This window comes from Pseudoxanthomonas sp. LjRoot125 (genome assembly GCF_964252705.1).
GTDB lineage: Bacteria > Pseudomonadota > Gammaproteobacteria > Xanthomonadales > Xanthomonadaceae > Pseudoxanthomonas_A.
Map to the genome: position 1 here is coordinate 280,132 of NZ_CAXUOY020000001.1, position 113,350 is coordinate 393,481.

General features: G+C 67.6%; 105 protein-coding genes, 1 pseudogene and 2 riboswitches (1 of these 108 cut by a window edge). Of the genes and pseudogenes, 55 read left to right on the top strand and 51 right to left on the bottom strand.

All coding sequences use genetic code 11. The features are described 5' to 3' along the window. The 3 genes in view from ACSION_RS01320 to ompR are tightly spaced (at most 26 nt apart) and all read right to left on the bottom strand, a layout consistent with a single transcriptional unit that may run on beyond the window. Positions 1-618 carry the 5' portion of an alpha/beta hydrolase gene (locus tag ACSION_RS01320; RefSeq protein WP_435304512.1) on the bottom strand. It extends 288 nt beyond the left edge of the window, so only the first 618 of its 906 coding nucleotides appear in the window; its start codon is at positions 616-618; its stop codon lies beyond the left edge, outside the window. Between the two features lie 26 nt (positions 619-644). After that, positions 645-1,910: an ATP-binding protein gene (locus ACSION_RS01325; protein WP_435304513.1), complete on the bottom strand. Its 1,266-nt coding sequence runs from the start codon at positions 1,908-1,910 to the stop codon at positions 645-647. After that, complete coding sequence (gene ompR / locus ACSION_RS01330) at positions 1,907-2,626, bottom strand: osmolarity response regulator transcription factor OmpR (RefSeq protein ID WP_435304514.1); 720 nt, start codon at positions 2,624-2,626, stop codon at positions 1,907-1,909. The genes ACSION_RS01325 and ompR overlap by 4 nt, the downstream gene beginning before the upstream one ends. A 193-nt stretch (positions 2,627-2,819) precedes the next feature. Between ompR and ACSION_RS01335 the strand changes: the two genes are divergently transcribed. The 7 genes from ACSION_RS01335 (at position 2,820) to ACSION_RS01365 (ending at position 10,684) form a co-directional block, all read left to right on the top strand. Continuing rightward, positions 2,820-3,344 carry a hypothetical protein gene (locus ACSION_RS01335; protein WP_435304515.1) on the top strand — a complete coding sequence of 175 codons (525 nt, stop codon included), beginning with the start codon at positions 2,820-2,822 and terminating at the stop codon, positions 3,342-3,344. A gap of 108 nt (positions 3,345-3,452) precedes the next feature. Then, positions 3,453-3,746, top strand: a complete 294-nt coding sequence (locus ACSION_RS01340) for a hypothetical protein (RefSeq protein ID WP_435304516.1) — start codon at positions 3,453-3,455, stop codon at positions 3,744-3,746. Between the two features lie 18 nt (positions 3,747-3,764). Beyond that, positions 3,765-4,607 (top strand): sterol desaturase family protein, encoded by an 843-nt coding sequence (locus ACSION_RS01345; RefSeq protein WP_435304517.1) that lies wholly within the window; start codon positions 3,765-3,767, stop codon positions 4,605-4,607. 74 nt (positions 4,608-4,681) lie between these two features. Further along, positions 4,682-6,046: a 2-oxoadipate dioxygenase/decarboxylase HglS gene (gene hglS / locus ACSION_RS01350; RefSeq protein ID WP_435304518.1), complete on the top strand. Its 1,365-nt coding sequence runs from the start codon at positions 4,682-4,684 to the stop codon at positions 6,044-6,046. An 85-nt stretch (positions 6,047-6,131) separates the two neighbouring features. Then, a riboswitch (cobalamin riboswitch) is annotated at positions 6,132-6,350 on the top strand. A gap of 275 nt (positions 6,351-6,625) precedes the next feature. Then, positions 6,626-8,962, top strand: a complete 2,337-nt coding sequence (locus ACSION_RS01355) for a ribonucleoside-diphosphate reductase subunit alpha (protein ID WP_435306637.1) — start codon at positions 6,626-6,628, stop codon at positions 8,960-8,962. Between the two features lie 120 nt (positions 8,963-9,082). Further along, the gene (locus tag ACSION_RS01360) at positions 9,083-10,102 is read left to right on the top strand and encodes a ribonucleotide-diphosphate reductase subunit beta (RefSeq protein WP_093489665.1); all 1,020 of its coding nucleotides are present in this window, start codon (positions 9,083-9,085) and stop codon (positions 10,100-10,102) included. A 171-nt stretch (positions 10,103-10,273) separates the two neighbouring features. Continuing rightward, positions 10,274-10,684: an acyl-CoA thioesterase gene (locus ACSION_RS01365; RefSeq protein WP_435304519.1), complete on the top strand. Its 411-nt coding sequence runs from the start codon at positions 10,274-10,276 to the stop codon at positions 10,682-10,684. Between the two features lie 33 nt (positions 10,685-10,717). Here the strand turns inward: ACSION_RS01365 and metE are convergent, their stop codons facing one another. Further along, positions 10,718-13,009 (bottom strand): 5-methyltetrahydropteroyltriglutamate--homocysteine S-methyltransferase, encoded by a 2,292-nt coding sequence (metE, locus tag ACSION_RS01370; protein WP_435304520.1) that lies wholly within the window; start codon positions 13,007-13,009, stop codon positions 10,718-10,720. Between the two features lie 199 nt (positions 13,010-13,208). After that, positions 13,209-13,442: riboswitch (cobalamin riboswitch) on the bottom strand. A gap of 62 nt (positions 13,443-13,504) precedes the next feature. Here metE and ACSION_RS01375 point away from each other — a divergent pair. Beyond that, the gene (locus tag ACSION_RS01375; RefSeq protein WP_435304521.1) at positions 13,505-14,014 is read left to right on the top strand and encodes a hypothetical protein; all 510 of its coding nucleotides are present in this window, start codon (positions 13,505-13,507) and stop codon (positions 14,012-14,014) included. Between the two features lie 161 nt (positions 14,015-14,175). After that, on the top strand, positions 14,176-15,363 hold the full coding sequence (locus ACSION_RS01380) for a serine hydrolase domain-containing protein (protein WP_435304522.1): 1,188 nt from the start codon (positions 14,176-14,178) through the stop codon (positions 15,361-15,363). On the opposite strand, the gene ACSION_RS01385 is transcribed toward ACSION_RS01380, so the two are convergent. Then, positions 15,358-16,416 carry a linear amide C-N hydrolase gene (locus ACSION_RS01385; RefSeq protein WP_435304523.1) on the bottom strand — a complete coding sequence of 353 codons (1,059 nt, stop codon included), beginning with the start codon at positions 16,414-16,416 and terminating at the stop codon, positions 15,358-15,360. The genes ACSION_RS01380 and ACSION_RS01385 overlap by 6 nt on opposite strands. A 120-nt stretch (positions 16,417-16,536) precedes the next feature. Between ACSION_RS01385 and ACSION_RS01390 the strand changes: the two genes are divergently transcribed. After that, positions 16,537-16,842: a hypothetical protein gene (locus ACSION_RS01390; protein WP_435306638.1), complete on the top strand. Its 306-nt coding sequence runs from the start codon at positions 16,537-16,539 to the stop codon at positions 16,840-16,842. 19 nt (positions 16,843-16,861) lie between these two features. Continuing rightward, on the top strand, positions 16,862-17,713 hold the full coding sequence (gene purU, locus ACSION_RS01395; RefSeq protein ID WP_435304524.1) for a formyltetrahydrofolate deformylase: 852 nt from the start codon (positions 16,862-16,864) through the stop codon (positions 17,711-17,713). 123 nt (positions 17,714-17,836) lie between these two features. Here the strand turns inward: purU and ACSION_RS01400 are convergent, their stop codons facing one another. Further along, the gene (locus ACSION_RS01400) at positions 17,837-19,174 is read right to left on the bottom strand and encodes an APC family permease (RefSeq protein WP_435304525.1); all 1,338 of its coding nucleotides are present in this window, start codon (positions 19,172-19,174) and stop codon (positions 17,837-17,839) included. Positions 19,175-19,324: 150 nt separating this feature from the next. Between ACSION_RS01400 and ACSION_RS01405 the strand changes: the two genes are divergently transcribed. Then, a complete protein-coding gene (locus ACSION_RS01405; protein ID WP_435304526.1) occupies positions 19,325-20,635 on the top strand; it encodes an amidohydrolase in 1,311 nt (436 codons plus the stop codon). 93 nt (positions 20,636-20,728) lie between these two features. On the opposite strand, the gene ACSION_RS01410 is transcribed toward ACSION_RS01405, so the two are convergent. Next, on the bottom strand, positions 20,729-21,517 hold the full coding sequence (locus tag ACSION_RS01410) for a TSUP family transporter (protein ID WP_435304527.1): 789 nt from the start codon (positions 21,515-21,517) through the stop codon (positions 20,729-20,731). 134 nt (positions 21,518-21,651) lie between these two features. On the opposite strand from ACSION_RS01410, the gene ACSION_RS01415 reads away from it, so the two are divergent. After that, positions 21,652-22,983, top strand: a complete 1,332-nt coding sequence (locus ACSION_RS01415; RefSeq protein ID WP_435304528.1) for a M20 family metallopeptidase — start codon at positions 21,652-21,654, stop codon at positions 22,981-22,983. A 24-nt stretch (positions 22,984-23,007) separates the two neighbouring features. On the opposite strand, the gene ACSION_RS01420 is transcribed toward ACSION_RS01415, so the two are convergent. After that, a complete protein-coding gene (locus ACSION_RS01420; protein WP_435304529.1) occupies positions 23,008-23,391 on the bottom strand; it encodes a YchJ family protein in 384 nt (127 codons plus the stop codon). A 20-nt stretch (positions 23,392-23,411) separates the two neighbouring features. Further along, complete coding sequence (folE, locus tag ACSION_RS01425; protein WP_093488975.1) at positions 23,412-24,017, bottom strand: GTP cyclohydrolase I FolE; 606 nt, start codon at positions 24,015-24,017, stop codon at positions 23,412-23,414. 189 nt (positions 24,018-24,206) lie between these two features. On the opposite strand from folE, the gene ACSION_RS01430 reads away from it, so the two are divergent. The 4 genes from ACSION_RS01430 to ACSION_RS01445 all read left to right on the top strand — a co-directional run bounded on the left by ACSION_RS01430 (position 24,207) and on the right by ACSION_RS01445 (position 26,532). Next, on the top strand, positions 24,207-24,767 hold the full coding sequence (locus ACSION_RS01430; protein ID WP_435304530.1) for a hypothetical protein: 561 nt from the start codon (positions 24,207-24,209) through the stop codon (positions 24,765-24,767). Beyond that, positions 24,736-25,212, top strand: a complete 477-nt coding sequence (locus tag ACSION_RS01435; protein ID WP_435304531.1) for a S41 family peptidase — start codon at positions 24,736-24,738, stop codon at positions 25,210-25,212. The genes ACSION_RS01430 and ACSION_RS01435 overlap by 32 nt, the downstream gene beginning before the upstream one ends. An 83-nt stretch (positions 25,213-25,295) precedes the next feature. Next, a complete protein-coding gene (locus ACSION_RS01440; RefSeq protein WP_435304532.1) occupies positions 25,296-25,724 on the top strand; it encodes a hypothetical protein in 429 nt (142 codons plus the stop codon). A 112-nt stretch (positions 25,725-25,836) separates the two neighbouring features. Further along, positions 25,837-26,532, top strand: coding sequence for a hypothetical protein (locus ACSION_RS01445; RefSeq protein ID WP_435304533.1), 696 nt, complete (start codon positions 25,837-25,839; stop codon positions 26,530-26,532). A 25-nt stretch (positions 26,533-26,557) separates the two neighbouring features. Here the strand turns inward: ACSION_RS01445 and ACSION_RS01450 are convergent. The 7 genes and pseudogenes from ACSION_RS01450 to recC all read right to left on the bottom strand — a co-directional run. Then, a pseudogene (locus ACSION_RS01450) lies at positions 26,558-26,824 on the bottom strand (PDZ domain-containing protein); the annotation flags it as partial. Between the two features lie 122 nt (positions 26,825-26,946). After that, positions 26,947-27,750: a restriction endonuclease gene (locus ACSION_RS01455; protein ID WP_435304534.1), complete on the bottom strand. Its 804-nt coding sequence runs from the start codon at positions 27,748-27,750 to the stop codon at positions 26,947-26,949. A 115-nt stretch (positions 27,751-27,865) separates the two neighbouring features. Further along, entirely contained in the window at positions 27,866-28,207 is a 342-nt protein-coding gene (locus ACSION_RS01460) for a hypothetical protein (RefSeq protein ID WP_093488989.1), read from the bottom strand. Beyond that, on the bottom strand, positions 28,204-28,488 hold the full coding sequence (locus tag ACSION_RS01465) for a hypothetical protein (RefSeq protein ID WP_139227402.1): 285 nt from the start codon (positions 28,486-28,488) through the stop codon (positions 28,204-28,206). Before ACSION_RS01465 ends, ACSION_RS01460 begins: the two co-directional genes overlap by 4 nt. Positions 28,489-28,671: 183 nt before the next feature. After that, positions 28,672-30,522 (bottom strand): exodeoxyribonuclease V subunit alpha, encoded by a 1,851-nt coding sequence (gene recD, locus ACSION_RS01470; RefSeq protein WP_435304535.1) that lies wholly within the window; start codon positions 30,520-30,522, stop codon positions 28,672-28,674. Beyond that, positions 30,519-34,160, bottom strand: a complete 3,642-nt coding sequence (locus tag ACSION_RS01475) for a UvrD-helicase domain-containing protein (protein WP_435304536.1) — start codon at positions 34,158-34,160, stop codon at positions 30,519-30,521. The genes recD and ACSION_RS01475 overlap by 4 nt, the downstream gene beginning before the upstream one ends. Then, positions 34,157-37,777, bottom strand: coding sequence for an exodeoxyribonuclease V subunit gamma (gene recC / locus ACSION_RS01480; RefSeq protein ID WP_435304537.1), 3,621 nt, complete (start codon positions 37,775-37,777; stop codon positions 34,157-34,159). Before recC ends, ACSION_RS01475 begins: the two co-directional genes overlap by 4 nt. A 204-nt stretch (positions 37,778-37,981) precedes the next feature. Here recC and ACSION_RS01485 point away from each other — a divergent pair, with 204 nt between their 5' ends. The 6 genes from ACSION_RS01485 to ACSION_RS01510 are packed head-to-tail and all read left to right on the top strand — an operon-like array spanning position 37,982 to position 42,078. Further along, complete coding sequence (locus tag ACSION_RS01485) at positions 37,982-38,770, top strand: ABC transporter ATP-binding protein (RefSeq protein ID WP_435304538.1); 789 nt, start codon at positions 37,982-37,984, stop codon at positions 38,768-38,770. Beyond that, the gene (locus ACSION_RS01490) at positions 38,770-39,522 is read left to right on the top strand and encodes an MlaE family lipid ABC transporter permease subunit (protein ID WP_056879990.1); all 753 of its coding nucleotides are present in this window, start codon (positions 38,770-38,772) and stop codon (positions 39,520-39,522) included. The genes ACSION_RS01485 and ACSION_RS01490 overlap by 1 nt, the downstream gene beginning before the upstream one ends. A 4-nt stretch (positions 39,523-39,526) precedes the next feature. Continuing rightward, positions 39,527-40,066 carry an outer membrane lipid asymmetry maintenance protein MlaD gene (gene mlaD, locus ACSION_RS01495; protein ID WP_093488999.1) on the top strand — a complete coding sequence of 180 codons (540 nt, stop codon included), beginning with the start codon at positions 39,527-39,529 and terminating at the stop codon, positions 40,064-40,066. 8 nt (positions 40,067-40,074) lie between these two features. Further along, on the top strand, positions 40,075-40,737 hold the full coding sequence (locus ACSION_RS01500; RefSeq protein WP_175502087.1) for an MlaC/ttg2D family ABC transporter substrate-binding protein: 663 nt from the start codon (positions 40,075-40,077) through the stop codon (positions 40,735-40,737). After that, the gene (locus ACSION_RS01505) at positions 40,721-41,023 is read left to right on the top strand and encodes an STAS domain-containing protein (protein ID WP_435304539.1); all 303 of its coding nucleotides are present in this window, start codon (positions 40,721-40,723) and stop codon (positions 41,021-41,023) included. Before ACSION_RS01500 ends, ACSION_RS01505 begins: the two co-directional genes overlap by 17 nt. A 32-nt stretch (positions 41,024-41,055) precedes the next feature. Continuing rightward, entirely contained in the window at positions 41,056-42,078 is a 1,023-nt protein-coding gene (locus tag ACSION_RS01510; RefSeq protein ID WP_435304540.1) for an MlaA family lipoprotein, read from the top strand. 71 nt (positions 42,079-42,149) lie between these two features. On the opposite strand, the gene ACSION_RS01515 is transcribed toward ACSION_RS01510, so the two are convergent. Next, entirely contained in the window at positions 42,150-43,496 is a 1,347-nt protein-coding gene (locus ACSION_RS01515) for a DNA recombination protein RmuC (RefSeq protein ID WP_435304541.1), read from the bottom strand. 164 nt (positions 43,497-43,660) lie between these two features. Between ACSION_RS01515 and ACSION_RS01520 the strand changes: the two genes are divergently transcribed. From ACSION_RS01520 to fabV, 3 genes are all read left to right on the top strand, one after another. Further along, positions 43,661-44,311: a suppressor of fused domain protein gene (locus ACSION_RS01520; RefSeq protein WP_435304542.1), complete on the top strand. Its 651-nt coding sequence runs from the start codon at positions 43,661-43,663 to the stop codon at positions 44,309-44,311. Between the two features lie 172 nt (positions 44,312-44,483). After that, complete coding sequence (locus ACSION_RS01525) at positions 44,484-45,920, top strand: amino acid permease (RefSeq protein ID WP_435304543.1); 1,437 nt, start codon at positions 44,484-44,486, stop codon at positions 45,918-45,920. 170 nt (positions 45,921-46,090) lie between these two features. Further along, a complete protein-coding gene (gene fabV, locus ACSION_RS01530; RefSeq protein ID WP_435304544.1) occupies positions 46,091-47,308 on the top strand; it encodes an enoyl-ACP reductase FabV in 1,218 nt (405 codons plus the stop codon). Positions 47,309-47,383: 75 nt separating this feature from the next. Here fabV and ACSION_RS01535 read toward each other — a convergent pair whose 3' ends face one another. Beyond that, positions 47,384-48,553: a class I SAM-dependent rRNA methyltransferase gene (locus ACSION_RS01535; RefSeq protein ID WP_435304545.1), complete on the bottom strand. Its 1,170-nt coding sequence runs from the start codon at positions 48,551-48,553 to the stop codon at positions 47,384-47,386. Positions 48,554-48,798: 245 nt separating this feature from the next. Between ACSION_RS01535 and ACSION_RS01540 the strand changes: the two genes are divergently transcribed. Then, positions 48,799-49,758, top strand: a complete 960-nt coding sequence (locus ACSION_RS01540; protein WP_435304546.1) for a TerC family protein — start codon at positions 48,799-48,801, stop codon at positions 49,756-49,758. A 91-nt stretch (positions 49,759-49,849) separates the two neighbouring features. After that, positions 49,850-50,659, top strand: coding sequence for a rhomboid family intramembrane serine protease (locus tag ACSION_RS01545; RefSeq protein WP_435304547.1), 810 nt, complete (start codon positions 49,850-49,852; stop codon positions 50,657-50,659). Between the two features lie 158 nt (positions 50,660-50,817). Here the strand turns inward: ACSION_RS01545 and ACSION_RS01550 are convergent, their stop codons facing one another. After that, a complete protein-coding gene (locus ACSION_RS01550; protein ID WP_435304548.1) occupies positions 50,818-53,112 on the bottom strand; it encodes a TonB-dependent receptor in 2,295 nt (764 codons plus the stop codon). Between the two features lie 262 nt (positions 53,113-53,374). On the opposite strand from ACSION_RS01550, the gene ACSION_RS01555 reads away from it, so the two are divergent. Next, complete coding sequence (locus ACSION_RS01555; RefSeq protein WP_435304549.1) at positions 53,375-54,394, top strand: TIGR00266 family protein; 1,020 nt, start codon at positions 53,375-53,377, stop codon at positions 54,392-54,394. A gap of 40 nt (positions 54,395-54,434) precedes the next feature. Here the strand turns inward: ACSION_RS01555 and ACSION_RS01560 are convergent, their stop codons facing one another. Genes ACSION_RS01560 through bufA2 form a run of 4 tightly spaced genes read right to left on the bottom strand, consistent with a single transcriptional unit; the run spans position 54,435 to position 56,860 of the window. After that, complete coding sequence (locus ACSION_RS01560; RefSeq protein ID WP_435304550.1) at positions 54,435-54,896, bottom strand: DoxX family protein; 462 nt, start codon at positions 54,894-54,896, stop codon at positions 54,435-54,437. Positions 54,897-54,916: 20 nt separating this feature from the next. Continuing rightward, positions 54,917-55,690 (bottom strand): HvfC/BufC N-terminal domain-containing protein, encoded by a 774-nt coding sequence (locus tag ACSION_RS01565; protein WP_435304551.1) that lies wholly within the window; start codon positions 55,688-55,690, stop codon positions 54,917-54,919. Beyond that, on the bottom strand, positions 55,687-56,538 hold the full coding sequence (gene bufB / locus ACSION_RS01570; RefSeq protein ID WP_435304552.1) for an MNIO family bufferin maturase: 852 nt from the start codon (positions 56,536-56,538) through the stop codon (positions 55,687-55,689). The genes ACSION_RS01565 and bufB overlap by 4 nt, the downstream gene beginning before the upstream one ends. 19 nt (positions 56,539-56,557) lie before the next feature. After that, positions 56,558-56,860, bottom strand: a complete 303-nt coding sequence (gene bufA2 / locus ACSION_RS01575) for a BufA2 family periplasmic bufferin-type metallophore (RefSeq protein WP_435304553.1) — start codon at positions 56,858-56,860, stop codon at positions 56,558-56,560. A 170-nt stretch (positions 56,861-57,030) separates the two neighbouring features. Here bufA2 and ACSION_RS01580 point away from each other — a divergent pair, with 170 nt between their 5' ends. Together ACSION_RS01580 and ACSION_RS01585 are read left to right on the top strand one after the other, a co-directional pair. Next, complete coding sequence (locus ACSION_RS01580; RefSeq protein ID WP_435304554.1) at positions 57,031-57,987, top strand: AraC family transcriptional regulator; 957 nt, start codon at positions 57,031-57,033, stop codon at positions 57,985-57,987. A gap of 73 nt (positions 57,988-58,060) precedes the next feature. Further along, a complete protein-coding gene (locus tag ACSION_RS01585; protein ID WP_435304555.1) occupies positions 58,061-59,095 on the top strand; it encodes a patatin-like phospholipase family protein in 1,035 nt (344 codons plus the stop codon). Between the two features lie 7 nt (positions 59,096-59,102). Here the strand turns inward: ACSION_RS01585 and ACSION_RS01590 are convergent, their stop codons facing one another. From ACSION_RS01590 to ACSION_RS01600, 3 genes are all read right to left on the bottom strand, one after another. Beyond that, complete coding sequence (locus ACSION_RS01590) at positions 59,103-59,714, bottom strand: HD domain-containing protein (RefSeq protein ID WP_435304556.1); 612 nt, start codon at positions 59,712-59,714, stop codon at positions 59,103-59,105. Between the two features lie 170 nt (positions 59,715-59,884). Beyond that, the gene (locus ACSION_RS01595; protein ID WP_435304557.1) at positions 59,885-60,187 is read right to left on the bottom strand and encodes a putative quinol monooxygenase; all 303 of its coding nucleotides are present in this window, start codon (positions 60,185-60,187) and stop codon (positions 59,885-59,887) included. Positions 60,188-60,248: 61 nt separating this feature from the next. Further along, positions 60,249-60,731: an Lrp/AsnC family transcriptional regulator gene (locus ACSION_RS01600; protein WP_435304558.1), complete on the bottom strand. Its 483-nt coding sequence runs from the start codon at positions 60,729-60,731 to the stop codon at positions 60,249-60,251. Positions 60,732-60,860: 129 nt separating this feature from the next. Between ACSION_RS01600 and phhA the strand changes: the two genes are divergently transcribed. From phhA to ACSION_RS01635, 7 genes are all read left to right on the top strand, one after another. Further along, positions 60,861-61,745: a phenylalanine 4-monooxygenase gene (gene phhA, locus ACSION_RS01605; RefSeq protein WP_435304559.1), complete on the top strand. Its 885-nt coding sequence runs from the start codon at positions 60,861-60,863 to the stop codon at positions 61,743-61,745. Positions 61,746-61,791: 46 nt separating this feature from the next. Next, the gene (gene azu, locus ACSION_RS01610; RefSeq protein WP_435304560.1) at positions 61,792-62,247 is read left to right on the top strand and encodes an azurin; all 456 of its coding nucleotides are present in this window, start codon (positions 61,792-61,794) and stop codon (positions 62,245-62,247) included. Between the two features lie 151 nt (positions 62,248-62,398). Next, positions 62,399-65,014, top strand: coding sequence for a Fe/S-dependent 2-methylisocitrate dehydratase AcnD (acnD, locus tag ACSION_RS01615; RefSeq protein ID WP_435304561.1), 2,616 nt, complete (start codon positions 62,399-62,401; stop codon positions 65,012-65,014). 43 nt (positions 65,015-65,057) lie between these two features. Continuing rightward, entirely contained in the window at positions 65,058-65,522 is a 465-nt protein-coding gene (locus tag ACSION_RS01620) for an SRPBCC family protein (RefSeq protein ID WP_435304562.1), read from the top strand. Between the two features lie 27 nt (positions 65,523-65,549). Continuing rightward, entirely contained in the window at positions 65,550-66,743 is a 1,194-nt protein-coding gene (gene prpF, locus ACSION_RS01625; RefSeq protein WP_435304563.1) for a 2-methylaconitate cis-trans isomerase PrpF, read from the top strand. 67 nt (positions 66,744-66,810) lie between these two features. Continuing rightward, on the top strand, positions 66,811-67,917 hold the full coding sequence (locus ACSION_RS01630; RefSeq protein WP_435304564.1) for a sensor histidine kinase: 1,107 nt from the start codon (positions 66,811-66,813) through the stop codon (positions 67,915-67,917). Then, positions 67,914-68,543, top strand: a complete 630-nt coding sequence (locus tag ACSION_RS01635) for a response regulator (RefSeq protein WP_435304565.1) — start codon at positions 67,914-67,916, stop codon at positions 68,541-68,543. Before ACSION_RS01630 ends, ACSION_RS01635 begins: the two co-directional genes overlap by 4 nt. 9 nt (positions 68,544-68,552) lie before the next feature. Here the strand turns inward: ACSION_RS01635 and ACSION_RS01640 are convergent, their stop codons facing one another. After that, complete coding sequence (locus ACSION_RS01640) at positions 68,553-69,788, bottom strand: MgtC/SapB family protein (RefSeq protein WP_435304566.1); 1,236 nt, start codon at positions 69,786-69,788, stop codon at positions 68,553-68,555. A gap of 98 nt (positions 69,789-69,886) precedes the next feature. Between ACSION_RS01640 and ACSION_RS01645 the strand changes: the two genes are divergently transcribed. The 3 genes from ACSION_RS01645 (at position 69,887) to ACSION_RS01655 (ending at position 72,228) form a co-directional block, all read left to right on the top strand. Further along, positions 69,887-70,918: a class 1 fructose-bisphosphatase gene (locus tag ACSION_RS01645; RefSeq protein ID WP_435304567.1), complete on the top strand. Its 1,032-nt coding sequence runs from the start codon at positions 69,887-69,889 to the stop codon at positions 70,916-70,918. A 61-nt stretch (positions 70,919-70,979) separates the two neighbouring features. Then, on the top strand, positions 70,980-71,513 hold the full coding sequence (locus tag ACSION_RS01650; RefSeq protein WP_435304568.1) for a hypothetical protein: 534 nt from the start codon (positions 70,980-70,982) through the stop codon (positions 71,511-71,513). A 16-nt stretch (positions 71,514-71,529) separates the two neighbouring features. Next, entirely contained in the window at positions 71,530-72,228 is a 699-nt protein-coding gene (locus ACSION_RS01655) for a 2OG-Fe(II) oxygenase (RefSeq protein WP_435304569.1), read from the top strand. Between the two features lie 13 nt (positions 72,229-72,241). Here the strand turns inward: ACSION_RS01655 and ACSION_RS01660 are convergent, their stop codons facing one another. Further along, complete coding sequence (locus tag ACSION_RS01660; RefSeq protein WP_435304570.1) at positions 72,242-72,814, bottom strand: nucleoside 2-deoxyribosyltransferase; 573 nt, start codon at positions 72,812-72,814, stop codon at positions 72,242-72,244. A gap of 53 nt (positions 72,815-72,867) precedes the next feature. Next, positions 72,868-73,956 (bottom strand): PA0069 family radical SAM protein, encoded by a 1,089-nt coding sequence (locus ACSION_RS01665; protein ID WP_435304571.1) that lies wholly within the window; start codon positions 73,954-73,956, stop codon positions 72,868-72,870. A 60-nt stretch (positions 73,957-74,016) separates the two neighbouring features. Here ACSION_RS01665 and cls point away from each other — a divergent pair, with 60 nt between their 5' ends. The 3 genes from cls (at position 74,017) to ACSION_RS01680 (ending at position 76,602) form a co-directional block, all read left to right on the top strand. Then, positions 74,017-75,471, top strand: a complete 1,455-nt coding sequence (gene cls / locus ACSION_RS01670; RefSeq protein WP_435304572.1) for a cardiolipin synthase — start codon at positions 74,017-74,019, stop codon at positions 75,469-75,471. Between the two features lie 65 nt (positions 75,472-75,536). After that, on the top strand, positions 75,537-75,803 hold the full coding sequence (locus ACSION_RS01675; RefSeq protein WP_435304573.1) for a hypothetical protein: 267 nt from the start codon (positions 75,537-75,539) through the stop codon (positions 75,801-75,803). A 22-nt stretch (positions 75,804-75,825) separates the two neighbouring features. Further along, entirely contained in the window at positions 75,826-76,602 is a 777-nt protein-coding gene (locus tag ACSION_RS01680; protein WP_435304574.1) for a pyridoxine 5'-phosphate synthase, read from the top strand. Between the two features lie 15 nt (positions 76,603-76,617). Here the strand turns inward: ACSION_RS01680 and ACSION_RS01685 are convergent, their stop codons facing one another. The 12 genes from ACSION_RS01685 to dnaA form a co-directional block, all read right to left on the bottom strand. Next, positions 76,618-77,016 carry an ExbD/TolR family protein gene (locus tag ACSION_RS01685; protein ID WP_435304575.1) on the bottom strand — a complete coding sequence of 133 codons (399 nt, stop codon included), beginning with the start codon at positions 77,014-77,016 and terminating at the stop codon, positions 76,618-76,620. A 156-nt stretch (positions 77,017-77,172) separates the two neighbouring features. Continuing rightward, positions 77,173-77,583: an ExbD/TolR family protein gene (locus ACSION_RS01690; RefSeq protein WP_093489061.1), complete on the bottom strand. Its 411-nt coding sequence runs from the start codon at positions 77,581-77,583 to the stop codon at positions 77,173-77,175. A 3-nt stretch (positions 77,584-77,586) separates the two neighbouring features. Then, positions 77,587-78,012: an ExbD/TolR family protein gene (locus ACSION_RS01695; protein WP_093489063.1), complete on the bottom strand. Its 426-nt coding sequence runs from the start codon at positions 78,010-78,012 to the stop codon at positions 77,587-77,589. Between the two features lie 46 nt (positions 78,013-78,058). Continuing rightward, positions 78,059-78,808, bottom strand: a complete 750-nt coding sequence (gene exbB / locus ACSION_RS01700) for a TonB-system energizer ExbB (RefSeq protein WP_056879953.1) — start codon at positions 78,806-78,808, stop codon at positions 78,059-78,061. Between the two features lie 79 nt (positions 78,809-78,887). Then, positions 78,888-79,562 carry an energy transducer TonB gene (locus ACSION_RS01705; RefSeq protein WP_093489065.1) on the bottom strand — a complete coding sequence of 225 codons (675 nt, stop codon included), beginning with the start codon at positions 79,560-79,562 and terminating at the stop codon, positions 78,888-78,890. Between the two features lie 160 nt (positions 79,563-79,722). Further along, complete coding sequence (locus ACSION_RS01710; RefSeq protein ID WP_435304576.1) at positions 79,723-80,931, bottom strand: tetratricopeptide repeat protein; 1,209 nt, start codon at positions 80,929-80,931, stop codon at positions 79,723-79,725. Positions 80,932-81,063: 132 nt separating this feature from the next. After that, positions 81,064-81,870 carry a M48 family metallopeptidase gene (locus tag ACSION_RS01715; protein ID WP_435304577.1) on the bottom strand — a complete coding sequence of 269 codons (807 nt, stop codon included), beginning with the start codon at positions 81,868-81,870 and terminating at the stop codon, positions 81,064-81,066. Between the two features lie 69 nt (positions 81,871-81,939). Then, positions 81,940-82,761: a CPBP family intramembrane glutamic endopeptidase gene (locus ACSION_RS01720; RefSeq protein ID WP_435304578.1), complete on the bottom strand. Its 822-nt coding sequence runs from the start codon at positions 82,759-82,761 to the stop codon at positions 81,940-81,942. A gap of 10 nt (positions 82,762-82,771) precedes the next feature. Beyond that, positions 82,772-85,237 (bottom strand): DNA topoisomerase (ATP-hydrolyzing) subunit B, encoded by a 2,466-nt coding sequence (gene gyrB, locus ACSION_RS01725; RefSeq protein ID WP_435304579.1) that lies wholly within the window; start codon positions 85,235-85,237, stop codon positions 82,772-82,774. Positions 85,238-85,349: 112 nt separating this feature from the next. After that, positions 85,350-86,456 carry a DNA replication/repair protein RecF gene (recF, locus tag ACSION_RS01730; RefSeq protein ID WP_435304580.1) on the bottom strand — a complete coding sequence of 369 codons (1,107 nt, stop codon included), beginning with the start codon at positions 86,454-86,456 and terminating at the stop codon, positions 85,350-85,352. Positions 86,457-86,658: 202 nt separating this feature from the next. After that, a complete protein-coding gene (gene dnaN / locus ACSION_RS01735; protein WP_435304581.1) occupies positions 86,659-87,759 on the bottom strand; it encodes a DNA polymerase III subunit beta in 1,101 nt (366 codons plus the stop codon). 315 nt (positions 87,760-88,074) lie between these two features. Then, positions 88,075-89,406: a chromosomal replication initiator protein DnaA gene (dnaA, locus tag ACSION_RS01740; protein ID WP_435306639.1), complete on the bottom strand. Its 1,332-nt coding sequence runs from the start codon at positions 89,404-89,406 to the stop codon at positions 88,075-88,077. A gap of 279 nt (positions 89,407-89,685) precedes the next feature. Between dnaA and rpmH the strand changes: the two genes are divergently transcribed. The 5 genes from rpmH (at position 89,686) to ACSION_RS01765 (ending at position 94,756) form a co-directional block, all read left to right on the top strand. Next, the gene (gene rpmH, locus ACSION_RS01745) at positions 89,686-89,826 is read left to right on the top strand and encodes a 50S ribosomal protein L34 (protein WP_027083663.1); all 141 of its coding nucleotides are present in this window, start codon (positions 89,686-89,688) and stop codon (positions 89,824-89,826) included. Between the two features lie 91 nt (positions 89,827-89,917). Then, positions 89,918-90,358, top strand: coding sequence for a ribonuclease P protein component (gene rnpA, locus ACSION_RS01750; protein ID WP_435304582.1), 441 nt, complete (start codon positions 89,918-89,920; stop codon positions 90,356-90,358). Between the two features lie 13 nt (positions 90,359-90,371). Then, a complete protein-coding gene (yidC, locus tag ACSION_RS01755) occupies positions 90,372-92,090 on the top strand; it encodes a membrane protein insertase YidC (RefSeq protein ID WP_435304583.1) in 1,719 nt (572 codons plus the stop codon). Between the two features lie 88 nt (positions 92,091-92,178). After that, on the top strand, positions 92,179-93,519 hold the full coding sequence (gene mnmE, locus ACSION_RS01760) for a tRNA uridine-5-carboxymethylaminomethyl(34) synthesis GTPase MnmE (RefSeq protein WP_435304584.1): 1,341 nt from the start codon (positions 92,179-92,181) through the stop codon (positions 93,517-93,519). Positions 93,520-93,760: 241 nt separating this feature from the next. Then, positions 93,761-94,756: an energy transducer TonB gene (locus ACSION_RS01765; protein WP_435304585.1), complete on the top strand. Its 996-nt coding sequence runs from the start codon at positions 93,761-93,763 to the stop codon at positions 94,754-94,756. A gap of 110 nt (positions 94,757-94,866) precedes the next feature. Here the strand turns inward: ACSION_RS01765 and ACSION_RS01770 are convergent, their stop codons facing one another. The 8 genes from ACSION_RS01770 to ACSION_RS01805 all read right to left on the bottom strand — a co-directional run bounded on the left by ACSION_RS01770 (position 94,867) and on the right by ACSION_RS01805 (position 105,011). After that, a complete protein-coding gene (locus tag ACSION_RS01770; RefSeq protein ID WP_435304586.1) occupies positions 94,867-96,048 on the bottom strand; it encodes an ABC transporter permease in 1,182 nt (393 codons plus the stop codon). Next, positions 96,045-96,791, bottom strand: coding sequence for an ABC transporter ATP-binding protein (locus tag ACSION_RS01775; protein ID WP_093489086.1), 747 nt, complete (start codon positions 96,789-96,791; stop codon positions 96,045-96,047). The genes ACSION_RS01770 and ACSION_RS01775 overlap by 4 nt, the downstream gene beginning before the upstream one ends. A gap of 42 nt (positions 96,792-96,833) precedes the next feature. Then, complete coding sequence (locus ACSION_RS01780) at positions 96,834-98,342, bottom strand: alpha/beta hydrolase (protein WP_435304587.1); 1,509 nt, start codon at positions 98,340-98,342, stop codon at positions 96,834-96,836. Positions 98,343-98,651: 309 nt separating this feature from the next. Continuing rightward, complete coding sequence (locus ACSION_RS01785; protein ID WP_435304588.1) at positions 98,652-99,878, bottom strand: IS256 family transposase; 1,227 nt, start codon at positions 99,876-99,878, stop codon at positions 98,652-98,654. A 53-nt stretch (positions 99,879-99,931) separates the two neighbouring features. Then, entirely contained in the window at positions 99,932-100,396 is a 465-nt protein-coding gene (locus tag ACSION_RS01790; protein ID WP_435304589.1) for an NADAR family protein, read from the bottom strand. After that, positions 100,368-100,550: a hypothetical protein gene (locus tag ACSION_RS01795; RefSeq protein WP_435304590.1), complete on the bottom strand. Its 183-nt coding sequence runs from the start codon at positions 100,548-100,550 to the stop codon at positions 100,368-100,370. The genes ACSION_RS01790 and ACSION_RS01795 overlap by 29 nt, the downstream gene beginning before the upstream one ends. A gap of 1,505 nt (positions 100,551-102,055) precedes the next feature. After that, positions 102,056-103,282, bottom strand: a complete 1,227-nt coding sequence (locus ACSION_RS01800) for an IS256 family transposase (protein WP_435304588.1) — start codon at positions 103,280-103,282, stop codon at positions 102,056-102,058. Between the two features lie 964 nt (positions 103,283-104,246). After that, positions 104,247-105,011 (bottom strand): ferredoxin--NADP reductase, encoded by a 765-nt coding sequence (locus tag ACSION_RS01805; protein WP_435304591.1) that lies wholly within the window; start codon positions 105,009-105,011, stop codon positions 104,247-104,249. 100 nt (positions 105,012-105,111) lie between these two features. Here ACSION_RS01805 and ACSION_RS01810 point away from each other — a divergent pair, with 100 nt between their 5' ends. Genes ACSION_RS01810 through ACSION_RS01825 form a run of 4 tightly spaced genes read left to right on the top strand, consistent with a single transcriptional unit; the run spans position 105,112 to position 108,675 of the window. Continuing rightward, entirely contained in the window at positions 105,112-106,080 is a 969-nt protein-coding gene (locus ACSION_RS01810; protein ID WP_435304592.1) for an ABC transporter ATP-binding protein, read from the top strand. After that, a complete protein-coding gene (locus tag ACSION_RS01815; RefSeq protein ID WP_435304593.1) occupies positions 106,077-106,847 on the top strand; it encodes an ABC transporter permease in 771 nt (256 codons plus the stop codon). The genes ACSION_RS01810 and ACSION_RS01815 overlap by 4 nt, the downstream gene beginning before the upstream one ends. Next, entirely contained in the window at positions 106,847-107,776 is a 930-nt protein-coding gene (gene panE, locus ACSION_RS01820; protein ID WP_435304594.1) for a 2-dehydropantoate 2-reductase, read from the top strand. The genes ACSION_RS01815 and panE overlap by 1 nt, the downstream gene beginning before the upstream one ends. Further along, on the top strand, positions 107,773-108,675 hold the full coding sequence (locus tag ACSION_RS01825; RefSeq protein ID WP_435304595.1) for an epimerase: 903 nt from the start codon (positions 107,773-107,775) through the stop codon (positions 108,673-108,675). The genes panE and ACSION_RS01825 overlap by 4 nt, the downstream gene beginning before the upstream one ends. Before the next feature lie 21 nt (positions 108,676-108,696). On the opposite strand, the gene ACSION_RS01830 is transcribed toward ACSION_RS01825, so the two are convergent. Next, positions 108,697-110,628, bottom strand: a complete 1,932-nt coding sequence (locus ACSION_RS01830) for a winged helix-turn-helix domain-containing tetratricopeptide repeat protein (protein ID WP_435304596.1) — start codon at positions 110,626-110,628, stop codon at positions 108,697-108,699. Between the two features lie 182 nt (positions 110,629-110,810). On the opposite strand from ACSION_RS01830, the gene ACSION_RS01835 reads away from it, so the two are divergent. Next, complete coding sequence (locus ACSION_RS01835; protein ID WP_435304597.1) at positions 110,811-111,137, top strand: hypothetical protein; 327 nt, start codon at positions 110,811-110,813, stop codon at positions 111,135-111,137. A 100-nt stretch (positions 111,138-111,237) separates the two neighbouring features. Then, positions 111,238-112,491, top strand: a complete 1,254-nt coding sequence (locus ACSION_RS01840; protein WP_435304598.1) for a hypothetical protein — start codon at positions 111,238-111,240, stop codon at positions 112,489-112,491. Positions 112,492-112,530: 39 nt separating this feature from the next. Here the strand turns inward: ACSION_RS01840 and ACSION_RS01845 are convergent, their stop codons facing one another. Beyond that, positions 112,531-113,328, bottom strand: coding sequence for a TatD family hydrolase (locus ACSION_RS01845; protein WP_435304599.1), 798 nt, complete (start codon positions 113,326-113,328; stop codon positions 112,531-112,533). Positions 113,329-113,350: the final 22 nt, after the last annotated feature.

Genomic DNA, 113,350 nt, shown 5'->3' on the forward strand with positions numbered 1-113,350 from the left:
CAGCGGCGGTTTCTGCATCGTCTGCGGAACGTCGAGCGCGCCGCTGTCGAGCGAGACCACGCCACGCGGTCGGGCGGCACCTGCTTCCCGCCACATCGTGGACGACGCCCCCACCAGCGCGGCGAGGTGCGCCCCGGCCGAGTGGCCCATCAGCATCACGTTTGCCGCATCGGCGTTCCATGACGGCGCGCGCTTCTGCACGTCGGCCAGCGCGCGCGCCACATCGCGGGCTTGGTCGATCGGCGCGGTGTCGGGGCGCATGCGGTAGTTGATCGAGACCAGCACATAGCCTTTCGGCAACCAGTACGCCGCCTTGTTCTCGACCACGCCCGGGTTGTCCTTGTTGCCGTTGGCCCACCCGCCGCCATGCACGAACAGGATCACCGGCGCGCGGTGCGGTTGCGCGGGAAGATAGACATCGTAGCGTTGGCGTGGATCGATGCCGTAGGACACATCGCGAACGGTGCGCGCACCGGCCGGCAGCGTCGGCGCACGCGCCGCAGGTTGGCGCGACGCATCGCGCATCTCCTGCAGGCGCTCGCGGAAGGTCTGCGCGGCCAGCGGCAGCACGGCGAACAAGGCGCAGGCCAGCAGGCCGGCACGGAACAGCGTCTTCATCGCATCTCCTCGTCGGGACGTACGGTTCAACCCGCGCGCAGCACCAGCTGCGCACGCAGGCCGTGGGGCGTGTTCGGCAACAGGCGCAGTTCGCCGCCGTGCTGGCGCGCCACGCGGTCGACGATCGGCAGGCCCAGCCCGCTGCCGCCGCCCGTCTGGTCGTGGACGAAAGGCTGGCGCGCGCGCTCGGCCGCTTCGGCGGAAAGGCCGGGGCCACCGTCGGCCACCTCGACCACCCATGCCGGTCCTTCTGCCCACAGCTGCAGCGACAACGGCAACGCGCCATGCCGCTCAGCGTTGACCAGCAGGTTCTCGACCGCGCGCAGCAGCGCCATCGGCTTGCCCGGCAGCAGCGCGTGCTCCGGCATCGCCACGCGCCAGCCCTTGGAGGCGGCGGCGACCGCGTGGCGGCAGATCGCGGCGAGGTCGACGGTCTCGCTGCCCTCGTCGCGGCCATCACGCGCGAACGCGATGAACTGGCCGAGGATGGCGTCCATCTCGGCGATGTCGCGATGCATGCTGCGAGTCAGTTCCGGATCGGTGTCCGGCACCATCTCCAGGGCGAACTGCAGGCGCGTCAGCGGCGTGCGCAGGTCATGCGAGATGCCGGCCAGCAGCAGCGCGCGTTCTTCCGCGGCGGCGCGCACGTCGCGACTGGCTTCGCCCAGCGCCTGCGCGAGGTCCCGCACTTCACGCGGGCCGCGCGCATGCACCGGCGGCGGCGCATCGCCCCGCACGATGGCCGGCGCGGCGGCGGCGAGCTGGCGTAGCGGTTGCACGAGCCGACGGGCGAAATACGCCGCGGCCAGCCAGACCAGCACCACGCAGCCCACCAGCATAAGCACCGAGAAGCGGCGCATGCCGGTGCCGGGGCGGTCATAGGCGAACGACACCCACAGCGCTTCCCGGGTGGCGGGCTTCAGCCAGATCACCCGCAAGCCGCGGCCCGCCTCCATCCGCAGTTCGCGACCAGCACCCAGGGTCCCTGTGGCCTGCTCGCGGAGTTCACGCAGCAACGGCGCGAAGCGCGGTCGCGCGGCGGTGGGGGGCGTGCTGCGGACCTCCAGCCCGGCCTCACGCAACTGCGCGACCGTGCGCGCATGCGGCTGGTGTTGATCGAGTGCTTCGACCACCTCGGCGAAGCCCTGCATCGCCCGCAGCAACTGGTCGGCGGCAGGCCGCGTGGCGAGCTCGCGGCCGAGCAGGAGCGCCAGCACGCCGGCACCGGCGAGCACGAGCGCGATCACCAGCACGAGCTGGCCGAACACGCTGCGCGGCAGCGGCGACCTCATGGCGTGGCCTCCGGCGGCACGAACACATAGCCCACGCCCCACACGGTCTGGATCAGGCGCGGCTGGCGCGGATCGTCTTCCAGCAGGCGGCGCAGGCGCGCGATGGTCACGTCCATGCTGCGCTCGAAAGCCTCGTGCTCGCGGCCGCGCGCCAGGCTCATCAGGCGGTCGCGGCTGAGCGGCTGGCGCGGATGCCGCAGCAGCACCGACAACACCGCGAACTCGCCGCTGGTCAGCCGCAGCAGCGCACCGTCGCGGGTGAGTTCGCGCCGGCCCAGGTCGAGCGTGAAAGTCCCGAACACCACCTCGCCGCCGTCGGCCTGCGGCGCGCCGGGCACCGGACGCGTACGTCGCAGCACCGAACGGATGCGCGCCAGCAGCTCGCGCGGGTTCACCGGCTTGGGCACGTAGTCGTCGGCGCCGATTTCGAGCCCGATGATGCGATCGATCTCATCGCCCTTCGCCGTCAGCATCACGATCGGCGTCGCGTCGCCCTGGCCGCGCAGGCGGCGGCACAGCTCCAGACCGTTCTCGCCGGGCAGCATCAGGTCGAGCACGATCAGGTCGAAGTGACCGCGGTCCAGCGCCTGCCGCATCTGCGCGCCGTCGCCGGCGCCGCGCACGTCGAAGCCCTGCGATTGCAGGTAGCGCTGCAGCAGCTCGCGCAAGCGCACGTCGTCGTCGACCAGCAGCACACGGGGCAGGGCGTCTTCCATGGAGCCACTATCGCCCGCCGCCGCGACGCCCGGCAAACCCCGCCGACGGCCTGTTTGTAAGCAGATGTTTCGAACGCGGCCGGCAGACACATCTGCTGTCAACCGCGACACACCTGCCCGCGTTGCCCGCCCTACCGTGGCCCTGCCGCTGCTTCCCCGTGCGGCCATCCCGCACCCCAATGAGGATTCCGCCATGAGCAAGACCCCGCTCCTGATCGCCGCCACCTTCGCCCTGTGCGCCACCACCCTGTTCGCCGATCCTGCCGAAGCCCGCGAGCGCAGCCGCGCCGTGCAGCGCACCGCCCAGGGCGGCAGCGTCGCCACCGAACGCAGCAACGCGCGCTTCGACAGCCAGCGCCAGCGAACCTGGCAGGCCGACGGCCAGGGCAATGCGAGCGCCACGCGCAGCGGCAGCATCAGCGGTGCCAACGGCGGCAATGCTGGTTACGAAGGCAGCGCCTACCGCAACGCCGATGGCAGCGCCGGTCGCCAGGGCAGCGCGTACGCGAACGGCCCCAACGGCGGCAGCGCCAGCACCGCCGGCGGCATCAGCCGCGATGCGGACGGCAACGTGACCGGCGCGCGCAGCACCACTGCCACCGGTGCGAACGGCAACCACTACAACGGCAGCACCACGGTGTCCGGCGGCACGGTGTCGCACACCGGCACCTGCACCAATGCCAGCGGCGAGACGATCGCCTGTCCGCGCGGCCACTGAGGACCGCTTCTTTTCCGCAGGCGCGGCGGCATGGCACCCCCTATGCCGCATGGATGCATTCCCGCGCCGTCGCGCCTGCGCCTTTCCTTCCTTCCCCGGAGATTCCCAATGTCCCGATCCGTCCTGCTTCCCCTCGCCACCGCGATGTCCGTCTTCGCGCTGGTCGCCCCCGCCCATGCGCAGCAGCGCACCCTGACCGACGAACAGAAAGCCACGCTGCAGGAGCGCCTGAAAGCCGCCGACGCCAACGGCGACGGCCTGATCGACAAGGCCGAGGCCGACGCCAAGCTGCCGCGCATCGCCAAGCGTTTCGACACCCTGGATGCGAACGGCGACGGCAAACTGTCGCCGGACGAACTGCGCGCGGCGGGCCAGAAAATGGCCGAGCGGCGCGGGCAATAAGGCGGCGCCGTGGACGGCATGCGCGCCTTCGCCGGACTGCCGCTGCTGGTGTTCGCATTGATCGCGGCGGTGGAGGCCGCGTGGCTGGTGCGTCGCGGTCGCCGCTACGACTGGAAAGGCTACTGGGCATCGCTTGGCGACGCCGCCGGGCGCGCCGTGCTCGGCCTGCTGATCCAGGGCGGCGTGGTCGGCGTGCTGCTGTTCGCCATCTGGGAGTTCCGCGTGACCACGATCGCGATGGACCAAGCGTGGCACTGGATCGCGCTGTTCCTCGGCCAGGAGCTCTGCTACTACGCGATGCACCGTGCCGACCACCGCGTGCGGTGGTTCTGGCTGAACCATTCGGTGCACCACTCGGCCGAGCAGTACAACCTGTCCACCGCCTACCGCCTCGGCTGGACCGGCAAGCTTACCGGCGCGGCGGTGTTCTTCGGCCCGCTGGTGTGGCTGGGCTTTCCGGTGCCGTACGTGGTCGGTGCGCTGGCGGCGAACCTGCTCTACCAGTACTGGCTGCACACCGAGCTGGTGCCGCGGCTGCCGCGCGCCATCGAGTTCGTCTTCAACACGCCCTCGCACCATCGCGTGCACCACGCCAGCAATCCGGAATACCTGGACTGCAACTACGGCGGCGTGCTGATCGTGTTCGACCGGCTGTTCGGCACGTGCCGCGAGGAACGGCCCGGCGTGCCGATCCGCTACGGTCTGGTCGAGCCGGTACGCAGCTACAACCCGGTGACTATCGTCCTGCATGCCTGGGTGAAACTGGGCCGCGACCTGCGGCGCGCGCGCGGGATGCGCGACGTGGCGCGGACGCTGTTCGGTCCGCCGGGACACGTGCCGGGGACGGACACGAGGCGCTGAAACTGGCCCGCACGCGCGCGGCCGGCGACAATACGCACCCCCGGCGGCCCCACGCCGCCCGCACGCCTAATCCCATGACCGCCTTCGTTTCGCCCGACCGCATCCGCGGCCTGTTCGCCCAGGCCATGTCCGACATGTACCGCGCCGAGGTGCCGCTGTACGGCGACCTGATCACGCTGGTCGGCGACATCAACACCGACACACAGCGCCGCGACCCCGCCCTCGCCCAACGGCTGCGGCGCACCGGCGAGACCGAGCGCCTGGACCTGGAGCGCCACGGCGCGATCCGCGTGGGCACGCCGGCCGAACTGGCGATGCTGGGCCGCGTGTTCGCGCTGATGGGCATGCACCCGGTGGGCTATTACGACCTCACCGTGGCCGGTGTGCCGGTGCATGCCACCGCGTTCCGTCCGCTGACCGAGGCCGCGCTGGCCGCCAACCCGTTCCGCATCTTCACCTCGCTGCTGCGGCTGGAACTGATCGCCGACGCCGCGCTGCGCGCCGAGGCCGAAGCGATCCTGGCCCGCCGCGACATCTTCACCCCCGATGCGCGCGCGCTGGTCGCGCAAGCCGAACGGGACGGCGGACTGGACGACGCCGATGCGCAGCGCTTCGTCGCCGAAGTGCTGGAAACCTTCCGCTGGCATGGCGATGCGACCGTCTCGCTGGAGACCTACCACGCGCTGCACGGCCTGCACCGCCTGGTGGCCGACGTGGTCAGCTTCCGCGGCCCGCACATCAACCACCTCACCCCGCGCACGCTGGACATCGACGCCGCGCAGGCCGCGATGCTGGAACGCGGCATCCAGGCCAAGGCGCTGATCGAAGGCCCGCCGCGCCGCGCCGTGCCGATCCTGCTGCGCCAGACCAGCTTCAAGGCGCTGGAAGAGGAAGTCGCCTTCCCCGACGCCACCGGCACGCTGGTGCCCGGCAGCCACAGCGCGCGCTTCGGCGAGATCGAGCAGCGCGGCCTGGCGCTGACCCCGGCCGGGCGTGAGTTGTACGACCGCCTGCTCGCGCAGGTGCGCCAGGCGGGCGGCGCCGGCAATACGTCGGCCGACTATCCGCAGCGACTGGCGGCGGCGTTCGCGGCGTTCCCGGATGACGAGACCACGCTGCGCCGCGAAGGCCTGGGCTACTTCCGCTACCGCCTGACCGATGCCGGCGACGCCCTGCCCGCGGCCGAACGCGCGGCGATGACGCCGGATGCGCTGGTCGGTGCCGGCCTCGCGGTCGTCGATCCGATCGTCTACGAGGACTTCCTGCCGGTCAGCGCGGCGGGCATCTTCCAGTCCAACCTCGGTGGCGGCGAACAGCGCGCCTACGACGCCCACGCCAACCAGGACGCGTTCGAAACCGCACTCGGCGCGAAGATCCACGACCCGTTCGCCCTGTATGCGCAGGCGCAGGACGCGTCGATCGCAGCGCTGCAGGCCTGATGCCCACGCTGGAACCGTGAAACCCGCATCGCGTCGACATCGGCTGTTCCACACAACATTTGGTGTTGACGCCTCCGGGACCCCCCACTATCTTGTGGCCGTCGGTTCCGGTGGCCGCAAGCCACGGGATTAAAACGGGAAGCCGGTGACGCGTTCGCGCCACTCCGGCACTGCCCCGCAGCGGTAATTGGGAACGAACCCGCCACCAGCACTGGGGCCTTGCCCTGGGAAGCGGCGGACGTAGGAAGAAGGCTCGCCCTTCGCGCCCATGAGTCCGAAGACCTGCCGACAGCCGCGCGTTGCACACCGCGCGGTGCCGGCCGCGGAATCTCCGGGGGGAGAGGGCTGGCGAAGCAGGGCACGCCGGTCTTCCGTCCGCGCGATCTCGCCTCCTGCGACGCCGCTTCCCCACTGTGATCCTCCATCCGGCCTTGCGCTGCCCCGCGAGGGACGGGCCGCCGCGTGCACCACGCATGGAGGAATCTCGTGACCCAGATCGACAGCGCCGTCGCCGACGCCGGCACCACCCCGTCCCAGAAGGACGCGTTCTCGCTGACCCCGCCGCCCACCGCCACCGCGATGAGCGTGACCAAGCGCAACGGCGGCCGCGAGCCGGTGGACCTCAACAAGATCGTGCGCGCCGTGCAGCGCAATTGCGAAGGCCTGCACGCCATCGATCCGATGCGCGTGGCCACCCGCACCATCTCCGGCCTGTACGACGGCGCCAGCACGCGCGAACTGGACGAACTGTCGATCCGCACGGCCGCGCTGCTGACCGGCGAGGAACCCGAATACAGCCGCCTGGCCGCGCGCCTGCTGGCCGGTTACATCGCCAAGGAAGTGACCGGCCAGGAGATCCACGCGTTCTCGCAGTCGGTGACGCGCGGCCACGAGGTCGGCCTGATCAACGACCGCCTGCTGAACTTCGTGCAGACCAACGCACGCAAGCTCAACGATGCACTGGACGCCTCGCTGGACCTGCACTTCGACTACTTCGGCCTGCGCACGCTGTACGACCGCTACCTGCTGCGCCACCCGCACACCCGCAAGGTGATCGAAACGCCGCAGCAGTTCTTCCTGCGCATCGCCTGCGCGCTGAGCGAGGACGTGCCGGAGGCGCTGGCGCTGTACCGCCGCATGGGCAACCTGGACTACCTGCCCAGCTCGCCGACGCTGTTCAACAGCGGCACCACGCACGAGCAGCTGTCATCGTGCTTCCTGCTCGATTCGCCGCAGGACACGCTGGAATCCATCTACGCCAAGTACGGCGACATCGCCCAGCTGAGCAAGTTCAGCGGCGGCATCGGCGTGAGCTACACGCGCGTGCGTTCGCGCGGCTCGCTGATCAAGTCCACCAACGGCCACAGCAACGGCATCGTGCCGTGGCTGAAGACGCTGGATTCCTCGGTCGCGGCGGTCAACCAGGGCGGCAAGCGCAAGGGCGCGGCCTGCGTGTACCTGGAAACCTGGCATGCGGACATCGAGGACTTCCTCGAACTGCGCGACAACACCGGCGATGAAGCCCGCCGCACCCACAACCTCAACCTGGCCAACTGGGTGCCGGACCTCTTCATGAAGCGCGTCGAGGCCGACCAGGAATGGTCGCTGTTCGATCCGCGCGTGGTGCCGGAACTGACCGACCTGTACGGCGCCGCCTTCGAGCTGGCCTACACGCAGGCCGAAGCGCAGGGCAAGGCGATGAAGACCACGTCCGCCCGCAAGCTGTACGGCCGGATGATGCGCACGCTGGCCGAGACCGGCAACGGCTGGATGACGTTCAAGGACAAGTGCAACGCGGCCAGCAACCAGACGCTCCGCGCGGGCAACGTCATCCACCTGTCGAACCTGTGCACCGAGATCCTCGAGGTCACCTCGGCGGAAGAGACCGCCGTGTGCAACCTGGGCTCGATCAACCTGGGCCGCCACTTCGATGACGATGGTTGGTTCGATTTCGACAAGCTCGCCGAAACCGTCCGCCTGGCCGTGCGCCAGCTGGACCGCGTGATCGACCTGAACTTCTATCCGATCGAGACCGCGCGCCGCGGCAACCTGCGCTGGCGCCCGGTCGGCCTGGGCTGCATGGGCCTGCAGGACGTGTTCTTCAAGCTACGCCTGCCGTTCGACAGCGCCGAAGCGCGCGCGCTGTCGGCGAAGATCGCCGAGACCATCTACTTCCATGCGCTGGAAACGTCGGTGGAGCTGGCGCAGGAACGCGGCCGCCATCCGTCGTTCGCCGACACCCGCGCGGCCAACGGCGAACTGCAGTTCGACGCCTGGAACATTACGCCGGAGAACGTCGAGCGCTGGGACGCCCTGCGTGCGCGCATCAAGGAACATGGCCTGCGCAACTCGCTGCTCATCGCCATTGCGCCGACCGCGACGATCGCCTCGATCGCCGGCTGCTACGAGTGCGTGGAGCCGCAGGTGTCCAACCTGTTCAAGCGCGAAACGCTGTCGGGCGACTTCCTGCAGGTCAACCGCTACCTGGTGGACGAGCTGAAGAAGCTCGGCCTGTGGACGCCGGAGACGCGCGATGCGATCAAGTTGTCCGAAGGCTCCATCCAGGGCATCGCGCAGATCCCGGAGACGCTGCAGCAGGTCTACCGCACCGCGTGGGAACTGCCGATGCGCTCGCTGATCGACATGGCGGCCGGCCGCGGCGCCTTCATCGACCAGTCGGCATCGCTCAACCTGTTCATGGAAAGCCCGAACATCGGCGCAATGTCGTCCATGTACATGTACGCATGGAAGCAGGGCATCAAGACCACCTACTACCTGCGCTCGCGCCCGGCGACGAAGATCGCCAAGACCACGGTCAGCACGGCCGCCGCCGCCGCGCCAAAGCGGGAATACACGCCCACCGAAGCCATCGCCTGCTCGCTGGAGAACCCGGAAGCCTGCGAGGCCTGCCAGTAACGCCTCTCCCACGTCGGTATTCCCGACGGATCACGGCACAGGGACGTGCCGGGCGCACGGATGCGCCACTCCCTCATTCATGGCGCGCCGTCGCCGACGGCGTGCCGCACAGGAAACACCATGTCCGCCCAACCCAAGCAGATGCTGCTAGACCCCGGTTTCGAACTGACGCTGCGCCCGATGCGCTACCCGCAGTTCTATGACATGTACCGCGACGCCATCAAGAACACGTGGACGGTGGAAGAGATCAACTTCCAGATTGACATCACCGACCTGCACTCGAAGATGACGCCGGCCGACCGCCACCTGATCCACCGGCTGGTCGCGTTCTTCGCCACCGGCGATTCCATCGTGTCGAACAACCTGGTGCTGAACCTGTACCAGCACCTCAACGCGCCCGAAGCGCGCATGTACCTGTCGCGGCAGCTCTACGAAGAAGCGCTGCACGTGCAGTTCTACCTGACCCTGCTGGACAACTACCTGCCCGACCCGTCGGAGCGCTTCAAGGCGTTCGCGGCGGTGGAGAACATCCCGGCGATCAAGAAGAAGGCCGACTTCTGCTTCAAATGGATCGACAGCATCCAGGACATGAAGCGGATCGAGACGCGCGACCAGCGCCGGCAGTTCCTGCTCAACCAGATCTGCTTCGCCGCGTGCATCGAAGGCCTGTTCTTCTTCGCTGCCTTCGCCTACGTGTACTACTTCCGCTCGCGCGGCCTGTTGCCGGGCCTGGCCAGTGGCACCAACTGGGTGTTCCGCGACGAGAGCTGCCACATGGAGTTCGCGTTCGAGTGCGTGCGCACCGTGCGCGAGGAAGAACCGGACCTGTTCGACGACGTCATGCAGCAGCAGGTCTACGACATGCTGGAAGAGGCGATCGAGTGCGAAGTGCAGTTTGCCGAGGACGTGCTGTCGGGTGGCGTGGCCGGCATCTCGACGCGCGACATGCGGCAGTACCTGCAGCACTGCGCGGACCAGCACTTCGCCAAGCTCGGCATGCCCAAGCGCTACGACGTGCGCAACCCGCTGCCCTTCATGGAGCTGCAGGACGTGCAGGAGCTGACCAACTTCTTCGAACGTCGCGTCTCCGCCTATCAGCTGGGCGTACAGGGCGAGGTGGGCTTCGACCACGCGTTCTGAGGCGTGACGATGGTTGACGTGGGAGCGACGTAAGTCGCGATCTCTGCAACGACACGTCCTCGTGGCATCCGAAGGGCGACGGCGTGCTTCTTTCGCCCTGTCGCGACTCACGTCGCTCCCACAAGGCCTGCGCTATGCTCCCGCCGGGAGTACGCGAACCGGAGCACCACCATGACCGAACTGGCCAACGCCGAAGCGCGCCCCGTCGAGGCGCGCCTGCTGCACATGGTCTTCCCCGACCACACCAACCACCTGGGCACGCTGTTCGGCGGCCAGGCGCTGGCGTGGATGGACATGTCGGCCTTCATCGCCGCGTCGCGTTATGCGCGCACCACCGTGGTCACCGCACGCTCGGAGCAAGTGGATTTCAACCAGCCGATCCACAAGGGCGACCTTGTGGAAGTGGTGGCACGCGTGGTGAAAGTCGGGCGCAGCTCGATGAATGTCGACGTCGAAGTCATCACCGAGAACCTGCTGACCGGCGAGCGCAAGCTGTGCACGCGCGGCCATTTCGTGATGATCGCGCTCGACCCGCTGGGCCGGCCGACGCAGGCACCGCCACTGACGCCCACCGACGCGTAGGGCGGGCCTTGGCCCGCCGCCATGCTGCGACGATCAGGCCGCCTGTGCCTGGTCGCCGCGCAGCGCCCGCGCTGCCGCCACCATCCGTTCCAGTGCGGTACGTACCTCCGGCCAGCCGCGGGTCTTCAGTCCGCAGTCCGGATTGACCCAGATCTGTTCCGGCGCCAGCACGGCGCGCGCGCGCTCCAGCAGGTCGATCATCTCGCCACCGGTGGGGATGCGCGGCGAATGGATGTCGTACACGCCCGGCCCGATCTCGTTGGGATAGCGGAACTTCACGAACGCCTCCAGCAACTCCATGCGCGAGCGCGAGGTCTCGATAGAGATGACGTCCGCATCCATCGCGGCGACGGCCTCGATGATGTCGTTGAACTCCGAGTAGCACATGTGAGTATGGATCTGGGTGTCGTCCCGCACGCCGGAAGCGCTGATGCGGAAGCATTCCACGGCCCAAGCCAGGTAGGCGGCCCAGTCCGCGCGACGCAGCGGCAGGCCCTCGCGCAGCGCGGGTTCGTCGATCTGGATCACGCCGATGCCGGCGGCTTCCAGGTCCAGTACTTCATCGCGCAGCGCCAGCGCGATCTGCCGGCAGGTCTGCGCACGCGCCTGGTCGTCGCGCACGAACGACCACTGCAGCACCGTGACCGGCCCGGTCAGCATGCCTTTCATCGGCCGGTCGGTCAGCGACTGCGCGTACTGCGACCAGCGCACCGTCATCGGTGCGGGACGCGATACGTCGCCGTAGATGACCGGCGGCTTCACGCAGCGCGAGCCGTAGCTCTGCACCCAGCCGTTCTTGGTGAAGGCGAAGCCGTCCAGCTGCTCGCCGAAGTACTCCACCATGTCGTTGCGCTCGAACTCGCCATGCACCAGCACGTCGATGCCGATCTCTTCCTGGATGCGCACGCAACGCGCGATCTCGGCTTCGAGGAAGGCGTCGTACGCGGCGTCGGACAGCTTGCCGCCCTTGTGCCGGGCACGCGCATCGCGCACCTCGTGGGTCTGCGGGAACGAGCCGATCGTCGTGGTCGGGAACGACGGTAGCGCGAAGCGCGCCTGCTGGGCCGCGCGCCGCTGCGGGTACGGCGCGTCGCGATCAATGTCGGCGGCTTCGGGTGACGCCAATCTCGCTGCGACGGCCGGCCGGTGCACGCGCGCGGACTGGCGACGCGATTCGATGCGGTCGCGTGCCACTGCCAGCCCGGCATCGGCCGCGCGCGGGTTGCGCAAGGCATCGGCCAGCAGACGCAGTTCCTCGATCTTCTGCCGCGCGAAGGCCAGCCACGATTTGAGATCGGACGGCAGCGCCTTCTCGCCGGTGACGTCCACCGGCACATGCAGCAGCGAGCACGACGGCGCCAGCCACAGGTGGCCCAGGTCCAGGTGGCCCTGCGCGTACTTGGCCAGGATCAGCGCGTTGTCCAGGTTCGTGCGCCAGATGTTGCGTCCGTCCACCAGGCCCACCGAGAGCACGCGCGCTTTCGGCCATTGCTTCAGCACGTCGTCCAACTGCTCCTTGCCGCGCACCAGGTCCACGTGCAGGCCATCGACCGGAAGCGCGCACGCCAGCGGCAGCTGCGCATCAAGGCGGCCGAAATACGTCGCCAGCAACAGGCGCGGACGGATCGTTTTCGCCAGCACGGCGTACGCGCGCAGGTAGGCAGCGCGCGTGGCGTCGTCCAGGTCCAGCACCAGGCAGGGCTCATCCACCTGCACCCAGTCCGCGCCGGCGGCGTGCAACTTTGCCAGCAACTCGGCATAGACCGGCAGCAAGCGGTCGAGCAGGGCGAGACGATCGCTGCCATCCACGGTTTTGGCCAGCAGCAGGAAACTCACCGGTCCCAGCAGCACCGGCCGTGCGGCATGGCCGGCGGCGCGCGCTTCGAGGAACTCGGCCACCGGCTTGTCGCCGCGCAGGCGGAACTCCTGGCCTGCGTGCAGTTCCGGCACGAGGTAGTGGTAGTTGGTATCGAACCACTTGGTCATCTCCAGCGCGCGCAGGTCCACGCCGTCCTTCTGCAGGCCGCGCGCGAGCGCGAAGTAGCCGGCGAGCGGATCGGCATCCGCCAGTACGCGGTAGTCGTCGGGAATCGCATCGAGCAGGAAGGCGGTATCGAGTACGTGGTCGTACAACGCGAAGTCGTTGCAGGGCACGACGTCGGCGCCGGCATCGCGCTGCAGTTGCCAATGACGATGGCGCAGTTCGCGTGCGGTGTCGTGCAGGTCGGCGGCGGTGGTGTCGCCGCGCCAGTAGCTTTCCAGGGCGGTCTTGAGTTCGCGCTTCGCGCCGATGCGCGGGAAGCCGAGGGTGGTAACGGTGGTCATGGTGCGTGTCCTCATGCGTGGCGGATGAGGAACGAAGGAACCGCGCGCCAGGCCAGGGCCCGCCACGCCAGCGACCTTCGCCCCCGCGGGCGAGCCGGAGTGCCGGAAGGAAGCGGCGCAGGAGGACGCGTCCGCTCGCGAAGAAGGACGCAGGCTCCGGCCGCTCCCCCTCGGAAGCTCCAGGTCAGGCGGAAGACGGTCGTGTCTTCCGGCCAGGGCAGGTCTTCGGGCTCATGGACGGGCGCGTGTGCGCTGGCCTACTTCCCGCCGCTTCCCGGTCCGCGAGGACCAGTGCTGTTGGCGAGGTTCGTTTCCAAATACCGCTGCGGGGCAGCGCCGGAATAGGCCCATGGAACAGGCCGCACCGGCTTCCCTTTTAATTCCATCGCTTCATTGGGATGAAGCGATGGAAACCTTGGCGAGGCGAACGTTACCCGCGCCCGCGGGGAGCGTCAAGCACGCCTCTACGTCCTGCCGTTCCGTTAGAGTCCCGCCATGGACACGGCCGATAGGTGGAAGGTGGCGGCTCTGGCAGCGGTCGCGTTGCTCGGGGCCGCGTGGCTCGTGGACTTGCTGCTGCTTTCCCACTATCGGCACCAGGACTACACCGGTGATTGCGGTCCCGGCGCAGCGAGCGTCAAGGTGGACCTAATCGGGGGATACGAAGGTTCCTCGAACGAGCGCGGAGCGCCGTACTACATGCGTCTGATACTCAGGGGAGACGATGCGCGCGCGCTGGTGGGGCCACGACTGGTTTCTGCCAGGACCGGACGGAGCCTTGAACTGCCGGACATGGCGCGTGGCGAAGTATCTGGCGCCCACGAAGGCGAGATCCCCACGGTCTGGCTCTCCCGGGATTTCTCGATTCCCTATGAACACCATCTCTTCGCGGGCACGATGGAAGCCGCCGGCGGACGACCGACACTCGCTCTTGTGTGTCGGCTGGTGCCCACGCCGACAGAGGAGTGGCGCGTTCCCGTGCTCGACATGCTGATGAGCGTTTGACGCGGCGCCCTCTCGCAGAAGCGGGAGGGGGTTGGGGCGTTCGTTCGTCCTCCTTGTTCAAGCCTCTCGTGGATTCCTCTCCGATGCCACCCGTCGCGTCGCCGCCTTCTCCCTCACGCCGTCGCTGGTTGAACACCCTTGCCGCTGCGCCGCTTGCCGCCATGGCGTGGCCGCGTCTGGCCTCCGCCGCCGCCTGCGACGACGCCGCGAACTGGATCCCGCCCGATGCCTTCCTCGCCGACCTGCCGCGACTGATGCAGGCGCTGCGCGTGCCCGCCATCGGCATGGCCGTCGTCGAGCGCGGCGAAGTCGTGTGGTCGCGCAACCTTGGCGTGCTGAATGCAGAGACACGGGCGCCCGCGGCGGACGACACGCTGTTCGAGGATGCCTCGCTCAGCAAGCCGGTGTTCGCCTACCTGGTGCTGCAACTGGCCGACCAGGGCGTGATCGATCTCGATGCACCGCTGGTGCGCTATCGGCGGATGGACTACCTGGCCGACCACCCGTGGGTGGACCTCGTCACCGCGCGCGACGTGCTGCGCCATTCCACCGGCATGCCGAACTGGCGCAAGGACCCAGCCCACGAGAAGCTCGTGCCGGCGGTGAAGCCCGGCACGCGCATCGACTATTCGGGCGAAGCGATCTTCTGGTTGCAGCTGGTGGTGGAGACGCTGACCGGCGAGAGCCTGGATGCGTCGATGCAGCGCCTGCTGTTCGGCCCGGCCGGCATGCGTGACAGCAGCTACACATGGAGCAAGGCGCTCGCAGCGCGCTCGGTGTACGGCCATCGCGCCGTGGAGGACGAGGAAGTCGGCATGCCGCCGCAGATGCTGCGCGACACCTGGAACGCGGCGCAGACCGTCGCGGACCGCTGGGGCAAGCCGCTGTCCGCCTGGCGTTACGAAGACGCCGAGCGCGCACTGCCCGAAGTGCAAGCCATCACGCCTAAGGGCCTGGTGAACTGGCCCGGCGACATCCTCGCCAACGCGGCGGCCAGCCTGCGCACCACGCCGGTGGACTACGCGCGATTCATGGCGCTGATGGTGCGCACGTCGCGTGCGCCATGGCAGATCAGCGAGGCCACGCGCACGGCAATGCTCACCAAGCAGATCGACGTGCCCGGCCGCTGGACCGACAAGGGCCTGGGTTGGAACCTCGAAACCACGCCACGCGGCCCGGTGTTCTACCACTCGGGCAGCAACGGCAACATCTTCAAGAATTTCGCCCTCGGCGATGCGCGCGGCCAGCGCGCGCTGGTCGCGCTGACCAACGGCGGCAGCGGCAACGTGCTGTACCGGCGCGTGGTGCGCGCCGCGACGGGACACGACTTGCTGGCGTTCGACCTATAGGCCCTGGAACACGAATGGCTCCGCGGGCTTGAAATCCTTCACCGCGTTGCCGGCGAAGACATTGCGCTGGTCCTGTCCCAGGTCCAGCCGCAGCACCTTGCCGGTCTCCTTCGAGAAATCGACGTCCTTGAGGTCCACCCAGAACGTGTTCGGCGTCAGCGCGGATTCGAAGAAGTAGAGCTTGCGTTTGTGGTCGGCGACCGTGCGCCAGCGGGTGGAGGAGATGTTCGGCTCTTCCGGCGTATTGATGCCGAACGGCACCGACGCGTTGCGGATCACGCTGAAGACGCTGGCCAGCGCCTTCACCGGATCTTCGGCCTTGGGAATCGCATTGACGTAGAACGAGGCGCGCGCGAAACGGTCCGACGCTCGGTTGGTGCCCGGCAGCATCACCGTGCCACCGATCTGCTTCCAATAGGCGTTGAGCGCGAGCTGCTGGTCGAACACCGGTGAGTTGGTCATCACCTGGTACTGGCGGCCATGGTGGATCACCTGCTTGCCGTCGATGTACTCGACGATGGCGCTGTCGCCGCTGGCGTCCGACATCGACAGGTGCAGCGTGGTCAGCCGGTCTTCACCCGGGACCTTGTCGGTCACCACGGTGAAAGGCTGCTTGCGCAGCGCATCGACCGCCTCCTTCACCGTGCCGTAGTTGTCCAGCACGTACTGCGCCCAGGCCGCGATGCTCAGGCCGGGACCGCGACCGTCATAGGCGGGATACTCGGATTCGACCAGCCACAACACATTGGCAACCAGGCCGGCCTCGTTCATGCCGTCGGTGGTGGAGACCTCGTAGCCTGTGGCGATCACGCTGCCGTACTTCGAGGTCCACGTCACCGAGTTCGGGCCGGCCTGTCCGCTGCGGGCCATGCCGCGCGGGAAGATCCACAGGTGGGTGGCCACGTCGTTCTTCCAGTCCATCGAACGTGCGGTGATGACGTCCTCGTTGGCACCGAGATAGACCACGCGCGTACAGGCGGCGGCGGGCGGAGCGGCGAGTGATGACAGCAGGGTGGCGGCGAACGCGAGCGGCAATACGAAGCGACGATCCATGACGGTCTCCGTGAAGGCGGGAACAGGCGGTGCGCGACGGCGGCGCCCGCCCTTTATGCCAGCGGGTGTGTTAAACAGCGATCCTCAGCCGCCCCCCGAGATGCTGCCATGGCCATCCCTCTGTCGCCGCACCGTTCGTCCACCCGCGCGCCGCTCCTCGCCCTCCTGGCAATGACCCTCGCCGCCTGCGTCAGCACGCCCGGCCCGCAGGTCGCCGGCAGCGGCACGTGCCGCGATGCTTCGCTCGGCTGGGCCGTAGGCCAACCGGCCGACGAAGCCACGCTGCGCCGCCTGTCCAGCGAAAGCGGTGCGGGCCTCGTCAACCCGATCGGCCCCACCACGGTGGTGAAGCACGACGCGCGCAAGGACCGCCTGCGCGTGTACATCGATGCGAGCAACCGCATCACGGCGGCGCGCTGCGAGTAGTCCTTCGCTCTCCCACGCCATGCGCCGCGACCACATCCTCACGCTGTCCTGCCCGGATACGACCGGCATCGTCTATCGCGTCACCGGGCTGCTGTTCGACGCCGGCTGCAACATCCTCGACGCGCAGCAGTTCGGCGACGAGGAATCCGGCCGCTTCTTCCTGCGCGTGCATTTCGACCTGCCCGACAGCATCACGGCCGAAGCGCTGCATGCGCGCTTCCAGCCGCTCGCCGATACGTTCGCGATGGACTGGCAGCTGCACGACGCGCGCCGCAAGGCGCGGTTGATGGTGCTGGTCAGCAAGCAGGGGCATTGCCTCAACGACCTGCTGTTCCGCGTGCACAGCCGGCAGTTGCCGGTGGAGATCGCCTGCGTGGCGTCCAACCACGCCGACTTCGCGCCGCTCGCCCAATCGTACGGCGTCGCTTTCCACCACCTGCCGGTCTCTGCCGAACACCGCGAAGAGCAGGAGCATCGGATCATCGACCTGGTCGAGCGCGAACGGATCGACCTGGTCGTATTGGCGCGCTACATGCAGATCCTCTCGCCGACGCTGTGCGATGCGCTGGCCGGACGGGCGATCAACATCCACCATAGCTTCCTGCCCAGCTTCAAGGGCGCCAAGCCGTACCACCAGGCGCACGCGCGCGGGGTCAAGATCATCGGCGCGACGGCGCACTACGTCACGCGCGACCTCGATGAAGGTCCGATCATCGAACAGGACGTCGCCCGCGTGGACCATGCGATGACGCCGAAGGAACTGGTGCGGATGGGCAGCGACATCGAATCGCTGGTGCTGGCCCGCGCGGTGCGCCGCCACGTGGAGCACCGCATCCTGCTCAACGGGCACCGGACGGTGGTGTTCCGGTAGGCCTGGCCGGCGTAGGGAGAATCGGTGTGGGAGCGACGTAAGTCGCGAGCTTCTGGTGTTGCCAGAGAAAGAGCTCGCGACTTACGTCGCTCCCACAATCAGCCTTCCTGCCTCGTCTGGAACTCAGCTGCCCACGCGCCGCCTAAGCCCGACCAGCACCGCATACACGACGGCGAGCACCACGACTGCCACGCCGATCGCCGTCCACTCGCGCGTACTCAACGTGGTGAGGATGGCGACCATGCCGACGACCGCCAGGCCGGGCACCAGCGGACCGCCGCGCAGGACGAAGGGCGCACCGCGCTCGCGCAGGTCGGTGCGCTGCGCCCGCCAGGCGGCCACGCAGACCATCACGTACACCAGGCAGACCGCGCCGCCCGAAATCAGCACCAGGGCTTCGAAGCTGCCCACCACCGCCAGCAGGCAGGCGATGCCGGCATGCGTGGCCAGCGCCAGCAGCGGCACGCGATGGTTGGCGCTGACGCGACCGAAGGCCTGCGGCAGGTAGCCATCGCGCCCCAGCGCGAACAGCAGCCGGGACGACCCCAGCAGGTTGCCCAGCAGGAAGCCCGCCATCGAGATGCACGCGGTCACCAGCAGGGCGATGCGCGCCGGATCCCACAACCGGCCCGCGGCTTCGGCGATCGGCACGCTGCTGGTCGCCAGGGCCGGACCCAGCACACCCTGGCAGACGATCTGCAGGCCGAGATACAGCAGCACCACCAGCAGGATGGCGCTCAACGCCGCGCGCGGCACGCTCCGCGAAGGGTCGCGTACTTCGCCGCCGGGAATCAGCGCCGTTTCCACGCCGGAATAGGCGAACACCACCATCACCATCGCCGCGCCCAGCGCGGTCCACGAGGGCACGTCGGCGAAGGCGAAGCTGACGTGCGAGGTATCGACGAAGGCGAGGCCTAGCACCACCAGCAGGAACAACGGCACCAGCTTCAACGTCGCCAGCGTCATCACCGCGCGCGCACCCAGCTTCACGCCGAAGGCATTGAGCGCGTAGATCGCGGCGTACACGCCCAGCAGCAGCAGCGCGCGCGGCAGGGGCGCGTCGAAGACCGGCCACAGACTGGCGACCTGCAGCGACAGCGCCGCGGCGACACCGGCACTGGAGGCCACGTTGCAGATCCACATCAGCGCGCCGGCCAGGAAGCCCGGCAGCGTGCCGAACACCGCGCTGACATAGGTGTAGGGCCCGCCGGTGGCGGAGGCTCGGCTGCCGATGGCGGCAAAACACAACGCCACCGGCACCATCACCAATGCACCGGCCAGCAACGCCAGCGGCGCGGCGGCGCCGACTTGCGCCGACAGCGCCGCAGGCATCTTGAAGATGCCGCCGCCGACGATGATGTTGATGACCGCTGCGGCCAATGCCAGGCTGCCCACCGCGCGCAACAGCGCGGCATCGCCCTGCAGCGGACGGGAAGAAGCGGGGTCGGTATCGCGGGTCATGGGCAGGGGCGCTCTCCAGTGGCCTGCGAGCCTGCCACGCGCGCTGGGCGAATGCGAGCCACGCGCACGCATGCGCTCATGGTGATTCGCCATTGGACGCACGCGCCGCCCGGGCTAGCATCGTGCTCCCCGCCTGTCCCGGATGCCGCCATGCTTCGCGCCCATCGTTTGTTCACCGCCGTGCTCGTCGCCACGGTCTCGCTGGCAGCCACGGACGCAGCGCAGGCACAGGACGCCACGGCTTTCGCGGCGCTGGAGCGCGCGCAGCCCCAGCTCGTGCAGTGGCGGCGCGACCTCCACCAGCATCCCGAACTCGGCGAACAGGAAACCCGCACCGCCAAGCGGGTCGCCGATCATCTGCGCTCGCTGGGCCTCACGGTGCGCACCGGCGTCGGCAAGACCGGCGTGGTCGCCGTGCTGAAAGGCGCAAAGCCCGGCCCACGCATCGCCCTGCGCGCCGACATGGACGCGCTGCCGGTCACCGAACAGACCCACCTGCCCTTCGCCTCGAAGGTGAAAGCCGAGTACCGCGGCCAGCCGGTCGGCGTGATGCACGCCTGCGGCCACGATGCGCACGTCGCGATCCTGATGGGCGTGGCGCAGGCGCTGGTCGCCGCGAAGGACGAACTCGCCGGCGAAGTGATGTTCGTGTTCCAGCCGGCGGAAGAAGGCCCGCCGGTCGCGGGCGCGGTGTTCGGCGCGGCGCTGATGCTGCAGGACGGCGTGTTCAAGGACTTCACCCCCGATGCCGTGTTCGGCCTGCACGTCTGGGCCGGCCTGCCGGTCGGCAGCGTGGGCTACCGCAGCGGTCCGTTGCTCGCCGCGGCGGATGAGTGGTCGCTGGTGGTGAAGGGCAAGCAGACGCACGGCTCGCGGCCGTGGGACGGCGTGGACCCGATCACCCTGGGCGCGCAGATCCTGCTGGGCACGCAGAGCATGATCGCGCGGCAGGTCAACATCGCCAACAGCCCGGTGGTGCTGACCGCGGGCCAGTTCCAGGCCGGCGTGCGCTTCAACATCATTCCGGACGAAGCGACGTTGGTCGGCACGCTGCGCACGTTCGATCCCACGGTGCGCGAAGACGTGATCGCGCGTTTCCGCCGCATCGCCGACGACTACGCGCACGCCAGTGGCGGCAGCGCCGAGCTGAAGGTCGCCAAGAATGCGCCTGCCACCATCAACCAGCCTGCGCTCACCCAGCGCGTACGGCCATCGCTGGAAAAGGCGGTGGGTGCCGCGAACGTGGTCGAGATGCCGTTGGTGACCGTGGCCGAAGACTTCTCGCAGTTCGCCAACACGGTGCCCGGTTTCTACTTCTTCGTCGGCTCGACGTCGAAGGGGATCGATCCGGCCACCGCACCGATCAATCATTCGCCGCAGTTCCTGCTCGACGAACACGCGCTGCAGACCGGCAGCCAAGCGATGCTGCAGGTGGCGCTGGATTACCTGCACACGCCTTGAGCGAGCATGACCGTGGGAGCGACGTGAGTCGCGATGCTCTTCCTCTGGCCACACGAAAAGCTCGCGACTTACGTCGCTCCCACAACAGCTGGGTCAGAACGACGCCAACCAGAGACGCAACGGATGTTGCGGGTCCGCCAGCAGGCGGATCGCCAGCGCGATCGACACGGTGACCAGCAGCGGCTTGATGATCCGCGCGCCCTGCTTCATCGCGAAGCGCGAGCCCAGCTGCGCGCCAAGGAACTGGCCTGCGCCCATCAGCAGGCCGATCTTCCACAACACCGCGCCGTGCAGCAGGAACACGCCGAACGCGCCGAGGTTGGAGCCGAAGTTGAGGAACTTGGTGTGCGCGGTGGCCTTGAGGATGCCGAAGCCGGCCAGCGCGACGAAGCCCAGCATCAGGAACGAGCCGGTGCCCGGGCCGAACACGCCGTCGTAGAAGCCGATCGCCGGGACGAAGGTCAGCGCGAACACCTGAGGGCGCATGCGCTGGTGCCGGTCCACGTGGCCGATGTCGGGCTTCAGGCCGAAGTACACCGCGATGCCGACCAGCAGGAACGGCAGCGCCCACTTCAACCAATCCACCGGGATGATCGTGGCCAGCAATGCACCCCCGACGGCGCCCAACCCCGCGGTCAGCACCATCGGCAGCTGGCCCTTGAGGTCGACGTGTCCATGGCGCGCGTAGGCCCAACTCGCCGAGCCCGAGCCGAACAGCGACTGCAGCTTGTTCGTGCCCAGCACCTGCAGCGGCGGGATGCCGGCCAGCAGCATCGCGGGAATGGTGATCATGCCGCCGCCACCGGCGATGGCATCGATGAAACCCGCCAGCATCGCGGCGAGGAACAGCAGCAGGAGTACCTGCAGGGCGAGATCGGGCATCGAGATTCCGGCAGGGGAGCGGAGGCGTCGCCAGCCGTGATCGGCCACACGGAACGCCTGCGCATTCTAAGGCGGCATGCGCGCCGTCGCGACGCAGGCGTTAGCATCGGGGCTTGCCTCCAGGAGCCGACCCGATGCGCCATGCACGTCCTCTCGCCGTTTCCCTGCTCGCCCTCGCCCTCGCCTGCGCCCTGCCCGCTGCCGCGCAGGATGCCGCGCCCACGCAACGGCCTGAGGTCGCCGCCGCAGGCAAGGCGGTGCAGCAGCAGGTGATCGACTGGCGCCGGCACTTCCACCAGTACCCGGAACTGTCCAACCGCGAGGAGCAGACGTCGAAGCGCGTGGCCGAGGAACTGCGCAAGCTGGGCCTGCAGCCGCGCACCGGCATCGCGCGCCACGGCGTCACCGCGGTGATCAAGGGCGGCAAGCCCGGCCCACGCATCGCGCTGCGCGCCGACATGGACGCGCTGCCGGTCACCGAGCGCAACAGCTTGCCGTTCGCATCGAAGGCGACATCGACCTACCGCGGCGAGACCGTCGGCGTGATGCATGCCTGCGGCCACGACGCGCATACCGGCATCCTGCTGGGCGTGGCGAAGGCGCTGGTCGGCATGAAGGACACGCTGCCGGGCGAAGTGCTGCTGGTGTTCCAGCCCGCCGAGGAAGGCGCGCCGGCCGGCGAGGAAGGGGGCGCGGAGCTGATGTTGAAGGAGGGCGTGTTCAAGGACTTCAAGCCCGAGGCGGTGTTCGGCCTGCACGTGTTCTCGTCGATTCCGGCCGGCCAGATCGGCGTGCGCCAGGGCCCGCTGATGGCGGCGTCCGACAGCTTCACCCTGAAGGTCATCGGCCGGCAGACGCACGGCTCGCGGCCGTGGGGCGGCGTGGACCCGATCGTCGCGATGGCCGACGTCATCGGCACCACCCAGACCATCGTCAGCCGCCGCACCGACATCTCCAAGCTGCCCGCGGTGGTCAGCTTCGGCGCGATCAAGGGCGGCATCCGCTACAACATCATCCCCGATGACGTCGAAGTGGTCGGCACCATCCGCACCTTCGACGAAGGCATGCGGCAGAAGATCTTCGCCGACCTGAAGAACGTCGCCACCCACGTCAGCGCCGCGCACGGCGCGAAGGTGGAAGCCAGCGTGCCCGACAACGACGGCAATCCCGTCACCGTCAACAACCCCGAGCTCACCGCGCAGATGCTGCCCAGCCTGCAGGCGGTGGTGGGCACGGACAACGTCATCACCCCGGGGCTGCAGATGGGCGCGGAGGATTTCTCGTTCTATGCGCGCGAAGTGCCGTCGATGTTCTTCTTCGTCGGCAGCACGGCCAAGGGCATCGATCCGGTCACTGCACCGAGCAACCACTCGCCGGAGTTCATGCTGGACGAATCCTCGCTCGACATCGGCCTGCGCGCGCTGCTGCAGGTGACCCTGGATTACCTGGAAAAGCCGAAGGGCTGATATCGCGACGCACGCTGACGGCCGTCAGCGATGCTCGCCATCCAGGTAAAGCCAGCGTCCGTCGCTGCGGATGAAGCGGCTGCGTTCGTGCAGGCGCACGGCGCTGCCGCCCCCGCTGCGGTAGCGGGCGACGAACTCGACCTCGGCGGTATCCGGCCCGGTGACGCGGTGCTGCTTCACCGACAGGCCCAACCAGGTGGTGCGCGGCGCGCCGGGCTTATCCAGGCCGAGATCGGCCGGACGGGTATCGGGATGCCAGGTGGCACGCAGGTACTCGGCATCGCCGGTGACGAAGGCGCTGTAGCGCGAACGCATCAGCGCTTCGGCGTCGGGCGCGGGCTCACCGCCGTGATAGCGGCCGCAGCAGGCCGCGTAGTCGCGACCGGTGCCGCAGGGACAAGGGTTCAAGCGTGCGCCCACGAAGGGAATCAGCGCTTGCCGTGGCCCGTCTCGATGAAGCGCAGGAACTCGGCGCGGGTGCGCGCGTCCTCGCGGAAGGTGCCCAGCATCTTGCTGGTCACCATGCTGACGCCGCGCTTGTGCACCCCGCGGGTGGTCATGCATTCGTGCGCACCATCGACGACGACGGCGACGCCACGCGGCTGCAGCACATCCTGGATGCACTGCGCGATCTGCGCGGTCATCTTTTCCTGCACCTGGAAGCGGCGCGCATACACATCCACCACGCGCGCCAGCTTGCTGATGCCGACCACCTTGCCGTCGGGCAGGTAGCCCACGTGCGCGCGGCCGATGATCGGCGCCATGTGGTGCTCGCAATGGCTTTCGAACTCGATGTCGCGCAGCACGATCATCTCGTCGTAGCCGGCGACTTCCTCGAAGGTGCGCGCCAAGTACTCGCGCGGATCCATCTGGTAACCGCTGAACCAGTCGCGGTAGGCCTTGGCCACGCGCTTGGGCGTATCCAGCAACCCTTCGCGCGTCGGATCCTCGCCCGCCCATTCCAGCAGCACGCGGACCGCGTCCTCGGCCTGCGCCTGGGTGACCTTGCCGGGGTTGTCGTCGGAATGGCTCATCGCATGGACTCCTGCGGGGGGCGTGATGGTAACCCATCGGGGCGACAGGGGCCCTCATGACGCCTGCGCACGATCCGATACGGTGCAGACGGCACGGTGGATGCGGACTCGCTGGCACGCTGCCTGGAGCTCGCGTAAGTTCATGCCCAGCACAGGAAGTCCCGCCCCGTCCCACGCAAGGATGCCGCCATGACGCTCCGCCTCCGTTTCGCTGCACTCGCATGCGCCTGTCTCGTCTTCACGGCCTCGGCCCATGCCGCGGATGCCGTGCTCGACAAGGTGATCGCGCTGGCGCGCACGCAGGCCCTCAATGGCGACCAGCCCGACTGGCCCGCGGTCGAACGCGAAGCCTATGCGCGCCTGGCGGCCACGCCCGGCGAGGACGGCCGCACCGCGGCGATCCGTTTCGTGCTGGCATCGCTGAGGGAACGGCACTCGATCTACTTCCCTCCGCGTAACGCCGCTTCCCCGGTGGATACGGGTACGCCACGGCCGCAGGCCGTGAGCGCCGTGCCCGCGACCAGCATTCCTATCGCACTCGCGCACACGGACGAAGGTGTCATCGGACGCCTGACGATCAACAGTTGGAGCGGCGACCAGCAAGCGGCCGTCGGGGCGACCCACCTGGTGCGAAACGCACTCAATGAGGCGCTTTCAGCCGGGCGCTGCGGCCTGATCATCGACGTGGCGTCCAATATGGGGGGGCAGCATGTGGCCGATGATGGGCGGTATTGCACCGCTCTACGATGAAGGCGTCCTGGAATACTTCGAGCGGCGCGACGGCACGCGTACGCCGATCCGACGCCGTAACGACCAGGTGCTCAATGGCGATGCCGCCCGCTCCGCGATCGATCTCCCGCCACTCGAACGCCAGCCCTCGCACATCGCCGTGATCCTCGGGCCCAAGACGATGAGTTCCGGCGAGATCCTTGCCATCGGTTTCAAGGGTCAGCGCAACGTGCGTTTCTTCGGCCGCCCCACGGGTGGGTACACGACATCCAACAGCAGCATTCCGCTGGACAACGGCGGGATGTTGGCACTGACCACCTCGCGCATCCTCGATCGCAGCGGCGCGGTCCAGCACGGGCCGGTACTCCCTGATGAAGTACCGACCAGCCTCTGGACGCCGCGCGTGCGTGGCTACAGGCGCGGTGCGCCAGCCACTGAGCCGTTGCACGCAGGTTCCGCGTTGTGAACGACATGCATGGGCCGTCGTCACGCCGTGTTTCCGCATCCCTCCCTAGAACGGGGGCGACGATGACGGAACCGAGGTGGACCATGCCCCAGATCCAGGCCCAGAGCGATCTTCCCGTACGCGCGATCGACATCGTGGCGGTGGACCCGGCGTTGCTCAATTTCGGCATCGACGTATTCCAGGCGGTCATGAACGGGGCGCTGCCGGTGAGCGAGTACGACGGTGAGGATCTCGCCTGCGTCGGCATGAATGTCATCGCGCGCCAGGTGGGCGGCCACGGCCTGTCGGTGGAAGAAGAAGCCTCGCTGGTGCTGCGCGTGGTGGCCTTCGGCGAACTGGTCTCGCGCGCCGGCTCCGACAGCCGCATCGCCGCGCACGTTGACGCGGTGGGCGGTGGCTACCAGGTGACGCCGGCATTCCTGCAGGCCGCGGCCGGCGCGGACATCGTCCGACGCCTCGACGGTGGCTTCGGCTACGACCTGGACAGCATGGCGGCGCGCCTGATGCACTGACGCAGCGCGTTGGGTCAGCGCGACGGGAAGGAGGCCATCGCACTGCGATAGACCACGCCGTCCACACAGTCCGCTAATCTGGGCGCACGGTGGGCACGGTCGCGGGCGGGTCATGGATTTCCTGAAAATCCTCAAGTCGTTCGAAGAGTTCGTCTACGAAGCGCTGACGTGGGTGGTCCTGCTGCCGCGCACGCTGGTGCGGACCTTGCTGCATCCCGACCGGATGACGGCGTACGCGGCGCATGAACTGTCGCGCACCGACGACGCGCGATTCAGCGATGCGATCAGCCCGCCCCTGCTGTTGATCCTGTGCGTGATGCTGGCGCATCTGTTCGACCTGGGTGTGCGGGCGCAGGTACCCGATACCTCCGGCTCGCTGGCGGCGGTGATCCTGGCTTCCGAAGAAACGCTGTTGCTCTATCGCACGATCACGTTCGGCGTGTGGGCGTTGGCCGGCGCCACGTATGCGCTGATGCGCGTACGGCAGCCGGTCAACCGCGAGAGCCTGCGGCAACCGTTCTATGAGCAGTGCTATCTGGTGGCGCCGTTCGCGCTGGTGCTCTCCTGCGCCATGTCGCTGCTGCTGATGCCGCAGCCATGGACGAACATCGCTTCCGCCTGCCTGACGCTCGTGATGCTGGCGTGGTTCTGGCTCGTGCAGGCGGCGTGGATCCGCCGGCGCACGCGACTGCCCTGGTGGCGCTGCCTCGGTGCGGCCGCCATCGTGCTCTTGGTGGGCGGCACCATCAACGCCACCGTCGGGTATCTGCTGGCACACACGGCAGCCGGCGCGCTCGCCAGCGGTTGACGCCGCACCTCGGGCGCAGAGCGCGCTACTCGGCCACGAGCACCAAGGCGACCGGCTTGCCCGCCCGCCTCACCACCAGCGCCACCTTGTCGCCCGGCTCGATGTCACCCATGGCGCCGAAGAACTTCCGTGCCGAGCTGCCCACCAACGGCTTCCCGTTCAACTGCTCCAGCACGTCGCCCACCTGCAGGCCCGCCCGCTGCGCCGGTGAAGCAGGCGCGACCTGCGTCACCACCACCTGCTTGATGTCGGCATCCAGTACCTTGCGATCGAACTTCGCATCGACGGTGAAGCCGAGCTTGCCCTAGGCCGCGTGGGCGGAGAACGCCAGCAGGGTGGCGAGAACGAGAATGGCGATGCGCAGGCCTGAGGCCGTGCGAGTTGCTCGCTCCGAAGCAAAGGGTTCCCGCATGGTTACGCCTGCTGTGTTCCTTTGCACAGGGGAAATCCGGAGCATCCCCAGAACCCCTCTCCCGTGCGTCGGTTCGTCCGCCGGACCATCGCCGCCTTGCAAGCCGGGCAACTGGGGGAGCTCGATTCGACGGAATGATCCATCATCGGTTCGACGTTCCTGGAAGGCGCAACACCGGCTGCCTGCACCGCCCTGATCATCTCCAGCAGCGTTTCGCCATCGATCAATTCGATCGGCTTGCCCTCGACGAAGTGCGCCGCATCCGCGGTGAAACCGCCGAGCGCCGCGATGCGCACGGCGTCCGCCTGGTGATGCGCCATCAGGCCGAACATCTCGCGCACCACGTTGACCGGCACCTTGTCGCGCCGCCACTGCTTGCACTGCACCAGCGTACGCTTGCCGTCGCGATGCAGGATCAGGTCGATGCCGCCATCGGCGCCACCGAGGCCGGTTTCCTCCACCGCATAACCGCGGCGACGATACGCCTCGCCCACGAGTCGCTCGAAATCGCGCCAGCCCAGCGCGGCCAGGCTGTCCAAGCCGCGGCGGGTGTCCAGCAATCGGCGCTTGCGCCGTGCATCGAAGAACGACATGCCGGCGGCGATCACGCACAGGCCGAAGAAGGCCCACGCGAGCGGCAGAAATGGATTGGTGTTCTGGAAGGCGCTACCCAACGCACTGTTGCGCGAAAAGAACAGCGGAATGCCGTGCGCGATGGCCAGGTAGCCCGCGACCCCGGTACAGAGCCCGACCGGCCACGGCAGCGCAGCCAGATTCTCGATGAAACCGCGACGACCACGTCCCATGTGGCTTCCCCTCTCACCCCGTAGCGGACCATAACCCGGTCCGTAGGGAGACGCACAGGCGGCGGCGCGCCGTTCGTCGGGAATCAGGGTCCGCGGACGGTCGCCCGCGGCGGTTTCAGCGCCAGCTCGCCTTGCGCGAGGGCGGCGGCGTGACCTCGGTGTCGACCACGGGCACGAGCAGCGACAGCCGCGCCTTGGCGAACTCGCCGCTGCCATCCACATCCAGCTTGCCCACGCTGCTGGCGGTGATCAGCGCGGTATCGAGGAAGACCTCCGCGCCTTCGGCCAACGGATGGCGCGCACTGCACAGCTTGGACGGTACCTGCAGCACGCTGATCCCATCGCGCTGCCATTTCGTCTCCGGCGCCAAGCGACGCACGATGGAGCCATCCACCCAGACATCCACCGAATCCGATTTTACCGATCGGCATTTGCCGATCCCGACATCAAACGTCATGCGCCCTCCTTCGAGGCGATATGCGTGAGCGTGAAGAGGTAACCACGCGCTTCCAGCAATGCGCGCATGCGTCGTTCCGCCGGCACGCGATGGAACTGGCGGCCGGCCCACAAACCGAAGCACGGGCGACCGGTGTTCTGGCCCTGGCCCGTCGGGCGCCGCGACACCGCGATATCCAGCGATTCGCAGGCCGTGGCCCACATCACCCGCAGGTCGTCAGGCCCGATGGACTGTTGCGATCCCAGATGCAGCAGGAAGACCTGGACGTGCTGGTTCGCCACACACACCTCCTCGGCACGCGGGACCGCGTGGGTCAGGCCGAGAGGGAGGGATGTCAGCCAGCGGAGCGCGGCGGAGGGTACTGCCAGTCAGCAGGAACAGGTATACGCCGTTGGGGGGGTTATCGCAAACAACCTGGCGTACCGACGATATGCAAGGACGATACGTGCAGCGTGGAAGCGTGTTCAGCGCGCGGCCAACCGCCACCCCAGCCCCGACCACCGGCCCGCATGCCGGGCCAGCGCGTCGCGGATCACCGCGTCGCTGCCGGCGACATGCAGCGCATGGCGCGCGCGGGTGATGCAGGTGTAGACCAGCTCGCGCGACAACACGCGGTTGCTGCGCGCGGGCAACACCAGCCACACCGTGTCGAATTCGGAGCCTTGCGCCTTGTGCACCGTCATCGCGAAAGCGGACTCGTGCGCGGGCAATGCCGCCGGATGGAACGCGCGCGGACTGGCGGGATCTTCACCGGGGAACCACGCCACCAGCATGCCGGCCGCATCGCGCAGGCAAACGCCGATGTCGCCGTTGAACAAGCGGTGCCGGTAGCTGTTCTCGGTGACGATCAGCAACTGGCCGTGGAAATGGCCCTGCGCCTCGCGCACCGATCCATTGCCATCGGCAAGCAACCTTTCGATGCGCGCATTGAGCGTGCGCGCGCCTTGGGGCCCTTCGCGCACCGCTGTCAGCAGGCGCAGGCGCGTGGACCGCGCCAACGCCTCGGCGGGCGTGGCGGCGTGGCCCAGCGCGTGGAAATGGGCGAGCAGCGCGTCGCGATGCGCGTCCAGGGGATCGACCAGGTTTTCGTGGAAGTGCACGTTGGACAGCGTGCCGGCACGCAGCTGCGACAGCGCGGCATCGGCATCGCCTTCGCGCACGGCGGCCGCCAGCGGCGCGAGGTCCAGCGCTTCGCTCTGGCGCCAGCCGCGCTGCAGGTGCACGCGGATGCCGGGGAACCGTGTTCTTTCGTCGTCCTGCGCATCGGTGGACGCATCCGTCTCGCCGAGCAACGACCGGAGGGCCTCGGCATCGTCGTGCGCGATGGCATCGCCGTCACCGGCGGCGCCGAGGATGGCGGCCAGCACATCGCCGGCTTCCACCGACGGCAACTGGTCGGGATCGCCCAGCAGCACCAGTCGCGTGCCGCTGGCGACCGCGTCGACCAGCTTGGCCATCAGCGGCAGGTCGATCATCGAGGCTTCGTCGACGACGACCACCTCGTAGGGCAGCGGATTATCGTGGCCGTGGCGGAAGCGCGGCGAATCCGGGATCGTCCCGAGCAAGCGGTGCAGCGTGGTGCCGGTGGCGGGCAGCGCGGCGAGCAGATCGGCATCGATGCCGTCCATGGCCAACGCCTTCATCGCATGGCGCACGCTCTCGGCCATGCGCTCGGCGGCCCGGCCGGTGGGCGCGGCCAGCGCGATGCGCGGCGGTGCACGGCCTGCTTGCCTTGCTTGCGCGGCCAGCAACACCAGCAGGCGCGCCGTGGTGGTGGTCTTGCCGGTGCCGGGACCGCCCGTGACCAGCAACAGGGCGTGGCGCAACGCGAGCGCAGCGGCGCGCGCCTGGCGGTCGTCGTGCGTGGCCTGTGGGAACAGGGTTGCGAACAGCGGCGCGAGCGACGCGATGGCGGTCTCCGATACCGGCTGCGCGGCGATGCGCTGCAGGCCCAACGCCAGCGCGCGTTCGTACTCGCGGTAACGGCGCAGGTAGAGCAGGCCGCCTTCCAGCACCAGCGGCGCGCTGCCGGTCGCTGGCGAAGCGGGTTCGCGTGGCGTCACGACCCAGCGCGATGCTGCGAGTTGCTGCGTCCAGGCCTCGGCGTCAGGCCAGGCGATCTCCGCATCGACCAGCGCCACGGCCGCGTCGAGGCGCACGCCGGCATGGCCCTTGGCGACCGCCAGCGACGCCAGCGCGGCGGCGGCGAGCACGGCGTCGGGCGTGTCGCGATCCAACCGACGCAGGCTCTGCGCAAGGGCGTGGTCGAGCGTACGCAGGTGGCCGCCTTTGTACAGCGCGTCGAGCAGGCTCATGCAACGGCCTCCGTCGCATGGCCGGCGAACAGCGCATCCAGCGCGTGCACCAGTTCGGGCGCGAAGCGCTGCGCGTGAACGCCAGGCGAGCGGGGCTGGGTGAGGTCCAGCCCGCGGCAGAACAGGTAGCGGATGCCGCCGAAGTCGCGCGCGTAGTCGTACGCATCGCCAAGTCGGAAACGCAACCAGCGATGCAGCGCCAGCGTGTAGATCAATGCCTGCAGGTCGTACTCGCTGTGCGCCATCGCCTGCTGCATCGCCGCCGCGTCGTAGGCCGGTAGTTGGTTCGATTTGTAGTCGAGCACGTACCAACGGCCGTCATGGCCGTAGGTCAGATCGATCAGGCCCGTCATCAGTCCTTCCAGCCGGGCGCGCGTGCCGAAGGCGGTGCGATGGCGCAGCAGGCCATGGCGATGCAGCAAGGCCAGCAATGCCGGCACGCCGGTGGGCTGCATGGCGAAGTGGAATTCGATCTCGGCACGACGCGCGTCCGGCGGCAGGTCCGCCAGGCGCGCGCCTTCCGGCAGCGTGGTGCACAAGGTCTGTCCCACCAGCGGCACCAGCACAGCGAGGCCGTCGTCGATGTCGGCTTCGGCGTAGCCGCCTTCGCGCATCGCGTCGACGATGACATCGGCCTGATGCGTGGGTGCGTCATCGCCCGGCCGCCAGTCGCGCCAAGCGGCGAAATCGGCGTGCTCCAGCGCGGCATGCATGACCACGCCGAAGCGGCTGCCGGCGAAGCGGGGATCGGCGAGGGCGACGGGCGCGGCGATCGCGTCGGGCAGTCCATCGACGTCGGACGCGGGGGTTTCGTCCTCGCCACCGGGATCGGCCTGGGTCGCCGCAGCCAGCGGATCGGCGCCTTCGGCGTGCGCGAGCTGGGTGAAGCTGTAGACCCACCAGTCGGCGGCGACGCGATGCGTGCTGGTGCGGGCCGGCGCGATGTCGGCGTCGTGCTCGGCCGGCAGGCGGGCCGGCGGCGGTTCCGGCGGGCCTTCGACGATGCGCACCTCATTGCGCATGCCGAGCGCAGCGACATCGGCCAGCAGCGGCGCGAGACGGCTCTTCTCCATGTCGATCACGTCGCCGGCGGCGATCCACAGCGCATGCTCGGCACGGGTCAGCCCGACGTAGAGCAGCCGCGCATCTTCCGCCTGCGCGTCCTGCTTCACGGCAAGGCCGGCGGCCTGCCACGCGGGATCGTCCTTGTCGACGCGCCATTGGAGGACACGACGCGTGCCGTCGTGCACGGTGCGATGACGCCCGCTGTCGGGCCGGCTCGTGCCCAGGCCTGCGAAGGGCAGGTAGACCAGCGGATATTCCAGGCCCTTGCTCTTGTGCAGGGTGACGATCTGCACGCGACGCGCGTCCGACTCCAGACGCAGCAGCTGCGCTTCGTCGTTCGGGTCCGCATTGGCAATGCGCGCCTGCAGCCAGTCCAGCAGGCCATGCAGCCCCAGGGTGCGGGCGGAGGCTTCCTGCAGGTGTTCGCCCAGCTGCAGGTAGTTGGTGAGCCGGCGTTCGCCGTCGAGCAAGCCGAGCAGGCGACCGGCTTCCGCCGCGCACAGCTCGGATACCAGTGCGAACGGACCGCTGCGCTGCCAACGCTCGCGCCAATGCAGCAGGCGCGCCTGGTGATGGCGCTGTGCGTCGCCATCGGCGTCCAGCGCTTCCAGCGTGGCGGCGTCCTCGCCCAGCAGCACGGTGGCCAGGGCGGCCCGTAGGCGACCGGCGTCGGCCGGATGCAGCAAGGCGAGCAGCAGCGTGCGCAGGTCGGCGGCTTCACGGCTTTCGAACAAGCTCTGCTTGCCCGCGGCGACCGCCGGCACGCCCGCACGCGCGAGGGCCTGCTGCATGCGGGTCGCATCCTTGTGGTTGCGCACCAGCACGGCGATGTCGCCCGGCTGCACGCGGCGGCCGTCGATCGTCGCGCGGTCGTCGCGCGCATCCGACAGCACACGGTGGATGTCGGCGACGCAGGCGGCGGTGGCGGCGTCGCGCGAAGCCTCCGCGTCGAAGGCCTTGCCGCCCTCGTTGCGCAGCAGGCGCAGGGTGAGCGCCGGTGCGGGAATGCCTTCGCGCAGGTAGTCCGCGTCGTTGCGCTTGTCGCCGGGAAACACCGGCTCGAACCGGATGCCGGGATGCGCGAACGCATCGCGGCCCGCGGCATCGGCGCCGTCGTACAGCGCCTGCACCGCGCGCAACACGGCGGGTCGCGAACGGAAGTTATGCGTCAGCGGATCCGCGTGCGCGGTGCCCGGATGGTGCTTTGCCACCAGGTAGGTGGCGACATCGCCGCCACGGAAACCGTAGATGGCCTGCTTGGGGTCGCCGATCAGGAACAGTCCCGGCGCTTCTCCCAGCGCGCGCACCTCCTCGGAGTCACCGAACACGCGGGTGAAGATCTGCCACTGGCGTTCGTCGGTGTCCTGGAATTCGTCCACCAGCGCGATGCGGTACTGGGCCCGCAGGCTCGCCACCAGCGCGCGCCGGTTCGGGCCTTCCAGCGCGTCGGCGACGTGGTCGATCAAGTCGTCGTAGGTCTGCACGCGTCGCGTGCGCTTGAGCGTTTCGAGGCGACGGCGGGCGTCGTCGCGAAGGCGGTGCAGCAAGACCACGCGCAGCCGCTGCTGCAGCTGTTGCCAGGCATCGTCCGCGTCGCACCAGTCACGCAATGCGTCGAACAGGGGCGACTCCGGGACGCGCGCCGCGTCGCCGTCCTTGCAGAAGCCGACCAGCGTCTCGGGGAGCAGCTTCTGCACGTGTGTCTTGTCGGTACGCGGCCACTGCGCCAGCGCGATGCCGGCCTGCAGTTCCGCGAAGGCCTTGTCGAAACTCGGTCGTTTCGCACGACGGCCATCGAACACCTTGCCGTCGAACGCGGCAGCGATGGCGGCGCGTGCGTCGGCACCGTACAAACCGATGGCCTCGACCAGGTGCGCGGCACGGCCCGCGCGCGTGGCGTCCACGGCGACCTGGCGTTCGCTGACATCATCGACAGGCGCGGCCGGCAGCAACGGCAGCGGGCCGCACAGCGCGGGCAGGTCGGCGGCGAGCGCATCGGGGCCACTCCACAGCCCTGTCAGTACGCCGGCCGTCCCGGCATCGGCCGCATAAGCGCGCCAGATGTCGGCAGCAAGCTCTTCGTACAGCGCGCGCGCGTTGCCCAGCAGCTCGCCGGCCTGCAGGCCTTGCCCGGTGTCCAGCGCATGCTCGCGCAGCACCCGCGCGCAGAAACCGTGGATGGTGAAGATCGCAGCGAGATCGGTTTCCTCGGCCGCCGTGCGCAGGCGTCGTGCGAGCTGGGCCGGCGATTCCTCGCCGTGCGCAAGGTGGCGGGCCAGGATGGCGCGCGTGAGTGCGGCCTCGTGGGTCTCGTCATCGGAAGATGGCCTGCCGACAAGATCGGCCGCCTGCGCGAGGCGTTCGCGGATGCGCTTGCGCAGTTCCTGCGTGGCGGCTTCGGTGTACGTCACCGCGAGCACATCGCCCATGCGCAGGCGGCGCTCGACGATCAGGCGCGTGAACAGCGTGGCCAGCGTGTAGGTCTTGCCGGTGCCGGCGCTGGCCTCGATCAGCTGCACGCCGTCGAGCGTGCGATCGAGATACGGTTCGCGGGAAGGATCGAAGCCGCTCATGCCGCGCCCTCCCCGCCATCGGTGCGTCCGCTGCGCAGTGCGGCGTAGATCCGCAGGCTGGTATCGACGAACGCAGCCATGCCGTCCGCATCGGCCAGCGGATCACGCCCGCGGAAGGCGAGCTGGAAGGCCTCGCCGGTGCTCTCGCCCCAACTGTAGTCACCGGGATACCAGGTGGTCCGCGCGGCGTTCTCGCGTTTGGCGGGATCGGCGGCATGGATCTCCCAACCGGTGTGCGGCGCGAACGGCAGAGGCGCGCGCAGGCCTTCGCGACGCAGCGACAGCAGCAGGCGCAGTGCATCGCGCGCCTGTCCGGCGTCGATGCCCGGGGTGATGTGGGGACCGATGCCGGCCTCGCCCGCATCGTGGAATTCCACCCGCGGCACGCGCAGACCGCAGGCATTGGCCAGCAACCAGTCCAGGCCGTGGCGGATCGCAGCAGGACCGTTCAATGCGCCGATGTGCACGCGCGCCAGGCCATGCACGTAGAGATCCTCGATACGGCCCTGCAGGCGCACGCCGTCGATCTTCACCTCCAGCCGCGGCACCCCGCCCTGCGGCCCGACCAGGCCACGGTGATCGACCTGCTCGCGCCACTGCACTTGGGCGCGGACATGGCGTTCGGCTTCGTCGAGCAACAACAGGAAACGGCGCGCCTCCGCATCAGGCCCGAGAGGACGGCCACGCCACTGCGCCGCCGTCTCCTCGCGCATCCACGGGAACAACCGTTGCTCCACCAGGCGCGCGAGCAGGCCGTCGTCCGGCTCGCCCTTGCGCACGGCAGCCAGCACGGCTTGCCCGTCGGGATCCTGCAACGCGTCGTGCAGCCAGTGGCGGCGATCGTGGCCGACCCAGTCGGCGAAGGCACGCGCATACGGTTCCACTTCGGCGAATACCCGCTCGGCGGCCTGTTCGCCCAGTGGGCCGGTGGGCACCTGGCCACGCGCACGCAGCCTCGCATAGAGGGCCGAAGGGCTGTGCGCATCCGGGACGCGCGCACGCTCGAGCTGCCATTCGAAAACGTCGCGAACGACGCGCGAGCGCTCGCGGCCGCGCGTGGGCGCGACCAGGGGTTCGGTGTCCTCGGTATCCTCGAGCGCATCGGGCAAGCGGATGCCGAGTCGCTGCGCAAGGAACTGGCCGGCAGGATCGAGCAGGAAGCGGCGCAGCGCATCCAGCGGCACCACGTCGTCGCCTTCTTCGAAAGGCGGCAGTGGCGCCTCGGCCCACCGCGCCAGCGCGCGACGCGCGCCGCCGAGACGCCCCGCCGCGTTGCGCCACGTATCGCGATAGCTGAAGTGTCGTGGTTCGTCGTCGCTGCCGAACGCGCCCGGCGCGAACGGCTGCAGCGTGTGGCGCACGATCAGTGCGTCCTTCGCGGCCGCATCGCCGTGATAGCGCGCCGCCACGTCGATCAGTTCGCTGACCAGCACCGAGGGCTCACGCGGGCTGCCGTCGCGCGGATCGGCGCCGAGGTAGCTGACGTAGAACACGTCCTGTGCGGCGGCGAACAGCTGCAGGAACAGGAAACGGTCGTCCTCGCGGGTCGAACGGTCTCCAGGCAGCCGCCGGCCCGCATGCAGCTCGGCGGTGAGCTTGTTGAGTCCCGCAGCGGGATCGCGACGCGGGAAGTCGCCATCGTTCATGCCGAGCAGGCAGATCGCACGGAACGGCAGCAGGCGCATAGGCACCATGCGACCCACGCTGATGCCGCCGGTCAGCAGCGGGGCACGGGTGTCGGCCTGCGACAGCAGGTCGGCGAAATGCGCGCGCACGACGTCCGGCGGTACGGTGCCGTCATAGCCCGCAGCCTCCGCATCGCGGGCGAAACGATCGACCAGGGTGCGCAGGCGATCGAGCGCGCGTTGCGAGCGGGGTGCCGATGGCCGTTCCGGCAGCAGCACGTCGAACAGGTGCAGCAGGCGTTCGCGCCATTGCGCGGGCGTCTGCGTCTCGCCCAGCACGCGGCGCTGGCGGGCGAGTTCGCGCAGCAGGCGCACCAGCGTGTCGAGCGCGTCGAGCGCGCCGCCTTCCAGTTCCGGCCACGGTGCGACGCCGGCGATGTCGTCGTCACTGCCACTCGCATGGCCGAGCAGCAGCCGGTCCAGGGCGAACTGCCAGGTGTAGGCATCGTCGGCGGGCGCATCGGACGCGGCACGGTGGGTGGCGTCCAGTCCCCAGCGCGCGCCGGCCTCGTGCAGCCAGCCGTGCAGGCGATCGATGGCATCGGTATCGAGTTCCGAGGCCTCGGCGACCGGCGCGCTCGACAGCAGGTCGAGCACCTCGTCCAGGCCGAAGCGCGACACCGGCAGGTCCAGCAGGCGCAGGAACACCTCCGCCAACGGCTCGCTCGCCAGCGGACTGGTGTCGGCCAGCGCCCAGGGCAGCGCGCCGTCATGGCCGCTGCCGCCGAACACCGCATCGAGGTAGGGCACGTAGGGGTCGATGTCCGGCGCCAGCACCGCGATTTCGCGTGGCTGCAGCGGCGGATCGAAGCGCCGGCCTTCGGGCGATGCGGGATCGAGCAGCGCGCGCAACTGGTCGTGCAGCACCTGCAGTTCGCGCAGGCGCGTGTGGCAGGCGTGGACCTGCAAGCTGGGATCGGTGCGGTCGAGCATGGCACGCGGCGGCGGCACGGCCGGTGCGCGCCGGTGGAAGAGATCCGACTGCAGCCGGCGCAGCAGCGTGTCGGGGTCGTCGGCGGCGAGCGGATCGGCGTAGACGTCGATCTCGGCGCGCGGATGCACCACTTCGTAATCGCCGAGCAGCGCCATGAAGTCGCGGCCGGCCGCGCCCCAGGCCTGCAGCAGCGGGTTTTCCTGCACGTCGTCGGCGAACAGATCGCTGGCCCCGTCGCGTCGGCGCTCGCGCAGTGTCTGCAGATCGCCCCAGTAGCCGCGCGCCGGCGTGGGCAGATAGAAATGCAGCGTGCCCACGCGCGCCTGGGTGGCGAGCACGCGCAGCACGTCGGGCGAGATGTTGAGGGTGGCGAAAACGAGCAGTCGTTTCGGCAGGCCTTGTGGCAGTGGTCCGTCCTCACGGCCGAATCGCGCGAGGTAGTCGTGGATGCGGCGCGCGCGGTAGTCGTGCCCGCTGGCCACCGCGCGCCACAGCCGTGCCTGCGCGTCGTCCTGGTCGGCGCCCGCTTCCCACCGCAGCAGCCAGTCGCGGCGCCACGCCTGGTACTTCTCGTACACGCCCGCCAGTTCGCCCGCCAGCGACCAGGGCTTCAACGGGTCGCCGTCGTCCAGCCAGGCGTCCAGCGGGGCCAGCGCGGGCGCCGTGCGCAGCGCCGGATCGTTGAGCACGCCGTAGAGGCGCCACTGCAACGCGGCCATGTCGAGGTCGTCGGTGCTCGGCCCGAGGTTGGCGTCCAGCGCGCGGGCGACGAACTCGCCGGGGGTCAGGAACTTGAGGTTGGCGGCAACGCCGTACTTCGCCGCGAGCGTGGCCTGCAGCCAGCGGCGCATGGCGACCTGGGGGATCAGCACCACGTCCGGCGCCAATGGCGACTGGCCGGGCACCGGCGTGCGCAGCTCCTCGGCCAGCAACGCCGCCAGCAGCTCCAGCACGTTGGAGGGATACAGGCGGAAGTCGGGCGTGGCGTCGGTCGTCATCGTCGCCGTCATTGTGCCGGATGGCGGTCGCAGCACCGGAGACGCCGGCGCTTTGGGCCACAGCATCCCGCACGGCCGTGCGCGCGGCGGCGACGCGGATGCCACAATAATCAAACTGCGCGGTACGGTTTATGTTCAGCCGCTGGCCGCGAAGCTACGCCGTTGTTTTTCCGTTAACCCGCCTGTGGTCCGCCGACGACGCCCATGACGCCTGCCGACGCCCCTGCCGTGCACCTGTCCGGCCTCCGCCTCGATCGCGGCGGCCGCACCATCCTGCGTGGCATCGACCTGACCGTCCCGCGCGGCAGCATCGCCGCCGTGCTCGGCCCGTCCGGCAGCGGCAAGTCGACGATGCTCGCCGCGCTGACCGGCGAGCTCCCGCCTGCCGCCGGTACGGTCGAGGTGTTCGGCCAGTCCGTGCCGCACCGCAGCCGCGCGCTGCTGGAGATGCGCAAGGGAGTGGGCGTGCTGCTGCAGGGCAACGGCCTGCTGACCGACCTGACCGTGGCCGAGAACGTCGCGCTGCCGCTGCGCACGCACACGAAGCTGCCGGATGCGCTGGTCCGCCGGCTGGTGGACTTCAAGTTGAATGCGGTCGGCCTGCGCGCCGCCGCCGACGCCTATCCGCGCGAGCTGTCCGGCGGCATGGCGCGCCGCGTGGCGCTGGCCCGTGCGCTGGCGCTCGACCCGCCGCTGATGATCTACGACGAGCCGCTGACCGGGCTGGACCCGATCGCCTCGGGCGTGATCATGAGCCTGATCCAGCGCCTCAACGACACCCTCGGGCTGACCAGCATCATCGTGACCCACCATGTGCACGAAACCCTGCCCATCGCCGACCAGGCGGTGGTGATCGCCAATGGCGGACTGGTGTTCTCGGGCACGCCGTCCGAGCTGGAAGCCACCTCGGACCCGCTGGTGAAGCAGTTCCTGCGCGGCGAGCCGGACGGCCCGATCGCGTTCGATGCGGTCAAACGCGGGGAGGCCGCCTGATGCCCTTCGTCGCCGCCACCCGGTCGCTGGGCCGCGCCGGCCTGTTCTCGCTGTCGGTATTCCGCGCCTCGGCGCCGACCCGCGATTTCTTCGCCGAGCTGACCCGCGAGATCTACAAGATCGGCGGCCGCTCGCTGCCGATCATCGCCGTGGGCGGTGCGTTCGTGGGCCTGGTGCTGACGCTGCAGGGCTACCGCACGCTGACCACGTTCGGCGCCAGCGACGCGCTGTCCACCCTGCTGGGCCTGTCGCTCTATCGGGAACTGGGCCCGGTGCTGACCGCGCTGCTGTTCATCGGCCGCGCCGGCAGCTCCATCGCCGCCGAACTGGGCCTGATGCGCGCCACCGACCAGATCAAGGCGCTGGAGCTGATGGCCATCGATCCAGTGGCGAAGGCCGTGGCGCCGCGCTTCTGGGCAGCGGTGCTGACGGTGCCGCTGCTGACCGGCTTCTTCTGCTCGCTGGCGATCAGCGCCAGCTACTTCGAAGCCGTGCACGTGCTCGGCCTCGACAACGGCACCTTCTGGTCCGCGCTGCAGAACAGCGTGGACTTCTGGGACGACTTCGGCGTGGCACTGCTGAAGTCGGCCGTCTTCGGCGGTACCAGCGCCCTGGTCGCGGCCTACGTGGGCTTCCACGCCGAGCCGACCATCGAGGGCACCTCGGTGGCGACCACCCGCGCGGTGGTGAACGCCTCGCTGCTGGTGCTCATGTTCAATTTCGTCATGTCTGCATTGCTGTTCAGGAGCTGACCCCATGTCCGTCCGTGGACCTCGCCTCGAATTCGCCGTCGGCGCCTTCCTCCTGCTGGCCTTGGCCTCGCTGCTGGTATTGGCACTGGCTTCCACCAACAAGCGCTTCGGCGTGGGCGGCGGCAGCTACGAGCTGACCGCGCGCTTCACCAACCTGGGCCAGCTGCGCAAGCAGGCGCCGGTGAAGATCGGCGGCGTCGTCATCGGGCAGGTGGCCGACATTCAGCTGGACCCGGTCAAGTTCGACTCCATCGTCACCCTGTCCATCGACAGCCAGTACAAGGACCTGCCGGCCGACACGGCCGCGGGCATCTTCACCAGCGGCCTGCTGGGCGAGAACTACATCGGCCTCTCCCCGGGCGGCGACCCGGAGGTGCTGAAGCCCGGCGAGGAAATCGCCTTCACCCAGCCGGCGGTGGACCTGCTCCAGCTGGCCGGCAAGTACATGTTCAGCGGCGGCGCCAACAATGCCGGCGCAGGCTCCGGGGAAACCCCGGCCAGCGGCGAGACCGCGCCCCCCGTTACGGAAGAACCCACGCCATGAAGACCCTGATCAAGCATTCCTTCCTCTCCGTCGCCCTGTCGGCGGCCCTGCTGGCCTCCGCGCCGGTCGCCGTGTTCGCACAGGCCGCGGCCCCGGCCGCCGCCGCGAAGCCGAACAGCGCCAGCCAGGTGGTGCTGACCAGCAGCACGCGCATCCTGTCCACGCTCGACCAGCGCCGCGCGGAGTTCAAATCCAACCCGGCCGCGCTGCGCCAGTACGTCACCAGCGAGTTCAACACCCTGTTCGACGGCGACTACGCCGCCCGCCTGGTGCTGGGCGTGCATGGCCGCGGCGCCTCCGATGCCGACGTGAAGCTGTTCGGCCAGGCCCTGACCGAGCGCCTGCTGTCGGCCTACGGTGCGCGCCTGGCCGACTTCAATGCGCGCCTGAAGGTGCGGGTGAAGTCCGAATCGCCGCTGCCGGGTGGTCGCGGCGTCAAGGTCGAAACCGAGTTCCTGCAGCCCGACCAGACGGTCACGCCGATCACGTTCTACGCGCGCAACGTCGGTGGCCAGTGGAAGGTGTTCGACGTGCTGCCGGAAGGCGTCTCGTTCGTACAGACCTTCAAGACCCAGTTCGACACCCCGCTGCGCCAGAAGTCCATCGCGCAGGTCGCCGCGGACCTCAAGTCCGGCAAGCTGCAGGTCAACGGCAGTGCCAGCGGCAAGTGACGCCAATGTCAGGCGGGACGGCGACGCGCTCGTGTTCACGGGCGCGCTGGACCGTGCCGCCGCCGCCGCGCTGTGGGCGCAGGCCTCGGCGCAGCTGGCCGGCGCGCAACGCTTCGTCCTGACGAACGTCACTACCGTGGACAGCGCCGGGCTGGCACTGTTGGCGGAACTGGCCGCCCGCGTGCGCGCCACCGGCACCTCACCCAGCTTCGAAGGCCAGCCCGCTGGCCTGGCCGACCTGCAGGCCGCGTACCGTCTGACGCCGGAACTGGATTTCCCGGCGTAACCCCACCCCCCGCAGTTTTTCCAGGAATCAGGATGAATCTGTTCCGCCTCAGCACCGTGGTCCTGCTGGCCGCCCTCGCGACAGCGTGCGCCTCGGCGCCGAAGTCCGCGGCGAACGCACCGGCCGAACCCGTGGTGGTCGACGGCAGCGCTCCCGCGGATGCCTCCGCCGCTCCCGCATTGCCCGCCGAACCGCCGATCGACCCGGCGACGGCTGGCGCGGCTCCGACCGTCGCGGATGCGACCGCCGGCGATGGGGCCGAAGACGACTTCGCCGCGATCTACGGCCAGGGCGCGTACGACCCGGTCGCCGATCCTTCGTTGCCCGCCCCCGCGCAGTCGCCGGCCGCTTACGACCCATGGGAGAAGTTCAACCGCAAGGTGCACGCGTTCAACAATGCGGTGGACCGCACGGTCGCCCGCCCGCTGGCGCGCGCTTATACCGCCGCCGTACCGCGGCCGGTGCGCCTGGGCGTAAGCAACTTCTTCGACAACCTGCGCCAGCCGCTGACGATGGTGAACCAGCTGCTGCAAGGCCGTCCGCGCGACGCCACCCAGACGTTCGGCCGCTTCGTGGTGAATTCCACGCTGGGCATCGGCGGCCTGTTCGACCCCGCGAGCGACCTGAAAATGAAGCGCCGCAGCGAGGACTTCGGCCAGACGCTCGGCACCTGGGGCTGGAAGCGCTCGCGCTACGTGGAGTTGCCGTTCTTCGGTCCGCGCACCGTCCGCGACGTGCTCGGCCTGGCCGGCGACATGCCGCTCAGTCCGGTGCGGCAGATCGAGGACGACAAGACCCGCATCTTCCTGCAGGGCCTGAACCTGGTGGACACGCGTGCGCAATTGCTGTCGCTGGACAGCCTGCGCGAAGGCGCGGTGGACGACTACGCCCTGGTCCGCGATTCGTGGCTGCAGCGCCGCAACTACCAGATCGAGAGCCACCGCACCCCGCAGCAGCCGACCGAGGACGAACTGCCGGAATACCTGCAGGACGAGAACAACCCGACCGTGCCGGTGGACGCGATGCCGATGCCCGAGATCAGCGGCGGCGGCTGAGGATTACGTCCCGGCCCTGACAACGAAACGGCGCCCCAGGGCGCCGTTTTCGTTTCCGCGCGGGAGCGGGCTCACTCCGCTTCGTCGCCGCCGAGCAGCTTCGTGGGTTCGCCGTTGCTGGGCAGCGATTCGACCTCGCGCAGGCTGCGCTCGATGGCGCGCGTGCGCACGCCGGTCTGGTCGATCTGCTTGCTGGCCTGGTCGAGCTTGGTCTTCACCGAATCCATCACGTCGCCGAACTTGCCGAACTCGCGCTTGGCGTTCGCCAGGATGTTCCAGACCTCCGCGGATCGCTTCTCGATCGCCACCGTGCGGAATCCGACCTGCAGGCTGGTCAGCAGCGCCAGCAGCGTGGTCGGCCCGGCGATGGTGATGCGCTGGTCGCGCTGGATCGCTTCGAACAACCCGGGCCGGCGGAGCACTTCGGCGTACAGGCCCTCGGTGGGCAGGAACATGATCGCGAATTCGGTGGTGTGCGGCACCGCGATGTACTTGCGGATCTCCTGTGCCTGCTTGCGCACGGCGCGCTCCAGCGCATCGCCTGCCTGCTTGACCGCGTCGGCGTCCGCACGTTCCTGGGCATCGAGCAGGCGTTCGTAGTCCTCGCGCGGAAACTTGGCGTCGATCGGCAGCCATACCACCGAATCGCTGGAGGAGCCGGGGAACCGCACCGCGAACTCCACGCGCTCGCCACTGCCCGGCACCGTGGCCACGTTGCCGGCGTACTGGTCGGGCGCGAACACCTGCTCCAGCAAGCCCGCCAACTGCACTTCGCCGAACACACCGCGGCTCTTCACGTTGGTCAGCACGCGCTGCAATCCGCCGACATCGGCGGCGAGCTTGTTCATGTCGCCCAGGCCCTGGTGCACCTGCGCGAGCATGCGCGTGACGTTGCCGAAACTCTCGGTCAGGCGGGTTTCCAGCGTCGCGTGCAGCTTCTCGTCCACCGTCGCGCGCATCTGTTCGAGCTTCTGCGCGTTGTCGGCCTGCAGTTCCTTCAGCCGGCCTTCCAGCGTCGCGCGCATCTCGCCGATGCGTTGCTCGTTGCGCTGGGTGAGCTCGTTGAGCCGCAGGCCCAGCGCGTCGGCGAAACGCTGCTGCGATTCGGCCGATTCGGTCCGGCCCTTGCGCGCATCCTCGGTCAGCGTGTCGCGCAGCACGTCCAGGCGCTGGTCGGTGCGCGTGCTGAGATCGCCCAGGTTGCGTGCGAAGCCGTCGATGCGGTTGTCCTGCGCGCGTGACAGGCCTTCCAGTTGCTCGCGCAGCTCACCCCGGCCCTCGCGCTGTTCGTCGCGCAGCGCGCGTTCCAGCAGGTCGCCGATGCGGGCCTCGGGACGGCGCAGCACCAGCACCGCGAGCAGGACGACGGCCACGGCGACGAGCACCAGCAGGAGGATGAGGAGGGTCTGGGAATCCATGCGGACAGTGTAGCCGCTGGCGTCTCAGCGCCTGAGCCGGGGCACAGCGCGAACCGCCTCGCACGGGAAGCGCGCGCCGCGTCACGGGATGCGGATAGGCGGCTTGACCCCCCGCAAGGGCCGGCGCACAGTCGCGGCGCACCGACCGCTTGGGGAAAGCCGGCTTGCTGCAACGTCTCCGCACACTGATGGGCGCCGCGCCCGACCCCGTGCCTGCCCTCGCCGCCGCGCGCGCGGCGGCCCTGCAGGCGGCGCTTGGCGAGCCCGACCGCATCGATCGCGACAGCGACCGCCAGCACCGCATCGACGTGCACGTGTACGCGCGCAATTTCGTCGAGGCCTGCGTGGACGGCGACGACGAAGGCTATGTGCTGGTCACCAGCGGCATGAGCGACCGTTTGATGCCGATGCCCGATGGCTACGACGGCGACGAATCCGCCGCGCGCGAACTGTTCTGGTACGTGCGCGCGCCGCATCCGGCCTTCATTGAGCAGCTGCGCTGGCTGGCCAAGCTGCCGTTCGCCGAAGGCAGCTGGCTGGGCTACGGCCACACCGTGCCGCTGCCGGAACCGCCGCTGGCGGCCTCACCGTTCTCGACCTTCCTGCTGCTGCCGCCAGTGGTGGCCACCGACCGCCACCTGTTCGACAACCTGCACCTGCACGGCCAGGGCGTGGAGCCGCTGGTGGTCCACCTGGTGTCGGATGCGGAGTACGACCTCGTCCGCTCGGACGAAGGGCTGGATGTATTCCTCGACCTGCTGGACGTGCATCGCTACCCGCTGGTGTTCGATCCGGCGCGACCTTCGTATCTCTGAACCGTCCCGCGCGGCACGCCACGTGGTGCGCCGCCGATTGCCAGCCACGCCGCACGCGCATAGGCTGCTGGCGGCCCCGGGGCGGGGATGCGCCCGCGGGTCATGCCCCCTCACCTTTCCATGCCGGCCCGCTGCCGGCGTGCCGCCCCATTGACGCATTCGAGGAGTTTCCATGACCTGGCTACGGCGCAAATCCATCGACCGGATCACTCAGCACGAGGAAGGCCGTCGCCTGGTGCCCACCCTGAGCTGGCCGCACCTGGTCGCGCTGGGCATCGGTGCCATCGTCGGCACCGGCATCTACACGCTGATCGGCGTGGGCGCGGACAAGGCCGGTCCGGCGGTGTTGCTGTCCTTCGTCATCGCCGGCGTGGTCTGCGCCTGCGCCGCGCTGGCCTACGCCGAACTGTCGACGATGATGCCGGCCGCCGGTAGCGCGTATACCTACAGCTATGGCGTGCTCGGCGAATCGATCGCCTGGATCGTCGGCTGGAGCCTGATCCTCGAATACTCGCTGGTGGTCAGCACCGTGGCGGTGGGCTGGTCCGGCTATTTCGTCGGCTTCCTGCAATGGGTGCAGCAGAACTTCGGTTGGAACGTCACCCTGCCCGCCGCGCTCGCCGCGGGACCGCATGCCGGCGGCATCATCAACCTGCCCGCCATCCTGATCACGTTCGCGGTCGCTGGCCTGCTGATGGCCGGCACGCGCGAGAGCGCCACGCTCAACGCGATCCTGGTGGTGTTCAAGCTGATCGCGTTGGCCGTGTTCATCGCGGTTGCGCTGCCGGCGTTCAATCCGGACAACCTGCAGCCGTTCATGCCGTTCGGCTTCCCGAAATCGCTGGACGCGGCCGGCGTGGAGCGCGGCGTGATGGCCGCGGCGGCGATCATCTTCTTCGCGTTCTACGGCTTCGACGCGATCTCCACCGCGGCCGAGGAAACCAAGAACCCCGGCCGCGACCTGTCGATCGGCATCGTCGGCTCGATGATCGGCTGCACGCTGATCTACCTGCTGGTCGCCGTCGCCGCCGTCGGTGCGATGAGCTACACGGTGTTCGGCAAGAGCGCCGAGCCGCTCGCCCTGATCATGCGCGAGCTGGGCCACGGCACCGCGGCGCTGGTGATCGGCATCGTCGCGATCATCGCCCTCCCCACCGTGCTGCTCGCGTTCTTTTACGGGCAAAGCCGCATCTTCTTCGTGATGTCGCGCGACGGCCTGCTGCCGCGCGGCCTGTCGAAGGTCAACCCGCGCACCGGCACGCCGGTGGCGATCACGGTGTTCACTGCCATCCTGGTGGCGGCGCTGGCCGGCGTGGCGCGATTGGACGAAATCGCCGCACTGGCCAACGCGGGCACGCTGGCCGCCTTTGTCGCGGTAGGCGTGTGCCTGCTGGTGCTGCGCAGCCGCGAACCCAACCGTCCGCGCGTGTTCCGCACGCCGATGGCATGGCTCGTGGGTCCCGTCGCCATCTTCGGCTGCCTCTATCTGTTCTGGAGCCTGCCGCAGAGGACGCAGCTGTGGTTCCTGGTGTGGAACGCCGTCGGCTTCGTGGTCTACCTGGCCTACAGCCGGCGCAACAGCGTGCTGGCGAAAGGCGGCGATGCGTGATCGCACCACGGCATGCATGACGAAAAGGCGGGCTTCGGCCCGCTTTTTCTTTGTCCGCCACCGCGCGGAACGACGACGCCATACGCCGGCGTGTGCAGGCGTGGCGCTTCAATCCCGGCGGCTGCGGCACTAAGATGCCGCGCAGGCACACCATCCCCCGGGTTACGACGTTGATCATCCATCCCAAAGTCCGCGGCTTCATCTGCACCACCACCCATCCGCTCGGCTGCGCGCTCAACGTGCGCGACCAGATCGCCGCGACGCGCGCGCAGGGCGTACGCAACGACGGGCCCAAGAAGGTGCTGGTGATCGGTGCGTCGAGCGGCTACGGCCTGGCCGCGCGCATCAGCGCGGCGTTCGGCTTCGGCGCGGACACGCTGGGCGTGTTCTTCGAGAAGCCGGGCAACGAGAAGAAGGCCGGCACCGCGGGCTGGTACAACTCGGCTGCGTTCGACCAGGCGGCCAAGGAAGCCGGCCTGTACAGCCGTTCGATCAACGGCGATGCGTTCTCGGACGAGGCGCGCGCCAAGGTCATCGAGCTGATCAAGACCGAGATGGGCGGCCAGGTCGACCTGGTCATCTATTCGCTGGCCTCGCCGGTGCGCAAGCTGCCGGGCACGGGCGAAGTGAAGCGCTCGGCGTTGAAGCCGATCGGCGCGCCGTACACGTCCACCGCGATCGACACGAACAAGGACGCCATCGTCCAGGCGACCATCGAACCGGCCACCGAGCAGGAAATCGCCGACACCGTCACCGTGATGGGCGGCCAGGACTGGGAGTTGTGGATCGACGCGCTCGACAAGGCCGGCGCGCTGGCCGACGGCGCGCGCACGGTGGCCTTCAGCTACATCGGCACCGACATCACCTGGCCGATCTACTGGCACGGCGCGCTCGGCCGCGCGAAGGTGGACCTGGACGAGACCGCGCAGCGCCTGGATGCGCGCCTGCAGAAGAGCGGCGGCACCGCGAACGTCGCCGTACTGAAGTCGGTGGTGACGCAGGCCAGTTCGGCGATCCCGGTGATGCCGCTCTACATCAGCATCGTGTTCAAGGTGATGAAGGAACTCGGCCTGCACGAAGGCACGATCGAGCAGCTGGACCGCCTGTTCCGCGACCGCATGTACCGCACTGACGGCACCCCGGCCACGACCGACGACGAGAACCGCCTGCGCCTGGACGACTGGGAACTGAAACCCGAAGTACAGACCCAGGCGAAGGCGCTGTGGCCGCAGGTCACCAGCGAGAACCTGTTCCAGCTGACCGACTACGCCAACTACAAGCACGAGTTCCTGAAGCTGTTCGGTTTCGAACGCAGCGATGTGGACTACGACGCCGACGTGAACCCGGACGTGCAGTTCGACTGCATCGAGTTGTCGCCGGAAAGCTGATCGCCGTGCGTGGCGCACGAAAAAGGCGGGCTTCGGCCCGCCTTTTTCGTGTCCGTGGAGGAACGCCCTTCCGGCTCAATCCACCACGCGGCAGAACACCGCCTTCAGGTAGCGCGATTCCTGCACGTGCGCCATGAAGGGATGGTCGGGACCGGCGCCGGCGACCTTGAGTATCTGGATCGTGCGGCCGGAGAAATACGCGGCGCGGCGAAGCATGTCGAGGAACTGCTCCTCGCTGACCAGGCCCGTGCACGAGAACGTCGCGAACAGGCCGCCGGGCTTCACCACGCCCAGCGCGAGCTTGTTCATGTCGAGGTACTTCTTCAACGCGGCGATCACCTGCTCGCGGTCGCGCGTCATCTTGGCCGGGTCCAGGATCACCACGTCGTACTGTTCGCCGCGGTTCGCCGCATCGCGCAGGTACGGGAAGATGTCGGCCTGCACGAACTTCGGCCGCACGTTGTTGAGCTTGGCGTTGCCCTTGGCGATCTGGATGACGTCCTGGTCGATGTCCACGCCGACGACCTCGCTCGCACCGCGCGCCGCGGCGTACACCGCGAAGCCGCCGGTGTTGCAGCACAGGTCCAGCACGGTCTTGCCGTCCACCTGCTGGCTCAGCCACTCGCGGTTCTCGCGCTGGTCGGCGAAGAAGCCGGTCTTGTGCGCGCCCGCCGGATCGGCGCGGAACTTCACCCCGTACTCGGTGATGACGGCCGCTTCGGTGGTCGTGTTGCCGTGGAAGTCGAAGCTCTCCTGCTTCTGCACGTGCTCGTCGGCGAAACTGTGGAAGCGGCAGCCGGGGAACTGCTCGCGCAGCGCCTCGTAGATCCATTCGCGATGGCGGAACATGCCGGCGGCGAAGAACTCGACCACGATCAGGTCGCCGTAGCGGTCCACGACCAGGCCCGACAGGCCATCGCCCTCGCTGTGCACCACGCGCCAGGCATCGCTGATGGCGTCCAGCTTCAACACGTCGCGGCGCAGCGAGACCGCGTCGGCGATCTTGCGCGAGAACCAGCCGGCGTCCACCGGGATGTCCGGGTGGGTTTCGAGGATGCGCACGGCGATGCGCGAATGGCCGTTGTAGAAGCCGCGGCCGATCCATTCCCCGTCCACCCCGACCACTTCGACGAGGGTGCCGGATTTGGGCTTGGCGACGGGCTTCTCGACCAGCTTCTGGAAGATCCACGGGTGGCTGGAACGCCAGGCGTTCTTCAGGCGTACGGTCGGGTTGGGCGTGTTCATGAACGACATTTTACCTTCGCGGTTGACCCGGCCGCGCGCCATCCGGACAATTCCCGCCTGAAGGGGAGTAGCTCCCAACGTGCCGGCCGTCATTTCGAGCAGCGATGCTCCGGTCCCACGGCAGCCCACCGGGCTGTGAGCGAGACCTTCGCCGCGATGGCGAAGGCATGTCCCTGGATCCCCGTTTCCCCGGTTCCCGAGACGTCCGCGCCCGCGGTCGTCCTCCACTTTTTTCGGGAATCTCGATGGAAACGATTGGCAACCCCTGGTTGTGGGCCGGCTTCGGCGGCCTGGTGGTGATCGCGCTGCTGGTCGACCTGGTGCTGATGCGCCATGGCGGCGCGCACAAGGTCACGTTCAAGGAAGCGATGTGGTGGAGCCTGGGCTGGATCGCGCTGGCGATGGCCTTCAACGGCGGCCTGTGGTGGTACGTGAACGAGACCGCCGGACTGGTGGAAGCCAACCGCGTGGGCCTGGAGTTCCTGACCGGCTACCTGGTCGAGAAGGCCCTGGCCGTCGACAACATCTTCGTGTTCCTGATGGTCATGACGTACTTCGCCGTGCCCGAAGAACAGCGTCAGCGCGTGCTGGTGATCGGCATCCTCGGCGCGATCGTCTTGCGCAGCATCCTGATCTTCGCGGGCGCCGCGCTGCTGGCGAAGTTCCACTGGCTGCTCTACCTCTTCGGCGCGTTCCTGCTGCTGACCGGCATCAAGATGTGGTTCGCCGCCGGCAAGGAACCCGACCTGGAGAAGAACCCCGCGCTGCGCTGGATGCGCAACCACCTGAAGCTGACCGATGGCTACCGCGGCGCCGCGCTGAGCGTGCGCGAGAACGGCGTGCGCTGGTTCACCCCGTTGTTCGTGGTGCTGGTGCTGATCGGCGTGACCGACGTGATCTTCGCGGTGGACAGCATCCCGGCGATCTTCGCGATCACCTCGGACCCGTTCATCGTGCTGACCTCGAACGTGTTCGCGGTGCTGGGCCTGCGCGCGATGTTCTTCCTGCTCGCCGGCATGGCCGACCGCTTCCACCTGCTGCCCTACGGTCTGGCGGTGGTGCTGGGCTTCATCGGCACCAAGATGCTGCTGATCGACCTCTACAAGATCCCGGTGCCATGGGCGCTGGGCACGGTGGCGGCGATCCTCGGCGTGACCATCGCGCTGAGCCTGGCGCGGCCGCAGAAGGCCGATACGGCCGCCTGACGCGGGTCCTGGCGGACCATCCCGTGCGCGGGATGGTCTGTCCATGGGCGCCCGCCCTTGCATTCGTCCGCGCCGCCGCCAGAACGGATCCATGGACCTGCATCCCGACGACCCCGCGTTCGACCCGGAATCCCAGCAGCGCTACGACCGCCGCCGGCTGTTCCGCGCCCTCAACCTGAGCCTGGCGTTCGTGCTGCTGCTGGCCATCGTGTACTCGGCGCAGGGCAGTTTCGACGTGCGGGCCTTCACCATCGCGCCGCGCTCGGTGGACGGCCTGCTCGGCATCCTGACGGCACCGCTGCTGCATGGCTCGCTGGAGCACATCGCCGCGAATGCGTCGGCCCTGCTGATCCTCGGCACGCTGGCCGGCGCGGTGTATCCGCGCGCGACCCTGTGGGCGATCCCGCTGGTATGGCTGGGCGCGGGCCTCGGGCCGTGGCTGCTGGCCGAACCGGGCACGCACACGCTGGGCGCCAGCGGCCTGACCCACGGCCTGATGTTCATGATCTTCATGCTCGGCCTGCTGCGCCGCGACCGCGCGGCGATCGCCGCGGGCATGATCGCGTTCCTGTTCTACGGCGGCATGGTGCTCACGGTGCTGCCGCGCGAGGCCGGCGTCTCGTGGCAGGCGCATCTGGGCGGCGCCGTGGCGGGCCTGTTGGCCGCATTCCTGTTCCGTCGCCTGGACCCTGAACTGCCGAAGAAGAAATACAGCTGGGAAATCGAGGAAGAGGACGCCGCCGCACGCGCCGACGACGAACTCGAATTGCCCGCCCCGCGCGAGGTACCGATGCTGTGGGTACGCCCCGAACCTGCGGAAGAAGAGCCGCGCGGCGTGGTGCTGCGTTTTACCCGCCATCCGGCGGTTGAAAGCCCGCCGCGAGAGCCGCCGACCTCGTGATCCATCCTGTGGGAGCGACGTAAGTCGCGATGATGTGGCCCGTCGTCGAGGCGGTAAAAGAAAAAGGCAGACCGTTCTGGTCTGCCTTTCCTTCTTCCGAATGATGGCTTGGCGCTCTTTCGCGACTCACGTCGCTCCCACGAAGCGCGCCCCGTGCATCAGAACTTCGCGTTGAACTCCACGCCCACCGTGCGCGGCTCGTTGAGGAAGCCGGTCAGGTTGTTGAAGTCGATGCCACCGACGACGCGGGTCTGGTCGGTGATGTTGCGACCGTACAGCGCGACTTCGTAGTTGCCGTAATCCCAGCCGTAGCCGATGCGCAGGCCGCCTTCCAGCGACGACTTGCCGGTGAACTCGATGGAGTCGTACAGGAAGAAGTTCACTTCGCTGCGGTAGGCCCAGTCGGTGTACACGTACAACTCGCTGCCCTCGCCCAGGCCGATGCTGTAGCGCGCGGTCAGGTTATGCACCCACTTCGGCGCCTGCGGCAGCTGGTTGCCGTTGATCAGCGCCTTGCCGGTGGCATCCAGCGGATCGGTCACGGTGCACTGCGCGCACACCGACACGGCGAGGTCGGGATCCTTGATCTCGGTGTCGTTGTAGCTGCTGCCGAGCGTCAGCAACAGGTTGTCCAGCACGTACGCCTGCATGTCCAGTTCGAAGCCCTGGCCCGTGCTCTTCTCGGCGTTGAGCAGGATGTTGGAGTTGTTGGCGCCGCCGACGGCGGTCAGCTGCTGGTCCTTCACTTCGTAGTAGAAGACGTTGGCGCTCAGGCGCGCGCGCTTGTCCCAGAAGTCGGCCTTGATGCCGGCCTCGAACGCGGTGGAGGTTTCCGGACCGGCGACGGTCTTGTTGTTGAAGTCGCCGGCGGCCTGGATGCTGCTGCCGCGATAGCCGGTCGCCACGCGCGCGAACAGGTTGGTGTCGTCGTTGAGCTTGTAGACGGCGGACAGGTCCCAGCTCAGCTTCTTGTCTTCCGGCGACGCGGTCAGGAACGGATCGGCGGCATCGCCCGCCGCGTAAGCCGCCTGCTGCGCGGCCAGCAGGCCGGCGAGGTCGCCCTTGGTGCCGTTGTAGGCCTCGACCGTCAGCTCCTTCTTGTCGACGGTGTAGCGCAAGCCGCCGCGCAGTTCCAGCTTGTCGGTCGCCTGCCAGGTGGCGGCGCCGAAGATGGCGTACGAATCGTTGGTCTGGCGGATGCGCTCGTAACCGCTCTGCGCACCGTTGGTGAAGATCGAGTCGTAGCTGAAGCTCTCGACCTTGTAGTCCTCGTCGAAGTAGAACAGGCCAGCCTGCCAGTTCCACGGGCCCTCATAAGCGGACTCGATGCGGAACTCCTGCGTCCACTGCGCGTGCTCGGGGATGCCGTCGGCGGTTTCGGACGAGAACGGGATGAAGCCCGGGCCGTACTGGCCACCCGGCGCGTACGGCGCACCGAACCCGCCGTCGATGTCGCCGCGGTTCATCGTCTCGACGCTCTCGTAGCCGGTGATCGAGTACAGCTTGTACTCGCCGATGTCCCAGCTCAGGCGCGCACTCGCGCCCTGCGATTCCAGCTCGGAGTAGTTCAGGCCGTCCTGGGTGACTTCATCGCGATCGAAGCCCGGCGCCAGGTTGTTGGTACCCGGCTGGATGATGTTGGCGCGGAACAGGCGGGCGGTGCCGTTGAGCTTGCGCGCGTGCGCATTGAGCAGCGCATCGAAGCCCTCGCCTTCGTACAGGAACTGCACGCGGCCGGCGGATTCGTCATAGCCTTCGTAGCCGTCGCTCGGGCCCGGGTAGGTGTTTTTCACCGAGTCGTCGCGGCGCTGGAACAGCACCGAGGCGCGGGCCGACCAGTTCGGGCTCAACGCGCCGCCGACAGCGCCTTCCAAGTTCCACATGTCGTCGGTGCCGTAACCGACCTTGCCGTAGCCGCTGGTTTCCTGCGAAGGCTTGGCCGATTCGAACTTCACCACGCCGGCCGGACTGTTGCGGCCGAACAGCGAGCCCTGCGGGCCGCGCAACACTTCGACCTGCTCCAGGTCGAACAGCGGAAAGCCCTTCAGGATCGGGTTTTCCTGCACCACGTCGTCGTACACCAGCGAGACCGGCTGCGAGGTGTTGAGGCGGAAGTCGGTGTTGCCGTAGCCACGGATGTAGAAGCGCGGGAACGCGCGGCCAAACGAAGATTCGATGTTGAGGCTGGGCACGCGGCCGGACAGGAAGCGGATATCGGTACCGCCGGAGGCCAGCACGCCGAGCTGCTCGCCATTGATCGTGCTGATGGAAACCGGCACGTCCTGGATGTTCTCGACCTTGCGCTGCGCGGTGACCTGCACGGTGTCGAGGGTGGCGGCTTCAGAGGTGGCGGGCGCGGCATCCTGCGCGAGAGCGGTGCCGAAGGGCAGCAGCGCGGCGATGGCAAAAGCGAGGCGTTGCGGCCGGACAGCGGTCGGGCGGAGTCGGGACATGGCGGTGGCTTTCCGAGTGGGTGGGTGTCGGGGCGCCTGGGCGGCGCTAGCACGCGAATGTTGCATTACAGCAACAAGGGGGGCAATGGCTGGAAGTCCCGTTCCGACAAAGGTAATGCCCATTGCCGTCCCCGGCGGACCGATGCCGTACGCAGGGCCCGTCCCCGGTACGTTCAGCCACCCGATGTGACCGCTGGCAGGTGACGGCCCGCCAGGGTCGCGGGCTAGACTCGGCGCCCTTCCCGCCCTTCGGTTTGCCCTCATGACCCAGTGGTTTTTCCATACCCCCGCCGACAACCAGCGCCATGGCCCCCTGGATGAAGCCGCGGCACAGGATTTCGCCCGCCGCGCCCCCGGCGCCCTGGCCTGGCGCGAAGGCATGCGCGAGTGGAAGCCCGCGCGCGAGCTGCCGGAGCTGGCCGGCGCTGCCGTGCCCCCGCCCCACCTGCCACCGCTGCCGGGTGCCGGCGGCCGCCGCGGCGCGGACGAGATCGACTTCCGCATCGTCGGCCATGAGATGCAGTTCGTCGAAGTGGAACTGGACCCCGGCGAGAGCGCGATCGCCGAAGCCGGCGCGCTGATGTTCAAGGACAGCGCGGTGCAGATGGACACGGTGTTCGGCGATGGCTCGCACAGCGGCCAGGGCGGCGGCTTCATGGACAAGCTGCTCTCTGCCGGCAAGCGCGTGCTGACCGGCGAGAGCCTGTTCACCACGATGTACACGCACACCGGCCAGGGCAAGGCCAAGGTCGCCTTCGCCGCGCCCTACCCCGGCACCGTGCTCGCGATGAAGCTGGACGAACACGGCGGCCGCCTGATCTGCCAGAAGGACAGCTTCCTGGCCGGTGCGCGCGGCGTGTCGGTCGGCATCCACTTCCAGCGCAAGATCCTCACCGGCCTGTTCGGCGGCGAAGGTTTCATCATGCAGAAGCTGGAAGGCGACGGCTGGGTGTTCGTGCACGCCGGCGGTTGCGTGGTGGAGCGCGAGCTCAAGCCCGGCGAGCGCATCGACGTGGACACCGGCTGCATGGTGGCCTACCACGCGAGCGTCAACATGGACGTGCGCCCGGTGAGCGGCATCAAGAGCATGTTCTTCGGCGGCGAAGGCGTGTTCCTCGCCACGCTGACCGGTCCTGGCAAGGTGTGGCTGCAGTCGCTGCCGTTCTCGCGCCTGGCCGGCCGCATGCTGCAGGCCGCACCGCAGGGCGGTGGACAGGCCCGCGGCGAAGGCTCGGTGCTCGGCGGCCTGGGCCGCATGCTGGACGGCGACAACAGCTTCTGACGCGACACGACGGGACGCGACACGCGTCCCGTCGTCGGCATCACGCGTGCGCCAGCGTCGAGGTACCGGCGCGGCGCGCGATCAGGTGATCCAGGCTGGCGCGCCCCGGGCCGGCGAACAGCAGCCACGCGAACACGGTGACATACAGCACTTCGTCCAGTTCGACGAATTCGTCGAGCGTGGAGATGCCGGGCAGGACCACCACGGCCAGCGCCACCAGCATGTTGAAGATCATCGGCAGCATCGCCAGACGGGTCGCCAGCCCGAGCATGATCAGCGCGCCGCCGACCAGTTCGGTGCCTGCGCACACCGCCGCACTCAACGCGGGCAACGGAATGCCCCATTCGATGAAGCGCTCGGTGAAGAACGCCAGGTTGTGGAGCTTGGCCCAGCCCGTTTCCAGCCAGAAATAGCCGAAAACCAGCCGCACCAGCAGCGGGCCGATCCAGGCGTGGTCATCGAGGAACGCGAGCGCACGGGCGTACAGGGGTGTCGTTTGCATGGGATATCTCCGGGAAAGGGTCAGGAAGTGGTCCGCAGGCCGGTCAGCAGGCCGTCGGCCAACCAGCGTTTGAGCAGGCAGGCCGCGCGCAGGGCCGGCGTCTCGCCACCGAGGCGCACGCACCAGTCGGCGAACGGCACGCCGCGGGCGACGGCAGCGAGCGCCGCGGCCTCGTCGCGTGGCAGACGGCGCCAATGCACGTCGAAGGCGTGCCGCCACAGCAGCCACGGGGTGGCAGGTCGGCTGCGCAATGCCGGCAGCAAGGTGTCGGCAGCGTGTGCGTCCAGGACGGCGATCGCGTTGCTGCGAAGGGATATCCGGCGCACGGCCGGATGCAGGGACCAGCGCAGCGCAGGCCAGGCATCGGGGGACAGCGTCGCCAACGCATCGGCGGTGGCGCTTGGCGCATCCGCGGCGTCGAACACCTCGCCCTGCACCCACTCCAGCCGTGCCAGGTCGGCGAGCGCGGGGATTTCCTGCGTGTGCGTCGCCAGCCAGCGCGCGAAGCCCGCGCCCAGGTGCCGTACCGACGGGTGCCGCGACGGATGCGCATGCAGATACGCCTCCGCCAGCACATCGAAGCGCGCCTGCCCGATCGATGCACGCAGGACGGGATAGTCGTGGCCCAGCACGTCCACCAGGCGCCACCGGTAGCCGTCGGCGTAGAGGTCCAGCCGTATCGCGCGTTCGCCGTCGTTCGCCGCGACGACGCCCGGTGCCTTCCCGGCATCGCGATGGAGCAGCCAGGCCGCGAACGCACGCTGGGTTCCCGCGAGCGACATCGTCGCGTTCATGCCGCACGCTCCATCGGGACCGCCACCGCGTCGGCCGCGATGCGACGCGCGGTCTCCAGTTCCGCCAACAGCGCGTCCAGCGGCGGGATATGGTCGTCGCGCTCGATCATCGCCGGCACCGCGCCGAAGCGGCGCACCGCTTCTGCGTAGAGCCGCCACACGCCTTCCGGCACCGGTGCGTCGTGGGTGTCGATCAGCAGTCCGCTTCCCCGCGCATCGGGCGCATGCCCGGCGAGGTGGACCTGGCGAATCGCGTGGCGCGGCAGGCGGTCGAGGAATGCGACGGCATCGAAACCATGGTTGTGCGCGTTGACGAAGACGTTGTTCACGTCGAGCAGCAACCCGCATCCGCTTTCCGCCACCACGGCGGACAGGAACTGCGCTTCGTCCAGCGTGTCGCCGGCGAAGCGCAGGTAGCTGGACACGTTCTCCAGCACCAGCGGAACGCCGAGCGCGTCCTGCACCTGGCGCACGCGCGCGGCGACCTGCAGGACGGTGTCGTCGTTCTGCGGCAACGGCAGCAGGTCATGGAACTGGACACCGCCGTGGCGGGTCCAGCACAGATGGTCGGAGACGATGCGCGGCCGCACGTGCCGGACCAGCCCGCGCAACGCGCGCAGGTAGTCGCGGTCCAGCGGATCGCTGCCGCCGATGTTGAGCGACACGCCATGCATGGCCACGGGCCAGCGTTCGATCATCCGGTCGAGCATCCACCGGGGCCGTCCGCCCGCCACCAGGTAGTTCTCGCTTAGGACCTCGAGCCAGTCCACGCGCGCTTCGCCCGCCAGCAACGCGTCGTAGTGTTGCGGGCGCAGGCCCAGCCCGAAGCCTTGCAGCGGCATGGTCATGGCGTATCGCTCCGCGGCGTCAGCTGTTGGCCTTCTTCGCGTCGGCCGCCTTCTTCTGCGGCTTGGGTGCTTCGAACTTGCCGCCCGCGGTCTTGCACGTGTCGGCGGTGGATTCGGTGAAGCCGTGGCCCTTGCACGCGTTCTGGCCCTTGCAGGCGTTGGACGCGCTCTTGCAGGCGCCCTGCCCTTTGCAGGCGTTGGCGCCGACGCAATGGCCGACCTTGGCGGAACCGGCTTCGGCGGCCTGCGCCATCGGTGCACCGAGGAACAGGGCGGCGGCGGCGACCGCGACGGAAAGACCGGTGAGCTTGGTGGTGTTCATGGTGGATCCTCGTTGGGTTGGGAAGGGCGCCGCGGCGCTGCCGTAAGACGCGTTGCCATTCCAGCCTTCCGCCGCCCCGGCAACCATTCCCGCGCGTTCCCGCGATATGCCCCATCGTCCGGCACCCGGTCGGCGCGGACGCTCGCGCATGAACGTCCGGACGCACGGTCATGGTCCCTGCCAGGACGCTGGCCTACGATGGCGGCATGGATGCCCCTCCCGCCCACGCACCCGGCCTGGCCGAGGACGACGACCGCGACGCCGTGCTGGAGACGGTGCTGGGCGCGTACCGCATGCGCGTGGAGATCACCGCCGACGTGCGCTACTGCGGCACGTGGTACGACAGCGAACCCGCCACCCACCACGGCCAGTTCCACCTGCTGACGCAGGGCCAGTGCTGGATCAGCGGCGAAGCCCTGGACGCACCGGTGCTGCTCGAGCGCGGCGACCTCATCGTGTTTCCCGCCGGCGTGCGCCACGTGCTGTCGTCGTCGGCCGATCCGCACCTGCCCGACGCGCCCGATGCCGGCAACACCAGCATGCTGTGCGGCGAGCTGGAGTTCATCACCGGCTCGCACAACCCGATCTTCGCCGCGTTGCCGCGGTGGTTCGTGATCCGCAGCCAGGACAGCAGCGCCGGCTTCCGCCAGCTTGCGCAGATGCTGGCCGATACCAGCCGCGAGCGGCGCTGGGGTCGCCAGCTGGTGCAGAACAAACTCGCCGATTCGCTGTTCACCATGGCGGTGTGCGAATACGTGCGCCAGGCCGAGCAACCGCGCGGCCTGCTCGCCGCCCTCACCGACGTGCGCCTGTCGCGTGCGCTCTCGGCCATCCATGCGCGTCCCGGCGAGGACTGGACCATCCAGTCGATGGCGCAGGAAGCCGGCATGTCGCGCACGGCGTTCGCCGAACTGTTCACCGCCACGGTCGGGACGCCGCCGATCCAGTACCTGGCGCAGTGGCGCGCCACCGAGGCGCGCCGGCTGTTGAAGAACCGCCGCTTTTCGGTCGCCGCGATCGCCGAGATGCTGGGGTACAGCAGCGAAGCGGCCTTCCGCCGGTTCTTCAAGCGCGTCGAGGGCGTGGGACCGGGTAGCGCGCGCCGCCGCCCCGGCGGATCGGCCTGATCCGCGACCGGCGTTGGCGTCGGTTGCGGGAAGGAACGCTATCCTGCGCACCGGTCCCGTCCACCCCCCGTCCATGCGCCCTGCCCTTCGCGTCCTCCCTGCCCTGCTGCTCGCTCCCCTCCTGCTGGCCGCATGCGGCGGCGACAACGTCAGACCCACGCCGCCGCCGGCGGTGGTGAAGCCGGCGCCCCCCGCGCCGAAGGTCAAGGTCGGCATCGCGCTCGGCGGCGGCGCGGCGAAAGGCTTCGCGCACATCGGCGTGATCAAGATGCTGGAGGCCAACGGCATCGAGCCGGTCGTCGTCTCCGGCACCAGTGCCGGCAGCGTCGTCGGTGCGCTGTACGCCAGCGGCATGGACCCGTTCCAGATGCAGACGCAGGCCTTCGCGCTGGACGAAGCGAAGATCCGCGACGTGCGTCTGTTCTCCGGCGGCCTCGTGCAGGGCCAGAAGCTGCAGGACTACGTCAACGACCTGGTCGGCAAGCGCACCATCCAGCAATTGAAGAAGCCGTTCGCCGCCGTGTCCACGCAGTTGGAGAACGGCGAACGTACCGTCTTCGTGCGCGGCAACACGGGCCAGGCGGTGCGCGCATCGAGCAGCATCCCGGGCGTGTTCGAACCGGTGGTGATCGGCAAGGCCAGCTACGTCGACGGCGGCGTGGTGAGCCCGGTGCCGGTGGATGCCGCGCGCCAGCTGGGCGCTGACTTCGTCATCGCCGTGGACATCTCGACCAAGGCGCCCGGCACAAAGCCCGGCAGCATGCTGGGCATCGTCAACCAGTCGATCAGCATCATGGGCCAGCGCCTGGGCGAACAGGAACTGGCGCGCGCGGACATCGTCATCCGCCCGAAGGTCAACGACATCGGCCCGGCCGATTTCGAACAGAAGAACACGGCCATCCTCGAAGGCGAACGCGCCGCACTGGCGGCGATGCCGCAGATCAAGGCCAAGCTCGCCGAACTGCAGCGCACGCGCACCGCGGCGCATGCGGCCAAGCACGCGCCGCCGAAGCCGGACCCGCGTTGCCTGGAAGAACCCTCGCGCCTGGGCAAGCTGTTCGGCCGCGACGTGAAGTGCGATGCCGCCGGTCAACCGGTGAAGCAATAAGCGACGGTCAGCCGGTCACGCGACGCAGGTTGTCGCGTGCCCTCGCCTCCAGCGCGTCGTGGAAATGCGGCGTGCTGTAGATCGCCGGCCGATCCAGGAAGCCCTTCAGGATCTCGCGCCGCTTGCGCCGGAACAGGAAGCCCGGCACGTACGCATATTCCTTGCGGATCTGCTGCTCGTACTCGTCGAAGCGCGCACGCGCCGCACCGAGGATCGACAGGTCGATATCGACCAGCAGCTGCTCGTCGCGTCCCGACGGCACCGCGGTATGCCGCGTCGCCATCACCAGGTCGTGCACACGCTGCGCCGCATCGGTCGGCGCACCCGCATCACGCAATGCGTCGCGCGCCCAGTCGGCGCTGCGCTGTTCGTTGTCATGGCCCTTGATGTCGTAGATCGCATCGTGGAACCACAGCGCGAGCTCGACCTCGGCCGGGTGCGCCGCCAAGGCGCGCGCATCATCGAACAGCGCCAGGCATTCGCCCAGGTGCTGCAGCGTGTGGTAGTGGCGTTGTGGTTCCGCATACGCCGCTGTCAGCTGCGCGAACACCGCTTCGCCCTCGCCCGCCGCGCCGATGCCGGCCCAGGCGCGTTGCCAGGAAGGGAAGAGGCTATCCATGGATGTTGTCCAACCGTGAGCGGTGCCCCCATTGTAGGAGCGACGCAAGTCGCGACCGTACGAAGTGAACGCCTTGATCCGCACAGGACGGCCGCACCGCATCCCCTCGGTATCATCGACCTTCATGATGTCGTGACCGGGTGGGCGTGCGGTCGCGACCTACGTCGCTCCTACCAGGACGTCGGCAACCCCTGCCCGCCGACCGGCACGGTCTCGATGTGGCTGTCGAATCCGGCGATCATCGGCCGCGCTTTCGCGATGGCCTGCTGCACGGCCGGCAGCGAGAGCGAGGCCTTGTGGCTCGCGGCATCGGTCCAGACCTCGGTGATCCAGATCGCGTCCGCGTCGGCGGGATCCCGCGCGATGACATAGCTCAGGCATCCGGGCATGGCGTCGGTGCCTTCCAGCAGGATCGCGAGCAGCGCATCGCGCTGGCCCGGCGTCGCGCGCATCTTGCCGATCAGTCCGTACATGGCGGGTCCTCGTGGAATTTGCGCGCGTTGTAGCACGCGTCGCGGACAGGGATCGTCCGCGTCAGGTCCTGGGCAACAACGGCAGGCCGCCGTCGGTCTTCACCGCGCGCAGCACGAAGCTGGAGTTCACGTCGGCCACGCCGCTGGCGTTGAGCAGGTTGTCGAGCAGGAAGCGGGAGAAGTGCTCCAGGTCCTGCACCACCACGTGCAGCAGGTAGTCCATGTCGCCGGTGAGCGCGTAGCAGGCGACCACCTCGTCCCAGGCCTGCACGCGATCGCCGAACTGCTGGACGCTGGCCGGGTCGTGCCGCTCCAGCTGCACGCGCACGAAGGCCTGCAGGCCCAGGCCCACCGCCTTGGGGTCGACCCGCGCGGCATAACCGGCGATCACCCCGGTCGCCTCGAGCCGCTGGACGCGGCGCAGGCAGGCCGAAGGCGACAGGTTCACCTGGGCGGCGATGTCGGCGTTGGTGGCCCGGCCTTCGCGCTGCAGCAGGGCCAGCAGGCGCAGGTCGGTGCGGTCGAGGGCGGCGGCTTCGGTCATTTCGTGCGAATCCTAGCGCATTCATGCAATTTCATTGCGCCATTGGTCGGTATGGGCGCAACTTCGCAAGCCTGTTGCGCGGATCTGCCGCTAGGATCGTCGGATCACAGCGATTTTCCGGGGAGCCCCATGAACGAGCCGCGCCGCGTCGAGCACCAGCAGACCGACAAGGGCTACGTGCCGGTCTACACCACCGCCATCGTCGACCAGCCGGCCGAGTACCCGGCCGACGACCATGCGACCTGGGGCACCCTGTACGAACGCCAGCGCGCCCTGCTGGTGGGCCGGGCCTGCGACGAGTTCCTGCAGGCACAGGACGCCATGGGCATGGCGCCGGACCGCATCCCCCGCTTCGACGACCTCAACGAGGTGCTGCGCGCCACCACCGGCTGGACGCTGGTCGGCGTGGAAGGGCTGTTGCCGGAGCTGGAGTTCTTCGACCACCTCGCGAACCGCCGCTTCCCGGTGACCTGGTGGATCCGCCGCCCGGACCAGATCGACTACATCGCCGAACCGGACCTCTTCCACGACCTGTTCGGCCACGTGCCGCTGCTGATGAACCCGGTGTTCGCCGACTACATGGAGGCGTACGGCAAGGGCGGCGTGAAGGCGCACGGCATCGGACCGGATGCGCTGCAGCACCTGACGCGCTTGTACTGGTACACGGTGGAGTTCGGCCTGATCGATACGCCCGATGGTTTGCGCATCTACGGCGCCGGCATCGTCTCGTCGAAGGGCGAGTCGCTGTACTCGCTGGAATCGGACGCGCCCAACCGCATCGGCTTCGACCTGGAGCGGATCATGCGCACGCGCTACCGCATCGATACGTTCCAGAAGACCTACTTCGTGATCGACAGCTTCGAGCAGCTGATGAACGCCACCGCGCCGGACTTCACGCCGATCTATGCGCGGCTGGACGCGCAGGACGCCGTCCCGGCCGGCGACGTGCGCACCGACGACCGCGTGTTCCACCGCGGCACGGGCGAAGGCTGGGCGGACGGCGGCGACGTCTGACCCGCGCCGTACAATCGCGGGCATCCCTCTCCGGTTCGGATGCCCCATGCTGCGACGCCTGTTCCCGCTGATCGTCCTCTGCGCACTGCTGTCCGTCTCCAGTGCCGCGTTCGCGCGCAACTGCGCGATCACGGTGGAAGCGACGGACATGATGACCTTCAACCTGAAGACCATCCGCGTGCCGAGCGACTGCGCGCAGCTGCGGGTGACGCTGAAGCATGTCGGCCGCATGCCCGCGCAGGCGATGGGCCACAACTGGGTGCTGACGGAAACGCGCCATCATCGCGACGTCGGCCTGGCCGGCGGCCGGATGAAACTCGCCGACGATTATCTGCCCCGCAACGACGCCCGCGTGATCGCGCATACGCGCGTGATCGGCGGCGGACAGACCGCCGAGGTGGTGTTTCCCACCGCGCGGCTGCGCAAGAGTGGGGCGTACACGTTCTTCTGCTCGTTCCCGGGCCACTGGAACATGATGAAGGGCACGCTGCTGTTCGAATGAGCGCCGTAGGTTGATGGTCTCCGTCAACGCATCGCCGGTTTCTTTCCGACGACAGGCCGTCGTCGCCCGTCGATAACGCCACCCTCCGGTAGCATAGTGGGGCGCGCCAGGCCTGCGCCCGCGCGCGCCTCTTCACAGCAGACGGCACGCCATGAATACCGATTTCCGCACCTCGCTCCCGGGCACCGCGCTCGACTATTTCGACGCGCGCGCCGCGGTCGATGCCCTGCAACCCGGCGCCTGGGCCACGCTGCCGTACACCGCGCGCGTGCATGCGGAGAACATCGTGCGCCGCGCGGATCCCGCACGCCGCGACGACTACCTGCGGCAGCTGGTCGAACGCCGCCGCGACCTGGATTTCCCGTGGTTTCCGGTGCGCGTGGTCTGCCACGACATCCTCGGCCAGACCGCGCTGGTGGACCTGGCCGGCCTGCGCGATGCGATCGCCGACATGGGCGGCGACCCGGCGCAGGTGAACCCGGTGGTGCCCGTGCAGTTGATCGTCGACCACTCGCTGGCGGTGGAGTGCGGCGGCTACGACCCGGATGCGTTCGCGAAGAACCGCGCCATCGAGGACCGCCGCAACGAAGACCGCTTCCACTTCATCGACTGGACGAAGCTGGCGTTCAAGAACGTCGACGTGATCCCGCCGGGCAACGGGATCATGCACCAGATCAATCTCGAGAAGATGTCGCCGGTCGTGTACGTCCAGGACGGCGTCGCGTTCCCCGATACCTGCGTGGGCACCGACAGCCACACGCCGCACGTCGATGCCTTGGGCGTGATCGCCGTCGGCGTGGGCGGACTGGAGGCGGAGAACGTCATGCTCGGCCGCGCCTCGTGGATGCGCACGCCGGACATCGTCGGCGTGGAACTGCAGGGCAAGCCCGCGCCCGGCATCACCGCGACCGACGTGGTGCTGGCGCTGACCGAGTTCCTGCGAAAGGAAAAGGTCGTCGGCGCCTACCTCGAATTCCGGGGCGAGGGCGCGGCGGCGCTGACCATCGGCGACCGCGCGACGATCTCCAACATGGCGCCCGAGTACGGCGCCACCGCGGCGATGTTCTTCATCGACGACAACACGCTGGACTACCTGCGCCTGACCGGCCGCAGCGACGAACAGGTCGCGTTGGTGGAAACCTATGCGAAGACCGCCGGCCTGTGGGCCGATGACCTGCAGACTGCGCAGTACGAGCGTACGCTGCGGTTCGACCTGTCCACCGTCGTACGCAACATGGCCGGTCCGTCGAATCCGCACAAGCGCCTGCCGACCAGCGCGCTGGCTGAGCGCGGCATCGCCGACGAAGGCAAGTTGCAGGCGGGAAGGGCGCAAGAAGCGCAGGGCCTGATGCCAGACGGCGCGGTGATCATCGCCGCGATCACTTCGTGCACCAACACCTCGAATCCGCGCAACGTGATCGCGGCCGCGCTGCTCGCCCGCAACGCCAACGCGAAGGGCCTGGTGCGCAAGCCGTGGGTGAAGAGCTCGCTCGCGCCCGGATCGAAGGCCGTGCAGCTGTACCTGGAGGAATCCGGCCTGCTGCCGGATCTCGAGAAACTCGGCTTCGGCATCGTCGCCTTCGCCTGCACGACCTGCAACGGCATGAGCGGCGCGCTCGACCCGGCGATCCAGCAGGAGATCATCGACCGCGACCTGTACGCCACCGCCGTGCTGTCGGGCAATCGCAACTTCGACGGCCGCATCCATCCCTACGCGAAGCAGGCCTTCCTGGCCTCGCCGCCGCTGGTGATCGCCTATGCGATCGCCGGCACGGTGCGCTTCGATATCGAGAAGGACGCGCTCGGCATCGACGCCGATGGCAACGCGATCACCCTGAAGGACATCTGGCCCACCGACGCGGAAATCGACGCCGTAGTGAAGGCCAGCGTGAAGCCGGCGCAGTTCCGCAAGGTCTACGAGCCGATGTTCAACGTGCGCGTCGAGCACGGCGGCCGCGTGGACCCGTTGTACGCCTGGCGCCCGCAGAGCACCTACATCCGCCGTCCGCCGTACTGGGAAGGCGCGCTGGCCGGCGAACGCACGCTGCACGGCATGCGCCCGCTGGCGGTGCTGGGCGACAACATCACCACCGACCACCTGTCGCCGTCGAACGCGATCCTCGCCTCGAGCGCGGCGGGCGAGTACCTGGCGAAGATGGGCCTGCCGGAAGAAGACTTCAATTCCTACGCCACGCACCGCGGCGACCACCTCACCGCGCAGCGCGCGACCTTCGCCAACCCGCAGCTGGTCAACGAGATGGCGGTGGTCGATGGCGAAGTGAAGAAGGGCTCGCTGGCGCGCATCGAACCGGACGGACAGGTGGTGCGCATGTGGGAAGCCATCGAAACCTACATGGACCGCAAGCAACCGCTGGTGATCATCGCCGGCGCCGACTATGGCCAAGGCAGCTCGCGCGACTGGGCGGCGAAAGGCGTGCGCCTGGCCGGCGTGGAAGCGATCGTGGCCGAAGGCTTCGAGCGCATCCACCGCACCAACCTGATCGGCATGGGCGTCCTGCCGCTGGAGTTCAAGGCCGGCGAGACGCGCAAGACCTACGGCATCGACGGCACCGAGACCTTCGACGTGGTGGGCGTGCGCAAGCCGCGCGCCGACCTGACGCTGGTGATCCACCGCGCGAACGGCGAGACCGTGCAGGTGCAGGTGACCTGCCGGCTGGATTCGGACGAAGAGGTCTCGATCTACGAAGCGGGTGGGGTGCTGCAACGGTTCGCCCAGGATTTCCTGGACGCGTCGAAAGCGGCCTGACCCGTTCGTCGTATCGGTACACCCACCGCACAGGAGTCCGATCATGTCCGACAACGCCACCCCCGGTACCGTCCGCCTGCACCGCGTACTGCGCGCGCCGCCGTCGCGCGTCTACCGCGCCTTCCTCGATCCGGATGCGATGGTGAAGTGGCTGCCGCCGCATGGCTTCACCGGCAAGGTCCATTCGATGGACGCCCGCGTGGGCGGCGGCTACACGATGTCGTTCACCAACTTCGGCACCGGCTCGAGCCATTCCTTCGGTGGCACCTACGTGGAGCTGGTCGAGGGCGAACGGCTGCGCTACACCGACCAGTTCGACAATCCCGGCCTGCCGGGCCAGATGCAGGTCACGGTGACGCTGAAGAAGAGCATCGTCGGCACCGAGCTCAACGTCGTGCAGGAAGGCATTCCCGCCGCGATCCCGGTCGACTTCTGCTACCAGGGCTGGCAGGAATCGCTGGAGATGTTGGCGAAGCTGGTCGAACCCGAGATTCCCGACGGCGCGTGAGCCGTCACCACAACGGAAACCCTTTCCATGTCGCACGTCCCCCAGATCCGCATCCCCGCCACCTACATGCGCGGCGGCACGTCGAAAGGCGTGTTCTTCCGCCTGCAGGACCTGCCCGAACGGGCGCGGGTGCCGGGGCCGGCGCGCGATGCATTGCTGTGCCGCGTGATCGGTTCGCCCGATCCGTACGGCAAGCACACCGACGGCATGGGCGGGGCGACGTCGAGCACCAGCAAGGTGGTGATCATTTCGCCGAGCGCGCAGCCCGGTCATGACGTGGATTACCTGTACGGCCAGGTGCCGATCAACGAGGCCTTCATCGACTGGAGCGGCAACTGCGGCAACCTGTCGTCGGCGGTTGGGCCGTTCGCGATCGCGAACGGGATGATCGATCCCGCGCGCGTGCCGCGCGACGGTCTGTGCACGGTGCGCATCTGGCAGGCCAACATCCAGAAGACCATCGTGGCGCACGTGCAGGTGAGCCATTGCGAGGTGCAGGAAACCGGCGACTTCGAACTGGATGGCGTGACGTTCCCCGCGGCGGAAGTGCAACTGGAATTCATCGATCCCGCCGACGAAGGCGATGGCGACGGCGGTGGCGCGATGTTTCCCACCGGCCGCTTGGTCGACGACCTCGACGTGCCCGGCGTGGGCGTGTTCAAGGCGACGATGATCAATGCGGGCGTGCCGGTGGTGTTCGTCGAGGCGGCGGCGCTCGGCTACGACGGCACCGAGCTGCAGGGCGCGATCAACGAGGATAAAGACGCGCTGGCGAAGCTCGAAGCGATCCGCGCACACGGTGCGGTGCGCATGGGGCTGGTGTCCGATGTCGCGGCCGCGGCAAAGCGGCCGCTGACGCCGAAGGTGGCGTTCGTCGCGCCGCCGAAGGATTACGTCTCATCCAGCGGCAAGCCGGTCAGCGCCGCCGATGTCGGCCTGCTCGCCCGCGCCATCTCGATGGGCAAGCTGCACCACGCGATGATGGGTACGGCCTCGGTCGCCATCGCCACGGCGGCGGCCGTGCCAGGCACGCTGGTGAATGCGGCGGCAGGCGGCGGCACGCGCGACGTGCTGGTGTTCGGCCATCCGTCCGGCACGCTGCGCGTCGGTGCGGACGTCAAGCAGGTGGAGGGCACCTGGGTGGTGACGAAGGCGGTGATGAGCCGCAGTGCGCGTGTGCTGATGGAAGGCACGGTGCGTGTCCCCGGCGACGCGTTCTGACCTGCCGGAAGTCACCACTTTCGCCCGGACCATTGCCTCGGCCGCGCCCACGCGACAGCATGGGCGCATGTGGACGTCCCTGACCCGACTTCGCGAACCCATGACGCTCGCCGGCGTGTTCACGCTCGGCGCGGTGAGCCTGGGCCTGCGCTTCCTGCCGCCGGACGTGCTGCCCGCCGCCGCCGCCGCACTGGCGGGTTACGCCGCGGGATTCTTCCTGTTCGCGCTGGCGCCGGAACCGTGGCATCGGCCCAGGCTGTTCGCGTTGATCGCGATGGCCGGGCTCTCGCTGCTGCTGGCCTCGCTGACGCCGCGGCTGGGCACCGCGCAGGTGCTGCTGGTGATCTGGGTGGCGTGCGCGACGAACCTGCTGTCGCCGCGCTGGATCATCGCGTCGGCACTGCTGTTGAACGTGGCGTTCTATTTCCTGATGGTGCACCACGGGTTCGGCGCACCGGGCACGATGACGCTGATCAACATCGGCTTCCAGGCGCTCGCGGGCCTGTGCGTCTTCTACGCGCGCCGCTCCGAAGAGTCGCGTGACGCCCTGGCGCGGGTGAATGCGGACCTGCTGGCCACGCGCGCCCTGCTGGCCGACAGCGCGCGCGACGCCGAGCGCCTGCGGGTGGCGCGCGAACTGCACGACGTCGCCGGGCACAAGCTCACCGCGATGAAGATCAACCTGCGTGCGCTGGCCAGCGACCCCGTGTTGGCGGGGCGCGAGGAAGTGCGCATCGCGCAGCAACTCTCCACCGAACTGCTGGACGACATCCGCAGCGTCGTGCAGGCGATGCGCGATTCGCGTGGACTGGACCTGCAGACCGCGATCCGGGCGCTGGCGGCGCCGCTGCCGCGGCCGGCACTGGACCTGCGCATCGCCGAGGGCGTGCAGATCGCCGACCCGGCGGTGGCCGAGTCGTTGCTGCGCATCGTGCAGGAGTGCCTCACCAATGCCGCGCGCCATGCGAATGCGGACACCCTGACGGTTTCACTCCAGAAAGAGGACGCAGGCATGCACCTGCACATCGAAGACGACGGCCGGCTGAAGGGCCGCGTGCGCGAAGGCAACGGCCTGTCGGGCATCCGGGAACGCGTTGCTGCGCTAGGCGGCGACCTGCGCCTGGGCAGCAGCGCCACCGGCGGCCTGCGCGTGGACGTGAGGCTGCCCGCATGAGCGTGCGCGTTGCCCTGGCCGACGACCAGGCGCTGGTGCGCGCCGGCCTGCGTGCCCTGTTGAAAGCGCAACAGGTGGATGTGGTGTTCGAAGCCGACGACGGCGCCGATCTGCTCGCCAAGCTGGAAGCGCAGCCCGTCGACGTGGTGCTGAGCGACATCCGCATGCCGGGCGTGGATGGCATCGACGCGTTGATCCAGCTGCGCGAACGCGGCGACCGCACGCCGGTGCTGCTGCTGACCACCTTCGACGACAGCGACCTGCTGCTGCGCGCGACCGACGCCGGCGCACAGGGCTTCCTGCTGAAGGACGCCGCCCCGGAAGACCTGCACGACGCCATTCGCCGCGTCGCCGGCGGCGAGACGTTGCTGCAGCCGGTCAGCACCGATCCGGTGCGCGCGCGCTATCGCTTCCACGACGAAGGCGCGCCGACCGATACCTTCAGCGAGCGCGAGGTCGCGATCCTGCGGCTGCTCGCCGGTGGTTACTCGAACAAGGAAATCGCGCGCACGCTGTTCCTGGCCGAAGGCACGGTGAAGAACTACGTCTCCACCATCCTCGACAAACTCGGCACCCGCGACCGCACCCGCGCCGTGCTGAAGGCGATCACGCTGCGGATCATCTGAGCCGCTCGCTCAGAACACGGCCACCATCGCCACGCCTGCGGCCAGGGCGAGCAACAGCCCGGCGGATACGCGGATGCCATACGCCGCGCCACCGCTGACCCAGGCGATCACCGACTTCGCGATCAGGCTGGCGGCGAGCAGCGCGAGCATCCACCAGCGCGCTTCCGACGCCTCCAGGCCACCGCGTGCGAACTGGTTGGCGAGCGTGGCCACGGCGGCGTGCAGTTCGGCCATCGCCGACATCGCGGCGGCGGCCATCGCCCCGCGTGGACCGATCCACGCTGCCAACGCCGCCGCGACGAAGGTCAGCACGGCGACCAGCAACGCGAAGCCCAGCGCCTGGCCGAACCGGAACATGCGGCTTTCCGACGTCGGCGGCCTCACCGTTTCCTCGCGACCCGCGCGCAAGCCGAGCAGGCCGCCGGCCAGCAACACAGCACCGATCGCGCACAGCTCCGGCAGCAGGTCGCGCACCAGCGGCGGCGACACCGCCCACAGGATCGGCACGCACAACGTCAGCGAGGCGAGATTGGACAGCAGCGCCGCCGCCACCGCGGAGCGCAGCAGCGCAGGGGTTTCCTTCGCCCGCTGGCCAAAACCGATCGTCGCCGCCGTCGACGACACGTAACCGGCGAAGAAACCCGCCGCCGCCAGGCCCCAGCGGTTGCCTACCACGCGTAGGACGATGTGGCCCAGCGCGCTGACCGCCATCACCAGCACGACCAGCTTCCAGATCGTCGCCAGGTTGATCGCTTCGTACGGGCCGATGGGCCGATCCGGCAGGATCGGCAGGATCACCAGCGCCGACGCGAGCAGCAGCAGGCCGTCGAAGACCTCGCGCTCGCTCAGGGTCTCGCGGGTCAGTTCATGCAGCGGCTGCTTGGCGTACAGCAGCACGGCCACGACCACGGCCAGGCCGGTCGCCAGGCCGGGCTGGCGCATCGCCAGGGCACCGAGCAGGAAGGTCAGCACCAGCGTCACCTCGCTGGTCAGGCCCGGGTCGTCCTGGTGGGTGGCCCGGTAAGCCATCGCCGCCAGCACGCCGGTGATGGCCAGCGCCACCATCACCACGGGCAGTCCCAGCCAGGCGGCGACCGCGGCAGCCAGGGCCACCAGCGCATGGGTCCGCAGGCCGGCGATCCGGTGGCCACGGCCGGGGCTGCGTTCGCGCACCAGGCCGATCAGCAGGCCCAGGCCCAGCGCCGAGGACAGGGCCAGCCAGGTCTGCGAGGTCGCTTCGTCCATCCCGTCTTTCCTCGTTCAGTGCCGCCAGTATCTCGAATGGTCTTGCATTGGTCTCGTCAACCCGGACAATGCGCGCCACCTCCGCCGTGGACCCCATCATGCCCGCTCCCGCTCCGTCCGCCGTCTCGCTGAGCCGCTACCTGATCGAAGAACAGCGCGCCGGCCGCATCAGCGCCGACCTGCGCCAGCTGATCGCGGTGGTGGCCCGCGCCTGCACCAGCATCTCCATCGCGGTCAGCAAGGGCGCGCTGGGCGGCGTGCTGGGCGACGCCGGCACCGGCAACGTGCAGGGCGAGGCGCAGAAGAAACTCGACGTGCTGAGCAACGACATCCTGCTGGAAGCGAACGCCTGGGGCGGCCACCTGGCGGCCTGCGCATCGGAGGAAATGGACCACAGCCAGCCGATCCCGGACGCCTATCCGCGCGGCGGCTTCCTGTTGCTGTTCGATCCGCTGGACGGCAGCTCGAACATCGACGTCAACGTCTCCGTCGGCACCATCTTCTCGGTGCTGCGTTCGCCGGACGGCGTGACGACGCCGGGCGACGAACACTTCCTGCAGCCCGGCCGCGACCAGGTCGCCGCCGGCTACTGCATCTACGGGCCGAGCACGATGCTGGTGCTGACCACCGGCAACGGCACGCACGCGTTCACGCTGGACCGCGAGCAGGGCGCGTTCGTGATGACCCAGCGCGACATGCGCATTCCCGAGGAAACGAAGGAATTCGCCATCAACATGTCGAACCAGCGCCACTGGGAAGCGCCGATGCAGGGCTATGTCGACGACCTGCTCGCCGGCAAGGAAGGTCCGCGCGGCAAGGACTTCAACATGCGCTGGATCGCCAGCATGGTGGCCGACGTGCACCGCATCCTGACCCGCGGCGGCATCTTCATCTATCCGTGGGACCGCAAGGATCCGGGCAAGGCCGGCAAACTGCGCCTGATGTACGAAGCCAACCCGATGGGCCTGCTGGTCGAGCAGGCCGGCGGCGCCGCCAGCACCGGCCGCGAGGACATCCTGTCGCTGCGCCCGACCCAGCTGCACCAGCGCGTGCCGGTGTTCCTCGGTTCGAAGAAGGAAGTCGAGGCCGCCGTCGGCTACCACCTGTCGCACGACACGGCGGCGGCCTGACCGGCAGCGCGACGGCTAGAATCGCGCTGGTGCGGACCGTTCCCTCCGCCGGGAGCCACGAGTGAAGCGACTGCAGACGCGATTGGCGATCATCATGCTGGCCTGCCTGCCGGGCATGGTCGGCGCCCAAGCCGCTGCCGAAACCGATGAAGCAAAGTTCGTGCGACTCACGCGCCACCTGGAGCGCTTTCCGCTAGACCCGGATGCGAAGCCGATGCGCGCCTGGCTGCTTCAATGGGCCATCGAGACACCGGACATGGTGGTGACGGCGTGCGACTTCCTGGAACCCAAGCTGGCGGTGGACTCGTACTACGGCGGCATGCTCTTCATGCAGATCCTGTATGGCAACGCCGCCTGGCAGATCGCGCATCCCGGGCAGCGCGCCGACCCTGTCGCTCCCCAGATCGCGGGCGTGCGCAGCGCACTGAAAGCCTATGGCGAGATCAGCATCGAACGGCCGGACGCGCAAGTCCCGGCGTTCGACGAACTGATCCTTGCCGAGCAGCGCGGCACGTTGGAAACATTGCTGGAGCCCAGGATCCTGCGCGCGTGCCGGAAAGAGGGTGCCCTTTCGAACGGCAATGCTTCCACCTGATGGGGAACATGTCCGCATGAGCGCCGATTTCATCGAGGTCTACCACGACGCACTGGATGCGGAGACCTGCCGCGCCATCGTGGCGCGTTTCGATGCCAGTCGGCAGGACCAGCCGGGGCAGGTCGGTGGCGGACACCATCCGGAGCTCAAGCACAGCCGCGACATCAGCATCAGCGGCCTGGCCGAGTGGCGCGACGTGGAACAGCGCCTCAACCTGGCCGTGCTCGCCGGACTGAAGCAGTACCTGCGCACTTATCCCTTCAGCCTGATTGCGCCGCTGATGCTGCAGCAGCCGGGCGCGGACGGGCAGTTGCATCGGCTCGGCTACGAGGACGTCGCGAGCATGGACGACGACGCGCTGATGCGGCTGGTCATGGCGGTGTTCGTGCCGGGCCGGATCAACCTGCAGCGCTATCCCGCCGGCGAAGGCGGCTATCCCTACTGGCACTGCGAGTTGTTCCCGAAGGGCGCCGATGCCGAATCGCTGCATCGGCACGTGCTGTGGACGCTCTACCTCAACGATGGCTTCGAGGCCGGCGAAACCGAATTCTTCCACCAGCAGCGCAAGATCGTGCCGCGCACCGGCAGCCTGCTGATCGCGCCGACTGCCTTCACCCACACGCACCGCGGCAATCGCCCGGTCGGCGGCGACAAGTACATCGCCACCAGCTGGATCCTTTTCCAGCGCGCCGAGCGCCTGTACGGCGGACGCTGACGGAGACGCGCGCTCAGGCGCACTGGCGGCGCGCGTCCACGTCCTGGCGCAAGCGCTGCAGCGCCGCGTCTGCATCGCCGATGACGATGACGCACGGCACGGCCAGCATCAGGTTGAGCGGCAGGCCGAATTCTTCCAACTCCCAGCCCTGCATGTCCTGGCCGGCCTCCGTGCCCAGGAACTGCGGACAGCGCGCGCGGATGCGTTCGGCCAGGCTGCCGCCTTCCGGCACATAGCCATAAACCGGCTTGCCCCGCGCGATCGCGTAACCGACTTCGAAGCACGTGCCGCTGTCCGGTTCCGCGCCGCGGAAGAAGTCCAGGTTGGCGAGCACCGCATCGGCGGCATCGAGCAAGCCGATGTCGGCGCGATAGATCCAGCGCGCGGTCTCGAGCGGATCGCCGGTCGCGTGGCCGGCGACCTGGGCATCGAGCGGAAACAGACCTTCGAAGCCATGCCGCGCGCACAGGGCCTTGAGCTGCTCGCCCCGCGCAACGGCATCGGGACGGAAAATATCGGGGCCGGCCAGGTAGAGGGACTGGATCATCGCGGGCACGCGCAGCAAAGGACGATGGATTGTCGCCATCCGCCCGACCCCTGCCCCGTGACCGATCGTCGCAGCGTGTGGGTCCTTGGGACCTAGAACAACTCGCCCTGCGGCGATGCGACGCGCGGCGGCACGAAGCGCGTGCCATCGAACGGCGGGTGTCGCCGACCCTCGAAGCCGAAACGCTTCAACGCGAGGGCGAAGCGACGCGACAGCAGATCGGCGTAGACGCCTTCGCCGCGCAAACGCGTGCCGAAGCGGCTGTCGTAGTCCTTGCCGCCACGCAGTTGTTGGACGGTGCTCATCACGTGCGCGGCGCGGTCAGGAAGATGGGTTTGCAGCCAGTCGCGGAACAACGGCGCGACTTCGTGCGGCAGGCGCAGCAACACATAGCCCGCCGCGGTGGCGCCGGCGTCGTGCGCGGCTTCGAGCACTGCCTCCAGCTCGTGGTCGTTCACCCACGGAATGACCGGTGCGAACATCACCCCGACCGGCACGCCGGCCTCGCTGAGCCGCTTCACCGCTTTCAGCCGGCTGTGCGGCGCGGATGCGCGCGGTTCCAGTCGCGAGGACAGGCTGTTGTCGAGCGTGGTGATCGACAAGTAGACGTGCACGAGGTTCTCGCGCGCCATGGGCGCCAGCAGGTCGAGGTCGCGTTCGATCAGTGCGTTCTTGGTGATCAGCGAAACCGGATGCTTCGCCTCCGCCAGCACCTCCAGCAGGCGGCGGGTCAGCTGCAGCTTGCGTTCGGCCGGCTGGTAGGCGTCGGTGTTGATGCCCAGCGATATCGGACTGGGCCGGTAACCGCGCTTGGACAGCTCCTTGCGCAGGATCTCGGGTGCGTTCGTCTTGGCGTAGATCTTCGTTTCGAAATCCAGCCCGGGCGACAGATCGAGGTAGGCATGGGAAGGGCGCGCGAAGCAGTAGCTGCACCCGTGCTCGCAACCGCGGTACGGATTCAGCGACTGCTCGAACGGGATGTCCGGCGACTGGTTGCGGGTGATGACGCTGCGCGCGACTTCCTCGCGCAGCTCGGCGTGCGGTGCCGACGCGATGTCGCCGTCGGTATCGGCGTCGTGCCAGCCGTCATCCGTCGACTCCGGCGTGGTCACGGCAAAGCGGCCCGGCAGGTGGCCGGTGGAACCTCGTCCCTTGATGCCGGGGTGTCGCGACGTCGCCATGCGGGCCAGCTTACGCCCGTGTCGTCGCAGCGCTCGCGACGCCGCATATAGAATCGCTTCATGCGCGACGCTCTGACTGCCCTCTGGGACACCCTCGGCTCACTGCCCAACCTGCAGCTCTGGGTCACGGTGGCCTGGCTGCTGTACCTCGTGCCGCTATGTTCGTGGATCGTCCTGCAGAAGCGCGAGCCGGTGGCCACCCTCAGCTGGCTGTTGTCGCTGGCACTGCTGCCGTACGTCGGCTACCTGATCTACTTCCTGTTGGGACCGCAGCGGATCAAGCGCCACCAGCTGCGCCGCACGCGTTCGCGCGAGGGGCTGGAAAGCTACGAGGTGTTCGCGCCGACCGATGGCAACAGCGCCGAGTTGCCCATGCTTGCGCAGAAGACGACGGGCCTGCCGCCTTCCACCGCGACTTCGGTACAACAACTGGTGGATGGTTGCGCCACGTACCAGGCCATCCTGGATGCCATCGGCGTGGCCGAGAACCATATCCATGTCGAGTACTACATCTTCAACGGCGACCGAACCGGCCAGCGCATCCTGGAGGCACTGACGGCGAAGGCGCGCGAGGGCGTGAAAGTCCGGTTGCTGCTGGATGCGGTGGGCTCCAACCGGCTGCGGAAACGCGCCCTGGGTCCGTTGGTCGAAGCAGGTGGCGAGTACGCGTGGTTCCATCCGACCAAGTTCCGGCCCTTCACCCGGCCATGGCTCAACCTGCGCACGCACCGCAAGATCGTCGTGGTCGACGGGCGCGTGGCGTTTACCGGCGGCATCAACGTTACCGACGATGAGGACGAGTCGTTGCGCGATGACGCGTATCGCGACCTGCACCTGCGGCTGGAAGGCGAAGTCGTCCGCAGCATCCAACAGGTCTTCGTCGAGGACTGGGTCTATGCCACCGGTCAGCAGCGCAAGGATTTCCAGGGCACGCGCCTGTGGAGCGCGACCGAGTCCAACGTGCAGGGCGGTATCTCCGCGCAGGTGCTGGTGTCGGGGCCGGATTCGGCATGGGAACCGATCCACCGCATGAAGGTGGCGGCCATCCACGAAGCGAAGCAGCGCGTCTGGCTGGTGACCCCCTATTTCGTCCCGGGCGAGGCCGCGCGCATGGCGCTGACCTCCGCCGCGCTGGGCGGGCTGGATGTGCGCCTGGTGGTGCCCAAGGTCAGCGACTCGCGGCTCGTCACACTGGCCGCGCGTTCCTATTTCGACGAGTTGCTCGCCGCTGGCGTGAAAGTCTATGAGTACGGCCCGCGGATGATGCACAGCAAGGCGCTGCTCTGCGACGACGCGATGGCGATCATCGGCAGCGCGAACTTCGACCACCGCAGTTTCCGGCTCAACTTCGAGATCTCGATGATGTTCCGCGACCGCGGCGTGGCCGGGACGCTGGGCCAATGGCTGGAGTCGGAGATTGCCGCCAGCGACCCCGTCCGGGTCCAGCGGGACCGTTCGTTGTGGCGGCACCGCCTGCCCGAGGCGCTGGCCCGGCTGATGTCGCCATTGCTGTGAAGCAGGACATTTTTTGACGTGGGGCGGAGGCGGTAAGATGCGGCCACCAACCCCGGGGGTGGAAGATGCACTGGCTTTTCCTGTTGATGGCCATCGGCAGCATGGTCATGGCCATGCGCACGACGTCGATGGCGCTGATGGTCGCCTTGATGCTGGCGTCGCTCGGCCTGTTCGTCGCATGGATCGTCGGATGGTACGGCCGCCGCGTCGGCGATAGCAGCCGCGACCAGTCGGCGATGATCGATCCTTCCGAGCTGCGTCGCCTGCGCGAGGTGGCCGAAGCGCGGCGCACCGCCGCAACGTCCTCTGCAGAGCCGCCCTCGGCAACCTGACATCCGCTCCAAGGACGGTGCCATGACCCTGCTCAGCGTCAACGTCAACAAGATCGCCGTGCTGCGCAATTCGCGCGGTGGCAGCGAGCCCGACGTCGTGCGCGCTGCGCGCACTTGCCTGTATGCCGGCGCCCACGGCATCACCGTGCATCCGCGCCCGGACCAGCGCCATATCCGCCCCGACGACGTCCTCGCCCTGGCTGCGCTCGCGGACGAGAGTGGTGTCGAACTGAACATCGAGGGCAACCCGTTCGCGCCACCGCGTGACGGATACCCGGGCTTCCTGGCCCTGTGCGATGCCGCGCGTCCGGCCCAGGCCACGCTGGTGCCGGATGGGGACGGCCAGATCACCTCCGATCACGGCTTTGATTTCGCCCGCGATGGCGAGCGCTTGGCGCCGCTGGTCGCCGAACTGAAGGCCCTTGGCTGCCGGGTAAGCCTGTTCGTCGATGCCGGCTGTGACGGTCTCGAAACCGCCGCCAAGATCGGCGCTGACCGGATCGAAATCTATACCGGCCCGTTCGCGGAAGCGGCGGCGCGCGGCGACGCGTCCATCGAGCTCGGCCGCTGCGTGCGCACCGCACGCGAGGCCCAGGCGCTGGGCCTGGGCGTCAATGCCGGCCACGACCTCAGCCAGGGCAATCTGGAGGAGTTCCTTGAGAACGTCCCGGACGTGTTGGAAGTCTCCATCGGGCACGCGTTGATCGGCGAAGCCCTATACGCGGGCCTGCAGCGCACTGTACAGGCTTACTTGGCGATCCTCGACGACGCGACAGCGGCGGCGGAACACCGCCGCTGAGCGCCACCGTGCGCGTCAGTCGCGCATGACGATGTTGCGAATGCCGCTGGCTTCGGCCTGTGCCAGCGCATCCACCAGTTGCTGGTATTCGGCGCCCTCGACCGCTTCCACGTGAAGCACGGTCTTGGGGTCCGACAACCGCGCTTCATCCATCAGAGTGCGCAATGCCGCCAGCGTCACCGGTCTGTCGTCCAGCGTATAGCTGCCGCCCAGGCCGACCTTGAGCACCAGGTCGTTGGGGGGCTGCTGTTCGATCTGTCTGTCCGTGCGCTGCGGCAGGACCGCATCGATCGGCCGTGACAACAGGGGCGCGGTAACCATGAAGATGACCAGCAGGACCAGCATCACGTCCACGAGCGGCGTGATATTGATCTCGGCCAGTTCCGAACGACCTGCAGGAGCGGAGAACGCCATCGGACACCTCCTTACCGTCGGGACATGGCTCCGACGCTACGCCCGTCCCCTCACGGCCGCAAGAGGTCGCACCAAGCGGGCGGGGCAGCTGCGTCGTCCGCGCAAAGAAAAACGCCGCCCCAAAGGGCGGCGTTCAAAAGGTATTGCGCGTCAGGGTTACTGCACGAAACCAATCTTCATCATCTGCGCGTTCTTGGCGGCGGCCAGTACCTTGGCCATCACGTCGTAGTGCGCTTCCGACTTCGCTTCAATACGCAGCTCCGGCTGGTTCGTCGGGTCGCGCTGGACCTCCTGTTCCATCCGCTGCTGCAGGTCGGCCACGCTCACCGGGCTGTTGTTCCAGTAAATCGTGTTGTCGGCCTCGATGCGCAGGTCGATCGGCGGCGGCGGCTCACGCAACTGCGGCGGCGGATTGATCACGCGCTGCGGCAGTGCCACCTCGATCGGATACGTCATGATCGGCGCGGTCACGATGAAGATGATCAACAGCACCAGCATCACGTCCACGAGGGGCGTGACGTTGATATCGGCCATGGGGCCCTTGCTTCCACCACTACTGAATGCCATGGCTTACTGCCCCTTCTGTTTCGTGGCCACGTAGCCGATGTCCAGCATGCCCTGGCTCTGCGCGATCTTCGTGACGTCGGCGATGGTGCCCATCTTCGTCGTCTTGTCGCCACGCAGGTTGAGCTTCGGCTGAGGCTGGAGCTGGGCCGCGCTGGAAAGGCGGGACTCCAGGATCTCCTTGGACACCGGTTCGTCGCCCCAGAACAGATCCCCGTTCTCCTTCACCGAGATGGTGATCGGCGGGGTCTTCGGCGCTTCCTTCTCCTTGTCCTGGATAAGGTTCGCCTCGGGCAGTTCGATCTTCACCTTATGCGACATCAGCGGCGCCGTGATGATGAAGATGATCAGCAGGACCAACATCACGTCCACGAGGGGCGTGACGTTGATCTCGGCCATCGGGCCACCGCTATTACCACTACTGAAAGCCATGACGGGCTCCGTCTAGAACGTTGCGTTGACTGCTTGTACCGCCGGCTCAGCGAACGCGCGAGCCGGTGGCGAAGAAGTCGTGCAGGTCGTGCGCGAACGTATCGAACTTGGCGATGACGGCCGCGTTCGTCTTGCTGAAGAAGTTGTAGGCGAACACGGCCGGGATCGCGACGAACAGACCGATGGCGGTCATGATCAGCGCTTCACCCACCGGGCCGGCAACGGCGTCGATCGAGGCCTGGCCGGTCGCACCGATGCGGATCAGGGCGCCGTAGATGCCCCACACCGTGCCCAGCAGACCCACGAACGGCGCGGTCGCACCGACGGTGGCGAGCAGCGTCATGCCGCCCTGCAGGTTGGTGCTCTCACGGGTCACGGCCTGGCGCAGGGCGCGGTCGACGAACTCCGAGCGGCTCAGGGTCTCGCCCGAACCTTCCGAACGCTGGTGGTGCGCAGCAGCCTGGGCGGCGTCCAGCGCGATCTTCGAGAACGGCTCGTTCTTCGGCTGTTCTTCCATCAGGCGGATGGCGTCCTGCGCGTTCGGGGTTTCCCAGAAAGCGCTGGTGACGCGGTCAGCCTGGCCCTTCAGGCGGGTGCTGCGAAGCACGTTGATGACCGTCCAGTACCAGGACATGGCGGACATGATGACCAGGGTGAGCAGCACGACCCAGGAGACGATGAACTCGCCGGGCTTGCTGATCATTTCGCTGATCATGTGCTCGAAGCCCATTTGCGACAGGGCGTTCGCGGCGTTGGTGCCCCCGGCGGCGGCGGCGAAAAGGGTTTCCTGCAGCATGACGCTTACCTTTATATAAGTGTTGATTGAGGGTATTGCGGGTTACGAGCGAAACTGGGGACGAGGACGGAGGCCGTCCTCAACCACCCATGTTGAAGTCGACCGGCACGCGGACGCGACCTGCGGCCTTCTGGCCATTGACCACCGAGGCGTTGAAGCGCCACTTGCGGGCCGCCTCCATCGCCGCGCGATCAAGGTCGCGGTTGCGGCTGGACTTCTCCACCGACACGTTGGTCACGTTGCCGTTGGCGTCCACGTCGATGATCAGGATAACCGTGCCTTCGATACCGGCGCGCGCGGCGGCGGGCGGATAGCGGGGCGGGTTCATGTTCTTGGACGAAATGTCCACGCTGGCGCCGATGTCCGGCGTGGGCGACGGCGGGGCCGGCGGCGACGGCGGGCTCACGATGTCGGTCGGTCGCGGCTCGGCGATGTCGACCGGCGGCGCTTCCGGCGGCGGCGGCAGCGGGGTGGTCTTCGGCGGCGCCAGGTTCTTCACCGGCGGCGGCGGGGTGTCGTCCTTCGGCGGCGGCGGCGGCGGCGGCGGGGGAGGCGGCGGGGCGTCGACGATCACCACGGAGGTGCGACGCTCCTGCTCCTTTTCCGCCGGCGGGGCGACGGCCGGGATCAGCAGTGCAAGCAGGGCTGCTGCGTGCAGTGCGATCACGAAGGCAATACCGATGATACGGGGCCAGTTGAGGCCCGTGTCCTCTTCTTGGTCCCGATACCTGTTGATGACCAGTTGTTCAGCCATGCGCCAATTAACTCAAGGTTGATACGGGCGCCAGGGCGCCTCGTTAGTTCTGGATTCTGCCGGCGAGCTTTTCACCGGCGGAATCCCCAGCTTATACCAATCCGGCTCCCCGGTGCCATCATCCGTATGGATTTTTGGCCTTCGGTGTCACGGATTCCCGTTACGGGAGCGCGATGATCTTTTTCGCGTCTTCCGGCTTCTTCAGACCCTTGTCCAGTGCGGCCCGGGCCGCGACCTTGGCTTCGGGGATCCGGCCTTCCTGCCACAGGACCCGGGCGAGGTTGAGGTAGGTGTCGCCGTTCGTGCCCAGCGGCGCGGCCTTCTGCCAAGCCTCGATCGCCTGCGGGATCTGCTCGGAATAGTAGTAGGCCTGCGCCAAGGCGAGCTGGGTCTGGAAGTCCGGCTTCAGCAGGCCCTTCTGCAAGCCCTCGTTGACGACGGAGATGACTTCCTTCTCCTTGCCGTCCATGTTGGCGTAGGTGATGAAGAGCTGCTTGTAGTCCTTCTCTTCCGTCATCAGGCCGGAAGCGCGCATCTTCTCGAGCACGGCGGCCGCCTTGGCCTCCTGCTGGGAGTTCAGGTAGATGGTGGCCAGATTCATCTGGGCGCGCTTGTCGTTGGGCGACTTGGCGGCCAGTGCTTCGGCGACCTTGAGGGCATCGGCCGTTTGGCCGGATTCCTGGTAACAGACCATCAGGATCTGCGTCCAGTTTTCGACCTTGTCTTCCGGGTTCGTCGAAGTCTCGATCGCTTGCTTCAGCGGCGGGATGCAATCGGCGTAACGCTCTGCCTGGTAGAGATACTGGCCCTTGAAGGCGAGGTCGCCCGGGCGCTTGCTCTTGGATTCGGCGAGGTATTTGTCGAGCGTGGCGAAACCGTTGGTGTAGTCGTCTTTCTGCAGTTGGAGCTGCGCCAGCTGCAGCTGCAGCTGAAAGTGCTGGTTGTTCCCCAGAGCGTTGGAGTCGATGGCCTGCTTGAGGTAGCGCTCTGCGGCCGCGTCGTCGCCATCGTTCATCGCGATCTGCGATGCGATCTGCGCGGCGAGGGCCTTGTCGTACTCGTTCGCCGATTCGTTGGACAGGATTTCATCGGCCAGACCGCGGGCGGTCGTGTAGCCCTGCGTCGCCTTGGCGTCGTCATCCTGCTCGAGGGCCTTGTTGTAGGTTTCGATCAGCTTGTTGAGCTTGGTCTGTACCTTCGGAGAACCCTTGCCGTTGGGCTCTTCGCGCGTGGCATCCGGGTAGAGGGCTTCTTCCTTCTTGGTCTCTCCGCGGCGGGCTGCGTCGGCATCGAAGGATGCGACACCGCCCGCGAACGCGCCGAGCAGCGCGAGGCTGAGCAGGGTGGTCTTGGGGGTCAGGAGCTTCATGTCAAACCTCGTGGGGCCTTGCGGGAGATGCCACTGCATCCCGCCCGCGTGCGGGGCCGGCAAAACTAACAGAAACCGAGGTGAGGCGGATACCGTTCCGTGTGCTGCTGCGCAGCAATACCGGACCGTGTGTCAGCCGCATTTCGGTGCGTTTCCGGCCTTCCTGGCCGCCTCGTACGTGGGCACGAGGGTGGGCGCGTCGCGCTCCAGTTCCCGGATACGGTTGGCCGGATCGGGGTGGGTCGACAACCATTGCGGCGATCGGCCGCCGCTGGCGGCCATCATGTTCTGCCAGAGGCCGACGGCCTGACGCGGATCGAAACCCGCCTGCGCCATCAACCGCTGTCCGACGATATCGGCTTCGCTTTCCTGCTCCCTCGAACCCGGGAGCAGAAAGACCGTTTGAGCGGTCATGCCGCCGATCTGGCTGGCCGTATTGGCTGCGCCCTGACCGTAGCGCGCACCGAGCAGGGCACTGATCACTCCAACGCCTGTCTGCGCGCCCATCTGCCGGGTGATGCGCTCCTCATGGTGGCGCGCAATCACATGGCCGATTTCATGCCCGAGCACGGCGGCCAACTGGTCCTGATTCTTGGCGACGGTGAAAATGCCGGTGTTTACGCCCACCTTGCCTCCCGGCAAAGCGAACGCATTCGGTTCGCTGTCGGTAAAGACCGCGGTCTCCCAGGCGACACTGCGCTGCTCGGCTGGAAGCTGTCGAACCAGCGCATTGACCACGCACGTGACGTACGCGTTCTGTTTGGCGTCCCGGTTGAGGGTCTCCTTCGCCTTGGTCTCGGCGAAGGCCTGCGCGCCCAGCTGGTCCAGCTGGGCCTGCGAAACACCGCCCACCATCTGCGTGCGGCCGGTGGGCGAGGTGGTGGTCGCGCACGCCGTCATGCCCAATGCGACGGCGAAGGCCAGTATGCGAAGTTTCATGCGCGCCCCCTGCGGCGGTGTACACGGCAGGAGTCTGGAGAAGGACATCTTAAACTTTCGTCAATCACATTAAGCCTGCGCACCGCTGTACACCTGGAGGACAGCGAGCGCTAGCGCATTGTTCAGGATGTGAGCCCCAATGGGCGCCCAAAGTGTCCCGGTGGCCCGGTACAGAGCCGCGAAAACGGCACCCATCCCGGCGTAGACGACGATCAGGAACAACGTGCTGGTAGCCGGCTTGCCATTGAGGCCGGGCATTTCGTGCACCAGGGCAAAGACCACACTGCTCAGCAGCAGACCAAGCACCGGCCAGCCGGCCTGCCACAGCCGCCCAAACAGCACGCGACGGAACAGCAGTTCCTCGTACAGCGGTGCGAGGGCGACCGCGAACAACGCCAGGAACACCGGGTACTGCGCGAATCCGGCTTCGATCAGTTCCAGATTGCTCGGCGTGAGATCGAGGCCGAGTGCTCGTCCCATGCCGGTCAGCAGGGTGCTGAGGAGGAAGGTCGCCACGCCTCCCAACAGGACAAGCCACCACGTCCGTGGACGCCGTGCCGCAGCCCAGGACGTGGATCGCTCGATGGGCGTCGCGCGTCGGCGCCAGAAGTACAGCACCAGCGCGGCGCCACCGGTGCTGACGAGCGTGAGCAGGATCAAGAACAGTACCGGGGGTGTTCCGACCGCGGACTGCAACTGCGCTGCACTCAGATCGTTGCCTTGCTGCGCCAATTGCACGCCGCGCCACGCAGACCAGCCGAAGATCCCCAGCATCATCGTGGAGAACGACAGCAGGATTGCCAGTACGACATCGAGCGCAAACGCGGACAATGCTGCGCGCAGCGGCGCGTTATCGCCGGCCTGCGCCGGATCGTACGGGCTCGTCGTCATCCCCGAGGCGTCACACGTCGAGGTTGGAGACCTTCAGCGCGTTGTCCTCGATGAATTCGCGGCGCGGTTCCACCACGTCGCCCATCAGCGTGCTGAAGATCTGGTCGGCGGCGACTGCGTCTTCGATGCGGACCTGCAACAGACGACGCGTATCGGGATTGACCGTGGTGTCCCACAGCTGCTCGGGATTCATTTCGCCCAAGCCCTTGAAGCGCTGGATGCTGCGGCCCTTCTTGGCTTCCTCGAGCAACCACGCCTGCGCATCGGCGAACGTGGCCACCGGCTGCGCCTTGTTGCCGCGGATGACCTGCGCGCCTTCGCGCACCAGGCCGTGCAACAGTGCGGCGGCTTCGCGCAGCGGACGCAGTTCACCGCTTTCGAAGGCCGACAACGAGAGCACCTGCACCAATTCCTCACCCATGTGTCGGCGCATCGCAAGCAACGCGGCGGGACGCTGTTCGGTCGCCGGCTGCAGCGTCAGCGAATAACGCGCACTCCCCAGGCTGCCGCGGTTGAGCTTGGCTTCTAGTGCGGTGAGTTCATGGCGCTCGTCGATGTTCTGCTGCAGGTGTTCTGCATCGAGCGGAGTGAAGTCGATCAGCGATTCCAGCAGCACCGGATCGTAGCGGTGCGCATTGCGCGCGATGGTGTCGCGCGCGGTGGTGAAGACGAGCAGCAGCTTCTCGAGCGCTTCGCCGGAGATCGGCGGTTCGCCATCGGCAGGCACCAGCGACGCACCTTCGACCGCGTTGTTCGCCAGGTAGACGTTGAGCGCCGCATCGTCCTTCAGGTAAAGCTCCTGCTTGCCCTGCTTGAGCTTGTAGAGCGGCGGCAGGCCGATGTAGACATGGCCGCGTTCGATCAGCTCCGGCATCTGCCGGTAGAAGAACGTCAGCAGCAGCGTGCGGATGTGCGAACCGTCGACGTCGGCGTCGGTCATGATGATGATGCGGTGGTAGCGCAGCTTGTCCGGGTTGTACTCGTCCTTGCCGATGCCGGTGCCGAGCGCGGTGATCAGCGTGCCGACTTCGGCGCTGGCGAGCATGCGGTCGAAGCGCGCCCGTTCCACGTTGAGGATCTTGCCGCGCAGCGGCAGCACCGCCTGGTTCTTGCGGTTGCGACCCTGCTTGGCGGAACCGCCCGCGGAGTCACCCTCGACGATGAAGAGTTCGGACAGCGCCGGATCCTTCTCCTGGCAGTCGGCCAACTTGCCGGGCAGGCCAGCGATATCCAGTGCGCCCTTGCGGCGGGTCAGGTCGCGCGCCTTGCGGGCGGCCTCGCGGGCGCGGGCGGCGTCGACGATCTTGCCGGCGATCGCACGGGCTTCGTGGGGGTGTTCCTGCAGGAACTCCTCCAAACGTGCGCCGAACGTGCTCTCAACGACCGGCCTGACGTCGGAGCTGACCAGTTTCTCCTTGGTTTGCGAGGAGAAGCTGGGGTCCGGCACTTTCACCGACAACACGGCAATCATGCCTTCGCGCATGTCGTCGCCCGACAGGTTGACCTTCGCCTGCTTGGCGATGCCGTTCTGTTCGATGTAGTTCGTCAACGTGCGCGTCAGCGCGGCACGGAAGCCGATCAGGTGGGTACCACCATCCTTCTGCGGGATGTTGTTGGTGAAGCAGAACATCGTTTCCTGGTAGGCGTCGGTCCACTGCAGGGCGACGTCCACCGTGATGCCGTTCTGCTCGCCACTGACCGCGATCACGTTCGGATGCAGCGGTGTCTTGAGGTGGGCCAGATGCTCCACGAAGCTGCGGATACCGCCTTCGTAGTGGAAATCGTCGTGGCGGCCTTCGCCGCGCTCGTCGACCAGCACGATCTTGACGCCGGAATTGAGGAACGACAGTTCACGCAACCGGCGGGCCAGGATGTCGTAGTGGAACTCGACGTTGCCATGGAAGGCCGTCACCGACGGCCAGAAGCGCAGCGTCGTGCCGCGCTTCGTGGAGTTTTCGATCTGGTTCAACGGACCCAGCGCCGCGCCGTTGCTGTATTCCTGGCGGTAGTGAAACCCGCCCTGGAAGATATCCAGCTGCAGTTTTTCGGAGAGCGCATTGACCACGCTGACGCCCACGCCGTGCAGGCCGCCAGACACTTTGTAGCTGTTGTCGTCGAACTTGCCGCCCGCGTGGAGCACCGTCATGACGACTTCAGCGGCAGATACCTCGCGGCCGAGCTTGGCGCTCATCTGCGCATGCTTGCCGACCGGAATGCCGCGGCCGTTGTCGGACACCGACACCGAGCCATCGGCATGGATGGTGACCGCGACATGGTCGGCATGGCCAGCCAGCGCCTCGTCGATCGAGTTGTCGACGACTTCGAACACCATGTGGTGCAGGCCCGTGCCGTCATGGACGTCGCCGATGTACATGCCGGGACGCTTGCGAACCGCTTCCAGCCCTTCCAGGGCGGTGATGCTGTTGGCGTCGTACGTATTGCCGTTCGGTGCAGAAGAGGTCGTTTCGTCGGTCATTCGCTTCGTGTCGGCTTCATGGCGGGCGCCGCGCCACCGGGCCGGTGGGCGCATTGCGGGAGCCAAGGGATCAATGCGGAATTATAGCACCGGTGGGCACTTAGCCCCTGTTTCAAGGGTTGGACAGGCGCAGGACAACCCCTTGTTCCACGTGGAACAAGGTGGGTCGAATGGCGGAGTCCTTCAGGCCTGCGGGTGCTTCGGTCCCCGTGATGAACACTTGCGCATCGCTGGCCAGCAGCCGCTCCAGGATCCGGCGCTGGTGATGCCGGTCCAGCTCGGACGCCAGGTCGTCCAGCGCGATCACCGGCCACTCGCCTCGCCGGCAGGCGAAATCCTGGGCTTGCGCGAGCAGGCAGGACAGGGCCGTCAGCTTGGCTTGGCCTCGGGAGAGGGTTTCGCGCTGGGGTAGGGCGGAGTAGTCGATGCGCCAGTCGGCCCGATGCGGTCCCACGGTTGTGTAGCCCGCCGCCCGATCCCTATCCCGTGCCAGCAGCAGCGCATCGGCCAGCGACAGCTCGTGTCGGCGCCAGCCGGGGAGAAACTGCAGCGATGCCTCCCCAAGGGAAGGGGCCAGTTCCCGCACGACCGCAGCCAGGTCGTCCTGAAGCGCATCGAGGTACCCCTGGCGATGGCCCGTGAGGGGTTCTCCCGCTTCTGCGAGTTCGTGGTCCCAGGCATCCAGCTGCCCACCGCCGATACCGGCCTTCAACAGCGAATTCCGCTGCTTCAAGGCGCGGGCATAGCGACGCCACAAGGGAAGGAAGCCTCCCTCACGCCCCTGTTCCACGTGGAACAACCCCCAATCCATGAAACGGCGGCGAGGTTCGCCGCCACCCGTGACCAGGGCGTGGCTCCCAGGCTCGAAGCTGACGACCGCCAAGGCGGCGCAGAGATCGCCCAGTTGGGCGACGTTTTCGCCATCGAGCCGACCTGTCCACGCCTGACCGCTGTGACGCAGACCGGCTCGGCGCTGCCGACCTTGGGCGGCTTCACGCCACTCGACGAAGACTTCGATCGCGTCGGCACCTGTCCGCACGAGCCCATCCCGCACGCGTCCCCGGAAACTCCGGCCATAAGCCATGAGATGCAGCGCTTCCAACAGGCTGGTCTTGCCGGCGCCGTTATCACCGGTAATCAGGTTGAGGCCTGCCTCTGGCGCCAGCGATACCTGGGCGAACCGGCGCAACCCATTCGCCTCAAGGCGTGTTACCTGCATGAAAACAGCCTCAGGCACCCGATCAAGGGCCGGACACGGGCGCAGCTCCGCATGGGTGGGGGACAGACAGACGGCAGCGACATGATGGAAATTCTACGTGAGCCGCCACCGATACCGGGCCAGCTCGATTCCTGCGTCCCCATAAACGGCATCGCCCGGCAGAAGCCGGGCGATCCATCGTGTTCCACGTGGAACAGGAGTGTCAGAGGCGCAGCGGCATGACGACGTGCCGCGACTTCTCGCTGCTGGCCTCGCGGACCAGGGCCGAGGAGTTCGCATCACGCAGCTGCAGGACGATGTGCTCGTCGCGCAGCGCCGACAGCGCATCCAGCAGGTAGTTCACGTTGAAGCCGATCGCCAGGCCATCGACCTTGGTGTCGGCCTCGATCTCTTCCTGGGCTTCTTCCTGCTCCGGGTTGTGGGCGCTGATCTTCAGCTGGCCTGGCGACACCTCGACGCGCACGCCCCGGTACTTCTCGTTCGAAAGGATCGCGGCACGCTGGAGCGCGGCACGCAGCACCTCACGGTCCAACAGCACCTCACGGTCCGCACCAATCGGGATCACTGCGGCGTAGTCGGGGAAGCGGCCATCGATCAGCTTCGAGGTGAAAGTGACATCGTCACGCTTCACGCGGATATGGCTGCGACCGACTTCAAGTTCCAGGCTGCGGTCGCCGCCCTCCAGCAGACGCTGGAGTTCGGTCACACCCTTGCGCGGCACGATGATCTGGCGCTTGCCGACCGGCGCGCCTTCAAGCTGCGATTCGCACAGGGCCAGGCGATGGCCATCGGTCGCCACGCAGCGCAGCGTCTTCTCGCTGAGGTCGAACAACAGGCCATTGAGGTAATAGCGGACGTCCTGCTGCGCCATCGCGAAGGAGGTGCGTTCGATCAGCTCCTTGAGCGTCGCTTCGGGCACTTCGATCCGCTCGGTGGCTTCCACTTCGTCGACCGACGGGAAATCGTTGGCCGGCAGGGTCGCCAAGGTGAACCGGCTGCGTCCCGCCTGCACCGTCACCTTGTCGCCGGTCTGGCTCACGGTGACTTTGCTGCCATCGGGCAGTGCGCGAATGATGTCGAACAGCTTGCGCGCGGGGATCGTGGTTTCGCCGTCCTGCGCGTCATCCACGGCGCTGCGGGAAATCATCTCCACTTCCAGATCGGTACCCGTCAGCGACAGCTGGCCGTTCTGTACCTGCACCAGGAAATTCGCCAGGACCGGCAGCGTCTGCCGGCGTTCTACCACGTTGACCACTTGGGCCAAGGGCTTGAGGAATGCTTCGCGCTGCAGACTGAAACGCATGAGTGTGGGAGCCCCTTCGCTTTTGATTTTAGGACTAAAAACTTAAAAGCTGGTGGTGATGGTAGGGCGAAAATTCCGGGAAAACCCACCTAACACCTTGATTCTTATTGCTTTTATACCACTCGCAACCCGGTGGACAGGGCCTGGCGAAGTAGTGCGGGAACATGTGGATAACTTTCGTCCCCAAAATCCTGCACATCTTGTCCACAACCGATCCCGCCGATTGTCCACGAAGTTGTGCGTTGCGACCGCCGCCCGCCTTCCCGACAATGGCCCCACGGTGTTCGCAGGCCTGATGCGAAGGCCTGAGGGGCCTTACTCGCTGAGCTTGCGGATCAGCTTGTCCCAGTCCTCTCGCAACTTGCCGTCGGCCTCCATGAGGCTGCGGATCTGGCGGCAGGCGTGCAGCACGGTCGTGTGGTCACGACCGGCGAACGCATCGCCGATCTCCGGCAGGCTGTGTTCGGTCAGTTCTTTCGCCAAGGCCATCGCCACCTGCCGCGGACGCGCCAGTGAACGCGTGCGCCGCTTGGACAACAGGTCCTTGATTTGCAGACCATAGTAGTCTGCCACGGTCTTCTGGATATTGGGGATGCTGATGGCCTGCTGCTGCGCGCGCAGCAGGTCGCGCAGGGTTTCCTGGGCGAACTCCGTGGTGATCGCCCGGCCAGTGAAGTTGGCCCGCGCCGCCAGGGTGTTGAGCGCGCCTTCCAGATCGCGCACGTTGCTGCGCATCTTCTTGGCGAGCAGGAACGCCACGTCGTCGGGAATCTGCGCGCCGCGCTCGTGCGCCTTGGCGAGGACGATAGCCGCGCGCGTTTCGAAGTCGGGCGGATCGATCGCCACGCTCAAACCCCACGCCAAGCGGGATTTCAGACGCGGCTCCAGGCCCTCCACTTCGCGCGGATAGCGGTCGCAGGTCAGGATGATCTGCTGGCGGCCATCGAACAGCGCATTGAAGGTGTGGAAGAACTCTTCCTGCGTGCGGTCCTTGCCGGCGAAGAACTGGATGTCGTCGATCAGCAGCGCATCCACTTGCTGGAAGCGGCGCTTGAACTGATCCATCGACTTCTCGATCAGCGCCTTGGTCATCGCGCTGAAGAACTGCTCGCTGCGCAGGTACAGCACGCGCGCGGACGGGTTCTGCCGGCGCAGTTCGTTGCCCGCGGCGAACATCAAGTGGGTCTTGCCCAGACCGGTGCCGCCGTACAGCAGCAAAGGGTTGTGCGCGCGGTCGCCCGGCTTCTGCGCGGCTTGCCAGGCAGCGGCGCGGCCGAGCTGGTTGCTGCGGCCCTCGACGAAGTTGTCGAAGGTGTAATGCGTGTCCAGATTGCCGTCGAACGGTTCCACCGGCGCCGCGTTGGCGCGAAGGCTGCCTGAGGTGGCCGGTGCCGTGCTTGGCTCGGCAGGCTTGTTGCGCGAACCGATCTCCAGCGACACGTCGTCGTGCCCGGCGAAATGATCGAGCAATTCGCGGATGCGGCCGAGGTAGCGCTCGCGCACCTGTTCCACGATGAAGGCGTTCGGTGCGTACAGCACCACGGCATTGCTGCGCTGCTCGGCCTGCAAGGGCTTCAGCCAGGTGTGTACGTCCTCGGCCGGCAGTTCGGCTTCCAGGCGTTCGAGGCAACGGGGCCAGGCATCCATCAGGTGGAACAACTCGCGATAGGTATTGGGGTCGAACACGCTGTCCCGCGATGCCGGCGCCGGTATCGCGGAGGTGTCGTCGATGGGGCCGGCCAGACTACCACCGGGGCCCCGACCCGCCAACGATCCTGTGCATAAGATGTGGATGAATGGACGAACGGCGCGCCGACCCCGCATCAGTCGGACCGCTTGCGATGAAAGCAGAGGGGGAGTTGACCGTAAGCCGGTGCTTCCTATAGAATTTCCGGTTCTTTCCACCCGAACACGCCCGAGGGCCCCATGGCCACCAAGCGCACTTACCAACCCAGCAACCTGAAGCGCAAGCGCGACCACGGTTTCCGTGCCCGTATGGCCACTGCCGATGGCCGCAAGATCCTGGCCCGTCGCCGTGCCAAGGGCCGCAAGCGCCTGACCGCCTGATGGCGGCTTGGTCGCTTCGTGCGGCCAAGGCACCCATGCGTTCCTTGCATCACCAGAAGCCCGCCCGGTCACGAGCGGGCTTCTTGCTGAGATGAGCACCGGCTTCCCGCGTTCCGCGCGGGTACGCGCACGCGCTGACTATGCGCGCGTGTTCGACAGTGCCCGACGTACGTCCGATCCCCTGATGAGCCTGCACTGGTTGCCGGGCGACGGCCCTGCGCGCCTTGGTCTGGCCGTGTCGCGCAAGGTGGATACGCGCGCCGTCATGCGCAACCGGATCAAGCGGCAGCTGCGCGAGCATTTCCGCCGGCTGCGCGACCGTCTTCCTGGTGGCGACTACGTGGTGGTCGCGCGCGCGCCGGCGGCCAAGACCGAACCGCTCCAGCTGCGCGCCACGTTCGAACGCGTCCTGACCCGTGCTGGCGCATTGCCCGCATCGGCACCGGGCGGCACAATGCCGCCGGGCTTGAATTCGCCGCCGCCGCCACCCACTCCTCTTTCTCCGACCAAACCGGTTACCGACGCCGGTTGAGACTGCCTGCCTGATGAACCAGACCCGTGTATTCCTGATCTTCGCCTGGCTGATGGTGGCGACCCTGCTGTGGTTCGAATGGAGCCGGGACAAGGCAGCGCCCGCACCGGCGGCCACGGTGGCCGCCCAAACCACGGGCGCCTCGACCGGCAGCACGGTGCCTTCAGCGACCCCCGTCGCGGCGACGCCCGCCGGAACGGTACCGGCCGCACCGACGGTGGCGCCCGCGGTGGCTGGTGCCTCGCCTGCCGCTCGCTCCGCGGCCGCGCGCGTGACCCTCAGCAACGACGTCCTGCGCCTGGTGCTGGATGGTGGCAGCGTGTTGCAGGCCGACCTGCTGCATTACCCCGCCAGCAAGACCCCCGGCAGTGGCCCGGTGCGCTTGTTCAGCGATGATCCGCAGCATTACTACGTTGCCGAAAGCGGCTGGGTCAGCAGTGGCGCCCAGGCGCCCGACCATCATGCGTTCGTACCGGAGAACGGTGCGGGCGAAGCGGTCCTGGCCCAGGGCAGCGACAGCATCAGCATGCCGTTCGTGTGGCAGGGCCCGGATGGCGTCACCATCCGCCGCACGTACACGCTCAAGCGCGCCAGCTACGAAATCGAAGTCAGCGACCAAGTGGTCAACGCTGGTGCAGGCACCTGGCAAGGCACTGTCTACCGCCAACTGTTGCGCACGCCGCCGCAGGTGAAGAGCGGCATGACCAATCCTGACTCCTTCAGCTTCAACGGCGCCACCTGGTGGGACGGCGGCTACCAGCGCCGCAAGTTCAACGAGGACTACCTGGAAGACGGCCGCGTCGACAAGCAGGTCAAGGACGGCTGGATCGCGATCCTGCAGCACCACTTCTTCAGTGCGTGGATCCCGCAGTCCACCGATACCACCACCATCTCGCTGGATACGCCTGCCGGCAACACGCAGGCACTGATTCGCGAAATGGGTCCTGGCGTGAACGTCGGTCCGGGCCAGCAGGCCACCACGACCGCGCGTTTGTGGGTAGGGCCCAAGCTGGTCGACAAGATCAAGCAGACCAACGTCACCGGCCTGCACCGCGTGGTGGACTACAGCCAGTTCGCGATCTTCGACTTCATCGGCCAGGGCCTGTTCTTCATCCTCAACCTGTTGCACGGCTTCATCGGCAACTGGGGCTGGTCGATCATCGGCCTGGTGATCCTGGTGAAGCTGGCGCTGTATCCGCTGTCGGCGGCGCAATACAAGAGCTTCGCCAAGATGCGCAAGTTCCAGCCGCGCATCCAGCAGTTGAAGGAACGCTACGGCGACGACAAGCAGAAGTTCCAGGTCGCCATGATGGAGCTGTACAAGAAGGAGAAGATCAACCCGATGGGCGGCTGTCTGCCGATCCTCGTGCAGATGCCGGTGTTCCTGGCGCTGTACTGGGTGCTGGTCGAATCGGTCGAACTGCGCCAGGCACCGTGGTTCGCCTGGATCCAGGACCTCACTGCGCGCGATCCGTACTTCATCCTGCCCGTGCTCAACATGCTGGTGATGTGGCTGACGCAGAAGCTGACGCCGGCGCCGGGCATGGATCCGATGCAGCAGAAGATGATGCAGTTCATGCCGCTGGTGTTCGGCGTGATGATGGCCTTCTTCCCCTCGGGCCTGGTGCTGTACTGGGTGACCAACGGTGCGCTCGGCCTGCTGCAGCAGTGGTGGATGACCAAGCGTCATGGCGAATCGGCCACGCCGCCGAAGACCGCCATCGCGAAGTAAGCCGCGACACGGTAACCGCCACGAAGCCCGCCCTCCGGCGGGCTTCGTGTTTCCGCTACGCTAAAAGCCCGGGCCAACGCGATATCCCATGAACGCAGCACAGGACACCATCGTCGCGATCGCCAGTGCGCCGGGCGCGGGCGGCGTCGGCATCGTGCGGTTGTCGGGTCCCGAAGCACGTCGCATCGCGCAGACGATTTCAGCGCGCACGCTGCACCCGCGGCGCGCGCACCACGTCCGATTCCTCGAGGTCGATGGCGTCGTCATCGATGATGGCATCGCGCTTTCCTTCCCTGGGCCTGCCAGCTTCACCGGCGAGGATGTCGTCGAACTGCAAGCCCATGGCAGTCCTGTCGTACTGCAGCAACTGGTGGCGCGCGCCTGCTCGCTCGGTGCTCGTGTGGCCAGGCCGGGCGAATTTTCCGAGCGCGCCTTCCTCAACGGGAAGTTGGATCTGGCGCAGGCGGAAGCCATCGCCGACCTGATCGCCGCTGCCGATACGCGCGCGGCTCGCGCGGCTCGCCGATCGCTCGACGGTGCGTTCTCGCAACGCGTCGACGCGCTGGGAGCGCACCTGCTGGCGCTGCGCGTGCATGTCGAAGCCGCGATCGATTTTGCCGACGAACCGCTCGATACCCTGGGCGGCGAACAGGTGCGCGCGCGCTTGTCCGTCGCGCGGGAAGGGCTCGATACGCTGATCGTCGATGCCGAGCGTGGGCGCAAGCTGCGCGATGGTGTCCATGCGGTGATCGTGGGTCCCCCCAACGCAGGCAAGAGCTCGCTGCTCAATGCGCTGGCGGGCAGTGACCGTGCGATCGTCACCGATGTCGCCGGCACCACGCGCGACACGTTGCGCGAGACGATCCGCCTGGATGGGCTCGAGCTGCATCTGGTCGATACCGCCGGATTGCGCGACGACGGCGATGCCATCGAGCGCGAAGGCATGCGTCGCGCGCGCGCCGAACTGCAGCGCGCCGACCTGGCGCTGGTGGTGGTCGACGCGCGCGACCCGGGTGCGGGACGCTCCGCCGTCGCCGATGACATCGCCGGCGTGCCCGCGGTCCTGTGGATCCACAACAAGATGGACTTGCTGGCCGACCCACCACGGGACGACGCCACGACCGTGCATGTCTCGGCGGCGCGGGGCACCGGTCTCGGCACGCTCCATCAGCGACTACGCGCGCTGGCGACCGGGCATTCGGTCGAGGGTGCCGAAGGCGAGTTCTCTGCGCGCGCGCGCCATGTCGAGGCCCTCCAGCGGGCAGCTGGCCACGCCGGAACGGCCCACCTGCACCTGCAGCACGAGCACCTGGAACTGGCCGCGGAGGAGTTGCGCCTGGCCCACGACGCGCTGGGCGAAATCACGGGTCGGATCAGCGCCGACGACCTGCTGGGCCACGTGTTCTCCACGTTCTGCATCGGCAAGTAGCGCTCAAGCCACGAATCGCGATAAAAGTGTGACGTGCATCAAGTGTGGTCGGTGAGGCGCCGACGTACCCTGAGCATCGGGTAGGGGTACCCGAAACAGGCATCGCACCGCTCTCCACTGGGCCTTTGGCCGGGAAGAGGTGTCCGGAGAGCGGGCCCGCACCGACCGATCCGCCCCGAAGCCGCGCGCCGGCGCCGGGGCATCGCCATCATTAGAAACGTTCTTTGGGGGAGTAGAAACGATGTCCTTGATTCGCAAGACCGGGCGCCTGCGCTATGCCGCGCCGCTGTTGCTGGTCGTTGCCGTGGCCGCCTGCTCGAAGCAGGATGAAGCCGCTGCACCGGCCGCAACCACCGCCGCCACGCCTGCCGCCACGCCGCCCCCGCCGGCGGTGTCCGCCCAGGTCCAGGCCATGGATGCCGACGCCTTGCGCGAAGCGGCCACCAAAGCGCTGCGCGAAAACCGTATCTACGCCCCCGGCGGCGACAACGCGATGGAGTACTACCTCGCGCTGCGCGACAAGCTCCCCAACGATCCGGGCGTCACCAGTGCACTGACGGACCTGTTGCCTTACACGGTGATCGCGGCCGAACAGAGCATCGCGCGCGAGGAGTTCCCCGAAGCCCAGCGCCTGGCAGCGATCATCGAAAAGGCTGATCCGAAGCAGCCGGCGTTGCCGCGCCTGCAGCAGAGCATCACCACGGCCCAACAGGCGGTCGCCCAACGCGCCGTCACCGACGAAGCCGCCAAGACGAAAGCTACCGAAGACGCGAAGCTGAAGGAACAGCAGCGCCTGACCCAGCAGGCCGAACAGCAGCGCGCGACCGAAGCCGCTGCCGCGCAGCAGCTCGCACAGCAGCAGGAAGCCGCACGTGCCGAAGCCGCGCGCCAAGAGTCCGAACGCCAGGCCGCCGCGCAACGAGAAGCTGCCGAGCGCCAGGCCGCCGCCGCGCGTGCGGCGGCGCCCGCGGCCGCACCGAGCCAGGCGCTGCGCGCCGTCAGCACGCCTGCACCGCGCTATCCCACCGAAGCCCTGCGGTCCGGTACCCAGGGCGAGGTGCTGGTCGAGATCACCGTCGGTACCGATGGTTCGGTGACCAATGCGCGCGTCGTACGCGCCACGCCCGCTCGCGTATTCGATCGCGAAGCGCTGAACGCCGTACGACGTTGGCGGTTTGAGCCGGTGGATGCGCCGGTGACCACGCGCCGGACGATCGGCTTCAGTCCGGGCGGTTGATCGCGCCCGATGGGAACGAAGACGCCGGCCTTGCGCCGGCGTTTTCGTTTTCCGCCCTCAATGCAAACGGCCACCGCGAGGTGGCCGTTTGGACGAAAACGACACGGACATCAGCCGGCGATGGCGAGCTTTTCCTGGTGATAGCGACGCACCGCCGCGAACCACAGCAAGGCCGCCACGCCAAACGCCGCACCCACGTAGATCAGCCATGTCTGCGCGCTGATGTACTCGTTGCGGATGACCTTGAGCAGCAACTGGTTCTGGGCCAGGAACGGCACCGCGAACTGCCAGAGTTGGCTCTTCAGCGGATTCGCCATCAGCGCGAACGTGGGGATCATCGGCAGCAGCATCAGCCACGTCATGTGGCTCTGCGCCTCCTTCATGCTCTTGGCCGACGCCGCCAGGTACGTGAGCAGCGAGGTGCCGATGAACAACATCGGGACCAGGATCAGCAGCATCTTGCCGATCGCCAGGAAGGACACGTTCAATTGCCGTCCCAGCGTGCCCGCGAATTGCGCGCTGAACTTGAAAGCCAGCAGGGTGAGCAGCAGGGTGGCCAGGCCGATCACGCACGCGGCGGCGATCTTGCCGCTGACGACGGCACTGCGTGGTGCGGGGGTCGCCAGCAAGGGCTCAAGCGACTGGCGTTCGCGCTCGCCGGCCGTTGCGTCGAGGATCAGGTAGGCGCCGCCGATGAAGGACGTCAGGATCAGCAGGTAAGGCAGCAGCACCGATAGCAGCATGCCCTGCTTGGCCTCCGGCGTGGCCATGTCCTGCAAGCCGATGTTGACCGGTCGCGCGACCGACGCATCCACGCCGCGTGCGAGCAGGCGCAACGCACCGACTTGCTGGCTGTAGGCGTTCAGCGCCGCCTGCAGGCGTTGCGTCGGGATGTCCGCGTCACGACGCGTGCTGTCGCGGATGATCTCGACCAGGGCGGGACGACCGTTGCGCCAGTCTTCGGCATAGTCGGGGCTGATGCGCAGCGCGGCATCGATCTCCTGCGAGCGGATCGCCGCATCCAGGTTCTCCGGCGCCGCTGCGGCGGTGATGCCGTTGGTGGCGAGGAACTTCACCAGGTTAGGTGCGTGCTCGGCGCCGACCATCGGGATCTCCAGCGTCTTGTCGACCTGGGTACGGATGCGGTTCTCGGTCAGGTAGCCCATGCCGAGCATCAGCGCCGGATACAGCAGCGGGCCGAGGAAAAGGGCGAGCGCCAGCGTGCGGCGATCGCGGGAGAGGTCGCGCAATTCCTTGCGCATCACGGTGAAAACGATGCGGAACATGTTCATGCCACCAGGCCCTCCTCCGAACCGATCACTTTGACGAATGCATCCTCCAGGTTGTCCTCGCCCGCTTGTTCGCGCAGCTCGTCGGCGGTGCCGGCGGCGACCACCGTGCCCTTGGCGATGATGACGATGCGGTCGCAGAGCGCGGCCACCTCTTGCATGATGTGGCTGGAGAAGATCACGCAGCGGCCTTCGTCGCGCAGCTGGCGCAGGAAGCCGCGCATCGCGCGCGTGGTCATCACGTCCAGGCCGTTGGTCGGCTCATCGAGGATGACGTTGCGCGGGTCGTGGACCAGTGCGCGGGCGATCGCGGTCTTGGTGCGCTGGCCCTGGCTGAAGCCCTCGGTCTGGCGGTCGAGGATGTCGCCCATGTCGAGCGCATCGGACAGTGCCTGCGTGCGTGCCGCGATCTGCGCCGCCGACAGGCCGTGCAGTTCGCCGAAGTAGGCGATGTTCTCGCGTGCGGTCAGGCGCTTGTACACGCCGCGCGCGTCGGGCAGCACGCCGAGCGCGCGGCGCACCGCGACCGGATCTTGCGTGGCGTCGATGCCGTCCACGGTCACCTGCCCGCGGTCGGGCGACATCAGGGTGTACAGCATGCGCATGGTGGTGGTCTTGCCTGCGCCGTTCGGGCCGAGCAGGCCGGTGATCTGGCCGTCGCGGGCGGTGAAGCTGACGCCGTCCACCGCGGTGACGGTGCCGGTCTTCGTCTTGAAGGTCTTGTGGAGATCGTTGGCGATGATCATGAGGTCATGTCCATTGAGTTGGGCGGGCGCGCAGGGCGCGGCTCACGGCTCCCAGCCGTTGAAGCTGGTGAAGGGCGGTACGTAGTCGAGGCTGTCCAGGCATTTCGCGTCCAGGCCCTTGGCGTCGGCCGTCTCGAGGAATCGGCCCAGCAGCTTGGGCATGCAGCCCACGGCGAACGTGCCGTGGCCCTGGCCCTTCAGCACCAGGTGGCGGCCGTTCGACAACGTGCGCAGCACCTGCTCGCCATAGCGCGGCGGGGTTACCGGGTCCATCTCGCCGGACGTCACCAGCGTCGGGATATCGGAGGTCCACGCGGTGTGGAAATCCGCCGGACGCGTGCCGGTCGGCCAGGCGCCGCATTGCGCCTTCAGGGTGTCGCCGAGCGCGTTGCCCAGCACCGTGTCGCTGTCGGCGGGATCGTTCTTCAGCAGGTCCGCATCTTCGGCGCAGATCACCGAGAGCTGCATGCCGTGCATGAACTGGTCGCCGACCTGCGTTTCCAGCAGCTTGGCCAGCGACATCAGCGAGCCGTAGCGGCCTTGCTGGGCTTCGTTCAACACCAGCGGCAGCAACGCCGCGCCCTGCGGGTAATAGGAGTACATGCGGGTGATGCCCGCGACCGTGCCGGCGGTGACCTCGCCGGTGACCAGCTCGCCGGTGGACGGGTCGCGGTACTCGGTCTTCACCGGGGTGGTCGCCAATCCCGTCATCAGCGTGCGCAGCTGGCCGCGCAGGTCGTCGCCGAAGCGCTGCTTGCAGGTCGCGTCCGCCTGGCAGCGCTGGAACTGCAGGGCCAGCGCGGCGTCCAGGTTGCGCGCATGTTCGCTGCCCAGCACGAGCTCGTTGGGTACCACGCCGTCGATCACCACGCTGCGCGTGCTGTCCGGGTGGTGCATCGCGTACTGCTGGGCCACGCGCGTGCCGTACGAGCCGCCGACCAGGTTGATCTTCGTCGCCCCCAGCGCCTTGCGCACGCTGTCCAGGTCGCGCACGGCATCGCTGGTGGTGTAGAAGCGCGGATCGGCCTGCAGCGACGCCGCGCAGGCGCGGGCGAATTCGACCGCCGACGCTTCGCTCATGTCCTCGGCATCGCCGTAGGCATTGCGGCCTTCATCGTCCTTGCAGGACAGCGGGTTCGACTTGCCGGTGCCGCGCTGGTCCACCAGCACGATGTGGCGCGACTTGCGTACCTCGCGGAAGGCGCCATCGATGGCAGGCCAGACCTGCACGGCCGACTGGCCCGGGCCGCCGGCGAGGAAGAACACCGGGTCCTCGGTCGCCGCGCCTTCGTTGGTGGCGGGCAGCCAGGCGATGTTGAGCGCGACCTTGCGGCCCTCCGGCTTGGCCGGATCCTCGGCCACCTCGTACGTCGTGCATTGCGCTTCGACGTTGGTGGTCAGGTAGGGCGCGGTCAGCGTGCAGGGCTTGAAAGAGAGCTCACCGTAGTGGCGGACGGCCTGCTGGTCGGGGCCCGGGGCCGCGCCATTGCAACCGGCGAGTATCAAGGCGCCCAAGGCCGGCGCGAGTGTTCGACGAAACTGGAATTCCATGTATCTGTCCCGTTGTAGGCTGGTTCCAGCATGCCATGACGGGGCAGAGGGACGGATGTGACCGAAGGCCGATGCGCCCGGTGCTATTTGCTGCTGACCGGCTAAAGATCAACCTAGACGTATAGGCACAGCGAACGTACGGCGCTTCTGATGACACCTACTGTTCTAGGGTATGAGACAACTCGTAAGAAATCAGACGGGCGGCAATCTTGAACTTGGTCAATCGAGATCCACCAGTAGATCTCGGATGGAAATGCCCAATGCATTGCTTATGAGCCTGTGCAGATTTTTGTGTAACCGGATTTCGGTTTACAGCTGAGGGAGTCGTCCCTCGAACTGGATCGTAAACTGGTTCAACGCGGCCTTCCAGTCGCGGATCGGCAGCGTCCACTTCTTGCTGATGTTGCGCAGCGCCAGGTACATCAGCTTCACCAGCGCTTCGTCGGTCGGGAACGCGCCGCGGTGCTTGGTCAGCTTGCGCAGGCTGAAGTTCACCGACTCAATCGCGTTGGTGGTGTAGATCACCTTGCGGATCTCCGGGGCGAAGTCGAAGAACGGCGTCAGCCGCGCCCAGTTGCGACGCCACGATTGGCTGATCGGCAGGTACTCGGCGTCCCACTTGGCCTCGAACTCGGACAGGCGCTGCTCGGCTTCCGCCGCCGTGGCGCAGGTGTAGATGCGCTTCAGGTCGGCGGCCACTTCCGGTCGGCGTTTCCAGGTCACGTAGTTCAGGCTGTGTCGGACCATGTGCACCACGCACAGCTGGACCAGCGTCTGCGGGAACACGGCCTCGATCGCTTCGGGGAAACCCTTCAGCCCGTCGACGCAGGCGATGAAGATGTCCTGCACGCCGCGATTGCGCAGCTCGGTCACCACCTGCAGCCAGAACTTCGCCCCTTCCGTCTGCGCCAGCCACAGGCCCAGCACTTCCTTCTCGCCGGCCAGCGTGACGCCAATCGCCAGGTACACCGCCTTCACCCGCACCGCGCCCTCGCGCACCTTCACGTGGATGCAGTCGAGGTAGACGATCGGATACACCGCATCCAGCGGCCGGCCCTGCCACAGCTTGACCTCGTCGACCACCGCGTCGGTGACCGAGGAGATCAGGCTGGGTGACACTTCCGTGCCATACATTTCCTGCAGGTGCGCCTGGATCTCGCGCACCGTCATGCCGCGGGCGTACAACGACAGGATGCGCTCGTCGAAGCCGTTCCAGCGCCGTTGGTGCTTGGGCACGATCTGCGGCTCGAAGCTGCCTTGCCGGTCGCGCGGCACCTCGATCGGCATCTCGCCGAAGTCACCCTTCAACACCTTGCGGCTCTTGCCGTTGCGGGCGTTGCCCTCGGCGTTGCCGACCGGGTCGTGCTTCTCATGGCCCAGGTGCTCGGCCATCTCGGCTTCCAGCGCCCGCTCCACCAGCAGTTTGGTCAGCTGCTTGAGCAGGCCGTTCTCGCCGATCAGGTCTTCGGGCTTCTTGTAGTTGGCCATCAAGCTGGCCAACAATTCCTCAGGTACTTCGTGCTTGCGGGTTGTCATCGTGTCTCCGGGTCTGGCGGCAGTTTCCTGCCAAGGGCCCGGTTACACAAAATTTAGGACAGGCTCCAAAGTCGATTTACCGCATTGTCCACTGTACCCACTTCGACGAGCCGAGCACTCCCAGTCGATAGGAGCAATTCGGCCAGTTTGGGGTGCTGAGTAAACTTCGCACGAAGGACGCCACGCATGCGGTCGAACTTTGTTTTAGCCCAGTCGGGCTTTACATCCCAAACGTAGAGGCCATGTGCAGCCATGGCCGCCAATGCGGGTGTTGGCGCTGCCAGGATCCAATCTCGCACAACCTCCTTCCGCGCCTTTCCGGCCTGGTAAGCGTGTTCGGCGGTCGGGTAAACAAGACCTTCGAATTCAACTTCAGACCTGAAGAGATTACTGAACACGCCATACGGCTTTTCGTTTGAGCGGTAGAAGCGTACCTCGTCCACCGCCTGGGCGGCTTGCGCCGAGCGGGGCTTCATTGCTTTAGCGGTCTTAGGGGGCTTTGCGGTCTTCTTTGTCATGCGCGGGCTCCGTTTCTATTTCGTCGATGCTGATCTGAAGCGCTTCGCAATGATTGAGGATTAGCACCTCAACCAAACTGGTCAGGCTGCGCCTGTCGCGCTCTGCCGCGATCTCGGCGGCGGCCTTGATGGCCGGCTCGATCCGAAGCGTCATCACTGCCGTCTTGCGGCGTGGCCTTCCTCTGGGCATTCCAACCACTCAGGTGCTGTGATATGCAATCTTAACACAGTCTTTAGTATGTAAAAGTGCAGTACATTATTCCTTGCTAATAGTATTGAACTTAGTCGCGACACAGGTTGAGACTGGCCAGGGCGCTGCCGGAATCTGCGCGGTGAAGTGGACCCACTCCGTACGTCCTCAAAGGCAGCTTTGCTGACCCGCAGCCACATCCACGATGCGGAATTGGCCGCGCACCAGTTGCCCCCTCGCATCCCCACCAAGAACAAGGCGATCAACAAGCTGGCTCACTGCTAGGCGACACAAGACATGCCGGGCTCAAAAAACGGCCGAAATGCCAAATTTTCTTGATCGATCGTCCAAACATGCGGCTGCAAGAGCTGAAATGGCGGCCGAGCAGCGGCTGAAAGGTTGTCGCCGTGCAGCTGCGAGCCACGCCAAACCCCCGCCGGCAGGTATCAGGCCGCGCCACCGAAAGGTGTTCGCCGTGTAGCTGCTAGCCGTACAGAGCCCCTCGCGACAGAAGCTGGCAGTACCTCGGATAAAGCAGCCGCAGACGGCTACGAGCACAGAAGCCTTGCGTACTCGCACAGCCGTCCCAGCTGGGGAAAAGTCGCACGCCGTGCGACGGACATTGCGCACTTCTGGCTGCAAACAAACGGCCGACAAGTTGGCCGTTTAAACGCACTTCGTTCAGAAGTGGAAAGCACCTTATAAACCCGGAAAACAGGGCTTTACACGCCGGTGTACGTAACCGACACGAAAGTCATGTCAATCAGGTTGACAGGGCCCACCCCCGTCGCTACGTTGATAACTTGAAGCGGACACAACTGTATTAAGGCGTGCTCCGCAGGCAAGAAAAAACCCAGCCGTTGAAGACTGGGTTTGTTCTTTAAAACGAAGAACGCATTTTGGTCATCACGAGAGCGTTGGCGCGCTAGCGAGATGACTAGAAACGGGCAGTGGGAGTTAACGAGAACGACTCTCCTGCCGGACCGTCCTAGGTGCGTCCGCGTCGAACTGAGTGGCCCGACAAAGATGATAATTCCCGTATCCCGAAATTGTGTCAACTCGGGAACTGACCCTAGGCCAAAGACCGTTCTCTCACGCAACACGGAGACGAACATGAGCCTTACGGCCAAGATCGTGTCGGTGCGCGCCTACACCCGCAGCCGTTTCGGCCGCCGGGAACTGGTCCGCCGCCACTTTCGTTCGCGCCCGCGCCGCTAAGCGCGCCTCAGTGCCCTCCCTGGCCTGTTTCAGGGGAGAGGTAACCCGCGCTGTGTGATCGCGCCGCTACCGAGCAATCGGGCCCGGTCAGCAACATGAAGGCCGCCCGTAGGGGCGGCCTTTCCTACCTGTGGTCGTGGACCCTGCCGGTGGCGCTGGGAGGGTTGATCGGAGGGTTAACCTGATTCACTTAGGTGAGCAACAGCCGCGATGAGGAGCCTGTGCAGATTTTTGTGTAACCGGATTTCGGTTTACAGCTGAGGGAGTCGTCCCTCGAACTGGATCGTAAACTGGTTCAACGCGGCCTTCCAGTCGCGGATCGGCAGCGTCCACTTCTTGCTGATGTTGCGCAGCGCCAGGTACATCAGCTTCACCAGCGCTTCGTCGGTCGGGAACGCGCCGCGGTGCTTGGTCAGCTTGCGCAGGCTGAAGTTCACCGACTCAATCGCGTTGGTGGTGTAGATCACCTTGCGGATCTCCGGGGCGAAGTCGAAGAACGGCGTCAGCCGCGCCCAGTTGCGACGCCACGATTGGCTGATCGGCAGGTACTCGGCGTCCCACTTGGCCTCGAACTCGGACAGGCGCTGCTCGGCTTCCGCCGCCGTGGCGCAGGTGTAGATGCGCTTCAGGTCGGCGGCCACTTCCGGTCGGCGTTTCCAGGTCACGTAGTTCAGGCTGTGTCGGACCATGTGCACCACGCACAGCTGGACCAGCGTCTGCGGGAACACGGCCTCGATCGCTTCGGGGAAACCCTTCAGCCCGTCGACGCAGGCGATGAAGATGTCCTGCACGCCGCGATTGCGCAGCTCGGTCACCACCTGCAGCCAGAACTTCGCCCCTTCCGTCTGCGCCAGCCACAGGCCCAGCACTTCCTTCTCGCCGGCCAGCGTGACGCCAATCGCCAGGTACACCGCCTTCACCCGCACCGCGCCCTCGCGCACCTTCACGTGGATGCAGTCGAGGTAGACGATCGGATACACCGCATCCAGCGGCCGGCCCTGCCACAGCTTGACCTCGTCGACCACCGCGTCGGTGACCGAGGAGATCAGGCTGGGTGACACTTCCGTGCCATACATTTCCTGCAGGTGCGCCTGGATCTCGCGCACCGTCATGCCGCGGGCGTACAACGACAGGATGCGCTCGTCGAAGCCGTTCCAGCGCCGTTGGTGCTTGGGCACGATCTGCGGCTCGAAGCTGCCTTGCCGGTCGCGCGGCACCTCGATCGGCATCTCGCCGAAGTCACCCTTCAACACCTTGCGGCTCTTGCCGTTGCGGGCGTTGCCCTCGGCGTTGCCGACCGGGTCGTGCTTCTCATGGCCCAGGTGCTCGGCCATCTCGGCTTCCAGCGCCCGCTCCACCAGCAGTTTGGTCAGCTGCTTGAGCAGGCCGTTCTCGCCGATCAGGTCTTCGGGCTTCTTGTAGTTGGCCATCAAGCTGGCCAACAATTCCTCAGGTACTTCGTGCTTGCGGGTTGTCATCGTGTCTCCGGGTCTGGCGGCAGTTTCCTGCCAAGGGCCCGGTTACACAAAATTTAGGACAGGCTCTTCGGCCAGATCAATTGGCACAAAGATCAGTCTTGATCGTGTGCTGAGACTGGAAGAGGGTTCTACCTTGCCTCCCTTGACGCCATACTTGACCGAAACGGGCACCTCGCCTCGTTTGCGCCAAGATGACTTCCAGTCGATCTCGCGAGGGAAACAGGTCAAGCGAAGCTGGTTCGCTTCTGAAATCCTAAGTCCCGTTCTCATCATCAGCTCAAACATCAGCGCCTTCACTGGATGCCGTGCCTTGACCGACGAGATCCAAGGCTGGAGCTCAGTAAGCATTGGCAGCCGTTCTAGCGCAGAGCTCTCCCTAATCTGAATCCTTCCATGTCGAGTCGACGGAGGTTTGGAGTTGCGCCCACTAAGTGGGGGGCCAGATCCGCGTGATGACGGCACCTTGAAGGGACGTCGGTGTCCGCGAATCGCAGCCCAGCTCAAGAACGAACTGGCTTCATCCAGGTAGAGATTGACGGTGCTTGCTTCTAGGGGCTTACCGCTAGCCGACCCTTGCCCCCTAAGTAGTTGAGGCTGATATCTGAGTAGCAAATGATCCGGATACTCGATCTCTCTCCAGTCCAGATCTGGGTTCTTATCGAGCCATTGAAAGAAGGCACAAACTCGGGAGGCAATGTTCCCTCTCGACCTCTGGGTCGGAATAACTGGATCTTGACCGTCTCTAAGCCCCGGCGCCCACTCTCCCAACGAACGCTCTGTAACGTAGAGGTTGGCCTCCAAAGGGAAACCTTCCCGATCGTCAATAAGAATCGGAACGAACTGAAGCTTCGGTACCCGTAGCTTCAGAAAAAACTCGTCAGGGGGCAGCATCCAACGCATAAGCCAGCTCGGACGACGACTGGCTGAGCCTACCTTCAGAAAACAGGGCTTGTCACCTTGTCAACTAGCGTTTTGGAGGACTTGTACTTACGTACTTCTCGCGCCGGATCTGCGGGATCGGCAGGCCGTGCGCCTTCAGCGCGTCGAAGCAGGCATCCACCATGTTGGGGTTGCCGCAGAGGTAGGCGATGTCGCGCGCGGGATCGGGTACGAACTCGGCCAGCTGCTGCTGCACGTAGCCCTGGCGCACGTCGGCATGCGGATCGGTGGGCAGTTCGCGCGAGAAGCACGGCACGAAGCGGAAACCGGGATGCGTATCGGCGAAGTCGCGGAAATCATCGCCATACAGCAGTTCGCCCGGCGTGCGCGCGCCCTGCAGCAGGACCACCTCCACGCCGCGTTCGGCCATCAACGCTTCCAACTGCGGCAGCATCGCGCGGTACGGGGTCACGCCCGTGCCGGTGGCGATCAGCAGGTAGCGCCGGTTCTGGTCGCCGGGCATCAGGCAGAAGCGGCCGAACGGACCACTCGCCTCGACGTGGCCGCCCTCCGGTAGGCCTTCGAACAACGCCGTCGCCGCGCCGCCGGGGACGTAGCTGACCGCGATCTCCACGGCTTCGCCCGGGCCCAGCGCATGGTCGTGGATCGTCGCCAGCGAGTAGCTGCGCTTGGTCGCCGTGCCGTCGGCGTAGGTGAAATGCACCTGGATGAACTGGCCGGGGATGAAGTCCAGCGGCTGCCCGTCGTCGCGGACGAAGCTGTAGTGGCCCACGCTGGGCGCCAGCATGCGGCGTCCGACGAGCTTCAACGGGAAATGCGCGATCGCCAAGGCGGCTGGAACACTGTGTGGCCCGGGGCGGCCCCGGCGGGACGCCTATAATAAGCGCTCGCACTCCCACCGCGCCCCCGCGGCGCACCGCAAGGCTCCCATGGCGTCTCCTCCTGCGGCATCGGCCGCTGCTCCCGCGCTGGCCATCACCGACCTGCGCAAGGTCTACGACACCGGCGTCCAGGCCCTCAAGGGCGTCTCGCTGCGCGTCGAACCCGGCGACTTCTTCGCCTTGCTGGGCCCGAACGGCGCCGGCAAGTCCACCCTGATCGGCATCGTCAGCTCGCTGGTCAACAAGAGCAGCGGACAGGTCGGCGTGTTCGGCGTGGACATCGACCGGGACCGCGACGGCGCGATGCGCCTGCTCGGCCTGGTGCCGCAGGAAATCAACTTCAACATGTTCGAGAAGCCGCTCGACATCTGCGTGAACTACGCGGGCTTCTACGGCATCCCGCGCGCCGAAGCGCTGGTGCGGGCCGAGGAGGAACTCAAGCGCGCGCAGTTGTGGGAGAAGGCGCACGTCATGAGCCGCACGCTGTCCGGCGGCATGAAGCGCCGGCTGATGATCGCCCGCGCCATGATGACCCGGCCGAAGCTGCTGATCCTGGACGAGCCTACCGCCGGCGTGGACATCGAGATCCGCCGCGGCATGTGGAAAACGCTGAAGGACATCAACGCCGCCGGCACCACGATCATCCTGACCACGCATTACCTGGAAGAGGCCGAGAGCCTCTGCCGCAACCTCGCCATCATCGACCACGGCGTGATCGTCGAGCAGGGCCCGATGCGCGCGCTGCTGGCCAAGCTGGACGTGGAAGGCTTCCTGTTCGACATCGACGGCGAACTGCCCGCGCAGCTGCCGGTGATCGAGGGCACCACGCTGGTCGCCACCGACGCGCACACGCTGGACCTGGACATGCCGCGCGCGATGGATCTCAACCGCGTGTTCGCCGCGCTCAACGACGCTGGCATCCGCGTGCGTTCGATGCGCACCAAGAGCAACCGCCTCGAGGAGCTGTTCGTGCGCATGACCGGTAATGGCGATGGCGCCAAGGAGAAGGCGGCATGAGTTCCCCGAACATGGTCGCGCTGGGCACCATCGTCCGCCGCGAAGTCGCCCGCATCCTGCGCATCTGGGGCCAGACCCTGGTGCCGCCGGCCATCACGATGACGCTGTACTTCCTGATCTTCGGTGGCCTGATCGGTCGCCAGATCGGCGACATGGGCGGCTACACGTACATGGAGTTCATCGTGCCGGGCCTGGTGATGATGAGCATCATCCAGAACAGCTACGGCAACATCTCCTCCTCGTTCTTCGGTGCCAAGTTCGGCCGCCACGTCGAGGAGCTGCTGGTCAGCCCGATGCCGAACTGGGTGATCCTGCTGGGCTACGTGGCTGGCGCGGTGCTGCGCGGCCTGATGGTCGGCGCCATCGTGCTGGTGATCGCGATGTTCTTCACCAAGGTGCGCATCCCGCATCCGCTGGTGACCATCACCACGGTGCTGCTGGGCGCGACGATCTTCTCGCTGGCCGGTTTCGTCAACGCGGCCTACGCGAAGAAGTTCGACGACATCGCCATCGTGCCGACCTTCATCCTGACCCCGCTGACCTACCTGGGCGGCGTGTTCTATTCGGTGACGCTGCTGCCGCCCTGGGCGGAAGCGCTGACCCACGCGAACCCGATCTTCTACATGGTCAACGCATTCCGCTACGGCCTGCTCGGCACCAGCGACGTGCCGCTGTGGATCGCTTATGCGCTGATGCTGGGCTTCGTCGTCGGCCTGGCCGCGCTTGGCCTGTGGTTGCTGAAGAAGGGCGTGGGGCTGCGCAGCTGATGCGCCTGCTCGTGCTCGGCGCCGGCGGCACCGGCGGTTACTTCGGCGGCCGGCTGGCGCAGGCGGGGATCGACGTCAGCTTCCTGGTGCGTCCCGCGCGCGCGGCGCTGCTGCGCGAACGCGGTCTGCGCATCCGCAGCCCGCTGGGCGATGCGGATGTGCCCGCCCAGGTCATCACTGCGGATGAACTCCGGGATGCCGCGCCGTTCGACCTGATCCTGCTGAGCTGCAAGGCCTACGACCTCGGGAGCGCCATGGAGGCCATCGCGCCGGCGGTCGATGCGGGCGCCCGCGTGCTGCCGCTGCTCAACGGCCTGCGCCACTACGAACCGATCGATGCGCGCTTCGGCTTCGACAACGTGCTTGGCGGGCTGTGCTTCATCAGCGCCACGCTGGGCGCTGACGGCGAAATCCTGCACCTCGGCAAACCCGCATCGATGACCTTCGGCGAACGCGACGGGCAGGCCGCGGATGGCCGCCTGCAAGCGTTCGCCGCCGCGTGCGCGCAGGCCGGCGTCGATCACCTGTACACGCCTGACATCGCGCAGGCGCAATGGACGAAGTACAGCTTCCTTACCGCGCTCGCCGCCGGCACCTGCCTGATGCGCGCGCCGATCGGCATGATCGTGGCGGGCGAGGGCGGCACGGCGTTCATGGGCGCGTTGCATGAAGAATGCCTGGCGGTCGCCGCCGCATCGGGCCAGCCGGTGCCGCCGCCGGCACGGGCATCGGCACGCGAAACGCTGACGACCGCCGGTTCGCCGATGAAGGCGTCGATGCTGCGGGATCTGGAAGCCGGCCAGCGCGTCGAAGCTGCGCACATCGTCGGCGACATGCTCCATCGCGCCATCGCACAGGGTATCGACGCGCCGCGGCTGCAGGCCGCGTGGATCTCGCTGCAGGCGTACGAGGCCCAACGGAGCGCATGAGCATGTCGTTGCCGCCGCCCTGGCTGCGGCGGCTGGTGGTGCTGGGCATGGGCTACACCGGTACGCGTTTCGTGCAGCGCCTGCGCGCGCTGGGCGTGGATTGCGTCGGTACCACGCGGACGCCCGACCCTTCGGATGCCTCGCGTCGCCGTTTCGAGGGCGGCACGCCGGTCGATGCGGTCCTGCTCGCAGCCCTGGCGAACGCCGACGCGATCCTCGGTTCGATGCCGCCGGAAGCGAACGGCGATCCCGCCCTGCCATTGCTCGCCGATGCGCTGGCGTCGAACGATCGGTTGCGCTGGTTGGGCTATCTCTCTTCCACCGGCGTCTATGCGGACCGGCAAGGCGGCATCGTCGATGCCTCGTCCGTCGCCGACGGCAACGACGACGCGGCGCGTTCGCGGCTGCGTGCCGAAGCGCAGTGGCAGGCGCTGGCGCACCGGCGCGGCATCGCATGCGGCGTATTCCGGCTCGCGGGAATCTACGGTCCCGGGCGCAACGCGCTGCGCCAGCTCGCCGATGGCGAGGCGCGGCATCTGGTGAAGCCCGGGCTGGTGTTCAACCGCATCCATGTCGAAGACGCGTGCGACGCGCTCATCGCTTCGCTGTGGCATACCCGCACACCCGATGCGATCTACCTGCTCGCCGATGGGCTGCCGGCACCGCCGCAGGACGTGCTCGCGTTCGCCGCCGACCTCAGCGGCCTGCCACTTCCGCCGGCGGAGCCCTACGATGCCGCGCGCGCCTCGCCCGCACGGCAGCGCTTCTACGGTGCGAGCAAGCGCATCGATCCACGGCAGACGCAGGAAGCGCTGCACTGGCATCCGCGCCACGCGGACTATCGCCAGGGCCTGGAGGCGTTGTGGCAGGTGGGCGAGGGGCGCGGGGCTTCGGTCTGAGGCGGCCGCGAAGACGACGGCTCAATCGCAGACCGCTCCCTCACCTTCCGGACGACACTGCATGGGAAAGCCATGCGCACGCCAGTAGGCGAGGATGCCGTTGTCGCGCAGGAAGCGCTGGAACGCCGGGTCGCGCCGCAGGTAAGCCAGGTCCTTCGTCCACAGCAACAAGTCCCACGTGGAATAGCCGCGTTGGCGCACTTCATTGAGTTCGTCGATCAGGGGGGCCGCGTTGTCGGCGGCACCGGGCACCAGCACGCGAGAGAAGTTCGCCATGCCGGTGGCTTTTTCGTAGGCCTCGAACTCTGCGACGGCGTGAGGCCAGCGGGAAGGATCGATCAACGCCTCCGAGGCCGCGACGTATCCGGGCGCGAGCCGCTTCGCGTACGCGTCGGGGTGGTTCGGCCCGCCGATCTCCGCTTCTGCGATCCGTAGCGCGCCGGCGTAATCCTTGCGCCACACCGCGTTGAACCACCGCGCGTAGGCGGCGTAAGCGGGAAGGGGTTCCAGGAGTCGGCGGGCTTCGTCGTGCCGACCCAAGGTATCCAGTACGCGCGCCATCATGAAGCCACCGTTGCGACCCAGTGGATCGCGGGCCTGCAGTTCGCGCGCGCGCTTTTCGGCGCGGTCGAGATAGCCCAGCCGCGCCAGCGAGAGGGTCAGGCCGAAGCCCATCTCGGCATTGCTGGGATTCACGTGCAATGCGCGCTCCTGCAGGGACAGGCAGCGTTCCCAGTCGTCCGCGATGCAGGCGTTCGCGGCGAGTACGAAGTAGGGCTCGGCGAGGGTCGCATCCAGGCGTTGCGCCAGCGTCGCTTCGCGCACGGCTTCCTCGCGCAGGGTGGCGGCCAGCGTGGGCCGTCGTTGGGCGCGTATCTCAAGCGACAGTGCCAGGCCGGCATGGGCGCGGGCGTCGTCGGGACGTTCGCGCAGCAGCGCGCGGAACTCGCGTTCGGCGCGCTCGGTGGACGCCTCGGGCGGCAACTCCCGCAGTCCGACCAAGGCGCGTGCGATGTGATAGCGACGCAGGAATTCGGCATCGCCGCTGCGCGAGGGCGCCTCGGTCAGTCCGAGCCGCAGCGCCAGCGAACCGGCGACGGTTTCGGCGATGTCCCGCTGCAGCAGCAGGACTTCGGACGCGTCCCGATCGAAATCCTTCGTCCACAACGTGCCGCCGCCCTGCGCATCGACCAGGCGCAAGCGCACGCGCAGCGACTGGCCCGCCTGCTGCAGGTTGCCTTCCAGTGCGTGGGTGATGCCGAGTCGCTGCACCAGCGTGGCCGGGTCGGCCGAAGCGCCGGTGGCCAGCCGGGTGGAGTCCCGTGCGATCACCCGCAGGCCTTCCACCTGCGCCAGGCTGCAGATGAGCTCCTCGCCGAGGCCGTCGGCGATGATCCGCACGCTCTCGCCGTCGCCGATCGGCTTCAGCGGCATCACCACCAGCGTCGGCGGCGCGGCGACGGCCGCGACGGTCGGTACCGGACGCGCCGTGGTCGTCCTGCCGGACGACCACCACCAGGCGACGGCGGTGCTGCTCGCCACCAGCAGCGCGACATACCAGAGCGCCGCCGGCGCGGTGCGGCGTCGTGTGCTCGACACGCGGTCAGGCACGTCGTCGCGCGTGACGGGTTCGCTGGCATCGGGAAGATCGAAGCGATAGCCCACGGCATGCAAGGTGTGCAGCACGCGCGGATGGTGGGCGTCTTCGCCCAGCGCATGCCGCAGCAGGGTGACGATCCGGTTCAGCACGCCCGGGGTGACATGGCGGTGGCCCCAGACGGCATCCAGGATCTCATCGCGGGTGAAGACGCGACCGGGCTCGGTGGCCAGCAGGGCCAGTACGGCGAACGCTTTCGGCTCCAGCGCCTGTTCTTCGCCCGCGCGCCACAGTCGTCGACCGGTGAAGTCGATGGTGGTGTCGCCGAAGCGAAGCTCATGGGCGGGCGAGGACATGGCGGCGCGGCATCCCCGGGATCGGTCTTCCTTCAACGCAGCGCGCGGGAAGGGTCGGCCTAAGCATTCCCCAAGCTTCCGGGCGGTATTTCCGCGCCCGCCTCAGCGTTTCCTCAAGACCGGTCGTCCCGTGGGGCGGACGCTAGCCGCCGACGCCCGATTCCCGGGCCGAGGAGAACGCCATGAAGCTTCACGCCGCCATCGTCGCCCTGGTCGTCCTGTCCACTGCCGCGCCCGCGATCGCCGGGCCCGCCGGCCCTGATGACGCCGCCGCGCCGCGCATCGCGATCGACTGCGCGCATCCACGCCTGCCGCCGCAGCACGAGGTGGGCGCGCTGCTGGGTCAACACAACATCGGCCAGGTCTACGCCAGCCGCGCGGCGTTGATGGCCGAAGCCCGCCGCGCCTGCCGCCGCCACGACGCGCGGCCGCACCGCGTGGTGTTCGAACGCGTGCCGTCCCGTTCGTCGGAAGCGCGCCGCATGGCCGACAACCGGCGCAGCGATTGAGCTGCGCCGCCGTGCACGCCCGCTCCGGACCGCCATTCTCCGGCGCGGACCGATCGCCGCCCTGCCAGGCGGCCCTTCACCACCCCGAAAGGAGTCCACCATGAACCTGATGTCCAACGCGGCCCGGCGACGCTTCGCTCGTCGACGTCGTTTCGTCCTGCTGTTCGCAGCGCTTTTGCCCGGCCTGGCCCAGGCCGATGCCGTCACCGACTGGAACACCACGGCCTGGCAGACCGCCACCGCCGCCGGAGCGCCGCCGATCCAGACGCGCGTCAACGCGATCACCCATCTGGCGATCCACGATGCGCTGAATTCGATCGAGCCGCGCTACGAGCCGTATGCGGGCACGCATCCCGCCGCGCGCGGCGCTTCGCCCGAGGCAGCGGTCGCTACCGCCGCCTACATGACGCTGTCGATCACCGTGCCCTCGCAGGCGACCGCGCTGGAGACCACGTACGACACCTATCTTGCCGGGCTCTCGTGTCCCGCGGCGTATCCGGGCTGCGTGAGCGACGGCATCGCGGTCGGTGCCGCGGCGGCGGAGGCGATCCTTGCGCTGCGGGCCAACGACGGCGCCGCCACGCCGCACGCGCCGTACGCGGCTCCGCTGTTGCCGGGCGTGTACCAGCCCACGCCGCCCAATTTCGCGGCCCCGCTATTCGGCAACTGGGGCAAGGTGAAGCCGTTCGCGCTGGGCCGCGTCACCCAGTTCGGCGCCGGACCCTCGCCGCTGATGAACCTGCGCAGCGGCACCTACCGGCGCGACTACCAGGAAGTGATGGCGGTCGGCAGCGCAGCGGTGCGCGGAGCGCCGCAGAACGTCGACTCGTACGAAAGCCGAGCGGCGCGTTACTGGGCCGGCGGCGGCGCCAATGCCAATGCCATCGCGCAGCAGGTCGTCGCGGGGCGCGGCCTGGACCTCTGGCAGCACGCGCGCCTGTTCGCCCTGATGAACATGGCGCAGGCCGATGCCTCCTTCGGTCTGTTCGAAGGCAAGTACCGCTACCTCTTCTGGCGGCCGGTCACTGCGATCCAGGCGGCCGGCAACGCGCAGTGGTTGCCGTACCTGGTCACGCCCCCGTATCCGGACTATGCCAGTGGCCTGTCGGGGCTGACCGCCAGCGCGATGGAAGTGCTGCGCCGCCTGCTGGGCACCGACGCGTTGCCCTACACGCTGTCCGCCGCGGGGATCGAACGCCACTTCGACACGCTGTCGCAGGCCGAACATGAGGCGGCGATGTCGCGCGTTTACGCCGGCATCCACTTCCGCACCGCGTGCATGGACGGCCTGAAGCAGGGCAACAAGATCGGCAACTACGTGGTCCGCCACTACCTGCGGCCGAGGCGTCGCTGATGCGGACGCCCGGGGTCGAGCGCTACCCGACCGTGGCGCTCACCCTGTCGGCGGCAGCCGAAAGAACGCGCGCGCCGTCGCCGTCGTGGCGGCGGCGGTGACCTCGATGTCCTCGCCGCGGTCGCGCGCCAGCTCGGCCACGATGTGGGCCAGGTACATCGGCTCGTTGCGGCGATGCGAGGGCTGCGGCTTCACCGTGCGCGGCAGCAGGTAGGGCGCGTCGGTCTCGATCATCAGCCGGTTCGCCGGGATGTTCTTCACCAGCTCGCGCAGGTGCAGGCCGCGGCGTTCGTCGCAGAGCCAGCCGGTGATGCCGATGTGCCAGTCCTGGTCGAGGCAGTCGAAGAGTTCCTTCTTCGTGCCGGTGAAGCAGTGCACGACGGCCGGGCCGAGCTGGCCGTCGAAGTTCTTCATCATCGCCACGAAGTCGTCATGCGCGTCGCGCTGGTGCAGGAACAGCGGCTTGCGGGTGTCCACCGCGATCTGCAGCTGGCGCTCGAACGCCTTGCGCTGCGCCGGCCGCGGCGAGAAATCGCGGAAATAATCCAGCCCGCATTCGCCCACCGCGACGACTTCGGCATGCGCATGCAGTGCACGCATCTCGGCGTCGCATTCGTCGGTGTACTCGGTGGCGTGGTGCGGGTGCACGCCTGCCGTGGCGAACAGCTCGCCCGGATGCGCCTGCGCCAGGCGCCGGGCCGTCGGCGAATGCTCGCGGCTGGCGCCAGTGACCACCTGCTGCACCACGCCCGCTTCGCGCGCGCGCTGGAGCACCGCGTTGCGGTCGTGGTCGAAGCTTTCGTGGGTGAGGTTGGCGCCGATGTCGATGAGATCCATGCCCGCATTTTAGTCGGTCGGG

Coding starts and splice junctions, on each gene's coding strand:
- dnaA (WP_435306639.1), bottom strand. CDS start 89,406: ATGGATGCCTGGCCCCGTTGCCTCGAACGCCTGGAAGCCGAACTGCCG.
- ACSION_RS01385 (WP_435304523.1), bottom strand. CDS start 16,416: ATGGATCGTCGCTTCGTATTGCCGCTCGCGTTCGCCGCCACCCTGCTG.
- ACSION_RS01380 (WP_435304522.1), top strand. CDS start 14,176: ATGGCGTGGCCGCGTCTGGCCTCCGCCGCCGCCTGCGACGACGCCGCG.
- gyrB (WP_435304579.1), bottom strand. CDS start 85,237: ATGACCGACGAAACGACCTCTTCTGCACCGAACGGCAATACGTACGAC.
- rpmH (WP_027083663.1), top strand. CDS start 89,686: ATGGCCACCAAGCGCACTTACCAACCCAGCAACCTGAAGCGCAAGCGC.
- phhA (WP_435304559.1), top strand. CDS start 60,861: ATGAACGAGCCGCGCCGCGTCGAGCACCAGCAGACCGACAAGGGCTAC.
- ompR (WP_435304514.1), bottom strand. CDS start 2,626: ATGGAAGACGCCCTGCCCCGTGTGCTGCTGGTCGACGACGACGTGCGC.
- ACSION_RS01720 (WP_435304578.1), bottom strand. CDS start 82,761: ATGACGACGAGCCCGTACGATCCGGCGCAGGCCGGCGATAACGCGCCG.
- panE (WP_435304594.1), top strand. CDS start 106,847: ATGCGCCTGCTCGTGCTCGGCGCCGGCGGCACCGGCGGTTACTTCGGC.
- purU (WP_435304524.1), top strand. CDS start 16,862: ATGCGCCGCGACCACATCCTCACGCTGTCCTGCCCGGATACGACCGGC.
- recC (WP_435304537.1), bottom strand. CDS start 37,777: ATGACGACCGACGCCACGCCCGACTTCCGCCTGTATCCCTCCAACGTG.
- ACSION_RS01435 (WP_435304531.1), top strand. CDS start 24,736: ATGATGGGCGGTATTGCACCGCTCTACGATGAAGGCGTCCTGGAATAC.
- ACSION_RS01685 (WP_435304575.1), bottom strand. CDS start 77,016: ATGGCGTTCTCCGCTCCTGCAGGTCGTTCGGAACTGGCCGAGATCAAT.
- ACSION_RS01540 (WP_435304546.1), top strand. CDS start 48,799: ATGGAAACGATTGGCAACCCCTGGTTGTGGGCCGGCTTCGGCGGCCTG.
- ACSION_RS01630 (WP_435304564.1), top strand. CDS start 66,811: ATGTGGACGTCCCTGACCCGACTTCGCGAACCCATGACGCTCGCCGGC.
- ACSION_RS01810 (WP_435304592.1), top strand. CDS start 105,112: ATGGCGTCTCCTCCTGCGGCATCGGCCGCTGCTCCCGCGCTGGCCATC.
- ACSION_RS01355 (WP_435306637.1), top strand. CDS start 6,626: ATGAGCGTGACCAAGCGCAACGGCGGCCGCGAGCCGGTGGACCTCAAC.
- folE (WP_093488975.1), bottom strand. CDS start 24,017: ATGAGCCATTCCGACGACAACCCCGGCAAGGTCACCCAGGCGCAGGCC.
- ACSION_RS01360 (WP_093489665.1), top strand. CDS start 9,083: ATGTCCGCCCAACCCAAGCAGATGCTGCTAGACCCCGGTTTCGAACTG.
- ACSION_RS01710 (WP_435304576.1), bottom strand. CDS start 80,931: ATGAAGCTCCTGACCCCCAAGACCACCCTGCTCAGCCTCGCGCTGCTC.
- ACSION_RS01800 (WP_435304588.1), bottom strand. CDS start 103,282: ATGACAACCCGCAAGCACGAAGTACCTGAGGAATTGTTGGCCAGCTTG.
- ACSION_RS01535 (WP_435304545.1), bottom strand. CDS start 48,553: ATGAACACGCCCAACCCGACCGTACGCCTGAAGAACGCCTGGCGTTCC.
- ACSION_RS01770 (WP_435304586.1), bottom strand. CDS start 96,048: ATGAACATGTTCCGCATCGTTTTCACCGTGATGCGCAAGGAATTGCGC.
- ACSION_RS01660 (WP_435304570.1), bottom strand. CDS start 72,814: ATGGCGACAATCCATCGTCCTTTGCTGCGCGTGCCCGCGATGATCCAG.
- recD (WP_435304535.1), bottom strand. CDS start 30,522: ATGAGCCTGCTCGACGCGCTGTACAAAGGCGGCCACCTGCGTACGCTC.
- ACSION_RS01345 (WP_435304517.1), top strand. CDS start 3,765: ATGCGCGCCTTCGCCGGACTGCCGCTGCTGGTGTTCGCATTGATCGCG.
- ACSION_RS01515 (WP_435304541.1), bottom strand. CDS start 43,496: ATGGATTCCCAGACCCTCCTCATCCTCCTGCTGGTGCTCGTCGCCGTG.
- ACSION_RS01765 (WP_435304585.1), top strand. CDS start 93,761: ATGTCCTTGATTCGCAAGACCGGGCGCCTGCGCTATGCCGCGCCGCTG.
- ACSION_RS01375 (WP_435304521.1), top strand. CDS start 13,505: ATGGACACGGCCGATAGGTGGAAGGTGGCGGCTCTGGCAGCGGTCGCG.
- yidC (WP_435304583.1), top strand. CDS start 90,372: ATGAACCAGACCCGTGTATTCCTGATCTTCGCCTGGCTGATGGTGGCG.
- ACSION_RS01715 (WP_435304577.1), bottom strand. CDS start 81,870: ATGAAACTTCGCATACTGGCCTTCGCCGTCGCATTGGGCATGACGGCG.
- ACSION_RS01590 (WP_435304556.1), bottom strand. CDS start 59,714: ATGGATAGCCTCTTCCCTTCCTGGCAACGCGCCTGGGCCGGCATCGGC.
- ACSION_RS01835 (WP_435304597.1), top strand. CDS start 110,811: ATGAAGCTTCACGCCGCCATCGTCGCCCTGGTCGTCCTGTCCACTGCC.
- rnpA (WP_435304582.1), top strand. CDS start 89,918: ATGAGCACCGGCTTCCCGCGTTCCGCGCGGGTACGCGCACGCGCTGAC.
- ACSION_RS01655 (WP_435304569.1), top strand. CDS start 71,530: ATGAGCGCCGATTTCATCGAGGTCTACCACGACGCACTGGATGCGGAG.
- ACSION_RS01620 (WP_435304562.1), top strand. CDS start 65,058: ATGTCCGACAACGCCACCCCCGGTACCGTCCGCCTGCACCGCGTACTG.
- ACSION_RS01555 (WP_435304549.1), top strand. CDS start 53,375: ATGACCCAGTGGTTTTTCCATACCCCCGCCGACAACCAGCGCCATGGC.
- ACSION_RS01585 (WP_435304555.1), top strand. CDS start 58,061: ATGCGCCCTGCCCTTCGCGTCCTCCCTGCCCTGCTGCTCGCTCCCCTC.
- ACSION_RS01825 (WP_435304595.1), top strand. CDS start 107,773: ATGAGCATGTCGTTGCCGCCGCCCTGGCTGCGGCGGCTGGTGGTGCTG.
- ACSION_RS01790 (WP_435304589.1), bottom strand. CDS start 100,396: ATGACAAAGAAGACCGCAAAGCCCCCTAAGACCGCTAAAGCAATGAAG.
- ACSION_RS01600 (WP_435304558.1), bottom strand. CDS start 60,731: ATGACCGAAGCCGCCGCCCTCGACCGCACCGACCTGCGCCTGCTGGCC.
- ACSION_RS01445 (WP_435304533.1), top strand. CDS start 25,837: ATGGATTTCCTGAAAATCCTCAAGTCGTTCGAAGAGTTCGTCTACGAA.
- ACSION_RS01440 (WP_435304532.1), top strand. CDS start 25,296: ATGCCCCAGATCCAGGCCCAGAGCGATCTTCCCGTACGCGCGATCGAC.
- ACSION_RS01635 (WP_435304565.1), top strand. CDS start 67,914: ATGAGCGTGCGCGTTGCCCTGGCCGACGACCAGGCGCTGGTGCGCGCC.
- ACSION_RS01545 (WP_435304547.1), top strand. CDS start 49,850: ATGGACCTGCATCCCGACGACCCCGCGTTCGACCCGGAATCCCAGCAG.
- dnaN (WP_435304581.1), bottom strand. CDS start 87,759: ATGCGTTTCAGTCTGCAGCGCGAAGCATTCCTCAAGCCCTTGGCCCAA.
- ACSION_RS01680 (WP_435304574.1), top strand. CDS start 75,826: ATGACCCTGCTCAGCGTCAACGTCAACAAGATCGCCGTGCTGCGCAAT.
- ACSION_RS01340 (WP_435304516.1), top strand. CDS start 3,453: ATGTCCCGATCCGTCCTGCTTCCCCTCGCCACCGCGATGTCCGTCTTC.
- acnD (WP_435304561.1), top strand. CDS start 62,399: ATGAATACCGATTTCCGCACCTCGCTCCCGGGCACCGCGCTCGACTAT.
- ACSION_RS01365 (WP_435304519.1), top strand. CDS start 10,274: ATGACCGAACTGGCCAACGCCGAAGCGCGCCCCGTCGAGGCGCGCCTG.
- mlaD (WP_093488999.1), top strand. CDS start 39,527: ATGTCCGTCCGTGGACCTCGCCTCGAATTCGCCGTCGGCGCCTTCCTC.
- ACSION_RS01815 (WP_435304593.1), top strand. CDS start 106,077: ATGAGTTCCCCGAACATGGTCGCGCTGGGCACCATCGTCCGCCGCGAA.
- ACSION_RS01695 (WP_093489063.1), bottom strand. CDS start 78,012: ATGGCTTTCAGTAGTGGTAATAGCGGTGGCCCGATGGCCGAGATCAAC.
- recF (WP_435304580.1), bottom strand. CDS start 86,456: ATGCAGGTAACACGCCTTGAGGCGAATGGGTTGCGCCGGTTCGCCCAG.
- ACSION_RS01415 (WP_435304528.1), top strand. CDS start 21,652: ATGCGCCATGCACGTCCTCTCGCCGTTTCCCTGCTCGCCCTCGCCCTC.
- ACSION_RS01830 (WP_435304596.1), bottom strand. CDS start 110,628: ATGTCCTCGCCCGCCCATGAGCTTCGCTTCGGCGACACCACCATCGAC.
- ACSION_RS01845 (WP_435304599.1), bottom strand. CDS start 113,328: ATGGATCTCATCGACATCGGCGCCAACCTCACCCACGAAAGCTTCGAC.
- bufB (WP_435304552.1), bottom strand. CDS start 56,538: ATGACCATGCCGCTGCAAGGCTTCGGGCTGGGCCTGCGCCCGCAACAC.
- ACSION_RS01525 (WP_435304543.1), top strand. CDS start 44,484: ATGACCTGGCTACGGCGCAAATCCATCGACCGGATCACTCAGCACGAG.
- exbB (WP_056879953.1), bottom strand. CDS start 78,808: ATGCTGCAGGAAACCCTTTTCGCCGCCGCCGCCGGGGGCACCAACGCC.
- ACSION_RS01460 (WP_093488989.1), bottom strand. CDS start 28,207: ATGACGTTTGATGTCGGGATCGGCAAATGCCGATCGGTAAAATCGGAT.
- ACSION_RS01490 (WP_056879990.1), top strand. CDS start 38,770: ATGCCCTTCGTCGCCGCCACCCGGTCGCTGGGCCGCGCCGGCCTGTTC.
- ACSION_RS01780 (WP_435304587.1), bottom strand. CDS start 98,342: ATGGAATTCCAGTTTCGTCGAACACTCGCGCCGGCCTTGGGCGCCTTG.
- azu (WP_435304560.1), top strand. CDS start 61,792: ATGCTGCGACGCCTGTTCCCGCTGATCGTCCTCTGCGCACTGCTGTCC.
- cls (WP_435304572.1), top strand. CDS start 74,017: ATGCGCGACGCTCTGACTGCCCTCTGGGACACCCTCGGCTCACTGCCC.
- ACSION_RS01795 (WP_435304590.1), bottom strand. CDS start 100,550: ATGACGCTTCGGATCGAGCCGGCCATCAAGGCCGCCGCCGAGATCGCG.
- ACSION_RS01775 (WP_093489086.1), bottom strand. CDS start 96,791: ATGATCATCGCCAACGATCTCCACAAGACCTTCAAGACGAAGACCGGC.
- ACSION_RS01475 (WP_435304536.1), bottom strand. CDS start 34,160: ATGAGCGGCTTCGATCCTTCCCGCGAACCGTATCTCGATCGCACGCTC.
- metE (WP_435304520.1), bottom strand. CDS start 13,009: ATGACCACCGTTACCACCCTCGGCTTCCCGCGCATCGGCGCGAAGCGC.
- ACSION_RS01785 (WP_435304588.1), bottom strand. CDS start 99,878: ATGACAACCCGCAAGCACGAAGTACCTGAGGAATTGTTGGCCAGCTTG.
- ACSION_RS01580 (WP_435304554.1), top strand. CDS start 57,031: ATGGTCCCTGCCAGGACGCTGGCCTACGATGGCGGCATGGATGCCCCT.
- ACSION_RS01455 (WP_435304534.1), bottom strand. CDS start 27,750: ATGGGACGTGGTCGTCGCGGTTTCATCGAGAATCTGGCTGCGCTGCCG.
- ACSION_RS01705 (WP_093489065.1), bottom strand. CDS start 79,562: ATGGCTGAACAACTGGTCATCAACAGGTATCGGGACCAAGAAGAGGAC.
- ACSION_RS01560 (WP_435304550.1), bottom strand. CDS start 54,896: ATGCAAACGACACCCCTGTACGCCCGTGCGCTCGCGTTCCTCGATGAC.
- ACSION_RS01410 (WP_435304527.1), bottom strand. CDS start 21,517: ATGCCCGATCTCGCCCTGCAGGTACTCCTGCTGCTGTTCCTCGCCGCG.
- ACSION_RS01645 (WP_435304567.1), top strand. CDS start 69,887: ATGCCCGCTCCCGCTCCGTCCGCCGTCTCGCTGAGCCGCTACCTGATC.
- ACSION_RS01665 (WP_435304571.1), bottom strand. CDS start 73,956: ATGGCGACGTCGCGACACCCCGGCATCAAGGGACGAGGTTCCACCGGC.
- ACSION_RS01690 (WP_093489061.1), bottom strand. CDS start 77,583: ATGGCATTCAGTAGTGGTGGAAGCAAGGGCCCCATGGCCGATATCAAC.
- ACSION_RS01400 (WP_435304525.1), bottom strand. CDS start 19,174: ATGACCCGCGATACCGACCCCGCTTCTTCCCGTCCGCTGCAGGGCGAT.
- ACSION_RS01675 (WP_435304573.1), top strand. CDS start 75,537: ATGCACTGGCTTTTCCTGTTGATGGCCATCGGCAGCATGGTCATGGCC.
- bufA2 (WP_435304553.1), bottom strand. CDS start 56,860: ATGAACACCACCAAGCTCACCGGTCTTTCCGTCGCGGTCGCCGCCGCC.
- ACSION_RS01485 (WP_435304538.1), top strand. CDS start 37,982: ATGACGCCTGCCGACGCCCCTGCCGTGCACCTGTCCGGCCTCCGCCTC.
- ACSION_RS01510 (WP_435304540.1), top strand. CDS start 41,056: ATGAATCTGTTCCGCCTCAGCACCGTGGTCCTGCTGGCCGCCCTCGCG.
- ACSION_RS01335 (WP_435304515.1), top strand. CDS start 2,820: ATGAGCAAGACCCCGCTCCTGATCGCCGCCACCTTCGCCCTGTGCGCC.
- prpF (WP_435304563.1), top strand. CDS start 65,550: ATGTCGCACGTCCCCCAGATCCGCATCCCCGCCACCTACATGCGCGGC.
- ACSION_RS01405 (WP_435304526.1), top strand. CDS start 19,325: ATGCTTCGCGCCCATCGTTTGTTCACCGCCGTGCTCGTCGCCACGGTC.
- ACSION_RS01565 (WP_435304551.1), bottom strand. CDS start 55,690: ATGAACGCGACGATGTCGCTCGCGGGAACCCAGCGTGCGTTCGCGGCC.
- mnmE (WP_435304584.1), top strand. CDS start 92,179: ATGAACGCAGCACAGGACACCATCGTCGCGATCGCCAGTGCGCCGGGC.
- ACSION_RS01325 (WP_435304513.1), bottom strand. CDS start 1,910: ATGAGGTCGCCGCTGCCGCGCAGCGTGTTCGGCCAGCTCGTGCTGGTG.
- ACSION_RS01550 (WP_435304548.1), bottom strand. CDS start 53,112: ATGTCCCGACTCCGCCCGACCGCTGTCCGGCCGCAACGCCTCGCTTTT.
- ACSION_RS01595 (WP_435304557.1), bottom strand. CDS start 60,187: ATGTACGGACTGATCGGCAAGATGCGCGCGACGCCGGGCCAGCGCGAT.
- ACSION_RS01640 (WP_435304566.1), bottom strand. CDS start 69,788: ATGGACGAAGCGACCTCGCAGACCTGGCTGGCCCTGTCCTCGGCGCTG.
- ACSION_RS01840 (WP_435304598.1), top strand. CDS start 111,238: ATGAACCTGATGTCCAACGCGGCCCGGCGACGCTTCGCTCGTCGACGT.
- hglS (WP_435304518.1), top strand. CDS start 4,682: ATGACCGCCTTCGTTTCGCCCGACCGCATCCGCGGCCTGTTCGCCCAG.
- ACSION_RS01430 (WP_435304530.1), top strand. CDS start 24,207: ATGACGCTCCGCCTCCGTTTCGCTGCACTCGCATGCGCCTGTCTCGTC.